Origin of the sequence: Saccharopolyspora flava, assembly GCF_900116135.1 — a bacterium.
Lineage (GTDB): Bacteria > Actinomycetota > Actinomycetes > Mycobacteriales > Pseudonocardiaceae > Saccharopolyspora > Saccharopolyspora flava.
Genome location: NZ_FOZX01000002.1, coordinates 682,340 through 770,003, shown reverse-complemented (window position 1 = coordinate 770,003; position 87,664 = coordinate 682,340). Strand labels below are relative to the sequence as shown.

The 87,664-nt window shown below is 70.8% G+C and carries 78 protein-coding genes and 1 tRNA gene; 56 read left to right on the top strand and 23 right to left on the bottom strand.

The features are described 5' to 3' along the window. On the bottom strand, positions 1–456 hold a 456-nt coding region (locus BM424_RS10395), incomplete at its 3' end, for an acetyl-coenzyme A synthetase N-terminal domain-containing protein (protein WP_139274041.1). 272 nt (positions 457–728) lie between these two features. Here BM424_RS10395 and BM424_RS10390 point away from each other — a divergent pair. Beyond that, complete coding sequence (locus BM424_RS10390) at positions 729–1,475, top strand: Fic family protein (protein ID WP_093415638.1); 747 nt, start codon at positions 729–731, stop codon at positions 1,473–1,475. A gap of 2 nt (positions 1,476–1,477) precedes the next feature. Beyond that, positions 1,478–2,401: a nucleoside hydrolase gene (locus BM424_RS10385; RefSeq protein WP_425441987.1), complete on the top strand. Its 924-nt coding sequence runs from the start codon at positions 1,478–1,480 to the stop codon at positions 2,399–2,401. A 4-nt stretch (positions 2,402–2,405) separates the two neighbouring features. On the opposite strand, the gene murQ is transcribed toward BM424_RS10385, so the two are convergent. Together murQ and BM424_RS10375 are read right to left on the bottom strand one after the other, a co-directional pair. Next, the gene (murQ, locus tag BM424_RS10380; protein WP_093415634.1) at positions 2,406–3,320 is read right to left on the bottom strand and encodes an N-acetylmuramic acid 6-phosphate etherase; all 915 of its coding nucleotides are present in this window, start codon (positions 3,318–3,320) and stop codon (positions 2,406–2,408) included. 40 nt (positions 3,321–3,360) lie between these two features. Beyond that, positions 3,361–4,281, bottom strand: coding sequence for a MurR/RpiR family transcriptional regulator (locus tag BM424_RS10375; protein ID WP_093415632.1), 921 nt, complete (start codon positions 4,279–4,281; stop codon positions 3,361–3,363). Between the two features lie 272 nt (positions 4,282–4,553). On the opposite strand from BM424_RS10375, the gene BM424_RS10370 reads away from it, so the two are divergent. Next, on the top strand, positions 4,554–6,176 hold the full coding sequence (locus BM424_RS10370; RefSeq protein WP_093415630.1) for a purine-cytosine permease family protein: 1,623 nt from the start codon (positions 4,554–4,556) through the stop codon (positions 6,174–6,176). 25 nt (positions 6,177–6,201) lie between these two features. Here the strand turns inward: BM424_RS10370 and BM424_RS10365 are convergent, their stop codons facing one another. From BM424_RS10365 to BM424_RS10350, 4 genes are all read right to left on the bottom strand, one after another. Further along, on the bottom strand, positions 6,202–7,938 hold the full coding sequence (locus tag BM424_RS10365) for a serine hydrolase domain-containing protein (RefSeq protein ID WP_093415628.1): 1,737 nt from the start codon (positions 7,936–7,938) through the stop codon (positions 6,202–6,204). Positions 7,939–7,948: 10 nt separating this feature from the next. Then, complete coding sequence (locus BM424_RS10360; protein ID WP_245775757.1) at positions 7,949–9,199, bottom strand: exo-beta-N-acetylmuramidase NamZ family protein; 1,251 nt, start codon at positions 9,197–9,199, stop codon at positions 7,949–7,951. Positions 9,200–9,204: 5 nt separating this feature from the next. Beyond that, the gene (locus tag BM424_RS10355) at positions 9,205–10,962 is read right to left on the bottom strand and encodes a glycoside hydrolase family 3 protein (RefSeq protein WP_245775744.1); all 1,758 of its coding nucleotides are present in this window, start codon (positions 10,960–10,962) and stop codon (positions 9,205–9,207) included. Between the two features lie 508 nt (positions 10,963–11,470). Further along, positions 11,471–12,298, bottom strand: coding sequence for an HAD-IB family hydrolase (locus tag BM424_RS10350; protein WP_093415626.1), 828 nt, complete (start codon positions 12,296–12,298; stop codon positions 11,471–11,473). Positions 12,299–12,947: 649 nt separating this feature from the next. Between BM424_RS10350 and ssd the strand changes: the two genes are divergently transcribed. From ssd to BM424_RS10310, 8 genes are all read left to right on the top strand, one after another. Then, on the top strand, positions 12,948–14,078 hold the full coding sequence (gene ssd / locus BM424_RS10345; protein ID WP_093415624.1) for a septum site-determining protein Ssd: 1,131 nt from the start codon (positions 12,948–12,950) through the stop codon (positions 14,076–14,078). A gap of 82 nt (positions 14,079–14,160) precedes the next feature. Beyond that, a complete protein-coding gene (locus BM424_RS10340) occupies positions 14,161–15,318 on the top strand; it encodes a TadA family conjugal transfer-associated ATPase (protein WP_093415622.1) in 1,158 nt (385 codons plus the stop codon). Beyond that, positions 15,312–16,100 carry a type II secretion system F family protein gene (locus tag BM424_RS10335; RefSeq protein ID WP_245775743.1) on the top strand — a complete coding sequence of 263 codons (789 nt, stop codon included), beginning with the start codon at positions 15,312–15,314 and terminating at the stop codon, positions 16,098–16,100. The genes BM424_RS10340 and BM424_RS10335 overlap by 7 nt, the downstream gene beginning before the upstream one ends. Continuing rightward, entirely contained in the window at positions 16,097–16,672 is a 576-nt protein-coding gene (locus tag BM424_RS10330) for a type II secretion system F family protein (protein ID WP_245775742.1), read from the top strand. The genes BM424_RS10335 and BM424_RS10330 overlap by 4 nt, the downstream gene beginning before the upstream one ends. A 20-nt stretch (positions 16,673–16,692) precedes the next feature. Next, positions 16,693–16,884 carry a DUF4244 domain-containing protein gene (locus BM424_RS10325; protein ID WP_093415620.1) on the top strand — a complete coding sequence of 64 codons (192 nt, stop codon included), beginning with the start codon at positions 16,693–16,695 and terminating at the stop codon, positions 16,882–16,884. Further along, complete coding sequence (locus BM424_RS10320) at positions 16,881–17,207, top strand: TadE family type IV pilus minor pilin (protein ID WP_093415618.1); 327 nt, start codon at positions 16,881–16,883, stop codon at positions 17,205–17,207. The genes BM424_RS10325 and BM424_RS10320 overlap by 4 nt, the downstream gene beginning before the upstream one ends. Further along, positions 17,207–17,551: an Rv3654c family TadE-like protein gene (locus tag BM424_RS10315; protein WP_093415616.1), complete on the top strand. Its 345-nt coding sequence runs from the start codon at positions 17,207–17,209 to the stop codon at positions 17,549–17,551. Before BM424_RS10320 ends, BM424_RS10315 begins: the two co-directional genes overlap by 1 nt. 349 nt (positions 17,552–17,900) lie before the next feature. Further along, positions 17,901–18,566: a bifunctional DNA primase/polymerase gene (locus tag BM424_RS10310; RefSeq protein ID WP_093415615.1), complete on the top strand. Its 666-nt coding sequence runs from the start codon at positions 17,901–17,903 to the stop codon at positions 18,564–18,566. A 102-nt stretch (positions 18,567–18,668) separates the two neighbouring features. Here the strand turns inward: BM424_RS10310 and BM424_RS10305 are convergent, their stop codons facing one another. After that, positions 18,669–21,053, bottom strand: a complete 2,385-nt coding sequence (locus BM424_RS10305; RefSeq protein ID WP_245775741.1) for a DEAD/DEAH box helicase — start codon at positions 21,051–21,053, stop codon at positions 18,669–18,671. A gap of 487 nt (positions 21,054–21,540) precedes the next feature. On the opposite strand from BM424_RS10305, the gene BM424_RS10300 reads away from it, so the two are divergent. From BM424_RS10300 to BM424_RS10280, 5 genes are all read left to right on the top strand, one after another. Next, the gene (locus tag BM424_RS10300) at positions 21,541–23,847 is read left to right on the top strand and encodes a sodium-translocating pyrophosphatase (protein ID WP_217649681.1); all 2,307 of its coding nucleotides are present in this window, start codon (positions 21,541–21,543) and stop codon (positions 23,845–23,847) included. A 162-nt stretch (positions 23,848–24,009) separates the two neighbouring features. Continuing rightward, on the top strand, positions 24,010–24,660 hold the full coding sequence (locus BM424_RS10295) for a hypothetical protein (protein ID WP_175548010.1): 651 nt from the start codon (positions 24,010–24,012) through the stop codon (positions 24,658–24,660). A 143-nt stretch (positions 24,661–24,803) separates the two neighbouring features. Further along, on the top strand, positions 24,804–25,388 hold the full coding sequence (locus BM424_RS10290) for a hypothetical protein (RefSeq protein WP_093415613.1): 585 nt from the start codon (positions 24,804–24,806) through the stop codon (positions 25,386–25,388). Positions 25,389–25,693: 305 nt separating this feature from the next. Next, entirely contained in the window at positions 25,694–28,486 is a 2,793-nt protein-coding gene (topA, locus tag BM424_RS10285) for a type I DNA topoisomerase (protein WP_093415612.1), read from the top strand. A 64-nt stretch (positions 28,487–28,550) separates the two neighbouring features. Next, positions 28,551–29,774, top strand: a complete 1,224-nt coding sequence (locus tag BM424_RS10280; RefSeq protein ID WP_093415611.1) for a DNA polymerase III subunit delta' — start codon at positions 28,551–28,553, stop codon at positions 29,772–29,774. Positions 29,775–29,970: 196 nt separating this feature from the next. Here the strand turns inward: BM424_RS10280 and BM424_RS10275 are convergent, their stop codons facing one another. Continuing rightward, entirely contained in the window at positions 29,971–31,338 is a 1,368-nt protein-coding gene (locus BM424_RS10275; protein WP_139274040.1) for a hypothetical protein, read from the bottom strand. Between the two features lie 159 nt (positions 31,339–31,497). Here BM424_RS10275 and BM424_RS10270 point away from each other — a divergent pair. Continuing rightward, a tRNA-Thr gene (locus BM424_RS10270) sits at positions 31,498–31,571 on the top strand. A 215-nt stretch (positions 31,572–31,786) separates the two neighbouring features. On the opposite strand, the gene BM424_RS28375 is transcribed toward BM424_RS10270, so the two are convergent. Further along, positions 31,787–32,038 carry an HC3 family zinc finger protein gene (locus tag BM424_RS28375; protein ID WP_139274039.1) on the bottom strand — a complete coding sequence of 84 codons (252 nt, stop codon included), beginning with the start codon at positions 32,036–32,038 and terminating at the stop codon, positions 31,787–31,789. Positions 32,039–32,099: 61 nt separating this feature from the next. Beyond that, a complete protein-coding gene (locus BM424_RS10265) occupies positions 32,100–33,278 on the bottom strand; it encodes a helix-turn-helix domain-containing protein (protein WP_093415610.1) in 1,179 nt (392 codons plus the stop codon). A gap of 251 nt (positions 33,279–33,529) precedes the next feature. On the opposite strand from BM424_RS10265, the gene BM424_RS10260 reads away from it, so the two are divergent. The 5 genes from BM424_RS10260 (at position 33,530) to BM424_RS29420 (ending at position 37,861) form a co-directional block, all read left to right on the top strand. Continuing rightward, a complete protein-coding gene (locus BM424_RS10260; protein ID WP_093415608.1) occupies positions 33,530–34,498 on the top strand; it encodes a threo-3-hydroxy-L-aspartate ammonia-lyase in 969 nt (322 codons plus the stop codon). A 15-nt stretch (positions 34,499–34,513) separates the two neighbouring features. Beyond that, the gene (locus BM424_RS10255) at positions 34,514–35,137 is read left to right on the top strand and encodes a TetR/AcrR family transcriptional regulator (RefSeq protein WP_093415606.1); all 624 of its coding nucleotides are present in this window, start codon (positions 34,514–34,516) and stop codon (positions 35,135–35,137) included. 16 nt (positions 35,138–35,153) lie between these two features. Further along, positions 35,154–36,314: an NAD(P)/FAD-dependent oxidoreductase gene (locus BM424_RS10250; RefSeq protein ID WP_245775740.1), complete on the top strand. Its 1,161-nt coding sequence runs from the start codon at positions 35,154–35,156 to the stop codon at positions 36,312–36,314. A gap of 162 nt (positions 36,315–36,476) precedes the next feature. Continuing rightward, positions 36,477–36,956, top strand: a complete 480-nt coding sequence (gene sepF, locus BM424_RS10245; protein WP_093415605.1) for a cell division protein SepF — start codon at positions 36,477–36,479, stop codon at positions 36,954–36,956. A gap of 41 nt (positions 36,957–36,997) precedes the next feature. After that, complete coding sequence (locus BM424_RS29420) at positions 36,998–37,861, top strand: SLATT domain-containing protein (protein WP_245775739.1); 864 nt, start codon at positions 36,998–37,000, stop codon at positions 37,859–37,861. A 99-nt stretch (positions 37,862–37,960) separates the two neighbouring features. On the opposite strand, the gene BM424_RS10235 is transcribed toward BM424_RS29420, so the two are convergent. Beyond that, a complete protein-coding gene (locus BM424_RS10235) occupies positions 37,961–39,256 on the bottom strand; it encodes a DUF1266 domain-containing protein (RefSeq protein WP_093415603.1) in 1,296 nt (431 codons plus the stop codon). An 85-nt stretch (positions 39,257–39,341) separates the two neighbouring features. Continuing rightward, positions 39,342–40,496, bottom strand: a complete 1,155-nt coding sequence (locus BM424_RS10230; protein WP_093415602.1) for a trans-sulfuration enzyme family protein — start codon at positions 40,494–40,496, stop codon at positions 39,342–39,344. Between the two features lie 454 nt (positions 40,497–40,950). Here BM424_RS10230 and BM424_RS10225 point away from each other — a divergent pair, with 454 nt between their 5' ends. From BM424_RS10225 to BM424_RS10215, 3 genes are all read left to right on the top strand, one after another. Continuing rightward, on the top strand, positions 40,951–41,556 hold the full coding sequence (locus tag BM424_RS10225; protein ID WP_093415600.1) for a M23 family metallopeptidase: 606 nt from the start codon (positions 40,951–40,953) through the stop codon (positions 41,554–41,556). A gap of 322 nt (positions 41,557–41,878) precedes the next feature. Next, positions 41,879–42,709: an SLATT domain-containing protein gene (locus BM424_RS10220; protein WP_093415599.1), complete on the top strand. Its 831-nt coding sequence runs from the start codon at positions 41,879–41,881 to the stop codon at positions 42,707–42,709. Positions 42,710–42,874: 165 nt separating this feature from the next. Continuing rightward, positions 42,875–43,762, top strand: coding sequence for a hypothetical protein (locus BM424_RS10215; protein WP_093415597.1), 888 nt, complete (start codon positions 42,875–42,877; stop codon positions 43,760–43,762). A gap of 286 nt (positions 43,763–44,048) precedes the next feature. Here BM424_RS10215 and BM424_RS10210 read toward each other — a convergent pair whose 3' ends face one another. Together BM424_RS10210 and BM424_RS10205 are read right to left on the bottom strand one after the other, a co-directional pair. Next, positions 44,049–45,260, bottom strand: coding sequence for a PEP-utilizing enzyme (locus tag BM424_RS10210; protein ID WP_139274038.1), 1,212 nt, complete (start codon positions 45,258–45,260; stop codon positions 44,049–44,051). 458 nt (positions 45,261–45,718) lie between these two features. Next, positions 45,719–46,207, bottom strand: coding sequence for an inorganic diphosphatase (locus BM424_RS10205; protein ID WP_093415595.1), 489 nt, complete (start codon positions 46,205–46,207; stop codon positions 45,719–45,721). Positions 46,208–46,353: 146 nt separating this feature from the next. Between BM424_RS10205 and dacB the strand changes: the two genes are divergently transcribed. From dacB to BM424_RS10095, 22 genes are all read left to right on the top strand, one after another. Next, positions 46,354–49,872: a D-alanyl-D-alanine carboxypeptidase/D-alanyl-D-alanine endopeptidase gene (gene dacB, locus BM424_RS10200; RefSeq protein ID WP_093415593.1), complete on the top strand. Its 3,519-nt coding sequence runs from the start codon at positions 46,354–46,356 to the stop codon at positions 49,870–49,872. A gap of 69 nt (positions 49,873–49,941) precedes the next feature. After that, the gene (locus BM424_RS10195; protein WP_245775738.1) at positions 49,942–51,033 is read left to right on the top strand and encodes a zinc-dependent metalloprotease; all 1,092 of its coding nucleotides are present in this window, start codon (positions 49,942–49,944) and stop codon (positions 51,031–51,033) included. A 41-nt stretch (positions 51,034–51,074) separates the two neighbouring features. Then, positions 51,075–52,061: a tRNA lysidine(34) synthetase TilS gene (gene tilS, locus BM424_RS10190; protein WP_093415589.1), complete on the top strand. Its 987-nt coding sequence runs from the start codon at positions 51,075–51,077 to the stop codon at positions 52,059–52,061. 76 nt (positions 52,062–52,137) lie between these two features. Continuing rightward, positions 52,138–52,689 (top strand): hypoxanthine phosphoribosyltransferase, encoded by a 552-nt coding sequence (gene hpt, locus BM424_RS10185; protein ID WP_093415587.1) that lies wholly within the window; start codon positions 52,138–52,140, stop codon positions 52,687–52,689. A 200-nt stretch (positions 52,690–52,889) separates the two neighbouring features. After that, a complete protein-coding gene (gene ftsH / locus BM424_RS10180; RefSeq protein ID WP_093415585.1) occupies positions 52,890–55,175 on the top strand; it encodes an ATP-dependent zinc metalloprotease FtsH in 2,286 nt (761 codons plus the stop codon). Between the two features lie 118 nt (positions 55,176–55,293). Beyond that, positions 55,294–55,866, top strand: a complete 573-nt coding sequence (folE, locus tag BM424_RS10175; protein WP_175548029.1) for a GTP cyclohydrolase I FolE — start codon at positions 55,294–55,296, stop codon at positions 55,864–55,866. Further along, on the top strand, positions 55,866–56,714 hold the full coding sequence (folP, locus tag BM424_RS10170) for a dihydropteroate synthase (protein ID WP_093415582.1): 849 nt from the start codon (positions 55,866–55,868) through the stop codon (positions 56,712–56,714). Before folE ends, folP begins: the two co-directional genes overlap by 1 nt. Continuing rightward, positions 56,707–57,096 (top strand): dihydroneopterin aldolase, encoded by a 390-nt coding sequence (gene folB / locus BM424_RS10165; RefSeq protein WP_093415580.1) that lies wholly within the window; start codon positions 56,707–56,709, stop codon positions 57,094–57,096. The genes folP and folB overlap by 8 nt, the downstream gene beginning before the upstream one ends. Further along, positions 57,093–57,587: a 2-amino-4-hydroxy-6-hydroxymethyldihydropteridine diphosphokinase gene (gene folK / locus BM424_RS10160; protein WP_093415579.1), complete on the top strand. Its 495-nt coding sequence runs from the start codon at positions 57,093–57,095 to the stop codon at positions 57,585–57,587. Before folB ends, folK begins: the two co-directional genes overlap by 4 nt. A gap of 188 nt (positions 57,588–57,775) precedes the next feature. Continuing rightward, positions 57,776–58,237 carry a DUF3180 domain-containing protein gene (locus BM424_RS10155; RefSeq protein WP_093415577.1) on the top strand — a complete coding sequence of 154 codons (462 nt, stop codon included), beginning with the start codon at positions 57,776–57,778 and terminating at the stop codon, positions 58,235–58,237. Positions 58,238–58,355: 118 nt separating this feature from the next. Further along, complete coding sequence (locus BM424_RS10150; protein ID WP_245775737.1) at positions 58,356–59,342, top strand: DUF6779 domain-containing protein; 987 nt, start codon at positions 58,356–58,358, stop codon at positions 59,340–59,342. Positions 59,343–59,422: 80 nt separating this feature from the next. After that, the gene (locus BM424_RS10145) at positions 59,423–60,655 is read left to right on the top strand and encodes a PrsW family intramembrane metalloprotease (protein WP_245775736.1); all 1,233 of its coding nucleotides are present in this window, start codon (positions 59,423–59,425) and stop codon (positions 60,653–60,655) included. Positions 60,656–60,790: 135 nt separating this feature from the next. Beyond that, entirely contained in the window at positions 60,791–61,684 is an 894-nt protein-coding gene (locus BM424_RS10140) for a Rossmann-like and DUF2520 domain-containing protein (protein WP_093415576.1), read from the top strand. A 34-nt stretch (positions 61,685–61,718) separates the two neighbouring features. Continuing rightward, positions 61,719–62,588, top strand: a complete 870-nt coding sequence (panC, locus tag BM424_RS10135; protein WP_093415780.1) for a pantoate--beta-alanine ligase — start codon at positions 61,719–61,721, stop codon at positions 62,586–62,588. Positions 62,589–62,612: 24 nt separating this feature from the next. Next, the gene (panD, locus tag BM424_RS10130; protein WP_093415574.1) at positions 62,613–63,077 is read left to right on the top strand and encodes an aspartate 1-decarboxylase; all 465 of its coding nucleotides are present in this window, start codon (positions 62,613–62,615) and stop codon (positions 63,075–63,077) included. Positions 63,078–63,312: 235 nt separating this feature from the next. Beyond that, positions 63,313–64,110, top strand: a complete 798-nt coding sequence (locus BM424_RS10125) for a type III pantothenate kinase (RefSeq protein ID WP_093415572.1) — start codon at positions 63,313–63,315, stop codon at positions 64,108–64,110. Positions 64,111–64,276: 166 nt separating this feature from the next. Continuing rightward, the gene (gene lysS, locus BM424_RS10120) at positions 64,277–65,731 is read left to right on the top strand and encodes a lysine--tRNA ligase (protein WP_093415571.1); all 1,455 of its coding nucleotides are present in this window, start codon (positions 64,277–64,279) and stop codon (positions 65,729–65,731) included. A gap of 249 nt (positions 65,732–65,980) precedes the next feature. Further along, positions 65,981–66,340 (top strand): histone-like nucleoid-structuring protein Lsr2, encoded by a 360-nt coding sequence (locus BM424_RS10115; RefSeq protein WP_093415569.1) that lies wholly within the window; start codon positions 65,981–65,983, stop codon positions 66,338–66,340. A 397-nt stretch (positions 66,341–66,737) separates the two neighbouring features. Then, the gene (locus BM424_RS10110; protein WP_425441993.1) at positions 66,738–67,703 is read left to right on the top strand and encodes a FecCD family ABC transporter permease; all 966 of its coding nucleotides are present in this window, start codon (positions 66,738–66,740) and stop codon (positions 67,701–67,703) included. Further along, positions 67,700–68,794: a FecCD family ABC transporter permease gene (locus BM424_RS10105; protein WP_093415568.1), complete on the top strand. Its 1,095-nt coding sequence runs from the start codon at positions 67,700–67,702 to the stop codon at positions 68,792–68,794. Before BM424_RS10110 ends, BM424_RS10105 begins: the two co-directional genes overlap by 4 nt. Next, positions 68,791–69,645: an ABC transporter ATP-binding protein gene (locus BM424_RS10100; RefSeq protein WP_093415566.1), complete on the top strand. Its 855-nt coding sequence runs from the start codon at positions 68,791–68,793 to the stop codon at positions 69,643–69,645. Before BM424_RS10105 ends, BM424_RS10100 begins: the two co-directional genes overlap by 4 nt. A gap of 248 nt (positions 69,646–69,893) precedes the next feature. Continuing rightward, positions 69,894–72,443, top strand: a complete 2,550-nt coding sequence (locus BM424_RS10095; RefSeq protein ID WP_093415565.1) for an ATP-dependent Clp protease ATP-binding subunit — start codon at positions 69,894–69,896, stop codon at positions 72,441–72,443. A 186-nt stretch (positions 72,444–72,629) separates the two neighbouring features. Here BM424_RS10095 and BM424_RS10090 read toward each other — a convergent pair whose 3' ends face one another. Next, positions 72,630–73,355, bottom strand: a complete 726-nt coding sequence (locus BM424_RS10090; protein WP_093415563.1) for a DedA family protein — start codon at positions 73,353–73,355, stop codon at positions 72,630–72,632. A gap of 192 nt (positions 73,356–73,547) precedes the next feature. On the opposite strand from BM424_RS10090, the gene BM424_RS10085 reads away from it, so the two are divergent. Continuing rightward, complete coding sequence (locus tag BM424_RS10085) at positions 73,548–74,546, top strand: endonuclease/exonuclease/phosphatase family protein (protein WP_093415562.1); 999 nt, start codon at positions 73,548–73,550, stop codon at positions 74,544–74,546. A 1-nt stretch (position 74,547) separates the two neighbouring features. On the opposite strand, the gene BM424_RS10080 is transcribed toward BM424_RS10085, so the two are convergent. The 5 genes from BM424_RS10080 to BM424_RS10060 form a co-directional block, all read right to left on the bottom strand. Further along, the gene (locus BM424_RS10080; RefSeq protein ID WP_093415561.1) at positions 74,548–74,856 is read right to left on the bottom strand and encodes an antibiotic biosynthesis monooxygenase family protein; all 309 of its coding nucleotides are present in this window, start codon (positions 74,854–74,856) and stop codon (positions 74,548–74,550) included. 140 nt (positions 74,857–74,996) lie between these two features. Next, positions 74,997–76,937 carry a YhgE/Pip family protein gene (locus BM424_RS10075; RefSeq protein WP_093415559.1) on the bottom strand — a complete coding sequence of 647 codons (1,941 nt, stop codon included), beginning with the start codon at positions 76,935–76,937 and terminating at the stop codon, positions 74,997–74,999. Continuing rightward, on the bottom strand, positions 76,934–77,614 hold the full coding sequence (locus tag BM424_RS10070) for an ATP-binding cassette domain-containing protein (RefSeq protein WP_093415558.1): 681 nt from the start codon (positions 77,612–77,614) through the stop codon (positions 76,934–76,936). Before BM424_RS10070 ends, BM424_RS10075 begins: the two co-directional genes overlap by 4 nt. An 85-nt stretch (positions 77,615–77,699) precedes the next feature. Continuing rightward, on the bottom strand, positions 77,700–78,209 hold the full coding sequence (locus BM424_RS10065; protein ID WP_093415556.1) for a 2'-5' RNA ligase family protein: 510 nt from the start codon (positions 78,207–78,209) through the stop codon (positions 77,700–77,702). Continuing rightward, entirely contained in the window at positions 78,209–79,111 is a 903-nt protein-coding gene (locus tag BM424_RS10060) for an HhH-GPD family protein (RefSeq protein ID WP_093415555.1), read from the bottom strand. Before BM424_RS10060 ends, BM424_RS10065 begins: the two co-directional genes overlap by 1 nt. A gap of 137 nt (positions 79,112–79,248) precedes the next feature. On the opposite strand from BM424_RS10060, the gene BM424_RS10055 reads away from it, so the two are divergent. Continuing rightward, positions 79,249–79,842, top strand: coding sequence for a hypothetical protein (locus BM424_RS10055; protein ID WP_093415553.1), 594 nt, complete (start codon positions 79,249–79,251; stop codon positions 79,840–79,842). Here the strand turns inward: BM424_RS10055 and radA are convergent. Both radA and BM424_RS10045 read right to left on the bottom strand, forming a co-directional pair. Continuing rightward, complete coding sequence (gene radA / locus BM424_RS10050; protein ID WP_093415551.1) at positions 79,839–81,227, bottom strand: DNA repair protein RadA; 1,389 nt, start codon at positions 81,225–81,227, stop codon at positions 79,839–79,841. The genes BM424_RS10055 and radA overlap by 4 nt on opposite strands. 222 nt (positions 81,228–81,449) lie before the next feature. Further along, positions 81,450–82,028 carry a copper chaperone PCu(A)C domain-containing protein gene (locus tag BM424_RS10045; RefSeq protein WP_245775735.1) on the bottom strand — a complete coding sequence of 193 codons (579 nt, stop codon included), beginning with the start codon at positions 82,026–82,028 and terminating at the stop codon, positions 81,450–81,452. A gap of 299 nt (positions 82,029–82,327) precedes the next feature. Between BM424_RS10045 and BM424_RS10040 the strand changes: the two genes are divergently transcribed. The 7 genes from BM424_RS10040 to rlmB all read left to right on the top strand — a co-directional run bounded on the left by BM424_RS10040 (position 82,328) and on the right by rlmB (position 87,632). Next, entirely contained in the window at positions 82,328–82,816 is a 489-nt protein-coding gene (locus BM424_RS10040) for a CarD family transcriptional regulator (protein ID WP_009947449.1), read from the top strand. Positions 82,817–82,833: 17 nt separating this feature from the next. Beyond that, positions 82,834–83,526, top strand: a complete 693-nt coding sequence (gene ispD, locus BM424_RS10035; protein WP_093415550.1) for a 2-C-methyl-D-erythritol 4-phosphate cytidylyltransferase — start codon at positions 82,834–82,836, stop codon at positions 83,524–83,526. Next, positions 83,523–83,999: a 2-C-methyl-D-erythritol 2,4-cyclodiphosphate synthase gene (gene ispF / locus BM424_RS10030; protein ID WP_175548008.1), complete on the top strand. Its 477-nt coding sequence runs from the start codon at positions 83,523–83,525 to the stop codon at positions 83,997–83,999. The genes ispD and ispF overlap by 4 nt, the downstream gene beginning before the upstream one ends. Before the next feature lie 99 nt (positions 84,000–84,098). Then, a complete protein-coding gene (locus BM424_RS10025) occupies positions 84,099–84,338 on the top strand; it encodes a hypothetical protein (protein WP_093415548.1) in 240 nt (79 codons plus the stop codon). A gap of 162 nt (positions 84,339–84,500) precedes the next feature. After that, positions 84,501–85,181 carry an HAD family hydrolase gene (locus BM424_RS10020; protein ID WP_093415547.1) on the top strand — a complete coding sequence of 227 codons (681 nt, stop codon included), beginning with the start codon at positions 84,501–84,503 and terminating at the stop codon, positions 85,179–85,181. Positions 85,182–85,283: 102 nt separating this feature from the next. Then, positions 85,284–86,672, top strand: a complete 1,389-nt coding sequence (cysS, locus tag BM424_RS10015; RefSeq protein WP_093415545.1) for a cysteine--tRNA ligase — start codon at positions 85,284–85,286, stop codon at positions 86,670–86,672. Positions 86,673–86,675: 3 nt separating this feature from the next. Beyond that, positions 86,676–87,632, top strand: a complete 957-nt coding sequence (gene rlmB / locus BM424_RS10010) for a 23S rRNA (guanosine(2251)-2'-O)-methyltransferase RlmB (protein WP_093415544.1) — start codon at positions 86,676–86,678, stop codon at positions 87,630–87,632. The last annotated feature ends 32 nt before the right edge of the window (positions 87,633–87,664 follow it).

Genomic DNA, 87,664 nt, shown 5'->3' with positions numbered 1-87,664 from the left:
GGCCTCGGGCAGCATCGGCAGGTAGATGGCGACGCGGTCGCCCTTGCCGACGCCGAGTTCGGCGAGGGCGTTGGCGGTGCGGGAGACCTCGCGCTGGAGTTCGGCGTAGGTGATGGTGCGCGAGTCGCCGGGTTCGCCTTCCCAGTGGATGGCGACGCGGTCGCCGTGGCCTGCTTCGACGTGGCGGTCGGCGCAGTTGTAGGCGACGTTGAGGGTGCCGCCGACGAACCACTTCGCGAAGGGTGCGTTGGACCAGTCCAGGACCTGGTCCCAGCGGTTCTGCCAGGACAGGCGCCCGGCCTGCTCGGCCCAGAACGCCTCGCGATCGGCATCAGCGGCCTGGTACAGCGCCGACGTGGCGTTGGCCTGCGCCGCGAACTCCTCAGACGGCGGGAATGTCCTGCTTTCCGTCAGCAGGTTGTCGAGCGTGTTGCTCTGCCCGTCGGGCTGGCTCATTGCCCAGAACCTCCCTGGAGATGTGAATGCAGTGATAGACGCACCGTAGTGCGATCTCGCTCACCGCAACAGAGGTTTCGCTTAATTGGTTCAGACCAATCGGTCGCAACGGACCGAACGCACGTCGCCACTGTCCGTTTTCGCGCCGGTTCCGGTGAGTTGCCCAGCGGTAACGCTGCGTCCACGACGTGCAACGCGCTCGCAACTGTGGCACAACTCGCACCTGGGCCGCTCGCCGGGGTTTCACGTCCCGGCCGGTAGCGTCTGGACCCGTGAACGACAAGCCATCGCTGGCACCGCTGCTGGAACTCGACGGGGTCACCGACGCGGTCGCCTCCGCCCGCGCCGCCATCGACGAGGTGCACCGGCACCCGGCCAACCGGCGCGGCTGGCCCGCCACCGCCGCCGAGGCCTCGGTGCGCGCGGCCCGCGCCTCGGCCGCCGTCGCGGGCGGCGCCACCGAGATCCCCGAGTCCGGTGAGGTCAGCGACCCGCTGCTCGCCGGCTCGCTGCGCGTCGCCGAGGCGATGGGCACGCTGCTGCCGACCTGGCAGCGCGCTCCCCGGCAGGCCCTGGCGCGGATGCACCTGCTCGCCGCCAGCGACCTCGTCGACGACCCCGAGCAGCTCGGCCGCCCCCAGGCCGACCCGGTGATCTCCGAACGGCTCGACCTGCTCAGCGAGATCATCACCGACCCCCAGGCGCACGGCGCCGGACCGGTGCTGGCCGCCGTGGTGCACGGCGAGCTGCTCGCGCTGACCCCGTTCGGCCACGCCGACGGCGTCATCGCCCGCGCCGCCGCCCGGCTCGCGGTCATCGGCAGCGGACTGGACCCCAAGGGCCTGGTCGTGCCGGAGGTCGCCTACTTCCGCAGGCAGGAGGACTACGCCGAGCGCGCCCTCGGATTCGCCACCGGCGAACCGGACGCGGTGGCGGCGTGGATCGTGCACTGCTGCTCCGCGCTGGAGTCCGGTGCCCGCGAGGCGGCCTCGATCGCCGACGCGGTCCAGGAGGGATGACGGTGAAGAAGGTCCTGATCGACTGCGACCCGGGCATCGACGACGCGCTGGCCATCGCGCTCGCGCACGGCGACCCGAACCTGGACGTCGTGGGCATCACCGCGGTCGGCGGCAACGTGCCGCTGGAGTTCACCACCGAGAACGCGCTGCGGCTGCGCGACTACTACGGCATGACCGCGCCCGTGGCGCGCGGTGCCGGGCGGCCCCTGGTGCGCGAGGGCATCAACGCGGGCAACGTCCACGGCGTGATGGGCCTCGGCGAGGTCGTGCTGCCGGAGACCGCGAGCGAGCTGGACCCGCGGCACGCGGTGGACCTGATCATCGAGACGCTGGCCGCCGCACCCGGCGAGATCAGCCTGGTCGCGACCGGTCCGCTGACCAACATCGCGCTGGCCGTCCGCAAGGAGCCGCGGATCGTCGAGTGGGCCGCCGAGTTCGTGATCATGGGCGGCGCCTACTCGCGCGGCAACCGCACCCCGGCCGCCGAGTTCAACATCATGGCCGACCCGGAAGCCGCCGCCGTGGCGTTCGAGGCGGGCTGGACGACCGTGATGGTCGGCCTCGACCTCACCCACCAGGCCCGCGCGAACGCCGAGGTCCGCAGGCGCTTCGAGGGCCTCGGCCGGCTGGAGTCCGAGCTGCTCACGCCCTGCCTGGACTTCTACGGCCGGTTCCCCGACTACCAGGAGCTCGGCCCGGCGATCCACGACGCGTGCGCGATCGCCTACCTGATCGACCCGACGCTGATGGACGCCGTGCCCGCCCGCGTCGACGTCGAGACCCAGGGGCGGTTCACCTCGGGCATGACGGTCACCGACTTCAAGGCCGAAACCGGAAACGCCCTGGTCCCGACGGTTCTGGACCAGGAGCGCTTCTGGGATCTGATGGCCGAGGCGTTCCGGGTGGTCGCCAAGGCGATGGGCTGACCCGTCAGCTCTCCCGGAGGCTGCTGAGGGCGTCTCGGACCTGGCCGTCGGCGACCGCCAGCGCTGCTGCGGAGTGCTCGACGTCGGCGCCGGAGAGCAGGTGGACAAGAGCCGTCTTGAGGTCGTCTCCCGCCGCGGTCAGCGCCGTCGAGCACTCCTGCTCGGTCGCGCCGGTGGCCTCCTGGAGGATGTTGATCGTGCGGCCGCGCAGCTTCGCGTTGGTGGCGAGCATGCTGACCATGAAGTTCGAGTAGACCCGCCCCAGCTTGATCATCACCGCCGTGGAGAACGAGGTGAGCACGAGCTTCTGCGCGGTCCCGGCCTTCATCCGGGTGGAGCCGCTGATCGGCTCCGGGCCGGTGTCGGCGGCGATGACCACGTCGGCGGGCACCGGGCCGGGGTTCGGGTTCGACGTCAGCAGCGCGGTGCTCGCGCCGATCTCCTTGGCCGCCGCCAGCGCCGAGATCACGTACGGGGTGCGGCCGGACGCGGCCAGGCCGAACACGAAGTCCTTGTCCGAGCCCTGCGCGCGGATCTCGCGGGCACCCGCGTCCGCGTCGTCCTCGGCGTTCTCCACCGCCTGCTGGTAGGCCTCCGGCCCGCCCGCCTGGTGGGCGACGAACCAGTCCGGCGGGGCGTTGAACGTCGGGATCAGCTCGGCGGCGTCGAGCACGGCCAGCCGGCCCGAGGTCCCCGCGCCCACGTAGTGCACGCGCCCGCCGGAGCGCAGCGCGGCGACCGCGAGGTCGACGGCCTCGGCCAGCTCGGGCAGCACCCGCCCGACGGCCTCCGGAACGGTGCGGTCCTCGCGGTTGAACAGCTGCAGGACGTCCAGCGTCGGCAGCAGGTCGATGTCGCGGGTGTGCGGGTTGGTCTGCTCGGTCGGCGAAACGACGCGAATCGCGTGATCCCGGCTCAATTCATGCCTCCTGATTCGGTTGTTCGAGGCCGCTCGCGCGTCACGCCTCTTTGTGCCTGCGCCGGTCGGGCCGGCTGTCGAGGCGATGTCCGGAGACCGCCTCGCGCGTCGCCTCCAGCGCCGTTCTGGTCTGGTCCAGGTGCCGCTGGGCGACGCCGATGAACAGGCAGTCGATCACGGTCAGCTGGCCGATCCGGCTGGCCATCGCACCGGACCGGTAGGTCGTCTCCCGCACCGCCGTGGTGAGCACGTGGTCGGTGATCTCGGTGATCGGGGAGCGCGCGAAGTTGGTGATCGCGCCGGTGGTGGCGCCGTGCCGCTTGGCCTCGCGCAGCGCCTCGACGGTCTCGGTGGTGGCGCCGGTGTGCGAGATGCCGATCGCGACGTCGCCGGGTTCGAGTACCGCGGCCGAGGTCAGCGCGTTGTGGGTGTCCGACCAGGCGAAGCTGACCAGGCCGATGCGGTGGAGCTTCTGCTGCAGGTCGAGGGCGACGAAGGCGCTGGCGCCGACGCCGTAGACGTCGATCCGGCGGGCGGTGGCCACGGCCTCGACCAGCGCGTTCAGCGAGGTGGCGTCGAGCTGGCCCGCTGTCTCCTCGACGGCCTTGGCGTCGGCGTAGCCGACCTTGGAGATGATTTGCCCGATGCCGTCGTCGGGGCCGATGTCGCCGCCCAGCTCCCGGTCGCGCGTCGAGGTGCGCGCGGTGTCGGCGGCCAGTGCGATGCGCAGGTCCGGGTACCCGCCGACGCCGATCGCCTTGCAGAAGCGGGTGACGGTTGTTTCGCTGGTGCCCGCGGCCTCGGCGACCTCGGTGATGCTGCGTCGCGAGATCGAGGCCGGGTCGGCGAGCACGATGTTGGCCACGCGCTGCTCGGCCCGAGCGAGTCCCGGCAGCAGCGAGCGAATCGTGACGAGGGGGCTGCCCTCGCCTGATTCGGTGGAGATCTCGGAAGTGGCCATGTGGGAAACTTACTAACCGTTTCTCGTGCAGGTCAATGCATCTCGTCGCAGTATCCGTCGGGTAGACGGTCCCCGCCTGTGTCCAGGTTGCACGATCGGTCCGCGGTCGGGTGGGGACCAACGGCCCGACTCCGCGATCGACATCTACACCTCCTCCGCCCGTGCGCGCCGCGCAGTTCTTGTCATCTGACAGAAACGCGGGCTGCCGCCTCCGGAAACATCGGACCCGGACACTTCCGGCCGCACGCGCGTTCGACCGGAGGAGGGACCGGATGGTCGTCGAAACACCGCGCACGGACTCGTCGCAGGACGCGGCGGTGCGCGAAACGCTGGAGGACTACACGCTCCGCTTCGCGCCGCGCAGCTACCGGCGCTGGAAGCCCGGGGTCGTGGCCACGACGGCGCTGGGCGGCATCGCCTACCTCGCCGACTTCTCGATCGGCGCGGGCATCGGCCTGAGCTACGGGACCGTGAACGCGCTGGTGGCGATCCTGGTCGCCGCGCTGATCATCTTCGTCACCGGTGTCCCGCTGGCCTACTACGGCGCCCGCTACAACATCGACCTCGACCTGATCACCCGCGGCTCCGGGTTCGGCTACTACGGCTCGGTGCTGACCAGCGTGATCTTCGGCAGCTTCACCTTCATCTTCTTCGCCACCGAGGGCGCGATCATGGCCCAGGGCCTGCACGCCGGACTCGGCGTCCCGCTGTGGCTGGGCTACCTGATCACCACGCTCATCGTCGTGCCGCTGGTCATCTACGGCATGAAGGCGCTGAGCAAGCTGCAGGTGTGGACGACGCCGCTGTGGCTGCTGCTCATGGTCGGCCCGATCGGGTACCTGGTGGTCGTCGACCCGGACTCGGTGAGCCGCTGGCTGGCCTTCGCCGGCGAGGAGGGCGGCGGTCTCAGCGCGGCCTCGGTGATGCTCGGCGCGGGCGTGGCGCTGTCGCTGATGGCCCAGATCGGCGAGCAGATCGACTACCTGCGCTTCATGCCGCCGCGCACCGAGGCCAACAAGCGCACCTGGTGGCTGTCGACGCTGGTCGCGGGCCCGGGCTGGGTGGTGTTCGGTGCGGTCAAGCAGGCCACCGGCGCGTTCCTGGCGTTCTTCATCATGGGCGCGGCCGGGGCCGCGGCGACCGAGCCGGTGCAGCAGTTCATGGGCATCTACGAGCTGTTCATGCCGGTCTGGCTGGCGATCCCGCTGGCCGTGGTGCTGGTGGTGCTCAGCCAGGTCAAGATCAACGTCACCAACGCCTACTCCGGCTCGCTGACCTGGACGAACTCCTTCACCCGCGTCACCAAGCGGTACCCGGGCCGGATCGTGTTCGTGCTGGCCAACCTGACCGTCGCGCTGATCCTGATGGAGGCGAACATGTTCGCCTTCCTCAACTCGGTGCTGAGCTTCTACGCCAACTGCGCGATCGCCTGGGTGTGCACGGTGGCCGCCGACATCCTGATCAACAAGTTCGCGCTGAAGCTGTCCCCGAAGGAACCGGAGTTCCGGCGCGGGATGCTGCACGCGGTCAACCCGGTCGGCGTCACGGCCTTCCTGGCCTCGGCGATCATCTCGATCGCGATGTACTTCGGGGCCTTCGGCGAGGCGATCCAGCCCTACTCGCCGATCGCCGCCGTGATCATCGCCGTGGTGCTCACCCCGGTGATGGCGATCGTCACCCGCGGCCGCTTCTACCTGCGCCGCACCGACGACGGCATCGACGAGCCCCGCTTCGACGCGAGCGGCACCCCGGTCGCGACCCTCTACACCTGCGACTACTGCGCGCAGGAGTTCGAGCGGCCGGACGTGCTCGCCAGCGCCGAGCCCGGCAAGATCGTCTGCTCGTTGTGCGTGACCACCGACAAGACCGGGAAGCTGGTGCTCCCGGCCTCCTGACCGGTGGAAATACCGGGAAAAGCCGTCAGCGCGAGGTGGCGGTCCAGCCGTCGAGGTGCAGCTCGGTGGAATCCCGCTCGGAGTCCAGCAGGGTGCGGTGACCGTCGGTGGCCTTGAGGTCGTCGACGTTCACGCCCCGGCCCTCGTACTGCTCGTCGAGGCCGTAGCGCCAGCGCAGCCGCACCTTCTCGCCCGGTGCGGCCGGGACCTCGCCGCCGACCTGCCACCAGGCCCGGTGCCCGGACCCCGCCAGCTCCTGCTGCGGGCCGTCCGGCGCGCCCGGCCCGGTCGCGGTCAGCGGCACCGGCCGCCAGGTCACCCCGTCCGAGCTGGACTCCACGGTGAGCGCGTCGGTGCCGTCGGGGTCGCGCTGGGTGTCGACGAACGCGTCGAACGAGACCCGCAGCGGCCCGTTCACCGGACCCAGCGGCGCGCTCGTCAGCGTCGCCGCGCCCGGCGCGTAGAACGACTCGCGGCCCTCGCGCGGGAACACCGCCAGCGCCCGGGCCATGCCCTGCGCCAGCGTCTGGCGGGCGCGGTTGTTCGAGCCCCACTCCCGCGACGGGTGCACCCGGTTGGTCAGCAGCACCGCCACCGACCGCGACGCCGGGTCGATGACCAGCGACGTCCCGGTGTAGCCGGTGTGCCCGGCGGTGCGCGGCGCGCTCAGCCCGGCCATGTACCAGCGCTGGTCCAGCTCGAAGCCCAGACCGTGCGCGTTGCCCGGGAACTCGCCGTTGAAGTCGGTGAGCATCTTCTCGACGGTGCGCTGCGACAGGATCCGGGTGCCGTTGTAGGCACCGCCGTTGAGCAGCGTCTGCCCGAGCTTGGCCAGGTCGTCGGCGGTGGAGAACACCCCCGCCTGCCCGGACACGCCGCCCAGCGACCAGGCGTTCTCGTCGTGCACCTGGCCGCGCACCATGCCGCGCGGCGGGTCGGCCTGGAACTCGGTGGCCGCGATCCGGTGCAGCTTCGATGCCGGCGGGTTGTAGCCGGTGTCGGTCATGCCCAGCGGCTTGGTGATCCACTCCTGGACGACCTGGTCCAGCGGGTGCCCGGTGACCCGCTCGATCAGCACGCCGAGCGTGATCATGTTCGGGTCGGAGTACTCGTAGTGCGTGCCCGGCGGGTGCTCCGGGGTCAGCGCCAGCACCGACGGGATGCGCTGCTCCGGCGGCAGCTTCCACAGCTGCACCTCGGCCTGCAGCCCGGAGGTGTGGGTGAGCAGCTGCTGGACGGTGATGTCCTGCTTGCCGTTGACCGCGAACTCCGGCACGTGCTCGGCCACCCGGTCGCTCAGCGAGATCGTGCCGTCGTCGACCAGCTGCAGCGCGGCGATCGAGGTGAACAGCTTGCTGATCGAGGCGACGTCGAAGATCGTGTCCGGCCGCATCGGCTCCTGCTCCTGCGGCGGCAGCTCGGTGCCGCTGCCGTCGGCGTAGCGCAGCTCCTTGCCCGCCGCGGTGCGGCTGACCACCACGCCGTCGTGCACGAGCATCCCCACCGCGCCCGCGTACATCGGGTGCTCGGTGTCCGGGGTCTTCTCGGTCCAGGCCGCGATCTGCGCCCAGGCGTCGTCGATCGGCTTCGGGTCCAGGCCGATGCCCGACGGCGTGCCGTCCTGCAGCACCGTCGTCGCGGGTGCGAAGCCGTCCTGCGGCCGGTCGAAGTGCCCGGCCGCGCGTCCCTGCCCGGCCACCGCCGAGCCGCTCAGCGCGGTCAACGACAGCAGCGCCACGGCCGCCAGCGCGGTCTTGCCCAAGTCAGCCCCCTCAGCGGTAGAGCAGGTAGGGATCGCGTTGTCTGCGGAAGTCCACGACGTCCTGCCGCCAGGAATCGGTGATCTCGCCTGCGTCGGCTCCCGCGTCCACCATGCCGCGCAACCGGTCGGAACCGGACAACTTGTCGACCATCCCATCGTCGCGCCAGGCGAAGAGCTGAGGATAGAGCCGTCGGGCTGTGACCAACATCGCAACCGCCACCTCGATCGGGTCGAGATCACCCGTGCGGTGCAGCTGCACGCCGCCGCAGGTCTGCTCGGCGTGCTTGGAGAACGTCGGGACGAAGTAGGTCTCGCGGAACCGCACGCCCTCCAGCCCCATGCCGTTGAGCTCCTCGGCCCACCGCCAGTCGACGCCGGGAGCGCCGATGATCTCGAACGGGCGGGTCGTGCCGCGCCCTTCCGACCAGGTCGTGCCCTCGAACAACCCGGTGCCCGGGTACACCGCGGCGGTGTCCCGGGTCGGCATGTTCGGGCTCGGCGGCACCCACGGCAGGCCGGTGTCGGCGGTGCGCCCGGACCAGCCCTCGACCCGGATGACGGTGAGCTCCGGCAGCGGGGCGGGCAGGTGCACCCGGTCGAACAGGCGGGCCAGCTCGCCGACCGTCATGCCGTGCTGCTGCACGATCGGCAGCGCGCCGACGCCGGAGGCGAAGCGCGGGTCCAGCGTCGGTCCCGCGACCAGCGGGCCGATCGGGTTCGGCCGGTCGAGCACCACGAACCCCAGGTCGAGCTGCTGCGCGGCCCGCATCGCCGTGTACATCGTCCAGATGTAGGTGTAGAAGCGGGCGCCGACGTCGGCGATGTCGAATACCACCTGCTCCACGCCCGCCTTGCGGAACAGCTCCGCGAGCTTGGTCGCGTCGGCGCCGTAGGCGTCGTAGACCGGCAGCCCGGTGCGCGGGTCGCGGACGTCGCCCTCGGACCCGCCGGCCTGCGAGGTGCCGCGGAAGCCGTGCTCCGGGCCGAACACCGCGGCGATGTCGACCTTGCCGCCGCCGTGCATCGCGTCCACCAGGTGATCGAGCGTGGACAGCACGCCCGTCGGGTTGGTGATGACGCCGAGCCTGCGCCCGGCCAGGTCCGAGAAGTCCCGCCCGGCCAGCACGTCCGCGCCGGTGCGCACCTGCCCGGGCGCGACCTGCGCGGGCTTGGCCGCGCACGCCGAGCTGGACGCCACGCCGACCGCCGGGACCGCCAGCGCCGAGGCGGTGAGGAAGCGCCGCCTGCCGATGCCGCTCACGCCGATCACCAGCCCAGGCCGAAGCCGAACGGGTACCGGTCGGTGCCCGGCTTGCCGGGCTCGGGGACCGGCACCGGCAGCTTGCCCGCCGGGGTGGTCTCGCCGAAGAGGACCTTGGCCACCGACTCCATCGCCACCGGCTTGTCCGAGTAGCTGGCGATCCACGCCGGGACGTCGGCGTGGGCCGCGTCGTAGGGGTCGCGGGTGGCCACGGCGATCACCGGCTTGCCGGTCTGCTGCAGCGCGCGCACCAGGTCCAGCTGGCTCGCGTTGTCCGGGTTCCAGGCGGCGCTGGTGAGCACCACCGCGACGTCGCTGCCCTTGGCCTGCTCGACGGCCTGACCGATCTGCTCCGGCGTCGGCTGCAGGTCGGTGGCCAGCGCGGAGCTGCGCGGACCGCGCGCCCGCACCGAGTCCGACAGCGCCCGGGTGCCCTTCTCGCTCGCGCCGGTGACGAACACCGAGCCCGGCGACTTCAGCGGCAGCGCGGCGTCGTTGCGCAGCAGCGTCGTGGTCCGGTCGGTGATCCGCTGGGCCTCGTCGAGGTGCTCGCGGCTGCCGACGACCGAGTCGACCTTCGCGACGTCGACGAACGGGTTGGCCAGCACGCCGCGGTGCTCCTTGAGCTCGAGCACCCGCCGCACGCTCTCGTCGATGCGCTGCTCGGTCAGCCGCCCGTCGCGGACCGCGGCGATCACGCCGTCGATGGCGGCCTGCAGGTTCTGCGGCATCAGCATCACGTCGGCACCGGCCTGCAGCGCCAGCACCGGGATCTCGGCGTCCGGGAACTGCTGGCGGACGCCCTCCATCTGCAGCGAGTCGGTGAACACCACGCCCCGGTAGCCGAGCTCCTGGCGCAGCATCCCGGTGAGCACGTTCGGCGCCAGCGTCGCGGGCCTGCCGGAGTCGTCGAGCTTGGGGACCACGATGTGCGCGCTCATCACCGAGTCGGTGCCTGCCGCGATGGCCTCCTTGAACGGCGGCGCGTCCAGCTGCTCCCACTGCTGCCGGTCGTGCTCGATCACCGGCAGCGCGGTGTGGCTGTCGGTGCTGGTGTCGCCGTGACCGGGGAAGTGCTTGACCGAGGCCGACACGCCCTCGCCCGCGGGCTGGGCGTCCTCGTAGCCGCGCACCTGGGCGGCGGTGAACTGCGCGGCCAGCGCCGGGTCGGAGGAGAAGGAGCGCACGCCGATCACCGGGTTCGCCGGGTTGACGTTGACGTCCCCGCTCGGCGCGAAGTTCATGTTCAGGCCCATCGCCCGCAGCTCCTGGCCGGTGATCGCCGCGGACCGCTCGGCGGCCACCGGGTCGCGGCCCGCGCCCAGCGCCATGTTGCCGGGCAGCTGGGTGGCGGGCTCGGTGATCCGCGTGACCTGGCCCTGCTCCTGGTCGGTGGAGATCAGCAGCGGCACCCGGGCGCCCGAGTTGGTCGCCGCGGTTTGCAGGCCGTTGGACAGCTCCGCGATCTGCTTCGGGTCGTAGAGGCTGTTGGACCAGGTGAAGTGGATGATGCCGCCGAGGTGGTACTTCTCCACCACCTGGGCGGGGGTGTCGACGCCGAACTCCTCGCGGTTCACCGGGTCCGGCGTGTCGGCCGTGCGGCCGTAGGCGTAGGTGACGAAGAGCTGGCCGACCTTCTGCTCCAGCGTCATCTGCCGGAGCAGCTCGTCAGCGGTCTGCGCCCTCGGGGTTTGGGGGGACAGGGCACTCCCGGTCGTGGTCAGTGCGGCGGCGCCGACGGCCAGCGCGCTCAACGCGATCACGGCACGTCGGGTCGGGGATCGCCACGCCACATCGGCCTCCAAAACGAGAACTGTTCACCACAAATACAGCGGAAGTAGGAAATTACTCACCATGAATGTGGAGGTCAACGTTCTGGATCGGTCTGCGCGAGGCGGATTTCCGGGGCGGATCGATTTCCGGGGTCCAGACGCGGGCGGGCGCAAAAAGAGCGGCGCCCGGTTCCGGGCGCCGCCCCCTCGCGCGAGGTCCTGGGGTACCAAGCGTGCTCATTCGTCGTAACTTTCGGGCTAGGCGTCCGGCGTCCCGGTGACGCAACCCTGTGCACGACAGCCTTATCTGCGGCGACGCGTGGGTTCTCCAAGTCTCGCGCGCGGAGCCTGAGAGGGGTGGACGTTACTTCTCCTCCGTAACGTCCCTGGCCAATCAGGGTCCGCACTTCCCTTTGTAGACGGTGATGCCCATCACTGCAAGGGCCTGTCAGGGCGAACCGCGAGGGTGATCACCAGGGCCTTCGGTCACGCTCGGCCATCACCGGCGACGGCGCCAGGCGCGCACTCCCCACCAGGTGGCGCCGGCGGCCGCGACGGCGCCGAGCCCGACCCCCGCGGCGGTCACCGCGGCGCGGGACGGGGTGGGGATGCGGGCGCGCAGCGAGACCGGGTGCTCGAAGGCCAGCGACGGCCAGCTGCGCTGGACCGCCTCCTTGCGCAGGCCGCGGTCGGGGTTGACCACCGTGGGGTGGCCGACCGCCTCCAGCAGCGGCATGTCGGTGATCGAGTCGGAGTAGGCGTAGGACTCGTCGAGGTCGTAGCCGTGCTCGGCGGCGAGCTCGCGGGCGGCCACGGCCTTGTTCTCCGCGGAGCAGTAGAAGTCGACCTCGCCGGTGTAGCGGCCCTCGGAGACCACCATGCGGGTGCCGAACCAGTGATCGGCGCCGAGCAGCTTCGCGATCGGGGCCACCACCTCGTGGCCGGACGCCGAGAGCACCACGATCTCGTGGCCCTGCTCCTGGTGGTCGGCGATGAGCTGGGTGGCCTCCTTGTAGACCAGCGGGTCGACGATGTCGTGGAGGGTCTCCTCGACGATGGCGTTGACCTGGTCGACGTCCCAGCCCGCGCACAGCGAGGTGATGTGGGCGCGCATCCGGTCCATCTGGTCGGCGTCGGCGCCGGCGAGCATGAACACGAACTGCGCGTAGGCGCTCTTGAGCACCGCGCGGCGGTTGATGAGCCCTTCCTGGAAGAACGGGCGGCTGAAGGCGAGCGTGCTCGACTTGGCGATGATCGTCTTGTCCAGGTCGAAGAACGCGGCCACCCGGCGTCCGGGAGCGGCGGCGGGGTTCGCGGGCTCGGTCACGGGGACAGCATACGAGCCGGGTGCGCGCCGACGAGCCGGGCGAGGGGGGCGTTTCGGGAGCCGTTCCGCGGGGACCCGGACGGGTTGTGCGGTGTCTCCCTTCGGGAAGGCGATTTTTCACACACCGTGCTGCGGATGGCGGGTTGCTGGCGAAGAGATGGATTTTCATGCCACGAATGAATGGATCTGAGCGAGCTATCGGGCACTGAGAGCAAAGACGTTCCCTCAAATGGACGGGAGGCATTACTGGGGATCTGCGGGATACAGTGTGGGGAGTCCGGCGTGACCGGACCAGTTCAGCTCGACCCCCCGGAGCTGAACTACGACGACCCCCGCCCCTCCCCCCTGGCGGGGGTCGTCTCGTATGCGGGTGTTCTCACCTGCGCGAAGTCCGTGCTCGCGCAACAGTTTCCGAGTGAGCGAAATGTGAATTCCCCTCGTTCCTTTTGCGGACCTCGTGCAACTCTTTCGAGTGGCGCGAGTTATCCACAGCGAGGGGGTTAGTCCACAGATTTCAGAAATCGCTTGGCGATCGGACCTGCCTGCGGTCACTTTGGACGACGAGCGGCCATTCGCGGCACCACGCTCCTTCTTCCGGCCGATCCGGAAGTGGTTTTCCTCCGAATAATCCCGATCCTGGGAGTCCGTCATGGCCGCACGATCAACCGAGCCGGAAACCGCGCGCCCGCTGCTGGTGGTGCACGACACCGACCTGGCCGAGGAGATCTCCCGGCTCGCCGCCGCCTCCGGTGGCGAGCTCGAACGCGCGCCACGACTGCTGCCGACCGCCTGGCGCACCGCACCGCTGGTGCTGCTCGACGAGAGCACCGCGACCGCCGCCCGAGCGCTGCCGCGCCGACGCGGAGTCGCCCTGCTGTGCCGCCGGACCGGAGAACGCGTGTGGCGCACCGCCTTCGACGTCGGAGCCGAACGCGTGCTGACCCTCCCGGACGACGAGCGCGAGCTCATCGAGCTGCTCGCCGACGCCGCCGACGGCCCCGAGGGCGAGGGCCGGGTGCTGGCCGTGCTCGGCGGCTGCGGCGGCGCGGGCGCCTCCGCGCTGGCCACCGCCACCTCCGTGGCCGCCGCGCGGGCCGGAGGCCGATCGCTGCTGGTCGACTGCGACCCGCTCGGCGGCGGGCTCGACCTCGCCACCGGTCTGGAGCGGGAGGACGGGCTGCGCTGGTCCGGGCTGTCGGTCGGCGCCGGACGGCTCGGCGCGGGAACCCTGCGGCGAGCCCTGCCGCGCAAGCGCGTCGGAGCGGGCGAGGTGGCCGTGCTGGCCTGCGATCGCGACCGCGCATCCAGCGGGCTCACCCCCGAGGGCGTGCGCGCGGTGCTCGGCGCCGGCCGCCGGGCGGGCGCGACCGTGGTGTGCGACCTGCCGCGCTGCCCGGCGCCGGGCGACCCCGACGAACCGGTGCTCGGCGACGCCGAGCTCGCCGTCGTCGTGGTGCCCGCCGAGGTGCGGGCCTGCGCCGCGGCCGCCCGCGTCGTCGCCGCCGTGACCGAGCGCGCCGGATGTCCCGTCCGGCTGGTGGTGCGCGGCCCGGCACCGGGCGGGCTGCGCCCGCGCGACGTGGCGCGCGCGGCGGGTGCGGCGGTGCTCACCACGATGCGACCACAGCCGCGGCTGGCCGCCGCTCTCGACCGCGGAGACCTCGTCTCCGCGCTGCGCCGGGGCCCGCTGGCCACCGCCGCAGGCGCGGTTCTCGCCGAACTCGCCGCGGCGCAGCCACCGAGCCCGCGCTCGATCCCGGCGCTGCCCGCGCCGTTCTGAAACCCGCTGCACCGCAGCCGATCTCGCTCGATCGGCCATGCCGTCCTGCCGGAAAACCGGCAGGGGAAGGGGAAGGATCACCATGTCCGTGGATCGCGACCTGCTGGCGCGCGTGCGCACCCGGCTGGTGAGCAGCGGCGCCGCGCTCAGCCCCGCCGCCGTGGCCGAGGCCGTCCGGGCCGAGTCCGACGGCCTGGTCGCCGACGCCGACGTGCTCGCCGCGCTGCGCCTCGTGCAGCAGGAGTTCTCCGGCGCGGGAGCGCTCGAACCGCTGCTGGACGACCCCGAGACCTGCGACGTGCTGGTCACCGCGCCCGACCAGGTGTGGGTGGACCGCGGCGACGGGTTGGTGCCCGCGCGGGTCCGCTTCCCCGACGAGGACTCGGTGCGCCGGCTCGCCCAGCGCCTGGCGATGTCCACCGGGCGTCGGCTCGACGACGCCCAACCGTGGGTCGACGCCTGGCTCCCGCACCGCGACACCGGCGCCGTCCGGCTGCACGCCGTGCTGCCCCCGGTCGCCGGGGACGGCACCTGCCTCTCGCTGCGCGTGCTGCGGCCGGCCGACCACGACCTCGCCGCGCTGCAGCGGGCCGGGACGTTCGACGAGCGGATCTCCGCCGTGCTGCGCGAGATCGTGGCGCGCCGACTGGCGTTCCTGATCACCGGCGGCACCGGCAGCGGAAAGACCACGCTGCTGGCGGCGATGCTCGGCGCGGTCGGCGGGCACGAGCGCATCGTCTGCGTCGAGGAGGCCGCCGAGCTGCGGCCCCGTCACCCGCACGTGGTGCGGCTGCTGACCAGGCCGCCCAACGTCGAGGGCGCGGGCGAGATCGGCGTGCGCGACCTGGTCCGCCAGGCGCTGCGGATGCGCCCGGACCGCCTCGTCGTCGGCGAGGTGCGCGGCGCCGAGGTGCGCGAGCTGCTGGCCGCCCTCAACACCGGGCACGACGGGGGCGGCGGCACGCTGCACGCCAACTCGCCGCGCGAGGTGCCGGCCCGGATGGAAGCCCTGGGTGCGCTCGGCGGCCTGTCCCGCGACGCCCTGCACAGCCAGCTCGCCGCGGCCGTGCAGATCGTGCTGCAGGTCCGGCACCGGCGCCTCGCCGCCATCGGGGTGCTGCACCGCGCGGGAGATCAGGTCGCGGTCCGGCCCGCGTGGGAACGCGAAACCGGGTGGGGCGTGGGCCGGAACGACCTCGCGGACCTGCTGGAATCCCGGGGAGGTGGGTTGCCGTGCTGATCACCAGCGCCCTGCTGGCGGCGGCCGGTCTGCTGTGCTGGCCGGCGCCGACCGGCCGCCACCGGCTGCCCGGACTCCCGCGAGCACCGCTGCGGATGCCGCGTCCGGCCCGGCTGCTGCCCTGGGCGACCGGGCTCGCCGGAGCGGTCTGCGCGGGTCCGGCGGGGATGTGCGCGGCGTTCGCGCTGACCCTGCTCGCCGGCCGGTACCTGCGGGAGAACCGCGACGAGCAGCGGGACCTCGCGCTGCACGACGAGTTCGCCGAAGCCCTGCGGCTGCTGGTGACCCAGGTGCGCGCGGGAGCGCACCCGGCGAACGCGGCGGAGGGCGCGGCGGCCGAGTCCGGACCGGCGGTCGCCGGGCTCTTCCGCGACCTGGCCGCCACCGCCCGGCTCGGCGGCGACGTCACCGCCCTGTCCGAGACGCCTCTGTCCGGGCGACCACGCGAGCCGGTGCGGCGGCTGACCCGCGCCTGGGAACTGGCCGAACGGCACGGCGTCGCGCTCGCCGAACTGCTGGACTCGCTGCGCCGCGACGTCGAGCGGCGCACCGCGTTCCGGCGCGAGGTCGCGGCGAAGATGGCCGGTCCGCGCGCCACCGCGGGCGTGCTCACCGGTCTCCCCGTGCTGGGACTGCTGTTCGGGCAGGCCGCCGGTGCCTCGCCGTTCGCGGTGTTCGGCAGCGGCCCGGGCGGTCAGCTGCTCCTGCTGGCCGGGGTGGCGCTGCTGATCGCCGGGGTGCTGTGGAGCTCGCGGCTGACCCGAGCGGTGGTGCGGTCGTGAACGCGGTGGTCGCGCTGATCGCCGCCGTCGCGGTGCTGCTGGTGCCGGTCCCCACGGCCCGGCACCGGTTGCGGCTGCCCCGTCCGCGCGCACCGGCGAGATCCCGCCCGCAGCGGCCCCGGCGGGCCGATCCACTGGTGCTCGCCGCCGGGTGGGACCTGCTGGCGGCGGGGATGCGGGCGGGCCTGCCGGTGCCGGTGATCGTGCGGGCGGTGGCCGTCGAGGTCGGCGGCACCGCGCGGCGAACGCTGGACGAGGTCGCCGATCACCTGGCGCTCGGCTGCGACGCCGCCACCGGCTGGGAACCGGCGCTGCGCGACCCCGACACCGCCGAGCTCGCCCGCGCGGCGCGGCGCACCGCGCGGACCGGCAGCGCGCTCGCCGACGTCGCGGCCGAACTCGCCGACCGCGCCCGCTCGCGCGGATCGGACCTGGCGGAGGCGCGCGCCCAGCGCGGTGCGGTGTGGATCTCGGCGCCGCTCGGGCTGTGCTTCCTGCCCGCGTTCCTGTGCCTGGGAGTGCTGCCGGTCGTGCTCGGCCTGCTCGCGCAACTCCCGATCGCTCCACTGTAGACACGAGGAGGAGAACGACGATGCGGAACCTGATCCGGCGGCTGCGGGCCGCCCTGACCGGCGACGCCGGGATGTCCACGGCGGAGTACGCGGTCGGCACGCTGGCCGCCGTGGCCTTCGCGACGACCCTGTACGCGGTGGTGACCAGCGGTTCGGTGGAGGAAGCGCTCACCGGGATCATCCAGCGCGGCCTGCAGGGCGCGGGCACGTGAACGACCGCGGCTCGGTGACCGTCGAGGCCGCGCTGGGGATCTGCTCGCTGGTCGCGGTCTTCGGGCTCCTGCTGCTCGGGTGCGCGGCGGTGCTGGGACAGGTGCGCTGCCAGGACGCCGCCGTCGAGGCCGCCCGCCTGCTCGCCCGGGGTGACGCGCCCCGGGCCGAGCGGGCGGTGCGGGACCTGGCGCCCGCGGACGCGCGGTACGAGCACGCGATCAGCGGGGATCAGGTCCGGGTGCGGGTGAGCGCGCACTGGACGCGCGCCGAGGCGGTCGCGGTGCTGGAACCGGGCCAGGTGCCGGAACCGGGGGAGGGGTGATGGACGATCGGGGCTCGGCGACCGCGCTCGCCGCGGTGCTGTCGCTGGTTGTGCTGCTCCTGCTGGGGTGGCTGGTGCAGCTCGGCGCGGCCACCGCCGCCCGGCACCGCACCGAGGGCGCCGCCGACCTGGCGGCGCTGGCCGCCGCCGCTCACGCGATCAGCGGACCCGACGTCGCCTGCGCGCAGGCCGCGTGGGTGACCGGCGGGATGCGGACCCGTCTGATCACCTGCACCCTGGCCGGGCGGGAGGCCCGGGTCGAGGTCGTCGGCGAGCGGCCCGGCGCGGTGATCGGGGGCGCACCGCCCAGCGCACGTGCGCGCGCCGGACCCGCACCTCGCTGAGCGGCGCGTATCGCAGCGGGTGTACGACGAGCGGTCGGTGAGCGGTCCTGCGGGCAGTGCGGCGGTCGACGAACGCTTCACCGGCGGAGTTCGGTGCCACTTCCGATTTTTCAGCGCGCGTGTTGGGCTCCTCGCGCTCATCGCCGCCGAACGACCGGTCGTCGCAAGGGGGCTGTACTCCCCGGGGCTTGATGACGTTTCTTGGAATGTGTGAGCGGCGAGCCCGGGTTCGCCACGAACCGAGGTCCACCCGACAAGGAGGTCGGGGGATCGGCCGGAACCCCGAAATCCGGCCGATCGATCTCAGGGAGCACCACGCCGCTCGCAGCTGAACAAGGAGGCGGAGAACATGCAACGGTCTGCGGAGAGGTGGCAGAGCGCCTTCCGCGGCGTCCCGGCCCACCCGGCCGGGCTGACCAGCAGCCGGATCGATCTGCGCGTGCAGGCGATCGACTTCGCGTCGCGCGGTTGGTCGGTGCTGCCCGGAACGTTCCCGAAGGACGGCGAGTGGTTCGGCCGCCGCGGCATGCAGCTGCACGGTCCGACCCCGGTCCACGCCGACTGGCAGGACCGCCTGGGGGCGGACCTCGCCGAGGTCATGTCCTGGTGGGACGAGCACCCGTACAACCTCCTGCTGGCGACCGGTTCTCAGGTCGACGCGATCGAGGTCGACACCGCGACCGGACGGCAGGCGGCCAAGGTGCTGCGGGCCGGCGGCTTCCCGGTGCCGATCGTGGCGACCCCGACCGGGAGCTGGTTCTTCCTGACAACCCCTGGGGGTCAGCTCAACGGCGAGCTGGCTGAGGAGAGCGGAATCCGCTTGCACGGCAAGGGGAGTTGGGTTCCGCTGCCACCGTCGACCTACACCGGCGGAGCGGTGCATTGGCGGGTCAAGCCCGACGTGTGCGCCTGGCAGCTGCCCAGCCCGGAGTTCGTCCAGGACGCGCTCCGGACCGCGCTCGAGATCGATCACCAACCGGATGACGTGGCGGAACTTCTCGGAGCGAGCAGGTAGAACCTGCCGCCGTGACGCGCTGAGCGGTCCGGACACCGCGCCCAGGGCTCCCCGGCCCGACCCGACACGAGATTCCCGCGAGCACGCACCAGCCCTGCGCGCTCATCGTGCCTGGTCGGGCAGCCCACCCGGACCGTCGGTGCTACCCCGAAGCACGGCGGACACCGCGTCGAGAACAGCCACCGCCCCTGCCTTGTCCAGCGGTTCGTTGCCATTCCCGCACTTGGGCGACTGAACGCAGGACGGGCATCCGGCCGGGCAGTCGCAGGAAGCGATCGCTTCCCGCGTCGCGACCAGCCAGGGGACCAATGCGGCGAAACCGCGATCGGCGAATCCGGCCCCTCCCGGATGGCCGTCATGCACGAACACCGTTGCCTCCCCGGTGTCGGCATGCAGCGCGGTGGAGACCCCGCCGATGTCCCAACGATCGCAGGTCGCGAACAGCGGTAGCAGGCCGATCGCCGCGTGCTCGGCAGCATGCAGCGCGCCGGGGATGCGCGCCGGTTCCAGCCCGGCGCCCCCCGGCGCGCTGCTCATCAACAGCTCCTGGCTCACCGTGTACCAGACGGCGCGGGTGCGCAGCGTCTGCGCGGGCAGGTCCAGCGGGACCTGGTCCAGCACCTCGCCGGTGGGTCGTTTCCGCAGGTAGCCGACGACCTGCGAGGTCACCTCCACCTCGCCGAGGTTGATCGTGACCCCGGCGCCGGTGTCGCTGCTCTCCACGGTGCGCAGCACGGAGATGTCCACGTCGTCGCGCGGCGAGGTCGTCCAGTCCGGGCTCTCCTCGTGGACCAGCGCGATCGCCGACTCCAGGTCGAGCTCGTCGACCACGAACGACTCGCCCTGGTGCAGGTACACCGCGCCCGGGTGCACCGTGGAGCACGCCGAATCCGCGTCGACGGTGCCGAGCATGCGCCCGGACTCGCCTTCCACCACCGCGATCGGCGGGCCGCCGGAGCCGCGCAGCTCGACGGTGCGGTGCGGGCGTTCCCGCTCGGTCCAGAACCAGCCGTGCGGGCGGCGCCGCAGCACGCCGTCGGCGGTCAGCGCCGCCACGGCCTCCCGCGCGGGGTCGCCGCCGAAGATCTCGAAGGACTCCTCGGTGAGCGGGAGCTCGGCGGCCGCGCAGGCCAGGTGCGGTTCCAGCACGTAGGGGTTGGTGGGGTCGAGCACGGTGGCCTCGACCGGCCGGGACAGCACGGCGGGCGGGTGGTGCACGAGGTAGGTGTCCAGCGGGTCGTCGCGGGCCACGAACACCACGAGCGCGCCGTCCCCGTCGCGCCCGGCCCGCCCGGCCTGCTGCCAGAACGAGGCCAGCGTGCCCGGGTACCCGGCGACGACGACGGCGTCGAGCCCGGAGATGTCGACGCCGAGCTCCAGCGCGTTGGTGGTGGCCACCGCGCGCAGTTCTCCGGTCAGCAGCGAGCGTTCCAGCTCGCGGCGGTCCTCCGGCAGGTAGCCGCCGCGGTAGGCGGCGACCCGCTCCGGCAGCGAGGAGTCCACTTCAGACAGAGCGCGTCGCGCGGCCAGCGCCGCGAGCTCGACGCCGCGCCGGGAGCGGATGAACGCCAGCGTGCGGGCGTCCTCGACGACGAGCTCGGTGACGATGCGCGCCGCCTCGGATCCGGCGTTGCGGCGCACCGGGGCGCCGTTCTCGCCGACCAGGTCGTCGAGCAGCGGCGGTTCCCAGAGCGCGACGGTGCGCGCGCCGCGCGGCGAGCCGTCCTCGGTGATCGCCCGGCAGCGCGTGCCGGTCAGGCGCTCGGCGAGCTCGGCGGGGTCGGAGACGGTGGCCGAGGCGAGCACGAACACCGGGTCGGCGCCGTAGCGCTGGGCGATCCGGCGGAGCCTGCGCAGCAGCAGCGCGACGTGCGAGCCGAACACGCCCCGGTAGGTGTGGCACTCGTCGATGACGACGTGGGTGAGCCGGCGGAAGAACTGCGCCCAGCGCCCGTGGGCGGGCAGCACGCCGAAGTGCAGCATGTCGGGGTTGGTGAACACCCACCGGCCGTGCTGGCGCACCCAGTCGCGCTCGGCCTGCGGGGTGTCGCCGTCGAACTTCGCCGCGCGGATCTCGGTGAGCTCCAGCTCGGCGATGCTGCGCAGCTGGTCGGCGGCGAGCGCCTTGGTGGGGGAGAGGTACAGCGCGGTGGCCTTGGGGTCGTCGAGCAGCCGGGAGATCACCGGCAGCTGGTAGACCAGCGACTTGCCGGACGCGGTGCCCGTGGCGACGACGACGTTCTCGCCGTCGTGCACGGCTTCGGCGCCCTCGACCTGGTGGATCCACGGTTCGTCCGCGCCGCGCGCCCGGAACGCCTCGACGAGCCGGGGCGGTGCCCACTTGGGCCAGTCGGCGGTGCGGGCGCTGCGGGCCGGCCGGTGCTCGACGTGCGTCACGGGCGACTCGTCGGCCGGGATCCCGGCGAGGACGCGGCCGAGCAGCCGCTGTCCCTTGTCCTCCTCGCGCACGTCGCCAGCCTTGCACAAACCTGATCCGCACCCGCACAGGTGTTCCCCTCCGCGAGTCGGGCATGTCCCCTTTCGGGGGAATTTCTCTCCGTGTTCCGCGAGATGGCCGAGTCCGCGCCGGTGGCGGGGCGACACGCCCTACCTCACGTCACCCGTTCGTACCAAATCGAAATATGGCCGATCAGGGGATCAAGTAGGGCTCTGAATCGATCATTCGGTAACGAAAACCCACGTCGAGATGAGGTGCGTATCACACCGTGAGGTAAGCCACTCGTGGTCTGAATAGACTCCCGAGCCACGACGTCGCCACGGACGGCCAGCGGACGAACACGGGCCGTACCGGGCGGGGCCGCCTACCGCGCATCGGGGCCCGGTAAGAGTTGCAAGAGCGTGCGGGGCCGCCGGTGTGAGAACCGAGCACAACCCAGGAGGACGGATGTCCCTGCTCACCCCGGTCCAGCACGGCTGGGCCCAGGGCGCTGCACCACCGAGCTCGCAAACCCGGATGGACCTCGCCCAACAACCCACCGGCATCGAGCTCGCCGGCATCGACTACGCGCTGGTCGGTGTCGTCATGGTCATCGCGCTGGCCGCACTGGCCTTCGGCTACGTCCTGATCAGGGAGGTGCTCGCCGCGGGGCAGGGCACCGCCAAGATGCAGGACATCGCCAAGGGCGTGCAGGAAGGAGCGTCGGCGTACCTGAACCGGCAGTTCCGCACCTTGGCGATCTTCGCGGTCGTGGTGTTCCTGGTGCTGTTCGCGCTGCCCGCGGAGACCATCGGCGAGCGCGTCGGCCGGTCGATCTTCTTCCTGTTCGGAGCCGCGTTCTCGGCCGTCATCGGCTACCTGGGCATGTGGCTGTCCACCCGCGCGAACGTGCGCGTGGCCGCCGCCGCCCGCGAGTCCGGGGAGGGCCGCGAGAAGGCGATGCGGGTGGCGTTCCGCACCGGTGGCGTGGTCGGCATGATGACCGTCGGCCTCGGCCTGTTCGGCGCCGCGCTGGTCGTCATGGTCTACGCGGGCGGAGCCCCGCGCGTGCTGGAGGGCTTCGGCTTCGGCGCCGCGCTGCTGGCGATGTTCATGCGAGTCGGCGGTGGCATCTTCACCAAGGCCGCCGACGTGGGCGCCGACCTGGTCGGCAAGGTCGAGCAGAACATCCCCGAGGACGACCCGCGCAACGCCGCCACCATCGCCGACAACGTCGGCGACAACGTGGGTGACTGCGCGGGCATGGCGGCGGACCTGTTCGAGTCCTACGCGGTGACCCTGGTCGCCTCGCTGATCCTGGGCACCGCCGCCTTCGGCGCGCACGGCCTGCTGTTCCCGCTGATCGTGCCCGCCATCGGCGTGCTCACCGCGGTGATCGGCGTCTACATCACCAAGGCCCGCTCCGGCGAGAGCGCGCTGACCGCGATCAACCGCTCCTTCTACATCTCCGCCGGGATCTCGGCGGTGCTGTGCGCGGTGGCCGCGATGCTGTACCTGCCCAGCACCTTCGCCGAGCTCTCCGGCGTGTCGGAGGAGGTGCGCGCCACCCCGGGCAGCCCGGCTCTGGTCGCGCTGCTGGCCGTGGTCATCGGCATCCTGCTCGCGGTCGTCATCCTCAAGCTGACCGGCTACTTCACCGCCACCGAGCACCGCCCGGTGCAGGACGTCGGCAAGTCCTCGCTGACCGGTGCCGCCACGGTGATCCTCACCGGTCTGTCGGTCGGTTTCGAGTCCGCCGTCTACACCGCGGCGGTCATCGGCGCGGCCGTGTTCGGCGCGTTCCTGCTGTCCGGTTCGCTGCCGGTGGCGCTGTTCGCGATCGCGCTGGCCGGTTGCGGCCTGCTGACCACGGTCGGCGTCATCGTCGCGATGGACACCTTCGGCCCGGTCAGCGACAACGCGCAGGGCATCGCCGAGATGTCCGGTGACGTCGAGGGCGAGGGCGCGAAGATCCTCACCGAGCTCGACGCGGTCGGCAACACCACCAAGGCGATCACCAAGGGCATCGCGATCGCCACGGCGGTGCTGGCGGCGACGGCGCTGTTCGGCTCCTACACCGACGCGATCGGTGCGGCGCTGGCCGACGTGGCCGGGCAGCTGTCCACCGCGGAGTTCTTCGTCTACGCGCCGAACGTCCTGGTGGGCGTGGTCATCGGTGCCGCGGTGGTGTTCCTGTTCTCCGGTCTGGCGATCAACGCCGTGTCCCGCGCGGCCGGTGCCGTGGTCTACGAGGTGCGGCGCCAGTTCAAGGACAAGCCGGGGATCATGGACGGCTCGGAGCGCCCCGAGTACGGGCGGGTGGTCGACATCTGCACCCGCGACTCGCTGCGCGAGCTGGCCACGCCGGGTCTGCTGGCGGTGCTGGCGCCGATCGCGGTCGGGTTCGGCCTGGGCGTCGGTCCGCTGGCCGGCTACCTGGCCGGTGCCATCGCCACCGGCACCCTGATGGCGATCTTCCTGGCCAACTCGGGCGGTGCCTGGGACAACTCCAAGAAGCTGGTGGAGGACGGCTACCACGGCGGCAAGGGGTCCGAGGCGCACTCGGCCACGGTCATCGGTGACACCGTCGGCGACCCGTTCAAGGACACCGCTGGTCCGGCGATCAACCCGCTGCTGAAGGTGATGAACCTGGTGTCGGTGCTGATCGCGCCGGCCGTGGTCTACTTCGCCGTCGGCGACGCCGCCAACCCGGCGGTGCGGATCGGCATCGCGGTCGTCGCGGTCGTGGTGATCGTGGCCGCCGTGGTGATCTCCAAGCGGCGTTCGACCGCCATCGCGGACGAGCCCGCGGACGACAAGACGATCAACGGCGCTCCCGCCTAGATCGGTCCCCGTCGATGGGCGTCACCCGGCTCGGGTGGCGCCCATCGCTGTGCGCAGGGGTGTTGTCGCGGCGGGCGACCCCGGCTTCACCGGGAGGAGTGGCGGTACGAGAGAGTCCGAGCGCAGAGCGAGAGCTACTCCGATCCATGTGAGGAGTTCGCAATGAGGTTCCGTGCGACGTCCCTCGCGGCGCTCGCGGCCATCCCGCTGGCCCTGAGCGCTTGCGGAACGGCACCGGCGCCCAAGCCCGTACCGGCGCCCCAGGCGGCGGGCCCGGAGGGCATCGAGTGGGCGGGCCGGTTGTGCGGGTTGGTGAACGACTTCTCCGCGTCCCAGAAGAACCTGCCGCCGGTGGACAAGACCAACACGGCGACGATGAAGGACTCCGTGGTCACGCGGCTCGACAGCGCGACCAAGACCGCCGACGACACGGTCCGCGGGCTGCACGAGCTGCCGCCGTCGCCGATCCAGGGCGGGGACCAGGTCAGCCAGGGCATCCAGGACGCCTTCAGCCAGATCCGCGATCTCATGGCGGGCGCGCGCGGCAAGGCCGATCAGATCGATCCGAACGACAAGCAGAAGTTCACCGAGGGCATGACGGCCCTGCAGGGCGAGCTGAAGAAGACCTCGCAGGTCGACCTCAACGGCAAGTTCGGCGCTCTGGAGGCCAACAAGCCGCTCGCCGAGGCCGCCAAGCAGGCCCCGGGCTGCAAGCCCTTCTTCAACCCCGCACCGGCCCAGCCCGCTCCGGGCCAGCCGGCGCCCGCGCAACCCGCACCGGTCCAGCACGACCCGGCCCGGCCCGGCCAGTGATCCTCTCACCTGGGTGAACGACACGATTTCAAGGGAAATCGGGAACCTGGTCTCCCTTGAAATCGTGTCCTCCCGGCGTCGGGACTCATTCGATCGGGTTACAGTGGTGGATAATCTCGAACTGCTGTTCTAGCATCCCGTTCGTGGACCAGCTGTCCTTCTACTCGGCAGAGGCGCGGCGAGCGGACGTCGCCGACCTCGCGGGCATGCTGTGCGGACCCGGGCAGGCCGTCGGATTCGGCCGCGGGACCGCCGCGCGGCTGTCGGTGGTCGTCGACGCCGAGTGGCGCGCCCGCTGCCTGCTCGCCGCCTGCGCCGAGCGGGGAGTCCAGGCCGAGCTCGGCCGCTCCGACGAAGGCCGCCCGCTGGTCCGCACCGCGTTCCGCTCCGACCTCACCGGCATCGCCGCCCGCTGGCTGCGCGGCGCCGTGAAATCGGTCCCGGCCGGTTTCGTGCCGGACGGCTGGGCCCTGCGGCTCTGGGCGCTCACCTCCGGCACCGCCGACGCGCACGGCTACCGGCTCGGCCTCGACCCGCACGCGCCCGACACGCACGAGGCGCTCGCCGAAGCGCTCCGCGGCTGCGGTCTGCCCGCCAAGACCGTGGGTGCCAGAGCGGGCGGACCGGCGCTGCGCGTGACCGGCCGCAGGCGCCTGGCCAGGCTCGCCGAGCTGGTAGGACCGCTGCCCGATGGTGCGATCGAGGGAATGATTCCGCTCGTCTCCTGACCGGGTTGACGCACATCACGCCAGGTCACGAAACGGAACACCTGGGTAACCCGATACGTTCGTACAACAAGACGTCGACGAATATCGGCGTGTTATATGCAACCCTGTGCCTTCCCGGTGCGGCACGACTAACCGTGCAGCGCGCACACTCCGGGGACGAAACGGATGGGCGCCGGGTGCAAGGGATGCTTCCGGAAGAAGAGAGCAGGTAAGCGTTGGCTGGGTCGACACGTACGAAGAAGGCCGGCGGCGGGGCCGGTCGGGCTTCGGGGTCTCCCAACGGGAACGGCTCCGCTACCCGGCGCTTGGTGATCGTCGAGTCACCGGCGAAGGCCAAGAAGATCGCCTCCTACCTCGGCTCTAACTTCATCGTGGAGTCCTCGCGTGGGCACATCCGCGATCTGCCGCGCAACGCCAAGGACGTGCCCGAGAAGTACAAGGGCCAGGCGTGGGCGCGCCTGGGTGTCGACGTCGAGAACGACTTCGAGCCGCTGTACCTGGTGAGCGCCGACAAGAAGTCGACGGTCACCGAGCTCAAGGACGCCCTCAAGCAGGTCGACGAGCTCTACCTCGCCACGGATGGTGACCGCGAGGGCGAGGCCATCGCCTGGCACCTGCTGGAGACCCTCAAGCCCAAGGTCCCGGTGCGCCGGATGGTCTTCCACGAGATCACCGAGTCGGCCATCCAGGCCGCCGCCGCCAACCCGCGCGACCTCGACCAGGACCTTGTCGACGCCCAGGAGACCCGCCGCATCCTGGACCGCCTCTACGGCTACGAGGTCAGCCCGGTGCTGTGGAAGAAGGTCATGCCGAAGCTCTCGGCGGGCCGCGTGCAGTCCGTGGCGACCCGCGTCGTCGTCGAGCGCGAGCGCGAGCGCATCCGCTTCGTCTCCGCCGAGTACTGGGACATCGGCGCGACCATGGACGCAGGCCCGGACGCCTCGCCGCGCCGCTTCGGGGCCCGCCTGGTCACCGTCGACGGCGCCAAGCTCGCCACCGGCCGCGACTTCGGTCCGGACGGCCGGCTGAAGAACGCCGACACCAAGGTGCTCGACGAGGCCGAGGCCCGGCGGCTCGCCGCGGCGCTGACCGACGCGCAGCTGCATGTCTCCAGCGTCGAGGAGAAGCCCTACACCCGGAAGCCGTACGCGCCGTTCATGACCTCCACGCTGCAGCAGGAGGCCAGCCGCAAGCTGCGCTTCTCGGCGGACCGCACGATGCGCACCGCGCAGCGGCTGTACGAGAACGGTTACATCACCTACATGCGAACCGACTCCACGACGCTGTCCGAGACGGCGATCGCGGCGTCCCGCAACCAGGCCCGCGACCTCTACGGCGAGCAGTACCTGTCGCCGCAGCCGCGGCAGTACAACCGCAAGGTCAAGAACGCGCAGGAGGCGCACGAGGCGATCCGCCCGGCGGGCGAGAGCTTCCGCACCCCCGGCGAGGTCGCCAACGAGCTGTCCAACGACGTCGACGGCTTCAAGCTCTACGAGCTGATCTGGCAGCGCACCATCGCCTCCCAGATGGCCGACGCGAAGGGCACCACGCTGTCGGTGCGCATCACCGGCACCGCCACCAGCGGTGAGGAGTGCACCTTCGCCGCGTCCGGTCGCACCATCACCTTCCCCGGTTTCCTCAAGGCCTACGTCGAGGCCGTGGACTCCGAGGCGGGTGGTGTCGCCGACGACGCCGAGTCGCGGCTGCCGCAGCTCACCCAGGACCAGCCGATCACCGCGCCGGAGCTGGAGCCCGACGGGCACACCACCAACCCGCCGCCGCGCTTCACCGAAGCGAGCCTGGTCAAGACGCTGGAAGAGCTGGGCATCGGACGTCCCTCGACCTACGCGTCGATCATCAGCACCGTGCAGGAGCGCGGCTACGTCTGGAAGAAGGGCTCGGCCCTGGTCCCGTCGTGGATCGCCTTCGCCGTGGTCGGGCTGATGGAGCAGCACTTCGGCAGGCTCGTCGACTACGACTTCACCGCCGCGCTGGAGGACGAGCTGGACGGCATCGCGGAGGGGCGCGAGGAGCGCACCCGCTGGCTGTCGGGCTTCTACTTCGGCGGCGACGTGGGCCCGGAGGACTCGATCGGTCGCGCCGGCGGGCTCAAGAAGCTGGTCGGTTCCTCGGTGGAGGAGATCGACCCGCGCGCGATCAACTCGATCCCGATGTTCGACGACGAGGACGGGCGCACCATCTACGTCCGCGTCGGCCGCTACGGGCCCTACCTGGAGCGGACGCTGGAGGACGAGACGGCGCAGCGGGCGAACCTGCCCGACGACCTGCCGCCGGACGAGCTGACCGTGCAGATCGCCGAGAAGCTGTTCGCCACTCCGATGGAGGGCCGCAGCCTGGGCACCGACCCGGAGTCGGGGCACGAGATCGTCGCCAAGGAGGGCCGCTTCGGCCCGTACGTGACCGAGGTGCTGCCGGAGGGCGACAAGTCCAAGCCGCGCACCGGCAGCCTGCTCAAGTCGATGTCGCTGGACACCGTCACCCTCGACGACGCGCTGAAGCTGCTGTCGCTGCCGCGCGTGGTGGGCACCGACCCGGAGTCGGGCAACGAGATCACCGCGCAGAACGGTCGCTACGGCCCGTACCTGAAGAAGGGCACGGACTCGCGGTCGCTGGAGACCGAGGAGCAGATCTTCTCGATCACCCTGGACGAGGCGCTCAAGATCTACGCGCAGCCCAAGCAGCGGGGCCGCCGGGCCGCCGCCGCGCCGCTGCGCGAGCTCGGCGAGGCCCCGGACACCGGCAAGGCGCTGGTGATCAAGGACGGTCGCTTCGGCCCGTACGTCACCGACGGCGAGACCAACGCGTCGCTGCGCAAGGGCGACTCGGTGGAGGAGCTGTCGATGGACCGCGCGGTGGAGCTGCTGGCCGAGCGGCGGGCCAAGGCCCCCGCGAAGAAGAAGGCCCCGGCGAAGAAGACGACGACGTCGAAGACCACCGCGGCGAAGAAGTCCACGACCTCCAAGTCGACGGCCTCGAAGTCCACGGCGGCGAAGAAGACGACGGCGTCGAAGTCGACGGGCACCAAGACCGCGGCGAAGAAGACCACGTCGTCGAAGTCGACCACCTCGAAGTCCTGACGGTCGCGTCGGTGCGGCATCGTAGAGTCGGGTCCCGATAGCTCGGCACGAGGGAGTTGACGCGATGCGCACCGGCGCTCCGGAGGTACCCGCGACCGGGGTGTGGGCGGAGGTCGTCGGCCAGCCGGACGCGGTCGGCACGCTGCACGCGGCGGCCGACGCGGCCCGCAAGCAGGTCCGCGGCGAACCGGTGCCGCCCGGCGCGATGACGCACGCGTGGCTGTTCACCGGGCCGCCCGGTTCCGGCCGGTCGATCGCGGCCCGCGCGCTGGCGGCGGCGCTGGAGTGCGAGGACCCGAGCGAGCTGGGCTGCGGTCGCTGCACCGCCTGCCGCACGGTCCTGCAGGGCACGCACGCGGACGTGAAGCTCGTGGTGCCGGAGGGCCTGTCGATCTCGGTGGCGGAGATGCGCGCGCTGGTGCAGGCCTCCGCCCGCCGCCCGAGCACCGGGCAGTGGCGGGTGGTGCTCATCGAGGACTCCGACCGGCTCACCGAGGGAGCGGCGAACGCCCTGCTCAAGGCGGTGGAGGAACCGCCGCCGCGCACCGTGTTCCTGCTGTGCGCGCCGTCGGACCACCCGGAGGACGTCTCGGTGACGATCCGCTCGCGGTGCCGCGTGGTGCAGCTGCGCACGCCGCTGGCGGGCGCGATCGCCGAGGTGCTGCGCGAGCGCGACGGCATCGACCCGCAGCTCGCGGAGTGGGCGGCGGAGGTCTGCGGCGGTCACATCGGGCGCGCCCGGCGGCTGGCCACCGATGAGCAGGCCCGCGAGCGCCGCGAGTCGGTGCTGCGGATCCCGCTCGGGCTGCGGCGCTTCTCGGACGTGTTCACCGCGGCGTCGGGCCTGGTCAAGCTGGCCGAGACGGAGGCGGTCACGGCCAACGAGGAGCGCAACGAGACCGAGCGCGAGGAGCTCAAGACGGCGATGGGCGCCGGCGGCACCGGCAAGGGCACGGCGTCGGCGACCCGCGGCGCCAACGCGGCGCTCAAGGAACTGGAGAAGCGCCAGAAGTCCCGCGCCACCCGGTCCCAGCGGGACGCCCTGGACCTGGCACTGGTCGATCTCGCGGGCTTCTACCGGGACGTGCTGGTCACCCGCACCGGTTCGGGCTCGGCCCTGAACCACCCGGACTTCGCCCGCTCGTCCCGCGAGGCGGCGACCGAGTGGACCTCGGAGTCCACGCTCCGCCGTCTCGAAGCGGTCCTGGAGTGCCGCACGGCCCTCAACCAGAACGTCAAACCCCTCATCGCGGTCGAAGCCATGCTCGCCACCCTCTTCACGGGCTGACCTCCGCGACTCCCGGTGTGGTGACAGTCTTCATGAAAACTGTCACCACACCGAGAAACCCCAAACCTCGGTGTCGGGTTGGGTGCTTGGACGACAGTTTTCATGAAAACTGTCGTCCCCCGAGACCCCGATCCGGGGTGTCGAGTTGGGTGGTGGACGGGACAGTTTTCATGAAAACTGCGCCCGGTTCGGGAGGTCAGTGCTTGGCGTCTCGGCGACGGGGGAAGGCGGCGACGAGGATCGAGCCGAGCAGGAGGAGTCCGGCTCCGGTCCAGAACAGCGGGACCGCGAAGTAGCTGCCGCTGGTGAGGGCGAGGGGTTCGGTGCGGCCCTGGTAGTAGCCGGCGGGGATGGCTCCCGCGCCGTCGTCGCCGGTGGCGCCGCCGGCTCCGGCGGCCGGGGGTGTGCAGTCGACACCGCCCGCGGGCGCGGCGGCGCGCGCGACCTGCTCGCCGAAGGAGATCTGGGCCAGCGAGGCGGGCAGTCCGAGCTTGGAACCGTCGAGGACCTTCAGGTCGAACAGCCGCGCCGTGCCGCGGATCTCGGTGCCCTGCGTCTCCTGCTTGAACTCGCCGACGCTGAGCCGCAGCACCCCGAGGTCCAGAACTCCCTTGTCGAGCCCGGGGATCGCGGGGATCGGGATGTCCTTCGTCGGGTTGGCGGCGTCGAGCACGGCGAGTTCCTTGCCGCCCTGGCTGATCCGCAGCACGGGCGCGGTGTAGTCGACGCGGGAGGTCGCCGGATCACCGGTGGCGGTGGCGGTCAGCGTGGGCTTGCCGACGACCTGGATCGTCACCTCCTGCGGCGTGCCGCTGAACAGCTTCACCTCGGAGATCTGCAGCTCGGAGGTGGACACCACGGCCTTGGTGGCCTGCCCGGGAACGTCGGCGAGCTGCACGTTCGAGTGCGCCTCGGCCAGCGAGGGCACGTCGACGAGCGGGCCGGTGAGACCGGGAACCGAGCCGCTGCCCATCGTGTAGCGGGCGTCGGACAGCGGCGCGACGCCGCACGGCCCGGTCTGCTCGTTCCAGCGCGCGTGCACGCTGCCGCTGAGGCCGTTGAGCTTGAGCGGCACCTCGCCGGGGGCGGGCGGGGTGAGGGAGTTGGTGATCGGTCCTTCGCGGTCGGGCAGCGCGGCCTGCGCGATCCCGCCGGGGATCTGCGGCACGTCGCCCATGAACGCGACGCCGAACGGGGACGCTTCGGCGAGGGAGTGCTCGTGCGCGAGGAACGCCTCGGAGTTGACCTGGGCGATGGCCCGGCCCATGCCGGCTTCCAGCACGGACTGCTTGGGCAGCTTGTCCTCGAACTCGGGCTCGTCGAAGAACGAGTCGCCGGGCGCGGTGGCGGGGAGCAGCCGCACGATGCCGAGCATCGTCCCGGCGTCGCCGATGACGGGACGCGGCGTGGTGTCGGGGATGCGCCCGGGCGGCTGGGCGGGGTCGACGGGCTGCGGTGTCGGCGTCGTGGGGTACGAGCCCTGGGCCAGGGCCGCGGGCATCGACATCCCGGTCAGCGCCAGGGTCACCGCGGTGCAGGCGCAGAGCCGACGAATCGCACGCATCCGACTTCCTCCGTGATAGGCGTCACTGCCTCAGCGGTGTATCAACGATCACATCGCCCGCAGGTGACGGTCGGATCGCCGCCCGTGTGTCGGTGGCCCGGGCCGTACCGGACCCCCGGCGAGCGCCGCGAGGGCGCCAGCTACACTTGTGCACGCACTGCCGCCTTAGCTCAGTCGGCCAGAGCGACGCACTCGTAATGCGTAGGTCGAGGGTTCGATTCCCTCAGGCGGCTCGCAGTGACCGGCCACTTTCCGAACGCGGGAAGGGGCCGGACTCGTTTTCGGGTGTGATGGGGAGAGTTCTGCGGAAGACCGCAGGACACCCCCAGTGACCTGCGGTCTTCCGCTGCTCAAGTTCCGTCTCGGGTTGAAAGGCCCGGCTGCGTGACGGTCTTCGCTCAGAAGACGCGGCGAGCGGGGTGGAGGTTGTTCCCCGGCGCGGAGATTTCTAGATCCGCTCGCCGTCGCCGGTGAGATCCCCCGACCGCATCGGCACGGCCGCGAGTTCGTGCGCCCGCGCGTTGCACGTCCCGCAGGTCGCGAAGAACCAGGCGACCTCGCTGAGATCGGCCTCGGTCTCGAGTCCGCACAACGCGGTGAAGGCCTCCCCGTCCCCGGGCCGTTCAGCGGTCGCATGCCGCTCCCCAGCACCAGGCCGCCAGCAGAACGGATGAGGCGAATAGAGACGCGTGTTGTTCATGGGAGCACTCTTGCGCCGCTGACCACGGAGTTTTTGCCACCGAGGCAATCGCTCGACCGGGTTACACGTGCAGTCCCGAGCGGTATGCCATGCCGCGCAGCTCGCGACCGATCGCGTCCCGCTTGACCTTGGTGAGCAGTTCGGCGAGCACCGACCGCATGAACGGGTGCCGGTGGATTCGTGCCGGTGAGATCTTCTCGGCGCGGCGCAGCATCAGAACCGCTTCGTCGCGCTGCTTCGGCAGCCGTGCCAGCGCGCGTCCGTACTCCCGGTAGTACGCGCTCTGCCGGGTCGGCGATGGCAAGGCGTCGACGTCCACCGTCTCGGCGATCTTCGCGGCTTCCGCGTGCTCACCGGCTTCCAAGGCGACGGACATGCGCCACACGCCGACGTTGCTCGGGCCGAAGCCGAAGTCGAACGCGTTGCCCTCGCCGGTGTGCCGGGCGAGATCGGCGGCCGCCTCCAGCGCCGCGCGTCGTCCCGCTTCGTCGCGTTGGGCCGCGAGAACGAGGGAGGAAGTGAGCGTGAGCATCCCGGAGACCTGCATCGACTCGTCGGTGGCGGTTCCGGGGTCGGCCTTGTCCAGCGCTCGTGACGCGAGGTCGAAACCTCCGGCTCCGAGCAGGCCGAACGCGGTGCCGAAGGCGCACACGGCGGTGTAGGTCGGTTCGTCGAGCCGTTGCGCCGCGCGTTGCGCGAGAGTCACCGCCTGCCAGGAGAGATCCAGCGGAGCACCGATGTCGCCGAGCCAGGCCTGCGTGCCCTGAACATGGGTGAGGACCAGCATCCGCAGGAGCTCTCGCTCGTCGTGTCCGGCATCGAGCGACTGGTGCAGGTCGCGGACGAGGTCGGGGAGTCGTGCGCCCACGGCCGCGTAGTCGCATTGCCGTTGCGCCGCCAGGATTTCGTCGACGCGCGCGCGGAGCTGGTCGACGGGTTGGACCTGTCCGCGCGGTTCGCCCATGCTCACCGCGAGCAGCGTCAGCCGGAGATCGCTCAAGGCGCGATCCTCGCTGGCTTGCTGGGGCGCGGTCAGGGTGACGCCGGTGATCTCGCTCGGCGCGACGTCGAGCGCGGTGGCCAGGGCCGCGATCAGCGATCGGCGGTCGAGCGCTCGATCGCCCGATTCGAGCCGGGAGAGGTAAGAGGGGGAGATCCCGGCCAGCCCGGATATCACCGCGAGCGATTTGCCGCGCGCCTTGCGGATCTCGCGAAGCCTCGTCCCTACAGCGTCGGTCACGACGGATCACCACTCTCCGCAGCGGGTCCTCCCGAGCGTATCGACAACTCGGCTCCGCGAGGAGGGGCCGTCGGCGAAGGCCACGGCTTCGCGGGTGGCCGTTGTTCGGTGGGGTCCTGGGTGGTGGTGTGGGGCTGCGGACAGTTTTAGCCATAATTGCCCATGATCAATGTCCCTTTTGTCCGGTCAATTATGGCTAAAACTGTCCGCAGCCCGGGAGGGCTCTCACCGTGACGTGCGAAGGGGTCGGGATGGTCGAGTTCGAGCACGTGGTGGTTGCCGGGGAGCGGTTGGCGGGGGTGGCTCATCGGACTCCCGTGCTGCGGTCCCGGTTGGTGGACGAGGCCGTGGGGGCCGAGGTGTTCTTCAAGGCCGAGAACTTCCAGCGGATGGGGGCTTTCAAGTTCCGGGGGGCGTACAACGCCGTCGCGTCGCTGCCCGAGGAGCAGCGTCGGCGGGGTGTGGTGACGTTCTCCTCCGGCAACCACGCGCAGGCGATCGCGCTGGCCTGCCGGCTGCTCGGGGTGCCGGCGACGATCGTGATGCCGCACGACGCTCCGGCGGCGAAGGTGGCCGCGACCAGCGGTTACGGCGGGAAGATCGTGCGCTACGACCGCTACGCCGAGGACCGCGAGGCGATCGGGACCGCCCTGGCCGAGGAGCAGGGGCTGACCCTGATCCCGCCCTACGACCACCCGGACGTGATCGCCGGGCAGGGCACCGCCGCGAAGGAGCTCTTCGAGGAGGTCGGGGAGCTCGACGCGCTGTTCGCGCCCCTCGGCGGCGGTGGTCTGCTGTCCGGAACAGCCCTCGCCACCAGGGCTTTGTCGCCCGGCTGCCGGGTTTTCGGCGTCGAGCCGGAGGCCGGTGACGACGGGCTGCGGTCGTTGCGCGGCGGCGAGATCGTGCACATCGACACGCCCCGCACGATCGCCGACGGGGCGCAGACCCAGCACCTCGGCGAGCACACCTTCGCGATCATCCGGAACGCCGTGGACGACATCCGGACCGCCACCGACGCCCAGCTCGTCGAGGCGATGCGGCTGTTCGCGACCTACCTCAAGATCGTCGTCGAGCCCACCGGCTGCCTCGGGCTCGCCGCCGTCCGCAACGCCGCCGCCGAGATCGAGGGCGAGCGGGTGGGTGTCATCATCAGCGGAGGCAACGTCGACCTGGAGCGATATGCGACTCTGCTGGGTAGCACCGAATCAGTCACGTGACTTAAGGTGGGCGCCATGAATGCGACCTCCCGGGCCAGTGCCACCAAGGAGCGCATCCTCGACGTCGCCGAACGGCTCTTCGCCGAGCAGGGCGTCTTCGCCGTGTCCAACAGGCAGATCAGCGAAGCCGCAGGTCAGGGCAACAACGCCGCCGTCGGCTACCACTTCGGGACCAAGGCCGACCTGCTGCGCGCCATCGTGCGCAGGCACGCCGAGCCGGTCGAGGCGCGCAGGCAGGAGCTGGTCGCCGAGCGCGGCGGCTCCCGCGAGGTCCGCGACTGGCTGGTCTGCCTGGTGTGGCCCACCGTCGAGCACCACATCTCGCTGCGCGACTCCGCGCTGGCGCGCTTCACCGCCCAGCTCATGAGCGACCCGTCGCTGCGCGAGCTGGTGGTCGCCGAGACCCTGTCCGGCCCGACGCTGATGCAGGTCATGGACGGCCTCAACCACTGCCTGCCGGACCTGCCGCTGCGCGCCAAGCTCGTGCGCAACGACATGACCCGGCACGTGCTGGTGCACATGATGGCCGAGCAGGAACGCGCCCTCGCCGAGGGAACAGCCCGCCTGACCTGGGAAGAAACCGCGCAGAACGTGATCGACGCGCTCACCGGCCTCTGGCTGGCGCCCGTCACCGAGTGAACAGGGGAACGACGACGTGAGCGCAGTGCTGATCGTGGGAGCCGCCGCGGCAGGGTTGACCACGGCCGACGCCTTGCGGCGCAAGGGTTTCGACGGCGCGCTGACGGTGCTCGGCGCCGAGGCGCACCTGCCCTACGACCGGCCGCCGCTGTCCAAGCAGGTGCTGGCCGGGGAGTGGGAGGCCGAGCGGACCGGGCTCCGCAGCCCGGAGGCGCTGGAGAAGCTGGACGCGGAGTTCCTGCTCGGCGATCCGGCCGTCGCCCTCGACGCCGCCCGGCGCACCGTCCGCACCGCTGCGGGACGGGAGCTGTCGGCCGAGTCGATCGTGGTGGCCACCGGCGTCCGGCCGCGCCGGCTGCCCGGTCACGACGGGCTCGCCGGGGTGCACGTGCTGCGCACCCTCGACGACAGCCTCGCGCTGCGCGCCGACCTGCTCAACGCCCGGCGGCTCGTCGTGGTCGGGGAGGGCGTGCTCGGCAGCGAGATCGCCGCGACCGCGCGCGGCATGGGCCTCGACGTGACGCTGACCGGTCCGCTCGCCGCGCCGATGGCGGCCCAGCTCGGCCCGGAATCCGGTGCGGTGCTGGGAGAACTGCACGCCGACCGGGGCGTCCGGCTCCGGCTCGGTGCCGCGGTGGACGGGCTGGTCGCCGAAGGGGACCGCGTCGGCGGGGTCCGGCTGGGCACCGGCGAGGTGCTGCCCGCCGACGTCGTGGTGGTCGCGATCGGCGCCGACCCGGCGACGGACTGGCTGGAGGGCAGCGGCCTGAAGGTCGAGCGCGGCCTGGTCTGCGACTCCCGCTGCCGCGCCGCCGAGGGCATCTACGCGGTCGGTGACGTGGCCCGCTGGGAGCACCCCGAGTTCGGCGTGATCCGGCTGGAGAACCGGACCAACGCGAGCGAGCAGGCGATGACCGTCGCGGACAACGTCCTCGGCGCCGACCGCGCCTACAGCCCGATCCCGTACTTCTGGACCGACCAGTTCGACGCGAAGATCCACGTCTACGGCGTGCTCTCGCCCGACGACGAGGTGACGGTGGTCGAAGGCGACCGCGCCGAGCGGCGTTTCGTCGAGCTGCACCACCGCGACGGCCGCCCGGTGGGCGTGCTGGGCTGGAACATGCCCAAGCAGACCCGCCAGCACCGCAAGACGCTGGTCGAGGCGCTGACCTCCTGATCAGGTGATGAACCTATAACTTCCTCAGAGTCGCGATCCAATGGCGTTTACGGCCGACTCTAAGTTCGTTTGATCGGCGGCTACGTTCACCTAGATAGCGCAATTTTATCCGACTTCCACAAATGAGGTACGGCGAGGAAGTAGGGATGCTACGGTGCCGATGTGGATCTTGCGCACTGGGTGCTTTCTGCCCTTCAGGCACTGGGGCCTTCCCTGGTTCTGCTAGTTTTGGTGGTTTTGCTCTTTCGGTTATTGAGGAATGCGATCTACCCGGGAGCTTTAGGGTCGCAGGCGGGGCAGAATTTCCGGGAGCCCACGCCCTTGGAGTTCGGTGGCGGCTTTGCAGTGGCCCTGGAAGACGCCGCGACTCTGAATGGTTTCGACCCGACCTCCTCTGCCGATCCAACCGTTAATCTTCAATCGGTGGCGAGCATTAAGCCCACTGAGTATAAAAAATCAACGCAAGAGATCCTGAAGCTTTACTTGCTTGGGCGAGTTGTGTCCGTAGATCTAAGTGATATGGATAAACGGGATGCGTCGAGGCTGGTTGATTTTGTTAGCGGGATGGTGGCAGCTAGATCGGGGTGGATATTTAGAGTTGCTGACGAAGTGGTTGTCTTGAATCCACCTGGATCCAGGTAGCTTCTTTCTGAATAGTGAACACGCCTATCGTTGGGGATGTTTTGACCGAAAGTGTCGATATTACGGACTCCGGTAACAAGCAGAAGTTGGTTTTCGACCACAAGATTCGGAAGATCGAGCATGATCTCCGGATCGCGCGTCGTCGTAGGAGGTGGTCCAACCTCTCGCTAGTGTTCGGCCCAGTGCTAGCGGTGCTGCTCTACTGCCTCTACTGGGTCCCAGGGGTCAGCGGTACTGTCCTTCAGGCTGTGTACCTGCCGACAATTCCTGTTGCGGTCGCGTGCTGCGTTGCCTCGTATCGTTTAAAGCGGTATCCGGGCGGCCCTTTGCAGAAAGGGAATCGCCAGAACGGCGAGGTGTATTTCTTTCGCCAAAGCGAAGACGATCTTGAGTTGATTCTTTCTCAGGAGCGCGATGCGCGGCGCTTACTTATTGCGAGCTCTGCAATAACGCCGAAGATCCGACGTGTAGCGTACAAGGAAGAAGCTTACCACGACATTGACCAACTGCGAAGCGAAAGCAAGGGTTATCGGCGTACGAACAACATTCTCCAAGGCGTCATAATCATCGGTTCGCTTGGTGCCACTGCGACTTCTGGGGTAGCGGTTGATGCTGTGACCTTACGTTGGGTGACTGTCGGAATTACCTTCGCGGTGGGGATTTCAAGTGGCTTCATGGGGTATTTCAAATATAAGGAGCGCAGCTTCTATTTGCAGCAAACCGCTGACGCAATTGAGCAGGAGTGGGAGGCGGTTGAGATTGGCGTTGGTCGTTACAAGCGATGCGAGAGCGAAGATGAAGCATTGGCAGAGTTTGTTGAGGAAGTCCATCGCTTGAAGGCTGAACAAAAGAAGCGGCAGCAGAACCTGGAACAACCGCCCGAAGCCCGTGATGCGGGCGACTAAGGACAGAACTCCTCGCCGAAGTGGGAAATGAGCGCGTGCGACTGTCGGTTGGTGCTGACGGTCGCGCGGCCAAATTTTGTGCTCTTCTTGAGTGGCAACTCAAGACCCCGCCAGGTCGAACGGGACCGTGCGCCAGGGACTGCCGTTCTCGGCCAGCAGCGCCCGGTGCGCCTCCAGCGCGTCGGTGTAGGTGGGGCCGAAGGCCTCGTCGTCGAAGTGCAGGCAGCGGCCCAGCACGTAGCCGACGGAGAACTCCGCCCACGAGGAGTAGCGCGACCGCACCTCCCGGCCGACCAGGTCCAGCGCCTCGTACATCTCCGCCTGGGTCGCGTACCGCGCGCCCCGGCCCCAGCGGGCCATCTTCGAGGCCCGGCCCAGGTCCCAGGCCGCGACCGTGCGCACGTGACCGTCCGGCGGCAGCAGCTCGTCGGCCCGGAACCGCGCCTCGTAGCGGACGATCTTGCCGACCAGCCCGCACAGGAAATCCGCGTAGGAGTCCACTTCCGGGCTGCCGCCGCGCTCGGCGGAGGCACCGGGGACGTTCGCGGCGATGTTGTTGCGGATCGTGGTGTCCACGCACTCCCGCCACCGCTGCGGATCGACCTGCGGTCCCTCGGTGGAGATCAGGAAGGTGCGCGCGCCCAGCACGAAGTCCCAGTCCGAGGTGCTGACGTCGCAGTTGAGCAGCCGGTTCTGCAGGGTGATCCAGTCCTGCCGGATCTTCACGCCCCAGCCCTCGGCCAGCCGCTCCACCTCGCCGCTGTAGCCCAGGCCGTGCCAGTCGAGGTTGTTCCACGCGTCGCCGTTGAGGTAGCAGAGGTGGGCGCCGCAGGCCAGGCCGTGCAGCAGCTCCGTCGGCTCCGCGCCCCCGCTCATCCGGGTGACCAGCCGGTTCCCGCTGAAACCCGCTGCGCCGTAACGCTCGTGGGCCTCCTGCCAGCGCTCCCGCTCGTCGTCGGTGACCTCCAGGTACATCTCGCACGGGGTGTTCGCGTTGACCGCCAGCACCTCGACCTCGTCCGGCACGATCTCCGACAGCGTGCGCACCGAGGAGAACTCGTAGACCAGGTACGGGTGCGGTCGCGGCAGCATGTCCTGGGTGTAGACGAAGGTCGCGATCCGGCCGTCGCCCAGCGTCGAGGTGACCATCTGCCGCTTCGCCGGGTCGCGGTGCGCGTGCACCAGCGCCACCGGGTGGTAGGTGCCGACCGCGGCCAGCACGCACAGGTAGGACCAGGGGTCCTCGTCGACGACGGCGGCGCAGAGCTCTCTCTCGACGGCGGTCGGCGGAACGAACGGTTGATCCCTGGGGATGAACGGGACGACCTCGTCGTGGTCGTCGACCTCACCCACGGTGTAGTACGGGCCAGAAGCCCCGCCGAGCGGAGGAGTCACACCCGGCAACCTACCTAGGAGCCGCTGGACGAAACCGTCGTCTGCGACAACTTGCCACCGGGTGCGGCCGGAGCGCGCCCGGTGGTCACAGCGCCGCCAGGGCCTGGTCGAAGTCGGCGAGGAGGTCCTCCGGGCTCTCCACGCCGACGCTCACCCGCACCAGGTCGTCGGTGACGCCGAGCGCGAGCCGGTCCTGCGGGCTCATGCCCGCGTGCGAGGTGACGGCCGGGCGCGTGATCAGCGACTCGACGCCGCCGAGGCTGGGCGCGTCGAACGGCAGCCGCAGCGCGTCGATGAGCTTCCGCGCGGCCGCGACCCCGCCGGCCGGGCGGAGGCTGAGCATCCCGCCGAAGCCGTCGAACAGCTCCGCCGCCCGCGCGTGGTCCGGGTGCGAGGCCAGGCCCGGGTGGTTGACCTGGGCGATCTCGGGGCGTCCGGCCAGGAACTCGGCCAGCCGCAGCGCGTTCTCGTTCTGCGCGCGCACCCGCAGCGCCAGCGTCTTCATGCCCCGGGCGAGCAGGAACCCGGCGTGCGGGTCGAGGCTGCCGCCGAAGTGGTTGGCGGTCGTGCGCGCCCGCTCGACGTGCTCGGCCCGGCCGACGATCGCGCCGGCCACGATGTCCGAGTGCCCGTTGAGGTACTTCGTGGCGCTGTGCAGCACCAGGTCGAAACCCGCCGTCACCGGGCGGAAGTTCACCGGGGTGGCGAAGGTGTTGTCGATCAGGCTGACCAGCCCGTTGGCGCGCGCGAACTCGGCGACCTCGGGCAGCATGCCCACCCTGACCAGCGGGTTCGTGATGCTCTCCACCAGCACCGCCTTGGTCCGCGGGGTGCGGGCGGCCTCCCAGGTGTCCGGGCGGTGCGGGTCGATGAAGGTGACGTCCCAGCCGAGATCGGCCGCGTGGTGGGTGAGGAAGTCGTGCGTCCCGCCGTAGAGGCAGTCGCCGACCAGCAGGTGGTCGCCGCTGCGCAGGACGCTGTGCAGCGCGGTGGTGATCGCCGCCATCCCGGAGGCGGTGGCCAGCCCGGCCTCGGCGCCCTCCAGCGCGGCGAGCTTGTCGTGCAGGTAGGACTGCGAGGGCGTCGAGTTGAGCCGGATGTAGCGGAGGTCGTGGTAGTCGGTTCCGCTCGGCACCGAGTACACCGTGCCCTGGTAGATCGGGTACACCACCGATCCCTCGGGTCCCGGCCGGCGCTCGCCGCCGTGCACCGCGCGGGTCTCGATCCGGTCCTCGTCCATCCGTCGCGCCCTCCCTCTGAGCCGTGTTCGTCAGCCTAGGAACGCGCCGACGCGCCGGGAAGGCCATCGGTTTTGACCTGATCGGGTGACTCTCGGTCGGGTGGTCTGGGGTTCCGGGCCGCTAACCGGAAACTCCTTCACTCCCATGCACCCTCCGTGCCACCTCCCCGGACCGTGCGGGACCGGTCCCGGATCGTGCACCTGCGAGTGCGACCACAGTGGACGCTCAGTGGTCGATGTGATTCCTGTGGTGGATTCGCGCACCGATCCAGCCGACGGTGAAGAGCACAAGTCGGGAAAGCGCCCGGCGAATGCGGAAATGCACGCCGCGACGAACTCGGCTCCAATCTTGTCCGGGCTGCCCCGACGCCGGAAAACGAATCGTCCGGCGTATGCCACCGGAATTCACCGAGCCGCGGCGTGAAACGCGCCGGGGTGCCAGGAGCGAAGCACAATGGCATTGCGAGAAAGACCCGTCATCAATGAGGTCCTCGGAATCCTGCTCAGCGCCGGACTCTGCGCCGGAGGAATCACCGCCGCTTCCGCTGCTGTGCAGGATGCCCACCCTGAACGGAATATCCCAGCCGTGCGGACCATCGCGCACGCCACCGCGATTCCCCCGATCGAATCCGGACCACCAGCTCCCCGCCCCGCGCCCTGGGTCGCGCCGACGCGCGGCGTGATCAGCAGCGGTTTCGAGATGCGGTGGGGCGAGATGCACAAGGGCGTCGACATCGCCAACGACATCGGCACGCCCATCCGCGCCGCCTCGGCGGGCACCGTCATCGATTCCGGCCCGGCCAGCGGGTACGGGCTGTGGATCCGAATCCAGCACCCCAACGACACGGTTTCCACCTACGGCCACATCGATTCGGCCTACGTGGAAGTGGGCCAGAAGGTCCAATCAGGTGATCTCATCGCCGCGATGGGCAATCGCGGCCAATCCACCGGACCGCACCTGCACTTCCAGATCGAGATCAAGGGCGAGCCGGTCGATCCCGTTTCCTTCTACGGGGATTCGCGGATGCTGACCGACTGGCCCGAGCAGGGTTCGCAATAGGAACCGGTCCGGTTCGCACAGCTCACGAAAGATCCAGCGCACCGGCGCCGCCGGAACGCCGTTCGGCCCACCCGGTTGAGCGGCGATCCGGCGGCGCTGCCACAGTGTCGGAACCCGGAACCGCGCAGCACTCCCCGGCATCGCGCCACTCACTGTTATCACTGCCGGGTATTGCGGGGTTCGCGGCATTCGAGTCCAGCGGTGATCACTCGGCGCAGCCGAGAGTGGACCTTTAGGCCTAGTCGAGAGTCACCCTCCTGGCCGATTGTCGTGGAACTCCGGGAGACACTTCGATCGCACTAACGCGCTGGAAGGACATGTGATGGAGCGAGTGGAAACGGCCGGGATCGTCGGCGGTGGGGTGCTCGCCGAGGACCGCCAGCAGGGGGACGGCCTCCACCAGGGGGACTGGGAGCGCCGCATCGCGCAGCGCTCCGAGGAGCTCTACCGGGAGCGCATCGTGCAGCGGCTGCTGCTCGCGTGGGCCGTCCCGGGGAACCTGGTGCTGGCGGCGGTGGGGGTCACGCTGCTGGCGTTATCGGCCTCGGTGGTGCCCGCGGCGGTGGCGTTCTTCGTCGCCGCGACCTCGGCGGGCGTGGCGGCGGTGTACGTGTACCGCCAGCACTTTAGGGTTCGCGCGGTGGACACCGACCTGCGCGCACTCGAAGGTGCGCACCGCGAACAGCTGATGGACGAACTGGGGACCGGCGACCTGCTCGACGCGCACAAGCGCTACCGGGCGCAGCTGCCGGAGCTCATCGAGCGCTACCGCCACGAGGCGCGCGGCGACCGCTGGAAGGACAGCGCGCTGCAGACCGTGGTGATCGGCGGCTCGATCATCGCCGCCACCGCGACGGCGACCGCGGCCTCCGTGCCGGAGATCCGCTGGGTCGCCATCGTGCTGAGCCTGCTGGTGGCCGTCGCCGCGGCGTACGCGGGCTACGCCAAGCACCGCGACCGCAGCGCCTCCTGGCAGGAGACCGCCGACGCGCTGGAGCGCGAGTACGAGGCGGTGGAACTGCGCGTCGGCCGCTACCGCCGATTCGGTTCCGAGCGCGAGGCCTACGCCGAATTCGCCGAAGCGGTCGAGGCGTTGCGCGCCGAACGCGCCCGGCGGTTGCCGTCGGCAGTCAATGACGGGCTCATGCAGTAATCAAGTCCGGTGGGACCTTCCCTCGATAGTGAAGGAAGGTCCGCGCGTGGTGATCACGCGTTGTTGATATTTCCTTCTTAAGTGATCGCTGAATAGTGGCAGGTGTTTCTTCCGTAATCTCCGCCGGGCGCACAGGACTCGGCCTGTGCAGAGAGGAGCATTGCGATGAAGCGCACCTTTACCGCGGCGGCCGCCGTACTGGTCGGTGGCGCCGGCGCCGTCGGCTTCGCGGCCACGGCCACAGCTGCCGAGACCCCGCAGCTGCCGGCATCGCTGCCCACCGACAACGGCGTTGCCAACACCGTGTTCCACGCCGCCGGGACCCTCGCATCGGCCCAGAAGACCGTCGGTGACGTGGTTCCGCTCGACCAGCAGCTCACCGGCCGCTCCGGCGACCCGGTCAGCCAGGTCGTCGGCGGCACGCCCGCCGCGGGCCTGATCAAGCCGGTCGTCGACGCCGTCCAGGACGCCAGCACCGGCCACACCCACAACCTCGACCCGGCCTCCGCGCTCGACGAGCTGCCGCTCCCGGCCGGTTCGACCCTGCCCGCGGGCAAGAGCGGCCTGCCGGGCCTCGACGCCCTCGGCCCGGTCAGCGACGTCGCCGGTGGTCTGCCCGTCGCGGACTCGCTGCCCGTCGGCAAGAGCGGCCTCCCCGGCGGTGAGGTCCTCAAGCCCGTCACCGACCTCATCGGCGGTGTCGCGCCCGGCGGTCTGCCCGTCGGCAAGAGCGGCGCGACCGACGCCCTGCCCACCAGCCTCACCGGCACCCTGGACCACGTGACCCAGAGCGCGCCCCAGACCAAGCCGGGCCAGCTGCCCACCAACATCGTGGGCGACACCGTGAGCAACGTGCTGGAGAACAACACCCAGGTCGGCGGGAACGCGCTGCCCACCGGCAAGTCCGGCGACCCGGTCGGCGGTCTCGCCGGCGGTCTGCCCGTCGTCGACCAGGTCCAGGGCCTGACCGGCAAGGCCGGTTCCCCGCTGGACAAGGTCAACGACGTCGTCTCGCACGGCCCGCTCGGCAGCGCCACCCAGCTCGGCAACTGACATCCCCCAACAACGACCCGCCCACCCGCGCGTCGTCCCGGCGCATCCCCTTCCCCGCCGGACGATCCGGGTGATCGGCCCCCGTCACGACGGCATCCAGTCCTCGCCCAGCCCCTCCCGGCGAGGCTGAGATCGCAGAGGGCGGTGCGCGTTTCCCGTCGCGCACCGCCCTTTTCGCGTCTCCGCCCCTCCCGCACCCCACTCCACGTCAAAAACCGCAACATTCGTCGCGCGAAAACCGGGGTTTTCGACGCGATGAAAACCGGAGTTTTCGATCCGGGGTCCCTCAGAGGTCGATGGTGCCGGTGGAGGCGTGGAGGGTGATGGTGTGGTGGTCGGGGATGGCGGTGGTGGCGTGGGGGACGCCCACGACGGCGGGGATTCCGTGCTCGCGGGCGACCGTGGCGCCGTGGGAGTTCGGACCGCCCATCTCCATGACCAGGCCTGCGGCGGTGAGGAACAGCGGGGTCCAGCCCGGGTCGGTGGAGGGGGCGACGAGGATCTCGCCCGGGTTGAGGCGTGCGTGCGCGGGGTCGTGGATCACCCGGGCGGTGCCGGTGACCGTGCCCGGTGAGGCCGAGGTGCCGCGCAGCGTGTTCGCCGAGTTCTGCTGGGGGAGAAGGGTTTCCGGTTCCGTGCCGTCGGAGAGCAGGAGCCGCGGCAGGTGCTTGCGGCGGAGCTCCCGGGCGCGGGTCTCCCGGCGGGCCGCGATGAGGTCGCGGTGGTCGACGCCGTCGAGGACGTCCGAGAGCTCCTCGTAGTTCAGGAAGAACACGTCGTCCGGATCGGAAACCCAACCCGCACCGGCCAGTTCGAATCCGATCGCGCGAACGTGCTTGCGGGCGGCGGCGATGCCGAGGACGGCGCAGCACTTCGGCAGCTCCCGCATCCCGATCAGTCCCCGGACCCGGTCCAGCAGCCAGGCCGTGACGCGGGCGCGCGGCGGGCTCGGTTGCCGGGCCACGATCTCGGCGGCCTTCACCTCGGCCTCGTCGGCCGCCGCGCGGAAGCGCTGGAGGGCGTCGTGTCCGGCCGAGCCGGTGCGGGCGTAGTTCTCCGCCAGCGCCAGGACCGGCTCGGGGTTCTCGGACCAGCGCGGCACGCCCGCGTCGATCTCGGCGGCGGTGCGATGCCCGTGCCGCGCCAGGAACTCGTCGAACCCGAGCAGGACCTCGGGCGGCAGGTCCCGGTCCCGGTAGCGGGCGGCGAGATCGGCCCGGAGCTCGTCGACCCGGCGGAACGCCTCCTCGCGGGCGCGCGCGAGATTCCGCAGCGAAAGCCGGCGGCGAGCAGCTCGCCGAGGTTGGCGGCCTTCCCGCCGACCAGCTCGCCCATCGCCGCGTCGACCTCGTCGAGCCCCAGGACCCGCTCGGTTCGCAGCACCGGCACGACGACCACCTCCTCGTGCGTCGTCTCGACGGTAACTCCGCCGCGGCGATCGGCTCAACGGGTGTTGAATTTGGGCCATCAGGGTGATCTCCGCCCGCGAGGTCGTCATGATCTTGGACCCGGGGCATCCCTACACCGCGGAGGAAGGAGCGAGATGGCGTGGTTGATGCTGGCCGCGGCGGCGGGAGCCGCGGTCGTGGGGATGGCGCGGTGGCTCCGGCGGCACGTGGTGCGGAGGCGATCGGTGGCTCGCGCGAAGGTCGAGATGAGCTGGTTCTACCAGCCTCGGACGCAGCGGCCCTACGTCCGAGGCTGTGGAAAACACGCGTCTGACAAGCCCATGGTGGTGCTCCGCCGGACCGATGGATCACCCCTGGGGAGAGTGCCCCGACCTGGGAAGATGCGGTACCGGTGAGCGTTCGTCCACAAGGTTGTCCCCAGTTGTCCACAGGCCTGGGGAAATCCATCCACAACTGTGGAGAACTCGACCGGGGAGAAGTCCCGGGACACGAAAAGACCCTCCACGCATCCGCGAGGAGGGTCTTCCGATGTGGCCTAGGAGGGGCGTCAGTGGCCCGCTTCCTTGGCGCGCTCGTACGACTTCTTGATCTCGGCCTCTGCCTCGGCGCGGCCGACCCACGTGGCGCCCTCCACGCTCTTGCCCGGCTCCAGGTCCTTGTACACCTCGAAGAAGTGCTGGATCTCCAGCCTGTAGAACTCGGAGAGGTGGTGGATGTCCCGCAGGTGCTCCTGGCGCGGGTCGTCCGAGGGCACGCAGATGACCTTGTCGTCGCCGCCCTTCTCGTCGCGCATGCGGAACATGCCGATGGCGCGCGACTTGATCAGGCAACCCGGGAAGGTCGGCTCCTGGACCAGCACCAGCGCGTCCAACGGGTCGCCGTCCTCACCCAGGGTGTCGTCGACGAACCCGTAGTCGGCCGGGTACTGCGTGGCGGTGAACAACGTCCGGTCGAGACGGATACGACCCGTCTCGTGGTCCACCTCGTACTTGTTCCGGTTCCCCTTGGGGATCTCGATCGTGACGTCGAAGTCCACGCGGTTCCTCACTCGTCTTGCGTCGGATGCAACCGCACGCTCGCGCGCGCGACCACGTCTAGTGTGGACCACGCTCGGGTCCCAGGCCCCACCGCAGTGCGAGAGCTCGCAATCTGGCAGTCTGACCTCCAGTCGAGGAGGAGCACGTGCCCGAACCCCAGAACACCCGGGGTGAGGTGTCCGAAACCGACGTCCAAGCGGCCTCGCCGGACCAGGGGAACCGGTCGCGCACCGCTGCGCCGTCCCCGGAACGAGCTGCTGAGACGTCGGAGAACACCCCGCCCGCAAGCGACCCGGCGCAGCCTTCGGTGAACCCTGCGGACCCCACGGCGAGCGCCGGCTCCGCGGGCAGCGGTGAAGCCGAACCGGAACCGGGGTCGAGCGCTCCGGCCGACTCCGACGCGGCATCCTCCGATGCGACCGCCGCCGATTCTGGGACCAAGACCACATCCGCCGACGCCCCCACCGCCACGGTCCGCGTCGCCGGAAGCCTGTTCGACGCCGCCCCGGCGAGCGACGGCGAGTCGGGGGACGCCAAGTCCGGGGACGGGGCGTCGGGCTCTCGTCCGGAGAGCACGGTGAAGCTCGCGAAGTCCGCCGTGCAGAGCGCCGTCGCCCAGACGCAGAAGCTCACCAAACCCGGTTCGGAGGACTCGGCCGAGAGCCCCGCCGAGCCGGAGCCCGAGAAGGAAACCGCAGATCAGGAAGGCCCTCGGCAGGAAGCCGCCGAGCAGGACGCCGCTGCGGAGGAGCCCGTCGAGGACGCGGAAGCGGCGAAGGACGCGACTTCCAGCGAGACGGGCCAGGACAAGGCCGAGACGACCGCGGCTTCCGACGACGCCGACTCCAACTCCGACGACACCGGCTCCGAGGACACCGACTCGAGCGACACTGGTTCCGACGACGGGGACGAGCAGACCGCCGAGGTCTCGGCGGAGGAGAAGCCCGAGGCGGAGGACTCCGGCTCGAAGGACGAGACCGCTACCGAGGACGCGCCCGCGGAACCGGAGGCCGCTTTCCCGGAGGAAGACGCCGACGCCCCGGACAACACCTCCCAGGACGAGAAGTCCGAGGAAGGGACGTCCCAGGACGAGAAGTCCCAGGAGGGCACCGAGGACGAGCAGCAGGACTCGTCCGCGCAGGCCGCCGAGTCCGCCGAGGTCACCGAGTCCACCGAGTCCGACGAGGTCGGGGAGAAGACCACCGAGGAGCAGGTCTCCGAGGAGAGCTCCACCGAGGAGAAGGCTTCGGAGGAGACGGACTCCGGGGAGGAGTCCTCGGCTTCCGAGGCTCCGGTGGAGGCTTCCGCTGAGGGCGCGAAGACCGCTGAGGACGTCGAGGACTCCTCGGACCGGGGGTCCTCGGACGAGGGCGAAGTTTTCATGAAAACTTCCCCCACTCCCACCACGGATCAGGGGTCCTCCGACCGGGGTGAGTCCTCGGCGGACGACGAGTCCGCGGAGGAGGAGTCCTCTGATGAGGGGGCCTCTGAGCAGGGGGAATCCGCTGCGGAGGGGGAATCCGCCGGGAAGGTGGAGGAGCCCGAGGCGGACGAGGACGAGACTCCCGCTGCCGGGACTCGGGTGGAGCCGGAGTGGCCCGCCGAGCAGACGCAGGTGATGCGGCCGGTCGTCATCGATGAGCCGAAGACCGAGACCGACCCGAAGACCGAGAGCGACTCCAAGGCCGGGACCGAAGCCAAGTCCGGGACCGAGAGCAAGACCGGGGACGAGACCAAGGCCGGGACCGAGACCAAGGCGGACTCCGAGAGCAAGGACTCGGGGGCCGGGGACGAGAGCGGGTCCGGGGAGGCGGAGGAGGAGTCCGCCGAGCGGACTCAGCAGATCTCGCGGGCCGAGCTCGACGCCGCGCTGGCGAAGGACGGGAAGAAGGAGGAGCCGCCGGAGTCGGCCGCCGAGCAGACGACGCGGATCGACCTCAAGCAGCTCCGCGAGGCGCCGTCCGAGGCACCGGCCGAGCGGACCCAGTGGATCGACCGGATCGACGTCGCCGAGCCGCGCACCGCGTCGGCCTCCGACTTCGCCGGACTGGCCGTGCCGCAGGCCGACCCGACCGCCGGGCTCGCGCCGCCGACCGCCCCACCGCCGAACACCCAGACCCCGCAGGCCCCGCCCCAACAGCCCCCGGCCCAGCAGGCCCAGCAGCCGCCGCGCCCGCAGGCCTACGCGAGCCCGGAGGACTTCGCGGGGCTGCCGTACCAGCCGGAGGACACGACCGACCCGGTCGACTCGCGGGCCGTGCCGCAGCGCATCCCGTCCCAGCAGGACGGGACGCGGACCGGCCGCAAGGGTCGCGGGCCGCTGATCGGCATCGCGATCGGCGTGGTCCTGCTGCTGGGCGCGGCCGTGGCGCTCATCCCGCCGCTGCTGAGCAAGTCGCAGATCGCCGACCCGCCCGCGCCGGTCCGGCTCGACCCGAAGATCACCCCGCTGGGCCGGAACGCGCCGACGCCCGCGCCGTCGGGGATCAGCGCCGCCCTGGCCGCTCCGGCGTCGAACCCGGCGCTGGGCACGCTCGGCGGCGTCGTCATGGACGCCCGCACCGGCGACGTGCTCTGGCAGCAGAACCCGAACCAGCCGCTGACCCCGGCCTCGACGGGCAAGCTGCTGGCGATGAGCGCCGCGATGCTCACCCTCGACCACGACGCGCGGCTGACGACGAAGGTCGTGCGCGGCAGTCAGCCGGGCACCGTCGTGCTGGTCGGCGGCGGCGACCCGACGCTGTCGGCGCTGTCCGGTGACCGGGAGTCGGTGTACCGGGGCGCGCCGAAGCTGGACGACCTCGTCGCGCAGGTCAAGGCCGCCTCCGGTGGTTCGGTGAACACCGTGCTGGTCGACACCAGCAGGTACCGGGGTCCGACGGCGGCGCCCGGCTGGTTGCCGGAGGACGTGGCGGCCGGCTTCTACGCGCCGATGGAACCGGTGATGCTCGACGGCGGCCGGGCCGACCCGACCACGGACTACAGTCCCCGCACCCAGACGCCCGCGCTGCAGGCCGGGCAGGAGCTGGCCAAGCGGCTCGGCGCCGCGAACGCCGCCCCGGGCAGCGCCCCGGCGAACGCGCAGGTCCTCGGCCAGGTGCAGTCGGCACCGGTGTCGGAGCTGGTGGAGAACGTGCTGCAGCACTCCGACAACGTGCTGGCCGAGGCGCTGACCCGCGAGGTCGCCATCGCCACCGGCAAGGAGCCGTCGTTCGCCGGCGGCGTCCAGGCGGTCCGCGAGGTGCTGCAGCGCAACGGGCTCGACGTCAGCGGCACCACGATGGCCGACGGCAGCGGGTTGTCGCTGGACGACCGGATCACGCCGCGGCTGCTCGGGCAGCTGCTGCAGAAGGCGACCGCCCCGGCCGGGCCGGACGGCGTGCTGCCGGAGGCCTCGGCGAAGCTGCGGGACCTCCTGCCGGGCATGCCCATCGCGGGCGGCAGCGGCAGCCTCGCCGACCGGTACCAGAACAGCGCCGGTCAGGGCTGGGTGCGCGCCAAGACGGGCACGCTCGACGGCGCCAACAGCCTCGCCGGGAGCGTCGTCACCGAGGACGGCCGGCTGCTGGTGTTCGCGATGATGTCCAACGGCACCAGCTCCTCCTCGGCCCGCCCGGCGCTCGACGCCCTCGCCGACGCCCTCCGGGGCTGCGGCTGCCGATAGCGGCCGCCGGCACCGCTGAGCAGGGTGAGACATGACAATTCCCACCTCCGGAGCGGTACGGTCGGTGGGGTGAACGCCACTTCCGCCGTCGAGGCGCCCCGGACGCTGGACTGGAACGTCGCCGTGGGCACCGCGGTGCGGTTGATGAAGCCGGGCCCCGAGGTGCCGAGGTCGGAGGCCGCGCGAGCCGTGCGCTCGCTGCGGCGGTGCAGCGTCGAGGCCGAGTCGCACGTGCGCGAGCAGACCGGTCTGGGCCTGGACCTGCCGATCGCCGAGGGCGACGTGGTGGACCGGCCCGACTGGGTGCGCGGTGCCGCGTTCGGCCTGTCCGAGATGACCAGCGCGGCCCTGGCGACGGTGGAGTCGCAGTCGCTGCGCGGCGGTGACCTGCTGGGCGAGCTGAGCGCGCGCAGCGCCGGGGTGCAGGCCGGTGTGGTGCTGGCCTACCTGGGCGGCAAGGTGCTGGGCCAGTTCGACCCCTACGGCGAGTCCGGGGTGGACGGGCAGCGCGGGCGGTTGCTGCTGGTCGCGCCGAACATCGTGGCCGCGCAGCAGTCGCTGGGCGTGCCCGCCGACGACTTCCTGATGTGGGTGTGCCTGCACGAGTCGACGCACCGGTTGCAGTTCAACGCCGTGCCGTGGCTGCGGGAGCACTTCGCGGCCGGGCTGGGTGAGTTGCTGACGCAGATGGAGGGCGGTACCGGTGAGCTGCTGACCCGGCTGCCGAACGCGGTGCGCGAGGTCCGCACGGCTCGCCGCGCCGATTCCAGCCCGGGCGTGGTGGGGATCCTGGAGCTGCTGCAGTCGCCGGAGCAGCGGGCCGCGCTGGACCGGATCATCGCGATCTCCACGCTGCTGGAGGGCCACGCCGATCACGTGATGGACGCGGTCGGCCCGCAGGTCGTGCCCAGCGTCGGCACCATCCGGCGCCGCTTCACCGAGCGCCGCGCGGGCGGTGGCCTGCTGGACCGGATCCTGCGGAGCCTGCTGGGCGTCGACGCCAAGATCCGCCAGTACGCGCAGGGCGCGGCCTTCACCGAGCACGTCGTCGACCGGGTCGGCATGAGCGGGTTCAACGCCGTCTGGGCCGAGCCCGGCAACCTGCCGGCGAGGGCTGAGATCACCGATCCGGACGCGTGGATCCGCCGGGTCCACGGCTGACCGGGACGAGCGGGTTCCGGGAGGGCGGGGAGAATCGGGGGATGCCGCCCGAGCCCGCCGTGAGCGAGACCCGAACCGCCGTGCGGCGGCTGCTGGAGTCCCCCGATGCGGCGCCGTTCCGCGGATCTCCGCTGGTCGTGGCCTGTTCCGGCGGCGCGGATTCGCTGGCGCTCGCAGCGGCCGCGGCGCACGTGGCCCGGCATCTCGACGTTCCCGCGCAGGCGATCGTGGTCGATCACGGCCTGCAGGTGGGTTCCGGCGCGATCGCGGAGCGGGCCGTCGAGCAGCTGGCCGGGATCGGGATGTCCGCGCAGGTCGTGGAGGTCGCGGTGGACGGGATGGGCGGTCTGGAGGCCGCCGCCCGCAAGGCCCGCTACACGGCGCTGCGGGCCGAGCGCCCGAGCGGGGCCCTGGTGCTGCTCGGCCACACCCTCGACGACCAGGCCGAGACGGTGCTGCTGGGGCTGGGCCGGGGTTCCGGCCCGCGCTCGATCGCCGGGATGCGTCCGCTGGACCCGCCGTGGGCGCGCCCGTTCCTGGGCGTGCGCCGCGCCACCACCGAGGCCGCCTGCCGGGCGCAGGGCCTCGAACCGTGGCAGGACCCGCACAACTCCGATCCCCGGTTCACGCGTGTGCGGTTGCGCACAGAGGTGCTGCCGCTGCTGGAGGAGGTGCTGCAGGGCGGTGTCGCCGAGGCGCTGGCCCGCACCGCGCGTCAGCTGCGGGAGGACTCCGACGCGCTGGGGGAGGTCGCCGAGGGCGAGCTGTCCCGGGTCCGCGCCGATCACGGCCTCGACTGCGCCGAGCTCCGGCTGCTCCCGGCGGCCGTGCGGCGGCGGGTGCTGCGGGAGTGGCTCAGCGCCGAAGGAGTGCCCGAAATGACCGATGCCCACCTGCGCTCCGCCGACGCGCTCGTCGCGGACTGGCGCGGGCAGGGAGGTCCGGCGCTGCCGGGCGACTTTGTGCTGCGCCGGGCGCATGGCAGGCTTCGGGTGGAGACGGCGGACCGCAAGCCGCCGAATGGCTGACGGTGCACCGGCACGAGCGTCGGGGCGGGTCTCCGGTTTGGGGAATTGTTGATCCGACAAGAGGGGAAGCCGAGCCGTGTACGACGGCGATATCGCTTCTGTGCTCATCACCGAGCAGCAGATCAAGGACAAGGTCGCGGAGCTGGCCAAGCAGGTCGACGAGGACTACCAGCAGGGCGGTGATCTGCTGCTGGTCGGGGTGCTCAAGGGCGCCGTCATGTTCATGACCGACTTCGCCAGGGCCCTCCCGCAGCCGGCGCAGCTGGAGTTCATGGCGGTCAGCTCGTACGGCTCGTCGACCTCGTCGTCCGGTGTGGTGCGCATCCTCAAGGACCTCGACCGCGACATCGCCGGCAAGCACGTGGTGATCGTCGAGGACATCATCGACTCGGGTCTGACGCTGTCGTGGCTGCTCAAGAACCTCAACGCGCGCAACCCCGCGTCGCTGGAAGTCTGCACGCTGCTGCGCAAGCCGGACGCGGTGCAGGTGGACGTCCCGGTGCGCTACGTCGGCTTCGACATCCCGAACGAGTTCGTCGTCGGCTACGGTCTCGACTACGCAGAGCGCTATCGTGATCTGCCGTACATCGGCACTCTCGATCCGAAGGTGTACACCTCGGGCGTGTGATGCGCGCGGAATGGATCGTCCCGCCCGCGTGAGGCGGGGCGGTCCTAGTAATCTGCGCCCCGTGCTGGGCGCGGCATGGTCGTGCCCGCGCATCGGCCGGTACGCTGGTCTGAAGGGGTTGACGGCGGGTGTCCGCATCAGGGGTCGTCACCCGAAGTAACAGTCAGGGAGGGTCGAGGCCGCCCGTCGGCCGCAAGTGAATGGACCGAAAGCGCCTGCTCCGCAACCCGCTGCTGTGGATCCTGACAGCGTTTCTGTTGGTCTACGCCTTCAGCGTGCTCTTCGACGAGACTCGCGCCTACCGCGAAGTCTCCACCTCGCAGGCCCTGGAACAGATCTCCCAGGGCAAGGTCAAGGAAGCGACCATCGAGGACAAGGAGCAGCGGGTCCGGCTGACCCTCAACGACGGCCAGAACTTCCAGGGCAGCAACCAGCTGATCGCGAACTACCCGGCCGGCGCCACCGAGCAGGTCGTCGGCGAGATCCGCAACGCGCACGTGCCGACCTGGAACACCAAGGTCACCCAGGACTCGTTCTGGGTGCAGATGCTGTTCTACCTGGTGCCCATCGGCCTGCTCGTGCTGCTGCTGATGTGGATGATGAACAACGTCCAGGGCGGCGGGAACCGCGTCCTGAACTTCGGCAAGTCCAAGGCCAAGCAGCTGACCAAGGACATGCCCAAGACGCTCTTCGGCGACGTCGCCGGTGCCGACGAGGCCGTCGAGGAGCTGCACGAGATCAAGGACTTCCTGCAGAACCCGGGCCGCTACCAGGCCCTGGGCGCGAAGATCCCCAAGGGCGTGCTGCTCTACGGCCCGCCCGGTACCGGTAAGACGCTGCTGGCCCGCGCGGTCGCCGGCGAGGCCGGGGTGCCGTTCTACTCGATCTCCGGTTCGGACTTCGTCGAGATGTTCGTCGGTGTCGGTGCCTCCCGCGTCCGCGACCTGTTCGAGCAGGCCAAGCAGAACGCGCCGTGCATCATCTTCGTCGACGAGATCGACGCGGTCGGCCGCCAGCGCGGCGCCGGCCTCGGCGGTGGTCACGACGAGCGCGAGCAGACGCTGAACCAGCTGCTCGTCGAGATGGACGGCTTCGACTCGCGCGGCGGCATCATCCTGATCGCCGCCACCAACCGCCCGGACATCCTGGACCCGGCGCTGCTGCGTCCCGGCCGCTTCGACCGGCAGATCCCCGTCTCGGCGCCGGACCTGCGGGGTCGCAAGGCGATCCTGGGTGTGCACTCCAAGGGCAAGCCGCTCGCGCAGGACGTCGACATGGAGGGCCTGGCCAAGCGCACGGTCGGCTTCTCCGGTGCGGACCTGGAGAACGTGGTCAACGAGGCCGCGCTGCTCACCGCCCGCGAGAACGGCCAGCTGATCAACGCCTCCGCGATGGAGGAGGCGGTGGACCGCGTCGTCGGCGGCCCGCGCCGGAAGAGCAAGATCATCTCGGAGCGGGACAAGAAGATCACCGCCTACCACGAGGGCGGGCACGCCCTGGCCGCGTGGGCGATGCCCGACCTGGAGCCGGTCTACAAGCTCACGATCCTGCCGCGCGGCCGCACCGGCGGTCACGCGCTTGTCGTCCCCGAGGACGACAAGGACATGATGACCCGCTCGGAGATGATCGGTCGCCTGGTGTTCGCGCTGGGTGGCCGCTCCGCCGAGGAGCTCGTGTTCCACGAGCCCACCACCGGCGCCTCCAGCGACATCGAGCAGGCCACCAAGATCGCTCGCGCGATGGTCACCGAGTACGGCATGACCGCCCGCCTCGGCGCCGTCAAGTACGGCAAGGAGGAGGGCGACCCGTTCCTGGGCCGCACCGCCGGTCAGCAGCCGAACTACTCGCTCGAGGTCGCGCACGAGATCGACGAGGAGGTGCGCCGGCTCATCGAGGCCGCGCACACCGAGGCGTGGGAGGTGCTCAACACCTACCGCGACGTGCTCGACGACCTCGTGCTGGAGCTCATCGAGAAGGAGACGCTCAACCGCAAGGATCTGGAGCGGATCTTCTCCCGGGTCGAGAAGCGGCCGCGGATCACCGCGTTCAACGACTTCGGCGGGCGCACCCCGTCGGAGAAGCCGCCGATCAAGACCCCGGGCGAGCTGGCCAAGGAGCGCGGCGAGCCGTGGCCCCCGGTCAAGGAGGAGCCGACCCCGGCCCCGTCCGCGCAGACCTCGGGAGCCCAGCAGAACGGCGCCCCGGCGCAGACCCAGGAGCAGGCCCCGGCGGGTGCCGGTGCCAACCAGGGCAACGTGCAGGTCCAGCAGCCGCAGTCCGGTCAGCAGGTTCCCTCCGCGGTGCCGCCGAACTACGGTGCTCCTCCGGGATGGACCCCGGCGACCAACCCGTCCGGTTCGAACTACAACTGGACGCCTTCCTGGGAACGCGGTCAGCAGTCCTCGGAACAGGGCGAACCGCAGTCCGACCGGCCCGAGGGCCAGGACTCGGCCAGGGAGAACGGCAGCGGCAACAACGGCCGCTGATACTGGCGGGCGCAGCGCCCGCCGGGCGCTGCGAAGCCAGTGGAGGACAGCAACTGTGACCAATGCGGTCGACGAGCCGATCGGGGCGGGGGACTCCCGCCCCGACGGCTCGTTTCACATGCCCCAGTTCGACCAGGCCCGCGCGGAGGCCGCGATCCGGGAACTGCTCATCGCAGCCGGTGAGGACCCCGACCGCGACGGTCTGCGGGAGACGCCGCAGCGCGTCGCCCGCGCCTACCGCGAGCTGTTCGCGGGGCTCTACACCAACCCGGACGAGGTCCTGGACAAGACCTTCGACGAGGCCCACGAAGAACTCGTCCTCGTCCGCGACATCCCGGTGTATTCACAGTGCGAACACCACTTGCTCCCCTTCCACGGCACGGCGCACATCGGGTACATCCCGAACGAGCAGGGGCGGGTGACCGGGTTGTCGAAGCTGGCGCGGCTGGTCGACCTCTACGCCAAGCGCCCGCAGGTGCAGGAGCGGCTGACCTCGCAGGTCGCCGACGCTCTGGTGCGCAGGTTGGAGCCGCGCGGCGTGATCGTGGTGATCGACGCCGAGCACCTGTGCATGGGTATGCGCGGCGTGCGCAAGGCGGGCTCGACGACCACGACCTCGGCCGTGCGCGGCATCTTCCGCAGCTCGGCCTCCTCGCGCTCCGAGGCGTTGTCGCTGATCAGGGGGCGTTGATGCACGCGAAGCTGCCGAACCCGGCGCGGTGCGCGGTGATGGGCATCCTCAACGTCACGCCGGACTCGTTCTCCGACGGCGGGCGCTACCTGGACCGCGAGGCCGCGGTGGCGCACGGCGTGGAGATGCACCGGATGGGCGCCGACATCATCGACGTCGGCGGCGAGTCCACCCGGCCCGGTTCGGAGCGGGTGGACGCCGCGACCGAGATCGACCGGGTGCTGCCGGTGGTGCGGGAGCTGGTGGCGGCGGGCGTGCCGGTCAGCGTCGACACCACGCGCGCCAAGGTCGCGGAGGTGACCGCGGGCGCCGGTGCGTCGGTGATCAACGACGTGTCGGGCGGGCTCGCCGACCCGGAGATGGCGCACGTCGCCGCCGAGACCGGGCTGCCGTGGGTGCTCATGCACTGGCGGGGGCACAGCAAGAACATGAACGCGCTGGCCGAGTACGACGACGTGGTCGCCGACGTCCGCGACGAGCTGCTCCGGCAGGTCGACGTCGCGGTGCGCGCGGGCGTCGCCGAGGAGGCGATCGTGCTCGACCCGGGTCTGGGCTTCGCCAAGACCGGCAGGCACGACTGGCAGCTGCTGCAGAACCTCGACAGCCTCGTCGACCAGGGATTTCCGGTGCTCGTGGGGGCGTCGCGCAAGCGGTTCCTGGGCGCGCTGCTGGCCGACGACGACGGCACGCCGCGCCCGCCGGACGGCCGCGAGACCGCGACCGCGGTGGTCTCGGCGCTGTCCGCCGACCGGGGCGCGTGGGGCGTGCGGGTGCACGACGTGCGGCGGTCCCTGGACGCGGTCGCGACGACGGCCGCCTGGCGCAGCGGGGGAGAGAGCCGTGGCTGACCGGATCACGCTGACCGGGCTGTCGGTGCGCGGCAACCACGGCGTCTTCGACCACGAGAAGCAGGACGGCCAGGACTTCCTGGTCGACATCACCGTCTGGCTCGACCTGGCCGACGCGGCCGCGACCGACGACCTCACCAAGACGCTGCACTACGGCGAGCTAGCCGAGATGGCGGCGGGCGTCGTCGGCGGCCCCTCGCGGGACCTCATCGAGACGGTCGCGGCCGAGATCGCCGACCGGGTGATGGAGGACGAGCGCGCCTACGCCACCGAGGTCACGCTGCACAAGCCGCACGCGCCGATCCCGCTGACCTTCGCCGACGTCGCGGTCACCATCCGCCGCTCCCGCCGCGGCGGCCGGGGGAACGTGGTGCCGGCGTGAGCAGGGCGGTGCTGTCGCTGGGTTCGAACCTCGGCGACCGGTTGAGCTACCTGCGGCTCGCCGTCGAGGGCCTCTCCGACGTGCTGGTGGCGGTCTCGCCGGTCTACGAGACGGCCCCGTGGGGCGTGACGGATCAGCCGGACTTCCTCAACGCGATCGTCCTCGCCGAGTCCCCGGACCTCGACGAGTGGGACTGGCTGCGCCGCGCCCAGGCCCTGGAGCAGCGGGCGGAACGCGTCCGCGAGCAGCGCTGGGGACCCCGCACCCTCGACGTCGACGTCGTCACCGTCGACGAGGTCCGCAGCACCCACCCCGACCTCCTCCTCCCGCACCCCGGAACCCCGAGCCGAGCCACGGTCCTCATCCCCTGGCTCGCGATCGACCCGAACGCCACCCTCCCAGACCACGGCCAGGTCACCGACCTCCTCAAGGCCCTCCCGGCCTCGGACCTCAACGACGTCCACCGCCGGGACGACCTCACCCTCCGCTGATCTCCCCGTCCTCGGGTCAAAACCTGCGGTATTCGCCCCGACAAAAACTGCGGTATTTGTCGGGGCGAATCCTGCGGTTTTTGACCCGACGAATCCTGCGGTATTTGACGGGGGTGGGTTCGGGGACCGGAACGTGGAGTTGGGTCGGGTGGGATGCTGGGGGTGTGTCGCCTCGACGTACTGAGCAGATGTCGTTCACCAAGCCCGGGCAGTTGGTGGCCTCGGGGCTGGTGGCGGCCGTGGTGGTGTTCCTGGCCTGCCGGTTGAGCTACGGGGATCTGCCCCCGTTGCCGCTGCTGGCCGGGGCGACCTTGCTGCTGATCGCCGCCGTGGACGTGGTGCTGGCGCTGGTGCTGCGGCCTCGGGTTCAGCGGAAGCCCGGGGTCGAGCCCGTGGAGGCGCTGACGGCGGCGCGGGCGGTGGCGCTGGCGAAGGCGTCGTCGCTGGCCGGGGCGATCATGGCCGGGGTGTGGCTCGGTCTGCTCGGGTACCTGCTGCCGATGATGGGCACCGTGCAGGCTGCGCGATCGGACATGCTCGCGGCGGTCGTCGGGTTGATCAGCGCGGCCGCGCTGATCGGCGCGGGGCTGTGGCTGGAGCACTGCCTCCGGAATCCGGACGACCCGGACGAGCTCGACGACGACGAGTGAAACCGCCCACGAACTGGGCCGTTCGGAGCAGCGACCGCTGATCCGGGTCGGGCAACGTGCGAACGGTTTGGTGGACCTTCAGGTCTCGAACTGATAACCGCCTTGTACGGTGGGCGCCATGTCCGAGCCCGGCACCACCGAGACCGACCCCGACAGCGGGCGCTCCCACCTCCTGTGGGGCGGCGCGCTCGTGCTCGCCGCCGCCGCCACGTCGGTGCTGGTGCTCAGCGACGACGCCCGGCTGCTCCGCCTGGGCCTGATCGCCGCGCTGTGGGGCGCGCTGCTGGGCGCGTTCGCCGTGGCGCGGCTGCGCCACCGGGTTTCCGAGAGCGAGCAGGCGGCCGCCGACCGGCAGCGGATCTACGAGCTGGAGCTGGAGCGCGAGATCGCCGCGCGCCGCGAGTTCGAGCTGGAGGCCGAGGCGGAGGCCCAGCGCCGCGCCTCGGAGAACTCCGACACCCAGATCCGCGCGCTGCAGTCCGAGCTCACCAAGCTGCGCACCACGCTGGAGCAGGTGATCGGCGGTGACGTGCTCTTCGAGCGGGTCGCGCTGCGCGCCGAGTCCACCCGGGTCCGCTCGCTGCCGGAGCGGGCGCAGGGCGAGACGAAGTTCCTCCGGCCCCAGCAGGCCAAGCAGGTGCAGCAGACGAAACCGGCGCAGCTCAAGCCCGCTCAGCAGGCCGCGGCGGCGCAGCGGACGACGACGATCCCGCGGCCCGAGCCGGTCCAGCAGCAGAAGACGACCGTCCAGCAGCCGGTCCGGCCGGCGAAGCAGGAGCCGGTCCCGGCCGCCGCGAAGACCGACGTGATGGCCAAGCTCTCCGGCGAGGTCCCGCTGCCGGAGGCCCCCGGACCGCAGGCCGCCCAGCCGAAACCCGCCCAGCCGCAGGCAGCCCAGCCGCAGGCCGCGAAACCGCAGGCCGCGAAACCGCAAGAGCCGGAGCAGGTTCCGAGCGCGGCCCGCAGGCCCGACCGCACGGCCTACGCGAAGGCCGCCGAGCCGGAGCCGGAGGGCGCGCACGCCGCGGGCACCTCGGTCAACGACCTCATCGCCGCCTACGGCGGTGCGCCGGACATGCAGCGCCGCAGGCGCTGCCGCTCCTGAAGCACCGCTCAGCGCACCGGAACATTGCGAGAAGGCGACCATTCGGTCAGCCGCGAGCCGGGTTCAATAGGGTCTGGGGCGTGTCGAGTCATGATCCCGCGGGGCCCGTCGCCGACGTCTCCCGCGCGCGCCGGTTGCAGAGCCGCAAGCACCACGCCGTCGGCTGGCCCATCGCCGGTCTGATCCTGCTCGGGATGATCGGGCTGATCATGCTGGGGATCACCACGTCCAGGGTCGGTGCGGGTCCCGCCGTGTTCGGCGCGGTCGCCGCGCTGCTGCCGGTCGGTGTGGTGGTCGCCGCGACGGTGTGGATCGATCGCTGGGAGCCCGAGCCGCCGATGCTGATGGTCGGCGCGTTCCTGTGGGGCGCGGGCGGTGCGACGGCCTGTTCGCTGCTGCTCAACAACACCTCGCAGTCGGTGGCGAACCTGGTGATGGGGCAGACCGATCACCGCTTCTTCCTGACCGCGGTGATGGGCCCGGTGGTGGAGGAGTTCGCGAAGGCCGTGTTCGTGGCCGGCCTGTGGATGCGTCGTAGGGCCGAGTTCAACGGCCTGGTCGACGGCATCGTCTACGCCTCGCTGACCGCGGCCGGTTTCGCGTTCACCGAGAACATCCTGTACTTCGGCAAGGCCTTCGCCGACGGCGGCGTGACCGGGGGAGCGGTCGTGGCGCTGTTCGTGCTGCGCGGTGTCCTGGCCCCGTTCTCGCACCCGCTGTTCACGTCGATGTTCGGCATCGCGGTCGGTTTCGCGTGGGGCGCGCGGACGCGGTTGCAGCAGGTCGGCTGGCTGTTCGGCGGGTACCTGGTGGCGGTGCTGCTGCACGCGGTGTGGAACTCGGCGACGTTCCTGGGCGGCACCGGGTTCATCAACGTCTACTTCCTGATCATGGTCCCGGTGTTCCTCGGGACGTTCGCGCTGATCATCTGGCAGCGCAAGCGCGAGCAGCGGATCGTCATCGAGCAGCTGCCGAAGCTGGAGCGGGCGGGGTTGATCGCGCGCAGCGAGATGGATCTGCTGGCGAGCCTGACCGGCAGGCAGGGCTGGTTGAGCAAGGTCAAGAAGCGCGCCGGCGCGCAGGCGGCGAAGTCGGTGCGCGACTACCAGATCGCGGTGACCGAGCTGGCGTTCCTGCAGCACCGCTCGGAGGCCGGGCGCACCACGAGCGCCGCGCGCCGGGCCCGGCGGGACAAGCTGATCGCCGACCTCAAGCAGGCACGGCGCTCGGCGGCGGGCCGTCAGGAGGCCATCCAGACGGCGAAGATCAACATCGACGTCCTCACCAGCCGCGTGCCCAAACCCCGCGAGTGAGCGGGCACGTTCGCGTGGTTCTCGCCACCTTTACCGGGCGCGGGGTGGCCTCCGCCCCGGGTGGTGGGGCTACTCTCGCGGCGCTGTCTGGTACCCGGGATCGGGACTGGAACGGTTTTGGAGGAACACGTGGCGATGTCTGCTGAACCCACGGGCCCTCGACTGCGGGTGGGGATCGTCTCCGCCGGTCGGGTGGGTGCCGTGCTGGGCGCCGCGCTGCAGCGGATCGGGCACGAGGTCGTCGCGGTCTCCGCGGTCTCGGACGCCTCGCTGCGCCGCGCGGAGGAACTGCTTCCGGGCGTGCCGATCGAGCCGCCGGACGCGGTCGCCAAGAACGCCGAACTGCTGGTCCTGGCCATCCCGGACGACGCCATCCCCGGCATGGTGCAGGGCCTGGTCTCCGCCGACGCGCTGCACGCGTCGCAGCTGGTCGTGCACACCTCGGGCTCGCAGGGCGTCACCGCGCTGGAGCCGGCCGCCGCGATCGGCGCGCTGACGATGGCGATGCACCCGGCGATGACCTTCACCGGGCGTCCGGAGGACGTCCACCGGCTCTCCGACGCGTGCATGGTGGTCACCGCGACCGAGATCACCGGCTGGAGCGTCGCCGAGAGCATCGCGATCGAGCTGGGCATGGAGCCGGTGCGCATCCAGGAGGAGTCCCGCCCGCTCTACCACGCTGCCCTGACCCACGGGGCGAATCACCTGATCACGCTGGTCAACGAGTGCCAGCAGCTGCTGCGCGACGCCGGGGTGGAGGTGCCCGGGCGGGTCATGGCGCCGCTGCTGTCGGCCTCGCTGGACAACGCGCTGCGCCTGGGCGACCGCGCCTACACCGGCCCGGTGGTGCGCGGCGATTCCGGGACCGTGCGCGGGCACCTGCGCGCGCTGTCCGACGCCGACCCGGACGTGGTGCCGGGGTATCGGGAGCTGGCCCGGCGCACGGCGCTGCGGGCCGAGCGGAGCGGCCTGCTGCGCGGTGACGTCGCCGCGCGCGTGCGCGAGGCCCTCGACGAGGAACAGGCCTGACCGCGCCCGGCGCGGCGAAGACATGGAGTCGACGATGACCAACAACCCCGGTTACCAGCGCGGAGAGCTCACCGTGCACACCGATCCGGCCGAGCTCGCCCGCGTCACCCGCGCGCTGCGGGCCACCGGGCGCCGGGTGCACCTGGTGCCCACGATGGGCGCCCTGCACCGCGGCCACCTGGAGCTGATCAAGCGGGCGAAGGACGCCAACGTCGTCGTGGTGGTGTCGATCTTCGTCAACCCGCTGCAGTTCGGGCCGAACGAGGACTTCGACCGCTACCCCCGGCAGTTCGAGGCCGACGTCGAGGCCTGCCGCGAGGCCGGGGTGGACCTGGTGTTCGCGCCGACGGTCGACGCGATGTACGGCGGCGGCCGCGAGCTGTCGGTGCAGGCCGGGCCGCTGGGCGAGGAGCTCGAGGGCGCGACCCGCAAGGGGCACTTCGACGGGATGCTCACCGTGGTGCTCAAGCTGCTCAACATCGTGCGCCCGGACCTGGCGTTCTTCGGCGAGAAGGACTACCAGCAGCTGGTGCTGATCCGGAAGATGGCGCGGCAGTTCAACCTCGACTCGCAGATCCAGGGCATCCCCACGGTCCGCGAGTCCGACGGTCTGGCGCTGTCCAGCCGCAACGTCTACCTCGACGAGGAGCAGCGCCGCGCCGCCCTGGTGATCTCGGCGTCGCTGACCGCCGGCGCGCACGCGGCCGTCGGCGGCCCGGAGGCGGTGCTCAAGGCGGCCCGCGAGGTGCTGGCCACCGAATCCCTGGTGCAGCTCGACTACCTGGAGCTGCGCGACCCGGAGTTGGGCCCGGCCCCGGAAACGGGTGAGGCGCGGCTGCTGGTGGCTGCGAAGGTCGGATCCACCAGGTTGATCGACAACGCGATGGTCCTGCTCGGCGAGTGAAGCCCGGCCCTTAGGAGGTCAGCGATGTTCCGCACGATGTTGAAGTCCAAGATCCACCGGGCCACCGTCACCCAGGCCGACCTGCACTACGTCGGCTCGGTGACCGTCGACAAGGACCTGATGGAGGCCGCCGACCTGCTCGAGGGCGAGCAGGTGGCGATCGTCGACGTCACCAACGGCGCTCGGCTGGAGACCTACGTGATCACCGGTGAGCGGGGGTCCGGTGTCATCGGGATCAACGGGGCGGCCGCGCACCTGATCGAGCCCGGGGACATCGTCATCCTGATCGCCTACGGGGTGATGGACGAGCTGGAGGCCCGGTCGTTCCAGCCGAAGGTGATCTTCGTGGATGCCGACAACCGGCCTGTTGATCTCGGGGTCAACCCTGGTCATGCGCCTGAGGGGTCCGGTCTTCTGTCGTCTCAGGCTGATGCGGAGACCGATGATGCCGCCAAGCTCGACGCTCTTCTCCAGCAGCCTGAGCACTGATCAAAGCACCTGATCAAGAACTCTGTGGTCTTGTTGCTTGGCGGTGCGGGTAGCGGAACCTCAGACGCCTTCTGGCTCCGGGATCCGAGGCTTATGTATGCCAATACACGACACGTTGGCTGTCCTCCCCAGAAGACGTCTGAGAACCCGCGGCGGTGCCAGTTGCTTGCTCGGGGTAAGGAGAAACCGGCTTCGCCGGTTGCCTGACGTGCGCTTTTTGTGAAGGGGTTCTTCCTTGCTTCTGGCCATTGACGTCGGAAACACCAACATCGTTCTCGGTCTGTACGACGACGTCGATGACCCGCCGGATCTCGCGGCGACGTTGGTGCGCGACTGGCGGATGCGGACCGAGCCGCGGATGACCGCCGACGAGATGGCGCTGACGATGCGGGGCCTGATCGGCGACTACGCCGAGAAGGTCACCGGCATCGCGGCGCTGTCGACCGTCCCGGCGCTGCTGCGCGAGCTGCGGGTGATGCTGGAGCGGTACTGGACCGACGTCCCCCGGGTCGTCGTCGAGCCGGGTGTGCGGACGGGTGTCCCGCTGCTGGTGGACAACCCGAAGGAGGTCGGCGCGGACCGGGTGATCAACACCCTGGCGGCGCACCACCTGCACTCCACGAACTGCGTGGTGGTGGACTTCGGGACCTCGACCAACGTCGACGTGATCTCGGCGAAGGGCGAGTTCCTCGGCGGCGCCTTCGCGCCCGGCGTGGAGATCTCGCTGGACGCGTTGGCCTCGCGGGCGGCGCAGCTGCGCAAGGTGGAACTCGTGCGTCCGCGCTCGGTCATCGGGAAGAACACCGTCGAATGCCTTCAATCCGGAATTCTCTTCGGATTCGCGGGCCAGGTCGACGGCCTCGTCCGGCGCATCGTCGACGAGCTCGAAGCCACTCACGGAGGACCCACGACGGTGTTGGCGACCGGAGGACTGGCCCCCTTGGTCTTCTCCGAGTCAACCACCATCACCCACCACGTCCCGGACCTCACCCTCCTGGGCCTGCGCCTGGTGTACGACCGCAACTTCCGCTAACCGTCAGGCAAGCACCGAAGGCGCTCAGGTTCCGCCACCCGCACCGCCAAGCAGGCCGGTCAACCCTGCGATCACAGCACTACGTACCCTGTTTTGCGTGACTGACCAGGACACTTCCAATCCCCCGGCAACCAGCGCTGACGGCGTCGAAGACCTGCCGGAACAGATGCGGATCCGGCGGGAGAAGCGGGAGCGCCTGCTCGACGCCGGAGTCGATCCGTACCCGGTGACGCTGCCCATCACGCACGGGCTGGCCGAGATCCGCTCCACCCACGAGGGGCTGGAGCCCGACACCGCGACCGGCGAGCAGGTCGGCGTGGCCGGCCGCGTGATGTTCCTGCGCAACACCGGCAAGCTCTGCTTCGCCACGCTGCGCGCCGGCGACGGGACCGAACTGCAGGCGATGCTCAGCCTCAAGCAGGTCGGCGAGGACTCGCTGGTGCGCTGGAAGGCCGAGGTCGACCTCGGTGACCACGTGTTCGTGCACGGCGAGGTCATCACCTCGCGGCGCGGTGAGCTCTCGGTGATGGCCGATGAATGGCGGATGGCGGCGAAGTCGCTGCGCCCGCTGCCGGTCATGCACAAGGAACTCGGCGAGGAAATGCGGGTCCGGCAGCGCTACGTGGACCTCATCGTGCGCAAGCAGGCGGCCGACACGGTCCGCACTCGCGCCGCGGTGCAGCGTTCGCTGCGCGATTCCTTCGAGGGTCGCGGATACGTCGAGGTGGAAACCCCGATGCTGCAGACGCTGCAGGGCGGTGCGGCGGCTCGTCCGTTCACCACGCATTCCAACGCCTTCGACATCGACCTCTTCCTGCGCATCGCGCCGGAGTTGTATCTGAAGCGTTGCGTTGTCGGCGGGATCGAGAAGGTTTTCGAGATCAACCGAAACTTCCGCAACGAGGGCAGTGATTCTTCCCACTCGCCCGAGTTCGCGATGCTGGAGTTCTACCAGGCCTATGCCGATTACAACGACATGGCCGTTCTGACCAGGTCGCTCATCCAGGAAGCCGCCGAACGGGTCACCGGTTCGCAGGTCGTGACGTGGTTCGACGGAACCGAGTACGACCTCTCCGGTGAGTGGGCGTCGCTGACGATGTACGAGTCGTTGTCGGAAGCCCTGGAATCCGAGGTCACTCCGGAAACTCCTGTTGAGGCGCTGCGCAAGCACGCGGATGCGCTCGGATTGCAGGTGGATCCGAAGATGGGTCACGGCAAGCTCGTCGAAGAGCTGTGGGAGCACACCGTCGGCGACCATTTGAAGGCTCCGACGTTCGTCCGCGACTTCCCGGTCGAGACCTCGCCGCTGACCCGTCAGCACCGCGAGAAGGACGGGGTCGCGGAAAAGTGGGATCTCTACGTTCGCGGCTTCGAGCTCGCGACCGGTTACTCCGAACTCGTGGATCCGGTGGTGGAACGGCAGCGCCTGGAGGAGCAGGCGAGGCTGGCGGCGGCCGGGGATGACGAGGCCATGCCGGTCGACGAGGACTTTCTGCGCGCTCTGGAGTACGGAATGCCTCCCAGCGGCGGCGTCGGAATGGGTATCGACCGGTTGTTGATGGCGCTGACCGGTCTCGGTATCCGGGAGACGATCCTGTTCCCCTTGGTCCGCCCGGAATGACCCGATCAGGGTGGCTCAACAGAATTTTGTGGACAGGATGAGTGCATTATCGGAGTTGCTGCGCTAACCTGACCTCAGAATGTGTCGGCGACGGCTTTTGACGTACTTGTCCTTGTGGCGGCCGCACTTGTACAAGTGCGGCTGACGTACCCGCCAAGTGCGGCTGGCGTTCTGGCGAGGGAGTTTCCGCTCCCGGCAGATGGTTGCTGTCCCGCTAATGCACAATTTTGCTCGGGGAGGACTTCGAAGATGGCGCAGAAGGTCACTGTCACCCTTGTCGACGATCTGGACGGTGGGCAGGCCGACGAAACCGTTGAGTTCGGATTGGACGGCGTGTCGTACCAGATCGACCTTTCCGCCGACAATGCCGGAGACCTGCGGGAGGCGCTGGCCAACTACGTCTCCAACGCGCGGCGCGCGGGCGGCCGGAAGAAGCCGGGCCCGCGTCCGGGTTCTGCGTCGCGTTCCACCGCTGGTGGCGGTTCCACCAGCGCGGACCGCGAGCAGAACCAGGCCATTCGGGAATGGGCGCGGAAGCGGGGCCTGAAGGTCTCCGACCGCGGTCGCATCCCGGCCGACATCGTCGAGCAGTACCACCAGGCGAACTGAATCGCGGACGAGAGGCGTTCACCGGGTCGTCGGGGCCCGGTGAACGCCTCTCGTTGCGTTCGGATAACTGATTTCCACGTTTGAGCGCCGCTGATCAACTTTCCCGAAAAACGGCGCCATCACCGCTCGGCCTCGGCTCCGCAACGGCCGTTCCCCTTTTCCCGCTCGGAGCGGAACCGCTCCACTCGCCCGCGACTGTGACGGCGGACATCCGAACCCGCTCTGTCGGTGCGGCTTAGGTTGTCCTAACCTGGGCGACGTCCGGGTGAACACCGAAGGGGAGTGGGACGTGGCTCGAACGGAGGCTCTCGCCGAGCCGCCCACGTCGGAAACCGCGTCCGCCGCACCGAGCGAGCGCCTCCAGCGCAGACGTTCCCGCCGCCTCACCGGCCTCGGCATCCTGCTGCTCGTGCTGGTCGTCAGCGCCGTGCTCAGCGTCGCGATCGGCGCCAAGACCATCCCGCTCGCCGACGTCTGGAACGGCCTGGTCGCCCCCGGGGGCGGCGAGAACGACCTGATCATCCAGGAGCTGCGGATCCCGCGGACCATCGCCGGCGTGCTCGCCGGTGCCGCGCTGGGCCTCGCCGGGGCGCTGATGCAGGGGCACACCCGCAACCCGCTCGCCGACCCGGGCATCCTCGGCATCACCCAGGGCGCCGGGCTCGGCGTCGTGCTCGCCGTCTACACCTTCGGCATCTCCACCCTGTTCGGCTTCATCTGGTTCGGCTTCGCCGGATCGCTCATCGGCGCGGTCGCGGTGTTCGGGATTGGCTCGATGGGGCGCGGCGGCCCGACCCCGGTGACGCTGGCGCTGGCCGGTACCGCGATCAGCTCGCTGCTGCACGCCATCACCTCCGCGCTGGTGCTCACCGACCAGCAGACGATGGACACCTACCGGTTCTGGAAGGTCGGCTCGATCGCCATCACCGACGCCTCGGTGCTGCCGCAGGTCGCGCCGTTCCTGGTGGTCGGCCTGGTGCTGGGGCTGGCCAACGCGAGCAGCCTCAACGCGCTGTCGCTGGGCGATGACGTGGCGAGCTCGCTGGGCCACCGGGTGGCCTGGGCGCGGCGCGCCGGGATCGCCGCGGTCAGCGTCCTGGTGGGCGCCGCGGTGGCCATCTGCGGGCCGATCGGCTTCGTCGGCCTGGTCGTGCCGCACGTGGCCCGCTACTTCACCGGTGCCGACTACCGCTGGCTGCTGCCCTTCGCCGCGCTGCTCGGCGCCTCGCTGGTGCTGCTGACCGACGTGCTCGGCCGCATCGTCGCCCGGCCGGCCGAGGTGCAGGTGGGCGTGATGCTGGCGATGGTCGGCGCCCCGTTCTTCATCGCGCTCGTGCGACGCCGGAAGTTGGTGCGGCTATGACGGCGACCGTGCAGGACCGGCCGGCCGAGCGGGTCGCCGGGCGGCGACCGCTGCGGATCGGCCCGTTCTCCGGCGTGCTCCGGATGCGGCCGCTGCTGGCCCTGGCCGGTGGGCTGGTGGTGCTGCTGGCGGTGTTCGTCCTCGACGTCGGCATCGGCGAGTACCAGATCAGCCCGCCCGAGGTGCTCAGCACGCTGTTCGGCGGCGGCGACCGGGCGCAATCGATCATCATCTGGGAACTGCGGATGCCGCGCGGGCTGACCGCCCTGTTCGTCGGCGCCGCCCTCGGCCTGGCGGGCGCGATCATGCAGGCGCTCGCCCGCAACCCGCTGGCCAGCCCGGACATGCTCGGCATCACCTGGGGCGCCGGGTGCGCGGCGGTCGCGGTCATCGTGTTCGCCGGGACCGCGGGCAGTCTCGCCGGGGCGCTGTCGGACTACGGGCTGCCGGTGGTGGCGCTGGTCGGCGGCCTGGTCACCGGGATCGCCGTCTACCTGCTGGCCTACCGGCGCGGCGTGGACTCCTACCGGCTGGTGCTGGTCGGCGTGGGCGTCAGCGCGCTGGCGGGCAACGCCGTGTACTGGCTGCTGACCGTCGGCGACGTCAACGACGCCGGTCGCGCCATGGTGTGGCTGACCGGCAGCCTCAACGCGCGCGGCTGGGAGCACGTGGTGCCCACCGGCATCGCGCTGGCCGTGCTGGTCCCGCTCACGCTCGTGGGCGCGCACGTGCTGGGCGCGCTGCAGTTCGACGACGACACGGTGCGCGGCCTGGGCGTGCGGATGGACCTGGCGCGCGGGTTCCTGCTGTTCGCGTCGGTCGTGCTGGCCTCGATCGCGACCGCGGCGGCCGGGCCGATCCAGTTCGTCGCGCTGGCCACCCCGCAGATCGCGCTGCGGGTCGCGCGCACCTCGCGCCCGCCGCTGCTGACCTCGGCCGTGCTCGGCGCGGCGCTGGTGGTCGGCTCGGACGTGATCGCCCGCACCGCCTTCGGCACCCTGGAGCTCCCGGTCGGCATCGTGACCGCGATCCTGGGCGCCCCGTACCTGATCTACCTGCTCGTCCGTCGGTACCGGGAGGTCCGAGCATGACCGCGTCCGCCTCTGCACAGTCCGAGCGGATCGAGACCGCCGACCGCCTGCGGGCCCGCGACCTCAAGCTGGGCTACGGCGACCGGGTGGTCGTCGACGGCCTGGACTTCGAGGTCGTCGGCGGCACGATCACCGCCGTGATCGGCCCGAACGGCTGCGGCAAGTCGACGCTGCTGCGCGCGCTGGGCCGGTTGCTGCAGCCGCAGCGCGGCGAGGTGCTGCTCGACGGCAAGCGGATCCACAAGATGTCGACCAAGGAGGTCGCCCGGATCCTCGGCGTGCTGCCGCAGTCGCCGTCGGCGCCGGAGGGCCTGACCGTGGCCGACCTGGTCGCGCGCGGGCGGCACCCGCACCAGTCCTGGTACCGGCAGTGGTCCGGTGACGACGAGTCGGCGGTGGCCGAGGCGCTGGCCATGACCGGCATCGGCGAGCTGGCCGACCGCAGCCTCGACGAGCTCTCCGGCGGTCAGCGCCAGCGCGCCTGGCTGTCGATGGCGCTCGCGCAGGGCACCGACCTGCTGCTGCTCGACGAGCCGACGACCTACCTGGACCTCTCGCACCAGGTCGACGTGCTGGAGCTGGTCGGCCGGTTGCACGACGAGAGCGGGCGCACCGTGGTGATGGTGCTGCACGACCTCAACCTGGCGGCCCGCTACGCCGACCGGCTGGTGGCGATGAAGGACGGCGCCGTCGTCGCCTCCGGCGAGCCCGGCGAGGTGCTCACCGAGGAGCTCCTGGCCGACGTCTTCGATCTCCGCGCCCGCGTGATTCCGGACCCCGTCGCGGGTACCCCGATGGTGGTCCCGATCGGAGGACGGCGGGCCGGAGAAGGAGCCGGGACCGAGGCGTGAACACGGTGCGTGACGGCTCGACGCGCGCTGTTCGCGCTCAGCGGAACGGCGCCGAGATCAGGAATCCTGCAGGCCAACGCGCCGTTGGGCAGTGTGCCGCGCAAGAATGTGGCGCAGCGGGCACGGACCGCGACCGGGGTTGGCTACTACAGTGGTCCCCAAGAGTGCTGAACCCGTCGTGGATCGCGGCGTAGCGCTAAAGCCGTGTCCCGGAACTAGACCGCCGGCGCAGCAGTCAGGGAGTGCGAATGTTCGAGAGGTTCACCGACCGCGCGAGGCGGGTGGTTGTCCTGGCCCAGGAAGAGGCCCGGATGCTCAACCACAACTACATCGGCACCGAGCACATTCTCCTGGGCTTGATCCACGAGGGTGAGGGTGTCGCCGCCAAGGCGCTGGAGTCGCTGGGTATCGCGCTGGAGGGAGTGCGCCAGCAGGTCGAGGAGATCATCGGCCAGGGCCAGCAGGCCCCCAGCGGACACATCCCGTTCACCCCACGGGCCAAGAAGGTGCTGGAGCTGTCGCTTCGGGAGGCGCTGCAGCTCGGCCACAACTACATCGGCACCGAGCACATCCTGCTCGGCCTGATCCGCGAGGGCGAGGGCGTCGCCGCCCAGGTGCTCGTCAAGCTCGGTGCGGACCTCAACCGGGTGCGCCAGCAGGTCCTGCAGCTGCTGTCCGGCTACCAGGGCAAGGAGCCCGCGGAGGCCGGCGGCCGCGGCGAGGGCACCCCGTCGTCGTCGCTGGTGCTGGACCAGTTCGGACGCAACCTCACCCAGGCGGCGCGCGAGGGCAAGCTCGACCCGGTCATCGGCCGGGACAAGGAGATCGAGCGGATCATGCAGGTCCTCTCGCGGCGCACCAAGAACAACCCGGTGCTCATCGGTGAAGCCGGTGTCGGCAAGACCGCCGTCGTCGAGGGCCTGTCGCAGCAGGTCGTCAAGGGCGAGGTCCCCGAGACCCTCAAGGACAAGCAGCTCTACACCCTCGACCTGGGTTCGCTGGTCGCCGGTTCCCGCTACCGCGGTGACTTCGAGGAGCGCCTGAAGAAGGTGCTCAAGGAGATCAAGACCCGCGGCGACATCATCCTGTTCATCGACGAGATCCACACGCTGGTCGGTGCGGGTGCCGCCGAGGGCGCGATCGACGCCGCCAGCATCCTCAAGCCGATGCTGGCCCGCGGTGAGCTGCAGACCATCGGCGCCACCACGCTCGAGGAGTACCGCAAGTACGTCGAGAAGGACCCGGCCCTGGAGCGCCGCTTCCAGCCGATCCAGGTCGGCGAGCCGTCGCTGGAGCACACGGTCGAGATCCTCAAGGGCCTGCGGGACCGCTACGAGGCGCACCACCGCGTGTCGATCACCGACGGCGCGCTGGTGTCGGCGGCCAGCCTGGCCGACCGCTACATCAACGACCGGTACCTGCCGGACAAGGCGATCGACCTGATCGACGAGGCCGGCGCCCGGATGCGCATCCGCCGGATGACCGCTCCGCCGGACCTGCGCGAGTTCGACGAGAAGATCGCCGAGGTCCGCCGCGAGAAGGAGTCCGCGATCGACGCGCAGGACTTCGAGCGGGCCGCCCGCCTGCGGGACGAGGAGAAGCAGCTCCTCGGCCAGAAGGAGGAGCGGGAGAAGCAGTGGAAGGCCGGTGACCTGGACGTCGTCGCCGAGGTCGACGACGAGCAGATCGCCGAGGTGCTGGCCAACTGGACCGGCATCCCCGTCTTCAAGCTCACCGAGGAGGAGACCACCCGTCTGCTCCGCATGGAGGAGGAGCTGCACAAGCGGATCATCGGCCAGGACGACGCGGTCAAGGCCGTGTCCCAGGCGATCCGCCGCACCCGCGCCGGCCTGAAGGACCCGAAGCGCCCGTCCGGCTCGTTCATCTTCGCCGGCCCGTCCGGTGTCGGTAAGACCGAGCTGTCCAAGGCGCTGGCGGAGTTCCTGTTCGGCGACGACGACTCGCTCGTGCAGATCGACATGGGTGAGTTCCACGACCGCTACACCGCCTCGCGGCTGTTCGGCGCCCCGCCCGGGTACGTCGGCTACGAGGAGGGCGGCCAGCTCACCGAGAAGGTCCGCCGCAAGCCGTTCTCCGTGGTCCTGTTCGACGAGATCGAGAAGGCCCACCAGGAGATCTACAACACGCTGCTGCAGGTGCTGGAGGACGGTCGCCTGACCGACGGCCAGGGCCGCACGGTGGACTTCAAGAACACGGTGCTGATCTTCACCTCGAACCTCGGCACGCAGGACATCTCCAAGGCCGTCGGCCTGGGCTTCTCCAGTGGTCAGGGCGCTGAGTCCAACTACGAGCGGATGAAGTCCAAGGTCCACGAGGAGATGAAGAAGCACTTCCGGCCGGAGTTCCTCAACCGCATCGACGACGTGATCGTCTTCCACCAGCTCACCGAGAACGAGATCATCCAGATGGTCGACCTCCTCTCGGGCCGCGTGGAAAAGGCGCTCAAGGGCAAGGACATGGCCCTGGAGCTCACCGAGACGGCGAAGAAGCTGCTGGCCAAGCGCGGGTTCGACCCGGTGCTGGGTGCGCGGCCGCTGCGCCGGACGATCCAGCGGGAGATCGAGGACAAGCTGTCCGAGAAGATCCTGTTCGGCGAGGTCGAGCCGGGCCAGATCGTCATCGTCGATGTCGAGGGCTGGGACGGCGAAGGCGCGGACGACAAGGCCGTGTTCACCTTCCGCGGTGAGCCGAAGCCGTCCGCGGTTCCGGACACCCCGCCGGTCGGCGTCTCCGCCCAGGGCGAGGACCAGCAGAACAACGGCAACACCGAGTCCTGATCCCAGGACCCGACCGAACGGCCCCCGCACCACCTCGGTGCGGGGGCCGTTCGCGTTCGGTGCCTCGGTTCTCGGGCCTGGGGCAGCGGGGCAGTTTTAGCCATAACTGTCCCGACATTTCGGACATTGATCATGGGTAGTTATGGCTAAAACTGCCCCACTGCCCGGGAGAGCTCCCGGTGGCGCTCACCGGATGCGGCGGAACTCCTCCGTGGGCTGGTCGGCCTGGACGCGGGCGAGCTGCACCGTGGGGGCCTCGGAGAGCTCCCGCTCGCGGCGGTTGTTGCGGATCCGGATCACCACGAACGCCACCACCGTGAGCGCCGCGGTGATCACCACGGCGCGCGAGAGCAGGCCCGCGTACTCCTCGACGAGGTACCAGTGCTGACCCAGCAGGTAGCCGGCGATCACGAACACGCTGTTCCAGATCAGGCTGCCCAGCGTCGTGAACAGCGCGAACGTGCTCAGCCGCATCCGCTCGACACCGGCGGGCAGCGAGATGAAGCTCCGGAACAGCGGGATCATCCGGCCGAAGAACACGGCCTTCACCCCGTGCTTGGCGAACCACGCCTCGGTCTTGTCCACGTCGGAGAGCTTCACCAGCGGCAGCTTCGCCGCGATCGCCCGCGTCCGCTCCCGGCCCAGCGAGGCGCCGAGCCCGTACAGCGCCAGCGCCCCGACCAGCGAGCCGATCGTGGTCCACAGGATCGCGCCGATCAGCGACATGTCGCCCTGGCTCGCGGTGAACCCGGCCAGCGGCAGGATCAGCTCGGACGGGATCGGCGGGAACAGGTTCTCCAGCGCGATGATCATGCCCGCGCCGGGGCCTCCGAGGGTTTCCATCACCCCGATCACCCAGGCGGTGAAGCCGGTGGGCTGGGCGGATGCGGCGGCTGTCGTCGTCAGATCCATGCGGGGTTGAACTCCGGGGTCGAGTGTCCGTTTCTTCCATGATTCCAGCGGAAGATGAGGATTCGCCCTGATCACGTGTGAGCTGCGGCACCCTCCGGCGTGTCGGTTGATCTCTGGAAGTCTGGTGGCACAACCATGCGGGGACGTCGGACGTCCACGTGGCGGAGTGCGACGGGGAAGACGGAGGCGGCGATGACGCGGGTGGCGCACGAGGTGCCCGACGAGGTGGCGGACGACGTCGCCCGCAGGCCGGGTGGTGGCTGCGCGACGGCGCTGCTGTCGCTGGTCACGCTGGCCTTCGCGGTCTGGGCGGCGCTGCCGGTCGTCGAGCTCGACGTCGAGCGCTACACGGTCGCGCTCACGGCCCTGGCCCAGTACGCGGTGGTCGTCGGCGCGGTCCTGGTGCTGCTGGGGATGCTGCTGCGGCGCTGGCTGAACGTGCTCATCGCGCTGGTCGCGACGGTCGCCCTGGCCTACACGGTCGCGCCGCGGGCGCTGCCGGACGGGATCGCCGCCGAGGGCGAGCCGCTGCGGGTGCTGTCGGTCAACACCTACTTCGGCCGCGCCGACGCGACCACCATCGTCGACGCGGTCCGCTCCCGGCGGGTCGACGTGCTCAGCCTCCAGGAGCTCACCCCGGAGATGGTCGCGAAGCTGGAGGGGGCGGGCCTGTTCGCCGAGCTGCCGAACCGGGTGCTGCACCCCGGGCCGCAGGCCGACGGCACCGGCATCGTCTCCCGCTACCCGCTGCGCGAGCTGGCGCTGGTGCCGCCGACGACGCTGGCGCAGCCGTCGGCGCTGGTGGACGTGCCGGTGGGGCGGGACGTGGAGTTCGTCGCGGTGCACCCGCTCTACCCGATGGGGGAGGGCACCGCGCATATCTGGGCGCGCGACCTAGCGTCGCTGCCCGAGCCGTCGCTGACCGGGCGGCCGCGGGTGATGGCGGGCGACTTCAACGCCACGCTCGACCACACCCGGCTCAAGGACCTCATCGGACGCGGCTACGTCGACGCCGCCGGGGCGCTGGGCGAGGGCCTGACGCCGACGTGGCCGTCGGGCTGGACGGCGCCGCCGGTCACCATCGACCACGTGCTGACCTCGGGCGGCGTGCGGCCGGAGGACTACGAGGTCTTCGACGTCCCCGGCAGCGACCACAGGGCCGTGCTCACGACCCTGCGCGTCGCCGGGTGACTCACTTCTCCGGGTAGGAGCCCAGCACGACCTCGAACTCCAGCAGGCTGGAGCCGGAGGCGACGGGGTTCTTGCGCTCGCCCGCGTGGGCCTCCTTGGCCGGGCCGTTGGCCCAGTTCTGGAAGTCCTCCTCGGTCTCCCACTTCGTGTAGACGAAGTAGCGGTTGTCGCCCTGGACGGGGCGCAGCAGCTCGAAGCCCAGGAAGCCGGGCGCGTCGTCGACCGAGCCGTGCCGGGACGCGAAGCGCTTCTCCAGCTCCGGGCCGGACCCTTCGGGAACCTCGATCGCATTGATCTTCACAACAGCCATGCACCCACCCTACGAGGCGACGCCCCCGACCACCCTGTCTCCTCGATCTCACCGACGTGTCCCGACCCCGGAGGATCGAAGTTTTCATGAAAACTGTCGTTCCCCTGGGGTCGGGAGGTTTTCATGAAAACTGTCGACCCTCAGAGTTCGATTTGGGGGTGGAGGCGGGCGAGGGTCCAGGTGCGCTGGCGTTGGACCACCAGGGTCGTGAGGAGCACGACCACGACCAGGACGCTGCCGAGGACGATCAGGTCGTGCTGCAGGTGGGACACCAGACCGCCGGAGATCGTCACGCGCAGTCCGTCGACGAGGTAGGTCATCGGCAGGAACGGGTGGACGGCCTGGAACGGCACGGGTGCCGTCTCCATCGGGTACAGGCCGCCGCACGCCGTGAGCTGCACGATCAGCAGCACCAGCGACAGCAGGTCGCCGACCGCGCCGAGCGCGGTGCGCAGCAGGTGGTCGATGGCCACGAACGTCACCGCCGCCAGCGACAGCAACCCGATCGTCCAGCCGACGCTCACCGGGTTCAGCCCGAGCCCGACGTCGACCACCAGGTACAGCACCATCCCGCCGATCACCCCCAGCGCGGCCGCGGGCAGCAGCCCGGCGAGGGCGATGGTGAACGGGTTGACCTTGTCCGCCAGCGCCCGCAGGTTCACCGGCTTGAGCAGCAGGTACGCGAACAGCCCGAACACCCACAGCGCGATCGCGAAGAAGAACGGCGCCAGCCCGCGCCCGTAGACGTGGGCGGGGTTGAGGTTGTCGGTGCGGATCTCGGTCGGCGAGCCGAGCACGTCGGCGGCGCGGGAGACCTCCGTCGGGTTCGTCGGCGGGATCTTGTTCAGCGTGTCGTTGATCAGTTTCTGCAGCTCGCGCGATCCGTCGTTGAGCTGTCCCGCCCCGGTCTGCAGCACGTTGCTGCCCGCCACCAGCGAGTTCAGCCCGCCGACGATGCCCTGCGAACCGGAGGCGACCTGCGTCGTGCCGGAGTGCAGCGTGTCGACCGGCGCGGTGATCGACCGGACCCGCTCCTGCAGCGGCCCCATGCTGCTCTGCACCGCCCGGGCCCGGCGGTTCGCCTCCTCCGCGGTCCGCAGCGCCTCCCGCGCCCGCGAGTCGGCCTCCGACGCGCCGGCGGCGAGTCGGCGCGAGGTGTCCAGAGCCTGCTCGTAGGCGGGATCGCCGCGCAGGTCCGGGTGCGAGTTGCCCAGACCCTGCACGGCCGAGTACCCGTCGGCGGCCTGCTGCTCCATCATCGCCGTAGCCGTCGAGATCGACGTCAGGCTGCTCACCGCCACACCGCTGGCGTTGACCAGCGAGTTCACCGCCGCAGGCAGCTCGTCGGCGGCGAAGTCGGCGACGGTGCCCAGCTGCCGGTCCAGCTGCCCGGTCGCCTGCGAGATGTCCTCCACGCCGCGCGAGACCAGGCTGGTGCCGTCCCGCACCCCGCCGAGGCCCCGGGTGAGCGCGGCCGTGCCCTGCTGGCTCAGCGCCGTGCCGTCCACGAGCTGCTTCGACGCCTCCGAGGCGACCTGCAGCTTCTCCCGCATCTGCCCGAGCTCGCCGTAGAGGGCGCGGGCGTAGCTGGCGTGCGCGGCGGCGTTGATCTGGTTCTGCAGCTCGCTCTTGACTGTGTCGGCCATGATCCCGGCGATGTAGCCGTTCGCGTCGTTCTTCGTCAGCCGCACCGCCGCCCGCTGCGGGTTGCCGTCGGCGGCCGCGGCGAGCTTCGCGCTGAAGTCCGTCGGCACCTCGATGATGAAGTAGTAGCGCCCCTCGGCCAGACCGCGGCGCGCGTCGGTGCCGCGCACGAACCGCCAGTCGAAGACGTCGTTGACCTTGAGCTGCTTGACGAACTGCACGCCCGCGTCCAGGTGCTCGCCGCGTGCGTCCACCGCCCGGTCGTTGTTGACCACCGCCACCGGGACCCGGTTGAGCTTGCCGTAGGGGTCCCAGTTCGACCACAGGTACAGCGACCCGTACAGCAGCGGCACCAGGATCAGCACGAACGGGATCAGCCGGAGCAGCGAGCCGCGGAAGCGCCGCAGTTCCAGCCAGGCGAGCCGGACGGCCTTCACCGCCCCGCCTCGCCCGGCATCTCGATCTCGGCGGTCGGCTCGGCGAACCGGCCCGCGGGCAGGCGCACCACGTTGGCGGCGCCGGCCGGGCGGTCGGTGGTGCTGGCGATGACCGTCATCCCGATCCCGGTGACCTCGCGCAGCGCCGCCCACGCCCGCGCCCGGCCGGACTGGGTGAGCCCGGCGTCAACGTCGTCCACGACGATCCCGGCGGGCGCCGGGGCCGCGGCGAGCCCGACCGCGAGCAGCAGCCGCTCCTCCGGCGGCAGCTCGCCGATCAGCAGCGACCGGTCCACGTCCAGCCCGACGAGCTCCAGTCCCAGTTCGATGGAGGCCTTGTTGGTGCCGCTGATCAGCCTGCGCTCGGTGATCGCCTCCCGGACCCGGTGCCGGTCCTCCAGCTCGCAGCCGGGCCGCAGCCGCGCCGGGCGGATCAGCTTGCGCACCCGAGCGGCCTTGCGCGGCAGCGGGAAACCGTCCACGTCCAGCTCACCGGTGATGATCCGCAGCCGCCCGCACAGCGCCAGCAGCAGCGACGTGCGCCCGGAACCGCTGGGCCCGGCCACCACGGTGAGCGAACCGGGCTCGACGCGGAGGTCCAGGTTGGCGAACACGACGCCTTCCGGGCCTCTCGCGGCGATCCCGTGCGCGAGGATTCCCGCGCCGAGGACGTACATGAACCCTCCTTCGATTGCGTGGAGGCACAGTGCACGTCCAAAGTGGCCGCTGAGCCACTGATCGGCAACTCGTGATGATCTGCGGCTAGATCGCCAGGAGAGGTTCCGAGTCCCCGGTGCGGGTGTCGACGACGCTGATCTCCCGCACCGCCGCGCGGACGGGTTCGGGCGGCAGGAGAGCGGTGAAGGCGCGGGCGAGCTGGTCGGCGTCGAGACCGCGCGCCAGCGCGCAGTAGGGGATCCAGGCGCCGGGGAAGTAGTAGGCCGACGGGTTCTTCACCTTGCCCGCCAGCGCGTCGTGCACGGCCGAGTGCACCGCCAGCAGCTCGGTGTCGACGACCGCGCCCAGCAGCAGCATCCGCTCGTCGCCGGGCAGCGTGCCGAGGGTGTGCAGCCACAGGTCCGGGATCGACAGCAGCTCCAGCTCGCCGCGCAGCGCCGTGCGGGCGGCGGCGGGGATGCTCCCGGCTCGCGCCATCGTCACGCCCGGCCGTTCGCCGGGGACGTCGATCCCGGCCTCGCCGAGGCGTTTCCGCAGTTCCCGCAGGCGCGACTCGGTCTCGTCGTCGAAGTGGCAGACCAGCGCGTCGGCCATCAGCGCTCCCCGGGCAGGGCGAAGCGGCCGTCGTCGGTCTGCTCGACCAGGCCGTCCACCAGCAGCGAGTCCAGGCACCGGTCGCGCTGACCGGCTTCGTCCCAGGCGGCGTCGAGCTGCTCGCGGGTGACCGGGCCGGTCGCGCCGCGCAGCACGTCCAGCAGCCTGCCGCGCACCTGCCGGTCGGTGCCCGCGAACTTCTGCACCTTCTTCGGCGGGCCCGCGTAGGCCGGGCGACCGTTGTGCTGCCACGCGCAGTCCGCGGCGAGCGGGCACCGCTCGCAGCTCGGCGTGCGGACCGTGCACACGACCTGCCCGAGCTCCATCAGCGCCGCCGACAGCAGCGCGGCCGGCTTGTCCTCGTCGGGCAGCAGGGCGTCCACATCGGCCAGATCGCGCTTGGTCGACGGCGGGCCCGCGTCACCGGCGCCGTGCACGGCGCGCGCCACCACCCGGCGGACGTTGGTGTCGACGACCGGGGCGCGCTTGCCGTAGGCGAAGGCCGCGACGGCGCGGGCCGTGTAGGTCCCGATGCCGGGCAGCGCCAGGAGGGTGTCCACATCGGACGGAACGACGTCGTCGTGCTCGGCGGCGATCGTCGCCGCGGCCTCGTGCAGCCGCAGCGCGCGGCGCGGGTAGCCGAGCTTGCCCCAGGCGCGCAGGACCTCGCCCTGCGACTCGGCGGCCAGGTCGGAGGGACGTGGCCAGCGGCGCATCCACTCCTCCCAGATCGGCTGCACCCGGTTGACCGGGGTCTGCTGCAGCATCGTCTCGCTGACCAGCACGCCCCATCCGGTCACGCCCGCGGCGCGCCAGGGCAGCGGGCGGGCGGTGGCGGTGAACCAGTCGGCCAGTGCGTCGAGGTCGAGCCGGGTGTCGGCTGCGGTGGTGGGACTGTTCATGGCGTCTGCAGATCCTGCCAGGTGACCGGTGATCGCCCGGAGGACGCCCGGTGATCACTCTCGGAAGCAACGGATGCGCCCCATCGGGCGATCATCTGGGGGTCCATTCAGAGTATTCGACAAGTTACTGTCAGTTCGTGATTGATCCGAACGGTCCGTTGCCGCCTGCGGTGTACTGGCGTCGCCGCATCGTGGCGATCACGGTGTCCCTGTTAGTGGTGGGACTGCTGGGCTGGGGCGTGATCGCGCTGGCCACCGGCTCCGACGAACCGGCCGCGCAGCAACCGCCCGCCGGGCCTCCCGGCGAACCGGTCGCGGTGGCCGCCGCCAGCACGCCGCAGGCCTGCCCGGACGAGGCGGTGCGCGTCACCACCGAGGTCGCTCAGCCCGCGTTCCGGGTCGGCGAGCGGATCGGCCTGGCCCTCGTGGTCACCAACACCGGCCCGCAGCCCTGCGTGCGCGACCTCAACCGGATGCTCCGCGAGATCGAGGTGACCACGCCTGCCGGGCGGCACGTGTGGTCCAGCAACGACTGCTACTCGGAGTCGACCAACGAGCAGCCCGTCCTCGAACCCGGCAAGCCCGTCCGCAACGACGTGCTGTGGACCGGCCTGACCTCGGCGCCCGGCTGCGCCGCCCCGCAGAACCGCGTCCCGGCGGGCGACTACCGGGCGGTCTCCCGCCTCACCTCGATCACCGGCGAGCCCGTGCCGTTCCGCGTGGTGCCCTAGTCCGAGTCCTGCTTGCGGCGGCGGACGAGCTTCAGCGCGTCCTTGATCGTCGCGACCTCGGTGACCTTGATGCCCTTGGGCAGCGGGCCCGGGTCCGGCGGGACCAGGGCGCGGTCGAAGCCGAGCCGGGCGGCCTCGGCGAGCCGCCGCCCGACGCCGTTGACGCGGCGGATCTCCCCGGCCAGCCCGACCTCGCCGATCACCACCAGGTTCGGCGGCAGCGGGCGTCCGGTCTGCGAGGACGCCACCGCCATCGCGATCGCCAGGTCCGCGGCCGGTTCGCCGATCTTGGTGCCGCCCACGGTCGCCGCGAACACGTCGTGCGAGCCGGTCGGGATGTGCCCGTGCTTGCCGAGCACCGCCAGCATCATCGACACCCGAGCCGAGTCCAGGCCGCTCACCGAGCGCCGCGGCATCGCCATCTCGGTCTTCATCAGCAGCGCCTGGATCTCCACCAGCAGCGGGCGCTTGCCCTCGACCATGACCGTCACCGCCGTGCCGTCCACGGCCGCCTCCTGGCGGTTGATGAACAGGCCCGACGGGTCCGGGACCTCGGCGATGCCGTCGTCGCGCTGCTCGAAGCAGCCGACCTCGTCGGAGGGGCCGAAGCGGTTCTTCACGCCGCGCAGCATCCGCAGCGACGAGTGCCGGTCGCCCTCGAACTGCAGCACCACGTCCACCAGGTGCTCCAGCACGCGCGGACCGGCGACCGCGCCGTCCTTGGTGACGTGCCCGACCAGCACGACCGGCAGCCCGCGCTCCTTGGCCAGCGCGACCAGCGCCGTGGTCACCGCGCGCACCTGCGTCACGCCGCCCGGGCTGCCGTCGGCGTCGGGGGACTGGACGGTCTGCACCGAGTCGACGATGAGCAGGCCCGGCTTGACCGCGTCGACGTGCCCCAGCACCGCCGACAGGTCGCTCTCGGCGCCGAGGAACAGCTCCGGGTGCACCGAGTCGGTCCGCTCGGCGCGCAGCCGCACCTGGCCCGCGGACTCCTCACCGGTCACGTACAGCGACGCTCCGGGCGAGGCGCCGGAGGCCCAGCGGTGCGCGACCTCCAGCAGGAGTGTGCTCTTCCCCACACCGGGCTCACCGGCCAGCAGCACCACGGCCCCGGGCACGATCCCGCCGCCCAGCACCCGGTCCAGCTCGCCGATCCCGGTCGACACGGACCGGGCCGAGTCGAGGTCCACCTCGGCGATCGGCCGGGCCGGGGTGCTCGGCGCCCCGGCGGAGACCTTCGCCAGCGCGGGCCGGGCGGCGGCGGCCTCCTCGATCGTTCCCCACGCCTGGCACCCGGGACACCGCCCCACCCACTTCGCGACCTCGTGGCCGCAGTCGGCGCACCGGAAGGCAGGACGGGAGCGAGAGGTCTTAGGAGGCACGCCGCGAGGCTAACCACCCACCCCGACGATCACCCCCACCGACTCACCCGCACCCCTCCGGCGGACAAATACCGCAGGATTCGTCGGGTCAAAACCTGCGGTATTCGACCGGTCAAAAACTGCGGTTTTCGACCCGACGAATACCGCAGGTTTTGACCGGGGTGGGGACGACGAAGGCCCCCGGACCTGGGGTCCGGGGGCCTTCGCGCGGTGGAACCGGAGTCAGTGACCGCCGCCGGCCTCGTGGCCTTCGGCGGGGGTGCCGTGCTCGGGGCGCGGGTTGTGGTCCGGGCCGATCGGGACCTGGACGGTGACCTGGCCGGCCTTCTCGAACACGAACGTCACCGGGACCGTCACGCCGGGCGTGAGGTCCTGCTTGAGGCCGTTCAGCGTGATCTGCACGGTGCGCTGGTCGTTGCCCGCGGGCTTGGTCGTCGGGCCCGAGGCGTGCAGCGAGGTGTTGGTCGGCAGGTCGGTGGTGCCGCCGACCTGGCCGGACGCCGCGTACGGGCTCGTGACCTGCACGAGCTTGTCGTCCGGGCCGGTGTTGCTCAGGACCAGCTCGAGCGGTGCCGAGGAGCCGGCGCGGTAGAACGTGCCCTCCGTCGGGAACGCGAGCGTGGCGTTGCGGACGGCGACCTGCTGCGCATCTCCGCTACCGCCGTTGACGGCGGCGACCTGCGTGTCGGTCTCGGTGACCTGACCGGCACTGCAGCCGGCGAGGGCGACGACGGCGCCGAGTCCGAGTGCGGCCGGGATCAACCGCAGGCGGACGGCCTTGAGGTGCTGAGGGCGGCTCACGGTTGCAGCGTCCCTTCCTGATTGCCGGACAACCACGTGGAGCTTAGTCCCCGTCCGCCGGGGGTCGCGCAGGGGCTTGCCGAACTACGTATCGGAGGGGCCCGACAGGCCCGGACGACCACCCGGAAGGGCGGTCCATCATGGACGGTTTCACAGGGTCGAAAGGGGTCGCCTTGCACGTCGGAGCGCTTCTTGTCAAGTCCCGCCCACGCTCTGACCTGCGATTACGGATGGTGAGGCGGTCGAGGTCCGGTTGCCCTACGTGGTAAAGTGGGGCCAGCGAAAGGGGCAGAGGACACATGGTTTTCAAGGTCGGAGAGACCGTCGTCTACCCGCACCACGGTGCCGCGCTCATCGAAGCAATCGAGACTCGTGTGATCAAGGGCGAGGAGAAGCAGTACCTCGTCCTCAAGGTCGCGCAGGGTGACCTCACGGTGCGCGTTCCCGCGGACAACGCCGAGATCGTCGGTGTTCGGGACGTAGTGGGTCAAGAGGGTCTGGATCGAGTTTTCGACGTGCTGCGGGCCCCGCACACCGAGGAGCCCACGAACTGGTCTCGTCGGTACAAGGCCAACCTGGAGAAGCTCGCCTCCGGCGATGTGAACAAGGTGGCCGAAGTGGTGCGCGACCTCTGGCGACGCGAGAAGGATCGTGGCCTGTCCGCAGGCGAGAAGCGAATGCTGGCGAAGGCCCGTCAGATCCTGGTCAGCGAGCTGGCGCTGGCCGAGGGCACTGACGAGGGCAAAGCGGAAACGCTGCTGGACGAAGTCCTCGCCACTGCGGTGTGAATCGGAACGGCTAGAGCGTGAGCGTTGTCGCGCTGGTCCCCGCTGCTGGACGCGGGGTGCGCTTGGGGCTGGAGGTGCCCAAGGCGCTGGTTCCGGTCAAAGGTGAATCTCTGCTGCTGCGCGCGGTCCGCGGCCTGCTGGCCCCGGGCTGCGTGCAGCACGTCGTGGTGGCCGCGCCGCCCGACCAGGTCGAGGTCGTGGCGGCCGAGCTCGCCGCGCTGCCGAACGCGCACGTGGTGCCGGGTGGTGCCGAGCGAACGGACTCGGTGCGCCTGGCGCTCGGCGCCGTCGCCGACGTGGCGCCGGACGCGCACGTCGTGCTGGTGCACGACGCCGCGAGGTGCTTCACGCCGGCGAGCGTGATCGGCGATGTCGTGTCCGCGGTGGAGGCCGGTGCGCCCGCCGTGATCCCGGTGCTGCCGGTGACGGACACGATCAAGAGGGTCGACGAGTCGGGAACCGTCGTGGAGACCGTCGACCGCGCACCGCTGCGGGCGGTGCAAACCCCTCAGGGCTTCAACATCGACGTGCTGCGGCAGGCCTACGCCGCCGCGGGTGACATCGCCACCGACGACGCAGGCCTGGTCGAGCGCGTGGGCGGCAAGGTGCACACCGTCGACGGTCACCCGAACGCCTTGAAGATCACCACCGCCTTCGATCTGGCGGTCGCCGAGGCCGTCCTGGCCACCGAGGAGAGTTCCCCGAAGTGACTGATCGTCTGCCGTTCGTCGGGCAGGGCGTCGACGTGCACCCGATCGAGGCCGGTCGCGAGTGCTGGATGGCCGGGTTGCAGTGGCCGGACGCCGACGGCTGCGCGGGCCACTCCGACGGCGACGTCGCTTCGCACGCGCTGTGCGATGCGCTGCTGTCGGCCGCGGGCCTGGGTGATCTGGGCGCGGTGTTCGGCACCGGCGACGAGCGCTGGGCCGGTGCGCACGGCGCGGAGCTGCTCGAGGAGGTCCGCTCGCGGATCGACGCGGCCGGTTTCGCGATCGGCAACGCGACCGTGCAGGTGATCGGCAACGCGCCGCGCATCGGCAAGCGTCGCGAGGAGGCGCAGCAGGTGCTGTCGAAGGCGATCGGCGCGCCGGTGTCGGTGTCCGGCACGACGTCCGACGGGCTCGGTCTGACCGGGCGCGGCGAGGGCATCGCGGCGGTGGCGACCGCGTTGGTTTTCCGCTGAGTAACGACCGGCCACCCGGGTGTGACGGGGAGTTGGAGTCGGGGAAAACTCAGGGCTCGCACCCTTCTGGTGCGGGTTCTCGCGCGCGATCCTCGAAGCATGGTGATCGAGCGGAACCGGTGGGTGCGTCGGCTGCTCGTGGCGCAGCCGCTGGTGTTGTGGCCGGTGTCGGTGGTGCTGTGGTCGCTGGGCGATGAGCTCGACCTGGCGCTGGCGGTCGTGCTGCTGTGGCTCAGCGCCGCGGCGAGCGTCGCGGCCATCGTCGTGCCGATGAAGAGCGGCTCTGATCGGGAGTGCTTCCGCAGTTCGGACTCATCGCTGCAGTGCGGACAGTTTTAGTCAGAACTGTCCGGGCAAAACGGACTTTGATCATGGACAGTTTTCACTAAACTGTCCCCTGGTGAGGTCCGCACCTCGGCGAACGGGGGAAATCCGCGGCGGAGGTCGTGAGCTAGACCGCAAGTTCATGTCGGGTTCGCCCGGCCCGCATACCGTGGCGATGTGACTCTGCGAGCGGTGATCTTCGACTTCTCCGGCACCCTGTTCCGACTGGAGGAGAACCCGTCCTGGTACTCCGACCTCACCGACTCCGACGGAACCCCCTTCGACCTCTCCGCCCAAGCCGAGATCATGCGCCGGATGACCGCCCCGACCGGGCGGATCGCCGAGCTCGGCGATGAGTTCCAGGAGGCGTGGGACAAGCGCGACCTCGACCCCGAGCTGCATCGCAAGGTCTACGTCGAGGTGCTGCGCAGCTCCGGCGTCCCGGACGAGCAGGCCCAGGCCCTCTACGCCCGGTTGATCGACCCCGATCAGTGGACCCCCTACCCGGACGCCGCCGAGGTGCTGAGCGGGTTGTCCGGGCGCGGCGTGAAGGTGGGCGTGATCAGCAACATCGCCTTCGACATCCGCCCGGCCTTCGAGCGACTGGGCGTCGCGCAGCACGTCGACGAGTTCCTGCTGTCGTACCTCGAAGAGGTGATCAAGCCGGATCCGAAGATCTTCCAGCGGGCCTGCGAGCGCCTCGGCGTCGCCCCGGAGGAGGCGCTCATGGTCGGCGACAGCGAGGAGGCCGACGGCGGCGCGGCCGGTGTCGGCTGCGAGGTCGCGATCGTCGACCCCGCTCCGACCAGCGAACGAACCACCGGCCTGATCGACGCGGTGGGCGATCTGCTGCGCTGACCGTCGGGCAAGCACCACCCGCACCGCCGAGCAGGGTGACCACCATCAGCTCGGTCGGCCTGTCGTGATTGCCCTGAAGTGGTTCCCCGTACCATCGGGGGTGTGAGCCTGCACCTCCATGACACAGCGACCCGCACGACGCGCGAGTTCCACCCGCGCTGCGACGGAGTGGCGTCGATCTATGTCTGTGGTGCCACCGTCCAGGGCGTTCCGCACGTCGGTCACGTCCGCAGCGGGCTGAACTTCGACGTGCTGCGCCGCTGGCTGCAGCGTTCGGGCTACGACGTGCGCCTGGTGCGCAACGTCACCGACATCGACGACAAGATCCTCACCAAGGCCGCCGAAGCGGGCCGGCCGTGGTGGGAGTGGGCGGCCACGCACGAGCGCGCCTTCGAGTCGGCCTACGACCGGCTGGGCTGCCTGCCGCCGTCGGTGCTGCCGCGCGCCACCGGGCACGTCACGCAGATGATCGACCTGATCCAGCGCCTCATCGACAAGGGCCACGCCTACCCATCCGGCGGGGACGTCTACTTCGACGTCGCCTCCTACGGCGACCAGTACGGCAAGCTGTCCGGGCAGCGCCTCGACGAGGTGCAGCAGGGCGAGTCGCTGGCCTCCGGCAAGCGCGACCCGCGCGACTTCACGCTCTGGAAGGGCGCGAAGCCGGGCGAGCCGAGCTGGCCGACGCCGTGGGGTCACGGGCGTCCCGGCTGGCACCTGGAGTGCTCGGCGATGGCGACGTTCTACCTGGGCGGCGAGTTCGACATCCACGGCGGCGGCCTGGACCTGGTGTTCCCGCACCACGAGAACGAGCTGGCGCAGTCGCACGCGGCGGGCGACGGGTTCGCCCAGTACTGGATGCACAACGCGTGGGTCACCATGAGCGGCGAGAAGATGTCGAAGTCGCTCGGCAACGTGCTGTCCATCCCGGCGGTGCTGGAGCGAGCGCGGGCCGTCGAGCTGCGCTACTACCTGGTCACCCCGCACTACCGGTCCACGATCGAGTTCTCCGAAGCGGGCCTGCAGGAAGCGGCTTCGGCGTACGGCCGGATCGAGAACTTCGTCCGCAAGGTCGTCTCGCGGGCCGGTTCGGTCGAGCCCGGCGATGTCTCCGCGGAGTTCGCGGCGGCGCTCGACGACGACCTGGGGACGCCGCAGGCGACGGCGGCCATCCACGCCGCGGTCCGCGAGGGCAACGCGGCGCTGGACCGCGGTGACGACGAGGCGGCCCGGGCGGCCGCGTCGTCGGTGCGCGCGATGACCGGGGTGCTCGGCTTGGACCCGCTGTCGCCGCAGTGGGCCGAGGACGGCGGCAACGCCGCCCACGAGGCCCTCGGCGAGGCCGTGCGCCTGGTGCTGGAGCAGCGCCAGAAGGCGCGCGCGGAGAAGGACTTCGCCACCGCCGACCTGCTGCGAGACCGGTTGCAGGAGGGCGGGATCGCCGTCGAGGACACCCCCGACGGTCCGACGTGGACATTGAAAGACGGGTAACTCGTGGCCGGCAACGACAAGCGCCGCGGTGGCGTGCGCAAGACCAACAAGAAGGGCATGGTCGTCGGTTCCGGCGGGCAGCGGCGGCGCGGTCTCAAGGGCAAGGGCCCGACCCCGAAGGCGGAGGACCGCGTCACGCACCCGGCCAAGAAGCGCGCCGACCAGCGCGCCAAGGCCGATCAGCAGCGCTCCAAGCGCCAGGCCGCGGCGGAGAACGCGCCGGAGCTCGTCGCCGGGCGCAACCCGGTCGTGGAGTGCGTCCGCGCGGGCGTCCCGGCCACCGGCCTGTACGTGGCGCAGGGCATCGACGTCGACGACCGCGTGACCGAGGCGGTGCGCGAGGCCGGCAACCGGGGCATCCCGGTGGTCGACGTGCCGCGCGTCGAGCTGGACCGGCTCACCCACAACGCGCTGCACCAGGGCCTGGCCCTGCAGGTGCCGCCGTTCGACTACGCCCACCCCGACGAGGTGCTCACGGCCGCGCAGGACACCGGTCTGCCGCCGCTGATCGTGGCGCTCGACGGCGTCACCGACCCGCGCAACCTGGGTGCGGTGATCCGCTCGGCGGCGGCGTTCGGCGCGCACGGCGTGGTCGTGCCGCAGCGGCGCAGCGCCGGGATCACGGCGGTGGCGTGGCGGACCAGCGCGGGCACGGCGGCGAAGCTGCCGGTCGCCAAGGCCGTCAACCTGACGCGCACGCTCAAGGACTACAAGGAAGCCGGGCTGATGGTGGTCGGCCTGGACGCCGACTCCGACATCACCTCCGACGAGCTGGAGCTGGCCACCGGTCCGCTGGTGGTCGTCGTCGGCTCCGAGGGGCGGGGCCTGTCGCGGCTGGTCCGCGAGACCTGTGACCAGACGGTGTCGATCCCGATGGCCACCGGCGTCGAGTCGCTCAACGCCTCGGTCGCGGCGGGCGTCGTGCTCGCCGAGGTCGCCCGGCGCCGCAGGATTCGCTGAGCGGTGAGAGCCGGGTCCATTCCGGACCTGCG

Excerpts from the sequence above, each read along its gene's own strand:
- BM424_RS10280 (WP_093415611.1), top strand. The coding sequence starts at position 28,551 with ATGCGCACCGGCGCTCCGGAGGTACCCGCGACCGGGGTGTGGGCGGAG.
- BM424_RS10085 (WP_093415562.1), top strand. The coding sequence starts at position 73,548 with ATGACGCGGGTGGCGCACGAGGTGCCCGACGAGGTGGCGGACGACGTC.
- BM424_RS10275 (WP_139274040.1), bottom strand. The coding sequence starts at position 31,338 with ATGCGTGCGATTCGTCGGCTCTGCGCCTGCACCGCGGTGACCCTGGCG.
- BM424_RS10225 (WP_093415600.1), top strand. The coding sequence starts at position 40,951 with ATGGCATTGCGAGAAAGACCCGTCATCAATGAGGTCCTCGGAATCCTG.
- BM424_RS10095 (WP_093415565.1), top strand. The coding sequence starts at position 69,894 with ATGTTCGAGAGGTTCACCGACCGCGCGAGGCGGGTGGTTGTCCTGGCC.
- BM424_RS10140 (WP_093415576.1), top strand. The coding sequence starts at position 60,791 with ATGTCTGCTGAACCCACGGGCCCTCGACTGCGGGTGGGGATCGTCTCC.
- BM424_RS28375 (WP_139274039.1), bottom strand. The coding sequence starts at position 32,038 with ATGAACAACACGCGTCTCTATTCGCCTCATCCGTTCTGCTGGCGGCCT.
- BM424_RS10210 (WP_139274038.1), bottom strand. The coding sequence starts at position 45,260 with ATGACGACCTCGCGGGCGGAGATCACCCTGATGGCCCAAATTCAACAC.
- folP (WP_093415582.1), top strand. The coding sequence starts at position 55,866 with ATGCACGCGAAGCTGCCGAACCCGGCGCGGTGCGCGGTGATGGGCATC.
- BM424_RS10295 (WP_175548010.1), top strand. The coding sequence starts at position 24,010 with ATGAGGTTCCGTGCGACGTCCCTCGCGGCGCTCGCGGCCATCCCGCTG.
- folE (WP_175548029.1), top strand. The coding sequence starts at position 55,294 with ATGCCCCAGTTCGACCAGGCCCGCGCGGAGGCCGCGATCCGGGAACTG.
- BM424_RS10115 (WP_093415569.1), top strand. The coding sequence starts at position 65,981 with ATGGCGCAGAAGGTCACTGTCACCCTTGTCGACGATCTGGACGGTGGG.
- BM424_RS10080 (WP_093415561.1), bottom strand. The coding sequence starts at position 74,856 with ATGGCTGTTGTGAAGATCAATGCGATCGAGGTTCCCGAAGGGTCCGGC.
- BM424_RS10310 (WP_093415615.1), top strand. The coding sequence starts at position 17,901 with ATGCAACGGTCTGCGGAGAGGTGGCAGAGCGCCTTCCGCGGCGTCCCG.
- BM424_RS10090 (WP_093415563.1), bottom strand. The coding sequence starts at position 73,355 with ATGGATCTGACGACGACAGCCGCCGCATCCGCCCAGCCCACCGGCTTC.
- BM424_RS10325 (WP_093415620.1), top strand. The coding sequence starts at position 16,693 with ATGCGGAACCTGATCCGGCGGCTGCGGGCCGCCCTGACCGGCGACGCC.
- BM424_RS10230 (WP_093415602.1), bottom strand. The coding sequence starts at position 40,496 with ATGGACGAGGACCGGATCGAGACCCGCGCGGTGCACGGCGGCGAGCGC.
- BM424_RS10040 (WP_009947449.1), top strand. The coding sequence starts at position 82,328 with ATGGTTTTCAAGGTCGGAGAGACCGTCGTCTACCCGCACCACGGTGCC.
- BM424_RS10315 (WP_093415616.1), top strand. The coding sequence starts at position 17,207 with ATGGACGATCGGGGCTCGGCGACCGCGCTCGCCGCGGTGCTGTCGCTG.
- BM424_RS10070 (WP_093415558.1), bottom strand. The coding sequence starts at position 77,614 with ATGTACGTCCTCGGCGCGGGAATCCTCGCGCACGGGATCGCCGCGAGA.
- lysS (WP_093415571.1), top strand. The coding sequence starts at position 64,277 with ATGCGGATCCGGCGGGAGAAGCGGGAGCGCCTGCTCGACGCCGGAGTC.
- BM424_RS10155 (WP_093415577.1), top strand. The coding sequence starts at position 57,776 with ATGTCGTTCACCAAGCCCGGGCAGTTGGTGGCCTCGGGGCTGGTGGCG.
- panD (WP_093415574.1), top strand. The coding sequence starts at position 62,613 with ATGTTCCGCACGATGTTGAAGTCCAAGATCCACCGGGCCACCGTCACC.
- BM424_RS10150 (WP_245775737.1), top strand. The coding sequence starts at position 58,356 with ATGTCCGAGCCCGGCACCACCGAGACCGACCCCGACAGCGGGCGCTCC.
- BM424_RS10340 (WP_093415622.1), top strand. The coding sequence starts at position 14,161 with ATGTCCGTGGATCGCGACCTGCTGGCGCGCGTGCGCACCCGGCTGGTG.
- BM424_RS10370 (WP_093415630.1), top strand. The coding sequence starts at position 4,554 with ATGGTCGTCGAAACACCGCGCACGGACTCGTCGCAGGACGCGGCGGTG.
- BM424_RS10260 (WP_093415608.1), top strand. The coding sequence starts at position 33,530 with ATGGTCGAGTTCGAGCACGTGGTGGTTGCCGGGGAGCGGTTGGCGGGG.
- panC (WP_093415780.1), top strand. The coding sequence starts at position 61,719 with ATGACCAACAACCCCGGTTACCAGCGCGGAGAGCTCACCGTGCACACC.
- BM424_RS10100 (WP_093415566.1), top strand. The coding sequence starts at position 68,791 with ATGACCGCGTCCGCCTCTGCACAGTCCGAGCGGATCGAGACCGCCGAC.
- BM424_RS10215 (WP_093415597.1), top strand. The coding sequence starts at position 42,875 with ATGAAGCGCACCTTTACCGCGGCGGCCGCCGTACTGGTCGGTGGCGCC.
- ssd (WP_093415624.1), top strand. The coding sequence starts at position 12,948 with ATGGCCGCACGATCAACCGAGCCGGAAACCGCGCGCCCGCTGCTGGTG.
- tilS (WP_093415589.1), top strand. The coding sequence starts at position 51,075 with ATGCCGCCCGAGCCCGCCGTGAGCGAGACCCGAACCGCCGTGCGGCGG.
- BM424_RS10060 (WP_093415555.1), bottom strand. The coding sequence starts at position 79,111 with ATGAACAGTCCCACCACCGCAGCCGACACCCGGCTCGACCTCGACGCA.
- BM424_RS10300 (WP_217649681.1), top strand. The coding sequence starts at position 21,541 with ATGGACCTCGCCCAACAACCCACCGGCATCGAGCTCGCCGGCATCGAC.
- BM424_RS10105 (WP_093415568.1), top strand. The coding sequence starts at position 67,700 with ATGACGGCGACCGTGCAGGACCGGCCGGCCGAGCGGGTCGCCGGGCGG.
- BM424_RS10025 (WP_093415548.1), top strand. The coding sequence starts at position 84,099 with ATGGTGATCGAGCGGAACCGGTGGGTGCGTCGGCTGCTCGTGGCGCAG.
- BM424_RS10255 (WP_093415606.1), top strand. The coding sequence starts at position 34,514 with ATGAATGCGACCTCCCGGGCCAGTGCCACCAAGGAGCGCATCCTCGAC.
- ftsH (WP_093415585.1), top strand. The coding sequence starts at position 52,890 with ATGGACCGAAAGCGCCTGCTCCGCAACCCGCTGCTGTGGATCCTGACA.
- BM424_RS10375 (WP_093415632.1), bottom strand. The coding sequence starts at position 4,281 with ATGGCCACTTCCGAGATCTCCACCGAATCAGGCGAGGGCAGCCCCCTC.
- BM424_RS10220 (WP_093415599.1), top strand. The coding sequence starts at position 41,879 with ATGGAGCGAGTGGAAACGGCCGGGATCGTCGGCGGTGGGGTGCTCGCC.
- BM424_RS10065 (WP_093415556.1), bottom strand. The coding sequence starts at position 78,209 with ATGGCCGACGCGCTGGTCTGCCACTTCGACGACGAGACCGAGTCGCGC.